General features: G+C 52.2%; 115 protein-coding genes (1 of these 115 running past the window's edge). 67 read left to right on the top strand and 48 right to left on the bottom strand.

Annotated elements, in window-relative coordinates; genetic code table 11:
* Nucleotides 1-492: the 3' portion of an asparaginase gene (locus tag Q4544_RS09335; protein ID WP_303505616.1), read on the top strand. It extends 453 nt beyond the left edge of the window; the window shows 492 of its 945 coding nt (coding positions 454-945); its start codon lies off the left edge, out of view; it ends in the stop codon at nt 490-492.
* 8 nt (nt 493-500) lie between these two features.
* On the opposite strand, the gene Q4544_RS09330 is transcribed toward Q4544_RS09335, so the two are convergent.
* The 4 genes from Q4544_RS09330 to Q4544_RS09315 all read right to left on the bottom strand — a co-directional run bounded on the left by Q4544_RS09330 (nt 501) and on the right by Q4544_RS09315 (nt 5038).
* Nucleotides 501-1340, bottom strand: a complete 840-nt coding sequence (locus Q4544_RS09330; RefSeq protein WP_303505614.1) for a 2OG-Fe(II) oxygenase — start codon at nt 1338-1340, stop codon at nt 501-503.
* A 168-nt stretch (nt 1341-1508) separates the two neighbouring features.
* Nucleotides 1509-2984, bottom strand: coding sequence for a heme biosynthesis protein HemY (locus Q4544_RS09325; RefSeq protein WP_303505612.1), 1476 nt, complete (start codon nt 2982-2984; stop codon nt 1509-1511).
* Nucleotides 2985-2994: 10 nt separating this feature from the next.
* Nucleotides 2995-4266, bottom strand: coding sequence for a COG4223 family protein (locus tag Q4544_RS09320; protein WP_303505609.1), 1272 nt, complete (start codon nt 4264-4266; stop codon nt 2995-2997).
* Between the two features lie 76 nt (nt 4267-4342).
* On the bottom strand, nt 4343-5038 hold the full coding sequence (locus tag Q4544_RS09315; protein WP_303505607.1) for a uroporphyrinogen-III synthase: 696 nt from the start codon (nt 5036-5038) through the stop codon (nt 4343-4345).
* Between the two features lie 70 nt (nt 5039-5108).
* Between Q4544_RS09315 and tsaD the strand changes: the two genes are divergently transcribed.
* The 5 genes from tsaD to Q4544_RS09290 are packed head-to-tail and all read left to right on the top strand — an operon-like array spanning nt 5109 to nt 8310.
* The gene (tsaD, locus tag Q4544_RS09310) at nt 5109-6206 is read left to right on the top strand and encodes a tRNA (adenosine(37)-N6)-threonylcarbamoyltransferase complex transferase subunit TsaD (RefSeq protein ID WP_303505605.1); all 1098 of its coding nucleotides are present in this window, start codon (nt 5109-5111) and stop codon (nt 6204-6206) included.
* Nucleotides 6203-7162, top strand: a complete 960-nt coding sequence (locus tag Q4544_RS09305) for an NAD(P)H-dependent glycerol-3-phosphate dehydrogenase (RefSeq protein ID WP_303505603.1) — start codon at nt 6203-6205, stop codon at nt 7160-7162. Before tsaD ends, Q4544_RS09305 begins: the two co-directional genes overlap by 4 nt.
* A 2-nt stretch (nt 7163-7164) precedes the next feature.
* Entirely contained in the window at nt 7165-7437 is a 273-nt protein-coding gene (locus Q4544_RS09300; RefSeq protein WP_303505601.1) for a YciI family protein, read from the top strand.
* A complete protein-coding gene (locus Q4544_RS09295; RefSeq protein ID WP_303505737.1) occupies nt 7437-7856 on the top strand; it encodes an EVE domain-containing protein in 420 nt (139 codons plus the stop codon). The genes Q4544_RS09300 and Q4544_RS09295 overlap by 1 nt, the downstream gene beginning before the upstream one ends.
* A 58-nt stretch (nt 7857-7914) precedes the next feature.
* The gene (locus tag Q4544_RS09290; protein WP_303505599.1) at nt 7915-8310 is read left to right on the top strand and encodes a DUF1761 domain-containing protein; all 396 of its coding nucleotides are present in this window, start codon (nt 7915-7917) and stop codon (nt 8308-8310) included.
* Nucleotides 8311-8608: 298 nt separating this feature from the next.
* On the opposite strand, the gene Q4544_RS09285 is transcribed toward Q4544_RS09290, so the two are convergent.
* From Q4544_RS09285 to Q4544_RS09270, 4 genes are all read right to left on the bottom strand, one after another.
* Nucleotides 8609-8950 (bottom strand): DUF2853 family protein, encoded by a 342-nt coding sequence (locus Q4544_RS09285; protein WP_303505598.1) that lies wholly within the window; start codon nt 8948-8950, stop codon nt 8609-8611.
* A 139-nt stretch (nt 8951-9089) separates the two neighbouring features.
* A complete protein-coding gene (locus Q4544_RS09280; RefSeq protein WP_303505596.1) occupies nt 9090-9602 on the bottom strand; it encodes an outer membrane protein in 513 nt (170 codons plus the stop codon).
* Between the two features lie 195 nt (nt 9603-9797).
* Nucleotides 9798-11192, bottom strand: coding sequence for an adenosylhomocysteinase (gene ahcY / locus Q4544_RS09275; RefSeq protein WP_303505594.1), 1395 nt, complete (start codon nt 11190-11192; stop codon nt 9798-9800).
* A gap of 94 nt (nt 11193-11286) precedes the next feature.
* Nucleotides 11287-11601, bottom strand: coding sequence for a hypothetical protein (locus Q4544_RS09270; RefSeq protein ID WP_303505593.1), 315 nt, complete (start codon nt 11599-11601; stop codon nt 11287-11289).
* Nucleotides 11602-12005: 404 nt separating this feature from the next.
* Between Q4544_RS09270 and Q4544_RS09265 the strand changes: the two genes are divergently transcribed.
* The gene (locus Q4544_RS09265; RefSeq protein ID WP_407063037.1) at nt 12006-12572 is read left to right on the top strand and encodes an HD domain-containing protein; all 567 of its coding nucleotides are present in this window, start codon (nt 12006-12008) and stop codon (nt 12570-12572) included.
* Complete coding sequence (locus Q4544_RS09260; protein ID WP_303505589.1) at nt 12569-13054, top strand: GNAT family N-acetyltransferase; 486 nt, start codon at nt 12569-12571, stop codon at nt 13052-13054. Before Q4544_RS09265 ends, Q4544_RS09260 begins: the two co-directional genes overlap by 4 nt.
* 60 nt (nt 13055-13114) lie before the next feature.
* On the opposite strand, the gene Q4544_RS09255 is transcribed toward Q4544_RS09260, so the two are convergent.
* Together Q4544_RS09255 and Q4544_RS09250 are read right to left on the bottom strand one after the other, a co-directional pair.
* A complete protein-coding gene (locus Q4544_RS09255) occupies nt 13115-13669 on the bottom strand; it encodes an ActR/PrrA/RegA family redox response regulator transcription factor (protein ID WP_303505588.1) in 555 nt (184 codons plus the stop codon).
* A gap of 76 nt (nt 13670-13745) precedes the next feature.
* Nucleotides 13746-14363: an SCO family protein gene (locus Q4544_RS09250; RefSeq protein WP_303505587.1), complete on the bottom strand. Its 618-nt coding sequence runs from the start codon at nt 14361-14363 to the stop codon at nt 13746-13748.
* 171 nt (nt 14364-14534) lie between these two features.
* Between Q4544_RS09250 and regB the strand changes: the two genes are divergently transcribed.
* From regB to Q4544_RS09205, 9 genes are all read left to right on the top strand, one after another.
* Nucleotides 14535-15929, top strand: coding sequence for a sensor histidine kinase RegB (gene regB / locus Q4544_RS09245; RefSeq protein ID WP_303505586.1), 1395 nt, complete (start codon nt 14535-14537; stop codon nt 15927-15929).
* A 116-nt stretch (nt 15930-16045) separates the two neighbouring features.
* Entirely contained in the window at nt 16046-16522 is a 477-nt protein-coding gene (tsaE, locus tag Q4544_RS09240; protein WP_303505577.1) for a tRNA (adenosine(37)-N6)-threonylcarbamoyltransferase complex ATPase subunit type 1 TsaE, read from the top strand.
* Entirely contained in the window at nt 16515-17537 is a 1023-nt protein-coding gene (locus Q4544_RS09235) for an aminoglycoside phosphotransferase family protein (protein WP_303505576.1), read from the top strand. Before tsaE ends, Q4544_RS09235 begins: the two co-directional genes overlap by 8 nt.
* Nucleotides 17513-18205, top strand: coding sequence for a nucleotidyltransferase family protein (locus tag Q4544_RS09230; RefSeq protein ID WP_303505575.1), 693 nt, complete (start codon nt 17513-17515; stop codon nt 18203-18205). The genes Q4544_RS09235 and Q4544_RS09230 overlap by 25 nt, the downstream gene beginning before the upstream one ends.
* Nucleotides 18198-21131, top strand: a complete 2934-nt coding sequence (gene addB, locus Q4544_RS09225; protein WP_303505574.1) for a double-strand break repair protein AddB — start codon at nt 18198-18200, stop codon at nt 21129-21131. The genes Q4544_RS09230 and addB overlap by 8 nt, the downstream gene beginning before the upstream one ends.
* The gene (gene addA, locus Q4544_RS09220; protein WP_303505573.1) at nt 21128-24487 is read left to right on the top strand and encodes a double-strand break repair helicase AddA; all 3360 of its coding nucleotides are present in this window, start codon (nt 21128-21130) and stop codon (nt 24485-24487) included. Before addB ends, addA begins: the two co-directional genes overlap by 4 nt.
* A 60-nt stretch (nt 24488-24547) precedes the next feature.
* A complete protein-coding gene (gene trxA / locus Q4544_RS09215) occupies nt 24548-24868 on the top strand; it encodes a thioredoxin (RefSeq protein ID WP_303505572.1) in 321 nt (106 codons plus the stop codon).
* A gap of 141 nt (nt 24869-25009) precedes the next feature.
* On the top strand, nt 25010-25360 hold the full coding sequence (locus Q4544_RS09210) for a Lin0512 family protein (protein ID WP_303505571.1): 351 nt from the start codon (nt 25010-25012) through the stop codon (nt 25358-25360).
* Entirely contained in the window at nt 25357-25725 is a 369-nt protein-coding gene (locus tag Q4544_RS09205; protein ID WP_303505570.1) for a Lin0512 family protein, read from the top strand. The genes Q4544_RS09210 and Q4544_RS09205 overlap by 4 nt, the downstream gene beginning before the upstream one ends.
* A gap of 92 nt (nt 25726-25817) precedes the next feature.
* Here the strand turns inward: Q4544_RS09205 and Q4544_RS09200 are convergent, their stop codons facing one another.
* Nucleotides 25818-26009: a DUF1127 domain-containing protein gene (locus Q4544_RS09200; RefSeq protein ID WP_303505569.1), complete on the bottom strand. Its 192-nt coding sequence runs from the start codon at nt 26007-26009 to the stop codon at nt 25818-25820.
* Between the two features lie 435 nt (nt 26010-26444).
* Here Q4544_RS09200 and hslV point away from each other — a divergent pair, with 435 nt between their 5' ends.
* Nucleotides 26445-27008: an ATP-dependent protease subunit HslV gene (gene hslV, locus Q4544_RS09195; protein WP_303505567.1), complete on the top strand. Its 564-nt coding sequence runs from the start codon at nt 26445-26447 to the stop codon at nt 27006-27008.
* 36 nt (nt 27009-27044) lie between these two features.
* On the opposite strand, the gene Q4544_RS09190 is transcribed toward hslV, so the two are convergent.
* Nucleotides 27045-27455, bottom strand: a complete 411-nt coding sequence (locus Q4544_RS09190; RefSeq protein WP_303505565.1) for a twin-arginine translocation signal domain-containing protein — start codon at nt 27453-27455, stop codon at nt 27045-27047.
* 165 nt (nt 27456-27620) lie between these two features.
* Here Q4544_RS09190 and hslU point away from each other — a divergent pair, with 165 nt between their 5' ends.
* Nucleotides 27621-28928 carry an ATP-dependent protease ATPase subunit HslU gene (hslU, locus tag Q4544_RS09185; protein WP_303505562.1) on the top strand — a complete coding sequence of 436 codons (1308 nt, stop codon included), beginning with the start codon at nt 27621-27623 and terminating at the stop codon, nt 28926-28928.
* Between the two features lie 71 nt (nt 28929-28999).
* Nucleotides 29000-30124: an alpha/beta hydrolase gene (locus Q4544_RS09180; protein WP_303505560.1), complete on the top strand. Its 1125-nt coding sequence runs from the start codon at nt 29000-29002 to the stop codon at nt 30122-30124.
* On the opposite strand, the gene Q4544_RS09175 is transcribed toward Q4544_RS09180, so the two are convergent.
* From Q4544_RS09175 to Q4544_RS09165, 3 genes are read right to left on the bottom strand one after another with little or no spacing between them, the layout of a single operon-like run.
* The gene (locus tag Q4544_RS09175) at nt 30121-30717 is read right to left on the bottom strand and encodes a Smr/MutS family protein (protein WP_303505558.1); all 597 of its coding nucleotides are present in this window, start codon (nt 30715-30717) and stop codon (nt 30121-30123) included. The two genes, Q4544_RS09180 and Q4544_RS09175, sit on opposite strands and share 4 nt — an antisense overlap.
* Nucleotides 30714-31751 (bottom strand): murein transglycosylase A, encoded by a 1038-nt coding sequence (locus tag Q4544_RS09170; RefSeq protein ID WP_303505556.1) that lies wholly within the window; start codon nt 31749-31751, stop codon nt 30714-30716. Before Q4544_RS09170 ends, Q4544_RS09175 begins: the two co-directional genes overlap by 4 nt.
* Nucleotides 31748-32401, bottom strand: a complete 654-nt coding sequence (locus tag Q4544_RS09165) for a Tim44/TimA family putative adaptor protein (protein WP_303505554.1) — start codon at nt 32399-32401, stop codon at nt 31748-31750. Before Q4544_RS09165 ends, Q4544_RS09170 begins: the two co-directional genes overlap by 4 nt.
* A 100-nt stretch (nt 32402-32501) precedes the next feature.
* Between Q4544_RS09165 and Q4544_RS09160 the strand changes: the two genes are divergently transcribed.
* Nucleotides 32502-32996, top strand: coding sequence for an FxsA family protein (locus tag Q4544_RS09160; protein ID WP_303505552.1), 495 nt, complete (start codon nt 32502-32504; stop codon nt 32994-32996).
* Nucleotides 32997-33055: 59 nt separating this feature from the next.
* Nucleotides 33056-33547 (top strand): protein-export chaperone SecB, encoded by a 492-nt coding sequence (gene secB / locus Q4544_RS09155; protein ID WP_303505550.1) that lies wholly within the window; start codon nt 33056-33058, stop codon nt 33545-33547.
* A 33-nt stretch (nt 33548-33580) separates the two neighbouring features.
* Here secB and dnaQ read toward each other — a convergent pair whose 3' ends face one another.
* From dnaQ to Q4544_RS09135, 4 genes are read right to left on the bottom strand one after another with little or no spacing between them, the layout of a single operon-like run.
* Nucleotides 33581-34312 carry a DNA polymerase III subunit epsilon gene (gene dnaQ / locus Q4544_RS09150; RefSeq protein ID WP_303505549.1) on the bottom strand — a complete coding sequence of 244 codons (732 nt, stop codon included), beginning with the start codon at nt 34310-34312 and terminating at the stop codon, nt 33581-33583.
* Nucleotides 34305-34898 carry a dephospho-CoA kinase gene (gene coaE, locus Q4544_RS09145; RefSeq protein WP_303505548.1) on the bottom strand — a complete coding sequence of 198 codons (594 nt, stop codon included), beginning with the start codon at nt 34896-34898 and terminating at the stop codon, nt 34305-34307. Before coaE ends, dnaQ begins: the two co-directional genes overlap by 8 nt.
* Entirely contained in the window at nt 34895-35728 is an 834-nt protein-coding gene (locus Q4544_RS09140) for a shikimate dehydrogenase (RefSeq protein ID WP_303505546.1), read from the bottom strand. The genes coaE and Q4544_RS09140 overlap by 4 nt, the downstream gene beginning before the upstream one ends.
* A complete protein-coding gene (locus tag Q4544_RS09135; protein WP_303505544.1) occupies nt 35725-36324 on the bottom strand; it encodes a nucleoside triphosphate pyrophosphatase in 600 nt (199 codons plus the stop codon). The genes Q4544_RS09140 and Q4544_RS09135 overlap by 4 nt, the downstream gene beginning before the upstream one ends.
* A gap of 420 nt (nt 36325-36744) precedes the next feature.
* Here Q4544_RS09135 and hemJ point away from each other — a divergent pair, with 420 nt between their 5' ends.
* From hemJ to Q4544_RS09100, 7 genes are all read left to right on the top strand, one after another.
* A complete protein-coding gene (hemJ, locus tag Q4544_RS09130; protein WP_303505542.1) occupies nt 36745-37194 on the top strand; it encodes a protoporphyrinogen oxidase HemJ in 450 nt (149 codons plus the stop codon).
* A gap of 121 nt (nt 37195-37315) precedes the next feature.
* Nucleotides 37316-38587: a transcription termination factor Rho gene (gene rho / locus Q4544_RS09125; protein ID WP_303505541.1), complete on the top strand. Its 1272-nt coding sequence runs from the start codon at nt 37316-37318 to the stop codon at nt 38585-38587.
* 6 nt (nt 38588-38593) lie between these two features.
* On the top strand, nt 38594-39892 hold the full coding sequence (mnmE, locus tag Q4544_RS09120) for a tRNA uridine-5-carboxymethylaminomethyl(34) synthesis GTPase MnmE (RefSeq protein ID WP_303505540.1): 1299 nt from the start codon (nt 38594-38596) through the stop codon (nt 39890-39892).
* An 11-nt stretch (nt 39893-39903) separates the two neighbouring features.
* Complete coding sequence (gene mnmG / locus Q4544_RS09115; RefSeq protein WP_303505539.1) at nt 39904-41769, top strand: tRNA uridine-5-carboxymethylaminomethyl(34) synthesis enzyme MnmG; 1866 nt, start codon at nt 39904-39906, stop codon at nt 41767-41769.
* Nucleotides 41766-42389 (top strand): 16S rRNA (guanine(527)-N(7))-methyltransferase RsmG, encoded by a 624-nt coding sequence (gene rsmG, locus Q4544_RS09110; protein WP_303505537.1) that lies wholly within the window; start codon nt 41766-41768, stop codon nt 42387-42389. The genes mnmG and rsmG overlap by 4 nt, the downstream gene beginning before the upstream one ends.
* Nucleotides 42382-43191, top strand: a complete 810-nt coding sequence (locus Q4544_RS09105; RefSeq protein WP_303505536.1) for a ParA family protein — start codon at nt 42382-42384, stop codon at nt 43189-43191. The genes rsmG and Q4544_RS09105 overlap by 8 nt, the downstream gene beginning before the upstream one ends.
* A gap of 24 nt (nt 43192-43215) precedes the next feature.
* Nucleotides 43216-44109, top strand: coding sequence for a ParB/RepB/Spo0J family partition protein (locus tag Q4544_RS09100; RefSeq protein WP_303505534.1), 894 nt, complete (start codon nt 43216-43218; stop codon nt 44107-44109).
* Nucleotides 44110-44156: 47 nt separating this feature from the next.
* Here Q4544_RS09100 and Q4544_RS09095 read toward each other — a convergent pair whose 3' ends face one another.
* From Q4544_RS09095 to rph, 4 genes are read right to left on the bottom strand one after another with little or no spacing between them, the layout of a single operon-like run.
* Nucleotides 44157-44510 carry a YbaN family protein gene (locus tag Q4544_RS09095; protein WP_303505533.1) on the bottom strand — a complete coding sequence of 118 codons (354 nt, stop codon included), beginning with the start codon at nt 44508-44510 and terminating at the stop codon, nt 44157-44159.
* 4 nt (nt 44511-44514) lie between these two features.
* The gene (gene hemW, locus Q4544_RS09090; RefSeq protein ID WP_303505531.1) at nt 44515-45672 is read right to left on the bottom strand and encodes a radical SAM family heme chaperone HemW; all 1158 of its coding nucleotides are present in this window, start codon (nt 45670-45672) and stop codon (nt 44515-44517) included.
* Nucleotides 45665-46276 carry an RdgB/HAM1 family non-canonical purine NTP pyrophosphatase gene (gene rdgB / locus Q4544_RS09085; protein ID WP_303505530.1) on the bottom strand — a complete coding sequence of 204 codons (612 nt, stop codon included), beginning with the start codon at nt 46274-46276 and terminating at the stop codon, nt 45665-45667. Before rdgB ends, hemW begins: the two co-directional genes overlap by 8 nt.
* Nucleotides 46273-46986: a ribonuclease PH gene (gene rph, locus Q4544_RS09080; RefSeq protein ID WP_303505529.1), complete on the bottom strand. Its 714-nt coding sequence runs from the start codon at nt 46984-46986 to the stop codon at nt 46273-46275. Before rph ends, rdgB begins: the two co-directional genes overlap by 4 nt.
* Nucleotides 46987-47113: 127 nt before the next feature.
* On the opposite strand from rph, the gene hrcA reads away from it, so the two are divergent.
* From hrcA to Q4544_RS09065, 3 genes are read left to right on the top strand one after another with little or no spacing between them, the layout of a single operon-like run.
* A complete protein-coding gene (hrcA, locus tag Q4544_RS09075; RefSeq protein ID WP_303505528.1) occupies nt 47114-48178 on the top strand; it encodes a heat-inducible transcriptional repressor HrcA in 1065 nt (354 codons plus the stop codon).
* Nucleotides 48179-48187: 9 nt separating this feature from the next.
* Nucleotides 48188-48745 carry a nucleotide exchange factor GrpE gene (locus tag Q4544_RS09070; protein ID WP_303505527.1) on the top strand — a complete coding sequence of 186 codons (558 nt, stop codon included), beginning with the start codon at nt 48188-48190 and terminating at the stop codon, nt 48743-48745.
* A 60-nt stretch (nt 48746-48805) separates the two neighbouring features.
* Complete coding sequence (locus Q4544_RS09065; protein WP_303505526.1) at nt 48806-49858, top strand: YgcG family protein; 1053 nt, start codon at nt 48806-48808, stop codon at nt 49856-49858.
* Here Q4544_RS09065 and mutS read toward each other — a convergent pair whose 3' ends face one another.
* The gene (gene mutS / locus Q4544_RS09060) at nt 49859-52483 is read right to left on the bottom strand and encodes a DNA mismatch repair protein MutS (RefSeq protein WP_303505735.1); all 2625 of its coding nucleotides are present in this window, start codon (nt 52481-52483) and stop codon (nt 49859-49861) included.
* Between the two features lie 181 nt (nt 52484-52664).
* On the opposite strand from mutS, the gene Q4544_RS09055 reads away from it, so the two are divergent.
* Complete coding sequence (locus Q4544_RS09055; RefSeq protein WP_303505524.1) at nt 52665-54932, top strand: NADP-dependent malic enzyme; 2268 nt, start codon at nt 52665-52667, stop codon at nt 54930-54932.
* 66 nt (nt 54933-54998) lie between these two features.
* Complete coding sequence (locus Q4544_RS09050) at nt 54999-55874, top strand: ribokinase (protein ID WP_303505522.1); 876 nt, start codon at nt 54999-55001, stop codon at nt 55872-55874.
* Nucleotides 55875-55947: 73 nt separating this feature from the next.
* Here the strand turns inward: Q4544_RS09050 and msrA are convergent, their stop codons facing one another.
* Together msrA and Q4544_RS09040 are read right to left on the bottom strand one after the other, a co-directional pair.
* Entirely contained in the window at nt 55948-56610 is a 663-nt protein-coding gene (gene msrA, locus Q4544_RS09045; protein ID WP_407063036.1) for a peptide-methionine (S)-S-oxide reductase MsrA, read from the bottom strand.
* 198 nt (nt 56611-56808) lie between these two features.
* Nucleotides 56809-58038 (bottom strand): argininosuccinate synthase, encoded by a 1230-nt coding sequence (locus Q4544_RS09040; protein WP_303505521.1) that lies wholly within the window; start codon nt 58036-58038, stop codon nt 56809-56811.
* 349 nt (nt 58039-58387) lie between these two features.
* On the opposite strand from Q4544_RS09040, the gene ilvA reads away from it, so the two are divergent.
* Nucleotides 58388-59626 (top strand): threonine ammonia-lyase IlvA, encoded by a 1239-nt coding sequence (gene ilvA / locus Q4544_RS09035; RefSeq protein WP_303505519.1) that lies wholly within the window; start codon nt 58388-58390, stop codon nt 59624-59626.
* On the opposite strand, the gene Q4544_RS09030 is transcribed toward ilvA, so the two are convergent.
* Nucleotides 59623-59946 carry an Hpt domain-containing protein gene (locus tag Q4544_RS09030; protein WP_303505517.1) on the bottom strand — a complete coding sequence of 108 codons (324 nt, stop codon included), beginning with the start codon at nt 59944-59946 and terminating at the stop codon, nt 59623-59625. The genes ilvA and Q4544_RS09030 overlap by 4 nt on opposite strands.
* Before the next feature lie 153 nt (nt 59947-60099).
* On the opposite strand from Q4544_RS09030, the gene Q4544_RS09025 reads away from it, so the two are divergent.
* A complete protein-coding gene (locus Q4544_RS09025) occupies nt 60100-61362 on the top strand; it encodes a PP2C family protein-serine/threonine phosphatase (protein WP_303505515.1) in 1263 nt (420 codons plus the stop codon).
* Here the strand turns inward: Q4544_RS09025 and Q4544_RS09020 are convergent.
* Nucleotides 61359-61808, bottom strand: a complete 450-nt coding sequence (locus tag Q4544_RS09020) for an NUDIX hydrolase (RefSeq protein WP_303505514.1) — start codon at nt 61806-61808, stop codon at nt 61359-61361. The genes Q4544_RS09025 and Q4544_RS09020 overlap by 4 nt on opposite strands.
* Before the next feature lie 79 nt (nt 61809-61887).
* On the opposite strand from Q4544_RS09020, the gene Q4544_RS09015 reads away from it, so the two are divergent.
* The 6 genes from Q4544_RS09015 to Q4544_RS08990 all read left to right on the top strand — a co-directional run bounded on the left by Q4544_RS09015 (nt 61888) and on the right by Q4544_RS08990 (nt 68616).
* Entirely contained in the window at nt 61888-62877 is a 990-nt protein-coding gene (locus Q4544_RS09015; RefSeq protein ID WP_303505512.1) for an Hsp33 family molecular chaperone HslO, read from the top strand.
* On the top strand, nt 62874-63470 hold the full coding sequence (locus tag Q4544_RS09010; RefSeq protein WP_303505510.1) for a CoA pyrophosphatase: 597 nt from the start codon (nt 62874-62876) through the stop codon (nt 63468-63470). Before Q4544_RS09015 ends, Q4544_RS09010 begins: the two co-directional genes overlap by 4 nt.
* Nucleotides 63467-64618 (top strand): CCA tRNA nucleotidyltransferase, encoded by a 1152-nt coding sequence (locus Q4544_RS09005; RefSeq protein WP_303505508.1) that lies wholly within the window; start codon nt 63467-63469, stop codon nt 64616-64618. The genes Q4544_RS09010 and Q4544_RS09005 overlap by 4 nt, the downstream gene beginning before the upstream one ends.
* A 291-nt stretch (nt 64619-64909) precedes the next feature.
* Nucleotides 64910-66775: an ABC transporter ATP-binding protein gene (locus Q4544_RS09000; protein WP_303505506.1), complete on the top strand. Its 1866-nt coding sequence runs from the start codon at nt 64910-64912 to the stop codon at nt 66773-66775.
* 47 nt (nt 66776-66822) lie between these two features.
* Entirely contained in the window at nt 66823-68037 is a 1215-nt protein-coding gene (locus Q4544_RS08995; protein WP_303505504.1) for a class I SAM-dependent RNA methyltransferase, read from the top strand.
* Nucleotides 68038-68124: 87 nt separating this feature from the next.
* Complete coding sequence (locus Q4544_RS08990) at nt 68125-68616, top strand: murein L,D-transpeptidase family protein (protein WP_303505502.1); 492 nt, start codon at nt 68125-68127, stop codon at nt 68614-68616.
* A gap of 3 nt (nt 68617-68619) precedes the next feature.
* Here Q4544_RS08990 and Q4544_RS08985 read toward each other — a convergent pair whose 3' ends face one another.
* Nucleotides 68620-69183 carry a CAP domain-containing protein gene (locus tag Q4544_RS08985; protein WP_407063038.1) on the bottom strand — a complete coding sequence of 188 codons (564 nt, stop codon included), beginning with the start codon at nt 69181-69183 and terminating at the stop codon, nt 68620-68622.
* 168 nt (nt 69184-69351) lie between these two features.
* Here Q4544_RS08985 and Q4544_RS08980 point away from each other — a divergent pair, with 168 nt between their 5' ends.
* On the top strand, nt 69352-69951 hold the full coding sequence (locus tag Q4544_RS08980; protein ID WP_303505498.1) for a L,D-transpeptidase: 600 nt from the start codon (nt 69352-69354) through the stop codon (nt 69949-69951).
* Nucleotides 69952-70095: 144 nt separating this feature from the next.
* Nucleotides 70096-70275 (top strand): hypothetical protein, encoded by a 180-nt coding sequence (locus Q4544_RS08975; protein ID WP_303505497.1) that lies wholly within the window; start codon nt 70096-70098, stop codon nt 70273-70275.
* Nucleotides 70276-70365: 90 nt separating this feature from the next.
* On the opposite strand, the gene hemH is transcribed toward Q4544_RS08975, so the two are convergent.
* Nucleotides 70366-71427 (bottom strand): ferrochelatase, encoded by a 1062-nt coding sequence (gene hemH / locus Q4544_RS08970; protein ID WP_303505495.1) that lies wholly within the window; start codon nt 71425-71427, stop codon nt 70366-70368.
* Nucleotides 71428-71585: 158 nt separating this feature from the next.
* Nucleotides 71586-72404 (bottom strand): SAM-dependent methyltransferase, encoded by an 819-nt coding sequence (locus Q4544_RS08965; RefSeq protein WP_303505493.1) that lies wholly within the window; start codon nt 72402-72404, stop codon nt 71586-71588.
* On the opposite strand from Q4544_RS08965, the gene Q4544_RS08960 reads away from it, so the two are divergent.
* Genes Q4544_RS08960 through Q4544_RS08940 form a run of 5 tightly spaced genes read left to right on the top strand, consistent with a single transcriptional unit; the run spans nt 72399 to nt 74876 of the window.
* Nucleotides 72399-73151, top strand: coding sequence for a ComF family protein (locus Q4544_RS08960; protein WP_303505492.1), 753 nt, complete (start codon nt 72399-72401; stop codon nt 73149-73151). The genes Q4544_RS08965 and Q4544_RS08960 overlap by 6 nt on opposite strands.
* Before the next feature lie 37 nt (nt 73152-73188).
* Nucleotides 73189-73446, top strand: a complete 258-nt coding sequence (gene grxC / locus Q4544_RS08955; protein ID WP_303505490.1) for a glutaredoxin 3 — start codon at nt 73189-73191, stop codon at nt 73444-73446.
* Nucleotides 73446-74285, top strand: coding sequence for a carbon-nitrogen hydrolase family protein (locus tag Q4544_RS08950; protein WP_303505488.1), 840 nt, complete (start codon nt 73446-73448; stop codon nt 74283-74285). The genes grxC and Q4544_RS08950 overlap by 1 nt, the downstream gene beginning before the upstream one ends.
* Nucleotides 74266-74718, top strand: a complete 453-nt coding sequence (locus tag Q4544_RS08945) for a MarR family winged helix-turn-helix transcriptional regulator (RefSeq protein WP_303505486.1) — start codon at nt 74266-74268, stop codon at nt 74716-74718. The genes Q4544_RS08950 and Q4544_RS08945 overlap by 20 nt, the downstream gene beginning before the upstream one ends.
* Entirely contained in the window at nt 74715-74876 is a 162-nt protein-coding gene (locus tag Q4544_RS08940; protein WP_303505484.1) for a hypothetical protein, read from the top strand. The genes Q4544_RS08945 and Q4544_RS08940 overlap by 4 nt, the downstream gene beginning before the upstream one ends.
* Here Q4544_RS08940 and ubiG read toward each other — a convergent pair.
* Nucleotides 74873-75619, bottom strand: a complete 747-nt coding sequence (gene ubiG, locus Q4544_RS08935; RefSeq protein ID WP_303505482.1) for a bifunctional 2-polyprenyl-6-hydroxyphenol methylase/3-demethylubiquinol 3-O-methyltransferase UbiG — start codon at nt 75617-75619, stop codon at nt 74873-74875. The genes Q4544_RS08940 and ubiG overlap by 4 nt on opposite strands.
* A 49-nt stretch (nt 75620-75668) precedes the next feature.
* Between ubiG and pip the strand changes: the two genes are divergently transcribed.
* The 3 genes from pip to Q4544_RS08920 all read left to right on the top strand — a co-directional run bounded on the left by pip (nt 75669) and on the right by Q4544_RS08920 (nt 78975).
* Nucleotides 75669-76640: a prolyl aminopeptidase gene (gene pip, locus Q4544_RS08930; protein WP_303505480.1), complete on the top strand. Its 972-nt coding sequence runs from the start codon at nt 75669-75671 to the stop codon at nt 76638-76640.
* A gap of 78 nt (nt 76641-76718) precedes the next feature.
* Complete coding sequence (locus Q4544_RS08925) at nt 76719-78257, top strand: ABC transporter substrate-binding protein (RefSeq protein ID WP_303505478.1); 1539 nt, start codon at nt 76719-76721, stop codon at nt 78255-78257.
* Nucleotides 78258-78354: 97 nt separating this feature from the next.
* Complete coding sequence (locus tag Q4544_RS08920) at nt 78355-78975, top strand: CDGSH iron-sulfur domain-containing protein (RefSeq protein WP_303505476.1); 621 nt, start codon at nt 78355-78357, stop codon at nt 78973-78975.
* Here the strand turns inward: Q4544_RS08920 and Q4544_RS08915 are convergent.
* Nucleotides 78930-79655, bottom strand: a complete 726-nt coding sequence (locus Q4544_RS08915) for a hypothetical protein (protein WP_303505474.1) — start codon at nt 79653-79655, stop codon at nt 78930-78932. The two genes, Q4544_RS08920 and Q4544_RS08915, sit on opposite strands and share 46 nt — an antisense overlap.
* 223 nt (nt 79656-79878) lie before the next feature.
* Here Q4544_RS08915 and rimP point away from each other — a divergent pair, with 223 nt between their 5' ends.
* Genes rimP through infB form a run of 4 tightly spaced genes read left to right on the top strand, consistent with a single transcriptional unit; the run spans nt 79879 to nt 85240 of the window.
* On the top strand, nt 79879-80454 hold the full coding sequence (gene rimP / locus Q4544_RS08910; protein ID WP_303505472.1) for a ribosome maturation factor RimP: 576 nt from the start codon (nt 79879-79881) through the stop codon (nt 80452-80454).
* The gene (gene nusA, locus Q4544_RS08905) at nt 80455-82077 is read left to right on the top strand and encodes a transcription termination factor NusA (RefSeq protein ID WP_303505470.1); all 1623 of its coding nucleotides are present in this window, start codon (nt 80455-80457) and stop codon (nt 82075-82077) included.
* A 26-nt stretch (nt 82078-82103) separates the two neighbouring features.
* A complete protein-coding gene (locus Q4544_RS08900; protein WP_303505468.1) occupies nt 82104-82736 on the top strand; it encodes an RNA-binding protein in 633 nt (210 codons plus the stop codon).
* Nucleotides 82733-85240: a translation initiation factor IF-2 gene (infB, locus tag Q4544_RS08895; RefSeq protein ID WP_303505466.1), complete on the top strand. Its 2508-nt coding sequence runs from the start codon at nt 82733-82735 to the stop codon at nt 85238-85240. Before Q4544_RS08900 ends, infB begins: the two co-directional genes overlap by 4 nt.
* A gap of 372 nt (nt 85241-85612) precedes the next feature.
* Here infB and mutT read toward each other — a convergent pair whose 3' ends face one another.
* From mutT to Q4544_RS08880, 3 genes are read right to left on the bottom strand one after another with little or no spacing between them, the layout of a single operon-like run.
* On the bottom strand, nt 85613-86011 hold the full coding sequence (gene mutT / locus Q4544_RS08890; RefSeq protein ID WP_303505464.1) for an 8-oxo-dGTP diphosphatase MutT: 399 nt from the start codon (nt 86009-86011) through the stop codon (nt 85613-85615).
* 20 nt (nt 86012-86031) lie between these two features.
* A complete protein-coding gene (argJ, locus tag Q4544_RS08885; RefSeq protein WP_303505462.1) occupies nt 86032-87261 on the bottom strand; it encodes a bifunctional glutamate N-acetyltransferase/amino-acid acetyltransferase ArgJ in 1230 nt (409 codons plus the stop codon).
* Between the two features lies 1 nt (nt 87262).
* Nucleotides 87263-88114, bottom strand: coding sequence for a peptidylprolyl isomerase (locus Q4544_RS08880; protein ID WP_303505461.1), 852 nt, complete (start codon nt 88112-88114; stop codon nt 87263-87265).
* A gap of 171 nt (nt 88115-88285) precedes the next feature.
* Here Q4544_RS08880 and secA point away from each other — a divergent pair, with 171 nt between their 5' ends.
* The 3 genes from secA (at nt 88286) to Q4544_RS08865 (ending at nt 93678) form a co-directional block, all read left to right on the top strand.
* Nucleotides 88286-90982, top strand: a complete 2697-nt coding sequence (gene secA, locus Q4544_RS08875) for a preprotein translocase subunit SecA (RefSeq protein ID WP_303505459.1) — start codon at nt 88286-88288, stop codon at nt 90980-90982.
* A gap of 104 nt (nt 90983-91086) precedes the next feature.
* Nucleotides 91087-92094: a hypothetical protein gene (locus tag Q4544_RS08870; protein WP_303505457.1), complete on the top strand. Its 1008-nt coding sequence runs from the start codon at nt 91087-91089 to the stop codon at nt 92092-92094.
* Nucleotides 92095-92118: 24 nt separating this feature from the next.
* Entirely contained in the window at nt 92119-93678 is a 1560-nt protein-coding gene (locus Q4544_RS08865) for a phosphate ABC transporter substrate-binding/OmpA family protein (RefSeq protein ID WP_303505455.1), read from the top strand.
* A gap of 24 nt (nt 93679-93702) precedes the next feature.
* Here the strand turns inward: Q4544_RS08865 and radC are convergent, their stop codons facing one another.
* The 3 genes from radC to dnaK form a co-directional block, all read right to left on the bottom strand.
* Complete coding sequence (gene radC, locus Q4544_RS08860) at nt 93703-94497, bottom strand: DNA repair protein RadC (protein WP_407063035.1); 795 nt, start codon at nt 94495-94497, stop codon at nt 93703-93705.
* 63 nt (nt 94498-94560) lie between these two features.
* Nucleotides 94561-95709: a molecular chaperone DnaJ gene (gene dnaJ, locus Q4544_RS08855; RefSeq protein ID WP_303505453.1), complete on the bottom strand. Its 1149-nt coding sequence runs from the start codon at nt 95707-95709 to the stop codon at nt 94561-94563.
* 80 nt (nt 95710-95789) lie between these two features.
* Complete coding sequence (gene dnaK / locus Q4544_RS08850; RefSeq protein ID WP_303505451.1) at nt 95790-97700, bottom strand: molecular chaperone DnaK; 1911 nt, start codon at nt 97698-97700, stop codon at nt 95790-95792.
* A 203-nt stretch (nt 97701-97903) separates the two neighbouring features.
* Between dnaK and Q4544_RS08845 the strand changes: the two genes are divergently transcribed.
* Entirely contained in the window at nt 97904-98518 is a 615-nt protein-coding gene (locus Q4544_RS08845; protein WP_303505450.1) for an alpha-ketoglutarate-dependent dioxygenase AlkB, read from the top strand.
* Here the strand turns inward: Q4544_RS08845 and Q4544_RS08840 are convergent.
* Nucleotides 98515-99336 carry an ABC transporter permease gene (locus Q4544_RS08840; RefSeq protein WP_303505449.1) on the bottom strand — a complete coding sequence of 274 codons (822 nt, stop codon included), beginning with the start codon at nt 99334-99336 and terminating at the stop codon, nt 98515-98517. The genes Q4544_RS08845 and Q4544_RS08840 overlap by 4 nt on opposite strands.
* A gap of 119 nt (nt 99337-99455) precedes the next feature.
* Here Q4544_RS08840 and cysQ point away from each other — a divergent pair, with 119 nt between their 5' ends.
* The 5 genes from cysQ (at nt 99456) to Q4544_RS08815 (ending at nt 105760) form a co-directional block, all read left to right on the top strand.
* Nucleotides 99456-100253 carry a 3'(2'),5'-bisphosphate nucleotidase CysQ gene (cysQ, locus tag Q4544_RS08835; RefSeq protein ID WP_303505448.1) on the top strand — a complete coding sequence of 266 codons (798 nt, stop codon included), beginning with the start codon at nt 99456-99458 and terminating at the stop codon, nt 100251-100253.
* Nucleotides 100254-100413: 160 nt separating this feature from the next.
* Nucleotides 100414-101460, top strand: coding sequence for a glycosyltransferase family 2 protein (locus Q4544_RS08830; RefSeq protein ID WP_303505447.1), 1047 nt, complete (start codon nt 100414-100416; stop codon nt 101458-101460).
* A 189-nt stretch (nt 101461-101649) separates the two neighbouring features.
* Nucleotides 101650-102636: a glycosyltransferase family 2 protein gene (locus tag Q4544_RS08825; protein ID WP_303505446.1), complete on the top strand. Its 987-nt coding sequence runs from the start codon at nt 101650-101652 to the stop codon at nt 102634-102636.
* On the top strand, nt 102633-104330 hold the full coding sequence (locus Q4544_RS08820) for a beta-1,6-N-acetylglucosaminyltransferase (protein ID WP_303505444.1): 1698 nt from the start codon (nt 102633-102635) through the stop codon (nt 104328-104330). The genes Q4544_RS08825 and Q4544_RS08820 overlap by 4 nt, the downstream gene beginning before the upstream one ends.
* 5 nt (nt 104331-104335) lie before the next feature.
* Nucleotides 104336-105760, top strand: coding sequence for a nodulation protein NodH (locus Q4544_RS08815; RefSeq protein WP_303505442.1), 1425 nt, complete (start codon nt 104336-104338; stop codon nt 105758-105760).
* 10 nt (nt 105761-105770) lie between these two features.
* Here Q4544_RS08815 and Q4544_RS08810 read toward each other — a convergent pair whose 3' ends face one another.
* From Q4544_RS08810 to Q4544_RS08785, 6 genes are all read right to left on the bottom strand, one after another.
* Nucleotides 105771-106235, bottom strand: coding sequence for a PTS sugar transporter subunit IIA (locus Q4544_RS08810; RefSeq protein WP_303505440.1), 465 nt, complete (start codon nt 106233-106235; stop codon nt 105771-105773).
* A 39-nt stretch (nt 106236-106274) separates the two neighbouring features.
* Nucleotides 106275-106841 carry a ribosome hibernation-promoting factor, HPF/YfiA family gene (gene hpf / locus Q4544_RS08805; protein WP_303505438.1) on the bottom strand — a complete coding sequence of 189 codons (567 nt, stop codon included), beginning with the start codon at nt 106839-106841 and terminating at the stop codon, nt 106275-106277.
* 249 nt (nt 106842-107090) lie between these two features.
* Complete coding sequence (gene lptB, locus Q4544_RS08800) at nt 107091-107849, bottom strand: LPS export ABC transporter ATP-binding protein (RefSeq protein ID WP_303505437.1); 759 nt, start codon at nt 107847-107849, stop codon at nt 107091-107093.
* Nucleotides 107849-108337 (bottom strand): lipopolysaccharide transport periplasmic protein LptA, encoded by a 489-nt coding sequence (gene lptA / locus Q4544_RS08795; protein ID WP_303505435.1) that lies wholly within the window; start codon nt 108335-108337, stop codon nt 107849-107851. Before lptA ends, lptB begins: the two co-directional genes overlap by 1 nt.
* Nucleotides 108338-108352: 15 nt before the next feature.
* Nucleotides 108353-108868, bottom strand: coding sequence for an LPS export ABC transporter periplasmic protein LptC (gene lptC / locus Q4544_RS08790; protein ID WP_303505433.1), 516 nt, complete (start codon nt 108866-108868; stop codon nt 108353-108355).
* A gap of 86 nt (nt 108869-108954) precedes the next feature.
* Nucleotides 108955-109566, bottom strand: a complete 612-nt coding sequence (locus Q4544_RS08785) for a ribonuclease D (protein ID WP_303505431.1) — start codon at nt 109564-109566, stop codon at nt 108955-108957.
* 180 nt (nt 109567-109746) lie between these two features.
* Here Q4544_RS08785 and Q4544_RS08780 point away from each other — a divergent pair, with 180 nt between their 5' ends.
* Nucleotides 109747-110307 (top strand): DUF4202 domain-containing protein, encoded by a 561-nt coding sequence (locus tag Q4544_RS08780; RefSeq protein ID WP_303505429.1) that lies wholly within the window; start codon nt 109747-109749, stop codon nt 110305-110307.
* 74 nt (nt 110308-110381) lie between these two features.
* Here Q4544_RS08780 and Q4544_RS08775 read toward each other — a convergent pair whose 3' ends face one another.
* Nucleotides 110382-110750: a helix-turn-helix domain-containing protein gene (locus Q4544_RS08775; protein WP_303505426.1), complete on the bottom strand. Its 369-nt coding sequence runs from the start codon at nt 110748-110750 to the stop codon at nt 110382-110384.
* Nucleotides 110751-110842: 92 nt separating this feature from the next.
* On the opposite strand from Q4544_RS08775, the gene Q4544_RS08770 reads away from it, so the two are divergent.
* Complete coding sequence (locus Q4544_RS08770) at nt 110843-111613, top strand: nuclear transport factor 2 family protein (protein WP_303505425.1); 771 nt, start codon at nt 110843-110845, stop codon at nt 111611-111613.
* Between the two features lie 63 nt (nt 111614-111676).
* On the opposite strand, the gene Q4544_RS08765 is transcribed toward Q4544_RS08770, so the two are convergent.
* The gene (locus tag Q4544_RS08765; RefSeq protein ID WP_303505423.1) at nt 111677-112741 is read right to left on the bottom strand and encodes an ABC transporter ATP-binding protein; all 1065 of its coding nucleotides are present in this window, start codon (nt 112739-112741) and stop codon (nt 111677-111679) included.
* Nucleotides 112742-112752 lie beyond the last annotated feature (11 nt).

The raw sequence follows: 112752 nt of genomic DNA, 5'->3' as shown, positions 1-112752 counted from the left end.
CATGGTGCTCGGACACGTAAATCGCATTCAACCGATTTCGATGCTTTTCGATCAGAACCAACGCATACACCGCCAATCCAGTCTGGACCGGTTCTTGTTAATCATATTTTCAAACCTGTCAAAGTCGCCATTCTGGCGATGGCGCCCGGTCTGGTGACCGACATATTCCAGTACGCTGCTGAACAGTGCGATGGGTTGATATTGCGCTGCTACGGATCAGGTACCGCGCCGGAAAGCACTAACCTTGATAGAGCTTTGAAAACGGCCAAAGCGCGGGGCATCCCTGTGCTTGCCGTAAGCCAATGCCCCGAGGGCGGTATGGCCTTTGGAACTTATGCGGCCGGATCTATCTTGCGCGACAATGCTGTCATTGATGGGCGCGATATGACGGTTGAGGCGGCCTACGCCAAAATGCTGCATGCCCTATCGGTTGATGGTGATCCACACAAACGTCTGGGACGGTCTCTATGTGGCGAGTTCACAGCCACATAGATTGGAGATTACAGCCCAATACGATGCAAATGGCCTGCAATTTTTCGGTAAACGATTGGCGGCAAAATATCCTGAATTTTTTCCCGCCGCGCAACCTGCCGATCCTCTTGGTCGCCGCTACCTGGGCGTGGCTTGAACAGGGTCGTATGCTCTTTGCGGGTGCCGTCCCATGTTGCAGTGTAGTAGTACAGCGCGATTGATTGGCGTGGTTCACCGTTAGGATGGTTCACAGGTTCTGGGTTGCCGTGGAAGGTATCAGAGCCAGTCGAGAAGCAGACCATTCGGTTGTAGGTCGGCACAAAGCTTGCCATTTTCTGGGTCATCTGCTTGTCCCAAATTTCAAAATTTCCGCCCCATTCAGCTTGCCAATCGTGGTTTAGGTAAATGAGCACATTCAAGCGTCGCTCTACCCGCATAACGGAATGCACATTGAAATCAGCGTGAATATCTAAGTGGCCGCCATTCTGAGTTTTGTGGATGCCTGCACCAAAGAAATACGGATCCGGAATAAGCCCCTGAATGCCAGTCATGCTTTCCAAGAATGCAATGAACGAACGCGAGTTAAACGCGTAAAACAGGTTCTTAGTGTATTCAGGAAGACGTTCTGGAATGTAGGATGACTTCAGATTCTCTTGAGGTCGGCTGAAATCAGACTCAGGTTCCGGAAGCTGCTTCAGATCCTCAATGACCCGATCAATTGCTTCGGTTGGCAGGAAGTTATCAATGCAAATGTGGTTATACGGTTCGCCCGATTGATATGTTTCTGCGTGAGTTGCCCCTAGAGACTTAGCAGCAGCCGTTTTGATTAATAGGCTGTTAGGATCAATTGGGTAGGCGGCATTCGTCATGATACAAACTCTCTCAAAGGATTGAGAAAACTCTACCACGAGTTCGCGGCCGTTACGAAACTTTCGTTGAATCGCGCATTAAGTTCTCACGCAACGAGAACAATCTGCAAAAACAGAATGAAATGTTTAACCATGGGCGAACAATCGACTGCCACCCATGGCTAATTCCTACTTTGCAGCGTCTGCCAGCTCTTCGGCTTCTTGTTCAGATTCAATTATCTCAACAACATCCACCTCATCGACGTCCGTCTCTTCAGATGCGTCTTCTAAAGCGCCAACAATAAGCGGCAGCATTTCCACACCCGAAGAATTCACGGCCTCAGATGCAGGCGGCGTTGTCCAAGAAAGCGTATCGAAGCTTTGACAGTTTTCGCAAACAGGTGTCCATTCCGCGTGAATGTTATGGCAGCTTTCACAGACCCATTGCGGGCCGCGGGACGCGGTGAGCGCGCGGGCGAGCCAGCCTTTGACGACGGCATCACTTGCACCTTCTCCCCGCTCGATCGCAGCCATGATGGTCAGCGAACGTGCTGTTGGATCAACCTCCCAGAGATCACCCAATGCGCGGCGTGCGGCAGGGAAATCTTCGGCGGCAATATTCAATTCTGCCATCAACATTTTGGTTTCGGCATGATCCGGTGTGGCCTTAACCAGATTTGCAAATCGCTTACTGCGTTCCGCTGCATTTTCATCCGGTGCAATTGCGGCAAACGCTGCGGCTAAATCTGGATGCGGCTGAGCGTCCCACGCTTTTTTCAAAACGCGCGTCGCATAACGAGGTTTGCCCTGTTCAACATATCCCTGAGCCGCCAAAACGGCTGCCGGAATAAGGTCAGGAGACAAACGGTTCGCTTCAATCGACGCTTCGCGCATTTCAATTGTGGAATCATCAGCTGCCAAGTCCTTGGCTTCGGACAGCGCAAGAACCGCGTCGCGACGTTTGTGCACGTCACGTGGCAGAGCGCCATGCTTTAGCTTTGCATTCAACGTCTCACGCGCACCGGTCCAGTCTTTTTTCCCGGCTTGCAATTTCAGCAACACATCCTGCGTTTCAACATGCTTTGGCTTCAACGCAAATGCAGTCTGCGCAAGCTTTAGTGCGGTGTCGGTTTTGCCGTCCACCAGCTTTTGCTTCATCAAGCCGCGCACACCAACGAACCGCGTGGTGTCGTCTTGCAGTAAGCGTTTATAAACTTCTTCTGCTTTTCGACGATCACCAGATACTTCGGCAGCCTGCGCAATAACCAGATTGGTTAGCTCAGGCTTACGCAATAACCGCTCGGCTTTGCGCGCTTTATCCATTGCTGTCCGCCCCTCGCCGGAGGCCAAAGCCATCATGCCTTCGGTCAGCGCTTGGTATCCGCGACGTTCACGGTTGCGGTCAAAATAGCGGCTGATCGCAGTCTCGTCGCCATTCAGGAACTTCAGAACGGCAACTGCCAGCGACACAAGCTTCAATGCGACCCACAGAATGACAACCAATGCCACCAGCGAGATAGCGGACACTAAAGGCGTCAAAGTGTATTCCACTCCAGAGACGGTGATCATCACGCCACCGTCGCTTTCCATCAAATAGCCTGCCCCAAGGGTCAGTGCTGCGATGGCAACAACGAAAATCAGAATTTTAGTTAAAGACCAGAGCATCAGCAGACCCTTAGTTCGAGTTCAATTGTTGAGACAGCACTTCACCTGCCGAAAACGCAGCCTGACGTTTTTCAGCCTGCGCAACCCAACCAGCAACACCTTCTTTTGAAGCGTCAGGTAAAGTCGCCAATTCGGCCAGAACATCAGTAACTCGACCACTGCGCAGCGCGTCTTCGGCGCGGCTTAGGATCGCATCTGCATCATTGCCATCCTGTGCCGTCACAGATCGCGCACCCAGTTGGGCTTTTAGGAAAGAGGACAGGCGGTTGCCCTCTTCGACTTCGGTCAGACGTGCGGTTGCCAAAGCGGTACGCGCGGCTACCGGGAAACTGTCTTGCAGATTGGCCAATGTCGGAATGCCGCTATCAGCAAATGCCTCGAGCGCTTCTGGTGCAGGCACACCTGTCGCCGACGAAAAATCAGTCAAAGCCGCTCTATAGCCAGCGCCACTGTCCAATGCGGATAATACGCGTGATAGCGCAGCACGTGCCAAGGCTTGCTGTGCCGTCAACTTTGCGTTTTCCTCCATCGACGCCGCTTCGTTGCGTTGCGCCGTGACAGTTGCCTTCAGTTCTTCCAACTCACGCTCATATGCTTCGATGGCCGAGGACGGCAGGCTTTGTGTAATTGGGTTCTTTTCTAATGCAGTGATGCGACCGTCGATTTTCACCACGGCCTGAGATGCATCATCAATACGCGCGTTCACCGCGGCAACCGCTTGGCTAAGGCCCTCAACAGACCCAATCAAAGTGGTATTAGATGTTTCTACAGCTGCGGCGCGTTCAGATACTTGTGATTGGGCACTTAGCAATTCGTCGATTTTAGCTGACTGCGCCTGCAAGGCGGCTTCAAGCTGGATGATCGCATCGTCTTTTTGGACCATCAATGGGCCAACGTATTGAGACACACCAAATCCCAATGCTGCAGCAACAACCCCGCCAAGCACAACAGGTACAAAACCCGTTTTTTTCACAGGGGCTGCGGATGGAACTGGATCGCTTGGCGTTTCTACGGCTGCGATTTCTTCTTCGACAACCTCTGCTTCAGCAGAATCGTCCTCAGACACGTCTTCAACCTCTACGACATCATCACTTGGCTCAGTGGCCTCTACCGGTTCTTCTAACGCGTCAGCGTCGCCGTCTACATCGGTGGTTTCAGGAATATCCACAGCGTTTTCTGTCGTATCTTCGATAATTTCCGCATCAACGATGTCTTCCGCCTGAGTCGGCGTCGCATCCGTGTCTTGATCGGTCGACGTGTCGGTTTTGTCTGCCTTCGCCACGGTCTACCACCCTTTCGAATCCAAATTAACAAGCGTGTCTGCTAAAATATGCAGCCACGCCACAAGTCACAATGCGTCACGCTGCATCTATTAAAATCTGAATGCCCTCTAACATGGCATCCGCTGTCGGCCTAGAAGCAATCAAAAGATGATCTAACGTCATATCCTTTAATTCATTCGCCACTACGTCACTCATTGCTATTACCAGAAGCGGCGCGGTTACATGTGCCACCTGAACAAAATGCCGTGCAGTCCGAGGTGAAAACAAGGGGAGGATCACTGGGTTTTCCCCAACTAATACCTGTTTTCCCTGATCTGACATCTTTTGCACATTTTGTTGGTATAGAACCGTTTCTTTGCAAGGAATGCCATATTCTGTAAGGCGTTGCGCTAGTTTGCCGCGGCTGTGTTCTCCGCGAATATGCATCAATGGGCCAGCTGGCTTATCAGCGCAAATTTTTTCAAACAACGCCTCTGCGTCCCCGCCCGCAGAGATGGCTTTCCAGCCCGCATCACGCGCGACCTGAGCCGTTCGATCTCCGACACACCACGCAGGTAGGTCTTGCACTGGCGTAAGCTCAACCGCCTGTCGAGAGGAGAAAACCACTCCAGTACAACCGTTAAGATCGACTGTGGCGCCTGTCTTGTGTATTTCCAACAGCGGAGAGATCACCACTTCTCCACCAAAGTCAGCGGCGTATAAGCTATGCGCAAATGCTCTTGCCTGCGCCAAAGGGCGGGTCAAGAGTACGGTTGGCAAAGGCTTTGGCATGGACTGCCCCATTGTTTACAGCGCCTTACGGTGTTACCTGCCCATAAAGGACGGCGCAATGGTATTGGGTATGAGCGAAACGCTTACAATCTTGGGTTTGGAAAGCAGCTGTGACGATACAGCGGCCGCCATCGTGCGTAAATCCACGGGTACAGCGCCTGAAATATTATCCTCCGTCGTGCATGGTCAGAATGATCTACATGCTGCATTCGGAGGCGTAGTGCCCGAGATCGCAGCACGCGCACATGCTGAAAAACTTGATATTTCCGTCGAAGAGGCATTGGCCGAAAGTGGCATCAAGCTTTCAGAAATTGATGCAATTGCGGTGACAGCGGGACCTGGCCTAATCGGCGGCGTGTTGTCAGGCGTGATGTGCGCCAAAGGATTGGCCGCTGGCCTTGGGATACCGCTTGTAGGTGTGAACCACTTGGCTGGCCACGCCTTGACACCGCGTCTTACGGACCAAGTAGCCTACCCCTACCTCATGCTTTTGGTCAGTGGCGGACACTGCCAGTTTTTGATTGCCAGAGGCCCAGACGAATTCACGCGGCTTGGCGGCACCATTGATGATGCACCCGGTGAAGCCTTTGACAAGACTGCCCGTCTGCTTGGATTACCCCAACCTGGCGGCCCTTCTGTTGAAACAGTCGCTCGATCAGGGGACCCCAAGCGATTTGCCTTTCCGCGCCCACTCATGGACAGACCCGGATGTGATCTATCGTTCTCTGGCCTTAAGACAGCTTTACTGCGCGCTCGTGATGCTATCATTGCCGAGAAAGGCGGGTTAACGGAACAAGATCGCGCTGATCTTTGCGCATCCTTTCAAGAAGCCGTTGTTGATGTTTTGCGAAAGAAAACAGAGCGCGCACTGAAAGAGTATTTGGCGTTGAGCCCCGATAATCCTGTCCTCGCAGTTGCTGGTGGTGTTGCCGCAAACTCAGCAATTCGAGCTGGGTTAGAGACTGTATGCGCTAAGTATCAGACGCAGTTTACAGCCCCGCCGCTGAAACTATGTACCGATAATGCGGCCATGATCGCCTATGCTGGGCTTGAGCGTTTCCAAGCTGGCCACCAAGATGACATGCACCTCGCAGCAAGACCTCGCTGGCCCTTGGATAAGCGCGCACCGGCAATGCTTGGCAGCGGCAAGAAGGGGGCAAAAGCATGACAATTGGTATTCTAGGCGCTGGTGCATTCGGCACCTCTTTGGCGATCTCTATGGCCCTAGGCAAAACGCCTGTAACGCTGTGGTCAAGAAATGCTGATGCCGCATTGGACATGCAGAAACATCGCGAAAATTCCGCGCGGCTGCCCGGTGTTCCATTTCCTAAGCTTTTAAATTGCACATCTGAATTGGACGACATTCACACAGACATTGTGCTGCTGGCAGTACCAACACAAACGCTACGCAGTGTTCTAAAGTCAGCTCCTAATCTCGCTGGAAAAATGCTGGTCGCATGCTGCAAGGGGATTGAGCTTTCAACAGGCCTCAGCCCCACTTCGGTTATCGCAGAAGTCCACCCAACTGCGATCCCTGCAATATTAACGGGGCCCAGTTTTGCTGCAGACATCGCAAGAGGGTTACCAACTGCGCTCACTCTAGCCTGCGCTGATCGCGCAACCGGCGAAGTGTTGCAGCAAACCTTAAAAGCGCCGAACCTTCGTATATACCGCACTGTCGATACGATCGGTGCCGAACTTGGCGGCGCGCTTAAAAACGTCATTGCTATCGCTTGCGGCGCAGCCATCGGCGCGGGACTTGGCGAAAGTGCACGTGCCTCAGTCATGACCCGCGGTTTCACCGAAATGAACCGAATGGCGCTCGCACTTGGTGCGCGTCCAGACACGCTTGCGGGGCTTTCTGGATTTGGTGACCTGACGCTTACCTGCACATCAGAACAATCCCGCAACTATCGCTTCGGGCAGTCCCTTGGCCGCGAAGATGATTTTGACCCGCTCGTTACGGTCGAAGGCGCGGCCACAGCACGCGCCACTTTGGATCGTACGAACGCCCTAAATATTGAAATGCCGATCACCCAAGCCGTTGTAGGATTGCTTGACGGCAAACTGAAGGTGCGCGAGGCTATGGGCCAACTATTAGCTCGCCCCCCCAAAGAGGAATAAACATGCGTTTTGCATTAATTGCCAAAGATAAACCCGGCTCCCTAGAGGTCCGTAAAGCTAATCGCGACGCCCATGTTGCGTATTTAAAATCCTCGGACGCCGTCGAAATGGCAGGCCCATTTTTAGACGATGCGGGTGAAATGTGCGGATCTATGATTGTTCTAAACCTGCCTGACATGGCTGCCGCAGAAGCGTGGGCCGCCGCGGATCCTTATAAAGCCGCAGACCTGTTTTCCAGCGTAGAGATCACAGCTTGGAACAAGGTTCTGGGCTGATGCGGTATTGGCTGTTCAAATCTGAGCCCGACACTTGGAGCTGGCAGAACCAGTTGGATAAGGCTGAATTCGGCGAAGAATGGGATGGCGTACGAAACTATCAAGCGCGGAACTTTATGCGCGAGATGAAAGTTGGCGATCAGGGCTTTTTCTATCACTCTCAAAAAGAAAAAGCCGTGGTCGGCATCGTCGAAGTCATTGCAGAGGCACATCCTGATTCATCTACAGATGATCCACGGTGGGAATGCGTTGACATCAAAGCAATCGCTACGGTTCCCAACCCGGTCACTTTAGATACGATCAAAGCGGACCCACAGCTTGCAGAAATGGTTCTAGTTCGAAACTCTAGGCTCTCTGTTCAGCCTGTTTCAGAAGATGAATGGAATCTCATAACCGCTATGGGTGGTATAAATTCCTAGCCAACACCCCTAGGTTTGGTCATATTCTAGATCACCTCAGTGTGGACAGGAGTGGGATATGGAATTCATTAACATTATCGCGGCAGCAATTGCTGCTTATGCCTTTGGCGCGGTTTGGTACATGACACTGGCAAAACCATGGATGGCCGCCGCAGGCGTCGAAGTTGGCGAAGACGGTCGACCAGCCAATTCAACAGACAAAATGCCCTACATCGTTTCGATCATCTGTTTGATCATTGTTGCTGGCATGATGCGCCATGTTTTCTCATTGGCGGATATTAACACCGTTGGAAAAGGCTTGGTTTCTGGCCTTGGTATCGGTCTATTCCTAGCAACACCGTGGATCGCAACGAACTACACCTTTGCAGGAAAGCCGCGGACATTGATCATCATAGATGGCGGATATGCGACGATCGGATGTACGGTGATTGGGATCGTTCTGACGTTGTTCTGAACTACGTAATATTCACGAATTGGGCTGGGCAAATTGCCCGGCCCTTTTGATTCCATGCACAATTCAACCTATTGCAAACGGGGATTCCAGTTAGGACATTTCAGCCAGAACCCCCGTTACCCCACGTGCTCCCTACTCACCACACGTGTATTCCAATAGGTCCCGGCCATCCTGGCCTGTTGCTCAACAAATACGTGAAATAGCGGCGCCTCGCAAATTGCAAGTGCCGACAATACGTTTCAGATTTTGTATGATTTTGATGGGTTGGCTCACCCGCCTTCGGATGAGCCGAATTCAATTAGCCGTAAATCGACTCTTTGTTGAAATGCTTGGTCAGCATGTAATAGACAACCGCACGGTATTTGTTGCGCTCTGAACGGCCATAGGTTTCGATTACTGAATTAATGGCTTCCATCAAAGCCGGGCTATCTGACAATCCCAATTTCTTAATAAGGAAATTATTTTTTACGGTTTCCAACTCATCTGGTTGGGTTGCCGCAACAGTAGACGCATCCGCATTATAGATCGCTGGGCCGCACCCAATCGTCACTTTGGTCAACAAATCCATATCTGGCGTCATGCCACATTTGTTGCGAAGATCGTCTGCATACACTGCGATTAAGTCGTCGCGTTTTCCCATTATCACTCTCCCAGTCACTATTTACGAGGGAACACCCCTCTATGTAGCGAAACTGTAGGGCGAAAATTCACGATCACAAAGGAAAAGATTCCCGAGTTTTTCCCCGGAAATCTATTTTGTTCGGCACGTTTATGCTTGTTTAGAACTTGTAACCCAAACGAACGGCAATGCTAGTGCTACCGACATCCGCGTTGGTCGCACCGACGTTTTGAAACTCGCTGTACTGAAGTTCGCCACCCAGAAATACCTGATCCGTCAGGCCGTACTCATAGCCAACCCCTACCAAGTAGCCGTTGTCCGTACCACCGGTGCTCGCTGATGCTCTCGCCAGACCAATAGTACCATAGAGCAGGCCACCACCAATCTCTTGGCCATAACGCGCCTTAAGCTGGATCGTGTCGTTCAATACTGTGCCGTTGGACGCGGTTAGGTCAGAATCTCGAAACACAAGTTCACCGCCAATTACACCAGCCCCTAGATTGGCGTCATAGCCAACGAAAGCGCCATATAGTTCGTCGTCACCAGTAGCATTCGATGACCCATCTTGAAGACCTAGTTCAAGACCGAACCGTAAACCATCAACGCTTTGCGCAGATGCAGCCATAGGTGTCGCAACAACCGCAGCTGCTGCAATCGCATAGATAATCTTCATTTGAATTTCCTTTCACGTATTCCCTTGGCCACAAAGCCCTGCGCTCAGATGGCTCCTTCTTCATCAAGTGGAAAACGTGCGACCGAATTCAAGAAACACCCCGTTTGCATCGGCGGCGTTTAGCCCACGAGGCAAAACCTCGCCGAAAAAAAGGCCCCAGCAATGCCGGAGCCCTAAAATGTGATTTGCAATCACTTAGTAGCGATAGTGTTCCGGCTTGAACGGACCATCAGTGTTCACACCAATGTAGTCGGCTTGTTCTTTATCCAGTTTGGACAATTTAACACCAATCCGCTCCAGATGCAGACGCGCCACTTTTTCGTCCAGATGCTTAGGAAGAATGTAAACTTCGTTGCCGTAGTTGTCGCCACGCGTCCAAAGTTCGATCTGCGCCAAAACCTGGTTGGTGAATGAAGCAGACATCACGAAAGATGGATGACCCGTCGCATTCCCAAGGTTCAACAAGCGACCTTCAGAAAGCAAAATGATCCGATTGCCTGACGGCATCTCAATCATATCAACTTGCTCTTTGATGTTGGTCCACTTGTGGTTCTTTAGGTTGGCAACCTGAATTTCATTGTCAAAGTGGCCAATGTTGCCAACGATCGCCATGTCTTTCATCGCGCGCATATGCTCGATGCGGATGACGTCTTTATTGCCAGTAGTCGTGATAAAGATGTCAGCGTGTGGCGCTTCTTCTTCGAGCAGTACAACCTCGAAACCGTCCATGGCCGCTTGCAATGCGCAAATTGGATCCACTTCGGTCACCTTCACGCGCGCACCTGCACCACGCAGGGAAGCAGCGGAACCTTTGCCTACGTCGCCATAACCACAAACGACAGCAACTTTACCGGCCATCATCGTGTCGGTAGCACGACGGATGCCATCCACGAGGGATTCTTTGCAGCCATATTTGTTGTCGAATTTCGATTTAGTCACGGAATCATTCACGTTGATCGCTGGGAACGGAAGCTGGCCTTCTTTGACAAGCTCGTACAGACGGTGCACGCCTGTGGTCGTTTCCTCGGAAACACCTTGTAGCATTTCACGTTGTTTCGTGAACCAGCCAGGGCTCGCCGCCAAACGCTTTTTGATCTGAGCAAAGAGCGCTGTTTCTTCTTCAGAGGTCGGCACTTCGATCAAACCTGTTTCACCAGCTTCGACACGTGCACCGATCAAAATGTACATGGTCGCGTCGCCACCATCGTCCAAGATCAGGTTTGCGCCACCTTCTTCGAACATAAAGATGCGATCCGCATAATCCCAATACTCTTCAAGGGTTTCGCCTTTGATTGCAAACACAGGCACGCCAGATTTAGCAATCGCCGCTGCTGCATGGTCCTGAGTCGAAAAGATGTTACACGACGCCCAACGCACTTCTGCGCCCAGCGCAGTTAGCGTTTCAATCAAAACAGCTGTTTGAATGGTCATATGCAGGGAACCGGCAATACGGGCGCCCTTAAGTGGTTTGCTTTCGCCGTATTCCTTACGCAGTGCCATCAGGCCCGGCATTTCTGTTTCAGCGATATTCAGTTCTTTCCGGCCAAAATCTGCCAGAGCGATGTCTTTAACAATGTAGTCTGTCGGCATCTCGCCGTGCTCCTTACCACAAGAATTCCCGGGTCAGATAGCACTGCTACCCGTTTCCGACAATGGTAGGCCCACATCGCAATGTTCGGCTGTGTTAGCTTTTTACGCCATCTGGCGCCAAAGGCAGGTCCCGTTTGAAGAAATCTGTACCTGTCGCAACAACACATGAAATGCCCTGAGGGTTCGTCAGGATAACGGTAAAGGTTCCGGTTTTCTCAGAAGCCCAAACCTCCACCATCGTTTGCACGTTTTTATTTCCCTGCAAACCGCCTGCCGTAAGAGCTTCGGAATACTTGGTTTGTAGTCGATCCACGACCTCTGCCCGTAAAGCGCAATTGGCGGCATGCGCGGGTGGCGCGGTAGCTGCCATGCCGAACAAGAGCCCGGCGCCCATCAATCGTTTGAACATTAGAATCTCCTTCTCAAAAAGTTCAAATCTGAGAGGGAGGCACGCGGGAGGAAGCTCGTGCCCCCCTCGCATTCAATATCGGGATCCGCTCGGACATTATCAAAGCACAAGGCTTCACAGATTAGTCGGCATTGGTGATCGCGATACCCAATCGTGCTTGGGAAATCCCTGCATTTCAAGGCCGATTGTTGTGTTTGTTACCAATTTGTGGCACAATATGTTGGAAATATCACGGATCCCCCTCTGTGATATGGGCAATTTGGCAAGGTCATGACCTCGTTTTTTTTCGAGCCGAAAACTTTGTGATTTTGGCACGATTTTCATTGTAACCGGTCACCTTCTGAACAACACTCACCGCATTTGAAACTTGAACTGGCTTCCCAATGGCGCGCGCGTGGCAAAGGATGTTGTCTGGACGTAGGCTTGACCTACTGGACCCAACTCCCGTTGATATTGAAATCGAAGATATTGCGCATGGGTTAGCCTTTGTGGCCCGCTGGAATGGGCAAACCCATGGGGACTACCCCTATTCGGTGGCCGAACATTCGCTCTTAGTCGAAGCCCTGTTTTCCCGGATGTACCCCAAAGCTCCAATTAAATGGCGTTTGGCAGCTTTGTTACACGACGCGCCTGAGTATGTGATCGGCGACATGATTTCACCCGTGAAAGCCGCTGTTGGCCCCGGCTACGAAGCTTTAGACGAACGATTAATGGCCGCCATCCACATTCGGTTTGGCTTACCAGCCGCAATTCCAAAGACCGTAAAAGCGCAAATCAAGCGTGCAGACAAAGTCAGCGCCTATATGGAAGCCGTTCAGATCGCAGGTTTTTCTGAATCAGAAGCCAGCAAGTTTTTTGGTAAACCCAAGCCAGAATTAATCGACGGACTAGAGATTTCGCTGCGCGCACCCGTCAAAGTGCGTGCCGATTTCACTAAACGTCACAACGCACTATTGGGCCATTTGTCATGATCCACGTACGCCGCACAGGTAACCTAGATGCCAGCGGGATGGCATCCCTGATAAACCAGATCATTGCGAAGGGTGGCACAACCGCCTACACAAATCCAATTAAGCCATCAGATCTACGCCTTCGAATGGCAGAACCCGACGCCATATGGCACCTCGCAGAAAATGACGCTGGCGAAATGCTTGGGTTTCAATGGATCGCTCCCCACAAAGACTTGACGAATGTCTCAGTCGACATTGCCAGCTTTGTTAAAATCGGTGCGACAGGTCTCGGGATCGGCTCTGCCTTATTTGAAGCTACAAAAAAAGCGGCCCAAAAAAATGGTTACCGCTTTATCCACGCGATTATCCGTGCTGATAACGACAGTGGGCTTGCCTACTATCAAAGCCGTGGCTTTGAAAACTTCCAAAGGATCGCAAACGCCGAACTGGATGATGGCACAATCGTAGATAAAATCTGGAAGCGTTACGACCTATGGGCCTAAACCACGCTTTTTCTTGACCCAAATACCTTCGCCGAAGGCATCGCCCAATCAGGGCAACCCTTAACGCGGGCTCCGCTTTGCTAAAATTCGCTGCAGTGTACGGCGGTGCATATTTAAACGACGCGCTGTTTCAGACACATTACGATCACACAGCTCATAAACACGTTGAATATGCTCCCAACGCACTCGATCCGCAGACATAGGGTTTTCCGGAGGCGGGGGAAGCTCGCCCTCTGACGTCAGCAAGGCATTCACAATATCCTGTGCATCAGCTGGCTTAGAAAGGTAGTCAGTCGCACCAATCTTCACTGCGGCGACAGCCGTCGCAATGGCTCCATAGCCTGTCAAAACAACCACACGGCAATCTTCGCGCTTTTCTTGCAAAACTTCGACAACATCCAACCCATTGCCATCCTCGAGGCGCAAATCAATCACTGCATAAGCAGGTGGGCGCGCTGTTGCGATGGCGCGGCCGGCGACAACAGAACCTGCTGTCTCAACCTCAAACCCGCGTTTTTCCATAGCTTTAGCGAGGCGCCGCAGAAATGGTTCGTCATCATCAACCAACAACAAAGACTTGTCAGGGCCGATGTGCTTCAGTGGGGTTTCCGCCATGTGCGTCCTTCCGAAACATGTAGGTTATATTAGGTTTATCCTGCAGCGGACCAAGCGTCAAACACGCTGACACACATTACGATTGCTTAACATAGCAGGAAACAGTTTCCGCCATCTGTTCAACTGTGGCCTCTCGCCGGAAATATTCAACAAAACCGTGCTCTGGCAAAACCAGATATGTAAATGTCGAATGGTCCACCAGATAGAACTCATCCTCGGCAGGTTGTTTTTTATAATAGGTTTTATAGGCACGCGAAGCTGCTTTCACCTGCTCTTCTGAACCAGTTAAGCCAATCATTCTAGGATGCAGGTAGTCCGTATACTCTGCCAAGACTTCAGGCGTGTCGCGCGACGGGTCAATCGTGATCATTGCTGGATTGGTCATTATGCCGCGCTCTTCCAACAACTCAACAACTTCCGCATTCCGCGCTGTGTCCATTGGGCACACGTCCGGACAGAATGTATATCCAAAGTATAGCAGTGTTGGTTCTGTGATGACTTCGGCGTCAGTCACTGTCACGCCATCTTCGCGCACCAATTCAAATGGTCCGCCAATTGCACCTGCTCCGCCCGCTACGGAACTCGCACGGCATTGGGCAAACACGTCACCTGAAGTATTCATCGTCGCGTACCAAATGCCAACCATAAGGGCTATCATCGCTGCTGTTGAAACCGCTGCAACTGTTCGGATCATCCCGAATTCCTTTACCAATAACCATTTCTCGTCGGAGAGTTACGCTGCCCCCATGAAGGGCGCAAGACAAGCAGGCATCACAATCATGCCGGCGCGCCAATCCATCGCAGGTATTTGTCAATTCCACTGAACAGGCATAACAATAGCGAAACTCATCCAAGACGGGGCAACATGTCTGATCTTTCAGCTGATCTTTTCGCAGGGCACCGGCGCAGCAATTGGATTCGCCTTCGCACGATTACAACCGTTCGTTGGATTGCCGTATTCGGACAAGTAACCGCACTTCTCGTCGCTCACCTATTCTTCGATCTTCAGCTAAATTATGGCCTTTGTTACTTAGCCGTTGGTATCTCGGTACTGGCCAACCTGATTGCTGCCTACATTTTTCCAGAGAACAAATTGCTATCCGAAGCTGAAAATGCCGGAATGTTGCTGTTTGATCTGTTACAGCTGTGTTTCTTGCTGTTCTTAACAGGGGGATTGAACAATCCGTTTTCAATCCTCGTCGTCGGGCCGGTCACCATCTCGGCCGCCACGCTAACTGTGCGCTCTACGATCACACTGGCGACAGTTGCTATCATTTTGGTCGGCCTAATGGTGCAGTTTCATTTACCTTTGCGCACAGTAGAAGGCTTTATTTTGCGCATTCCCGATATCTTTTTATACGGCAACCTAGCGGGTATCGTGATCGCAATTCTGTTTTCCTCTATTTACTCACGTCGCGTCGTTTCAGAGATGTCTTCGATGTCCGAGGCTCTTGCTGCGACCCAAATGGCACTCGCACGCGAGCAAAAGTTGACTGACCTAGGGGGCGTAGTCGCTGCGGCAGCACACGAGTTAGGAACACCACTTGCCACCATCAAACTAGCCAGCGCAGAATTAATGGAAGAACTGACCGAACAGCCAGATCTACACGAAGACGCAGCTTTGATCCGGGAACAGGCAGACAGATGCCGTGATATTCTAAGGTCGATGGGCCGCGCGGGCAAAAATGACTTACAGCTCAGACGCGCCCCACTTCTGACACTCATTGAAGAAGCAGCAGAACCACATCTAAACCGCGGAAAAAGCCTGCGTTTCAGCGAAGACATAACGCAGTCTTCCGAAGGCGGCGTTCCGATTGTTTTACGTCGGCCAGAAATTATTCACGGACTGCGAAACCTTGTTCAAAACGCGGTCGACTTCGCGCATGAAAATGTCTGGGTCGAAACCGACTGGACCCAAAATCACATCACTGTACGCATTATGGATGATGGCAAAGGGTATCCACCCCATTTGATCGGGCGCATCGGAAATCCATTCGTCCGAAATCGCAGATCAGATAAAGACCGGAAACAGCGCCCCGGTTATGAAGGTATGGGCCTAGGCCTATTTATTGCAAAGACACTGCTAGAACGCACCGGGGCACAGCTTAGTTTTGCGAATGGGTCCGACGCATTTGCCGGCAGCAACGAAAAATATGCAAAACGCGGTGCGATCGTCGAGGTGTCTTGGTTGCGCGAAAAATTGGAGGTTGGGGATGGTTTCGAACAGCCATCCGCCCAGAATCCAATCATATCGCATTGAAGACCTGAGATTCTGCCTTTTAGCGGCTAACAGATGGGCAAAATCGAGCTGTGAAAATTATCGCCGATCTAACGCTTCAGGCTTGCAGGCCGACCCATGGCTTGTATCCTCTGCACATGTCGCACGCACCTTTGAATATTACACTAAATTCGCCTGACCAAACCGCCGCTTTGGCCCAAACTCTGGCCCCAAAACTGGGTGCTGGCGATGTCATTTTATTGACCGGCGACATCGGCGCTGGAAAGACCCATTTTGCACGTTCTCTTATCCAGGCACGCCTTGGATACGCAGAAGATGTGCCATCGCCGACCTTCACACTTGTTCAGACTTACGAAACCGGCGACACCAACCTGTGGCATGCTGATCTTTACCGGCTAACAAGCCCCGATGAAGTTGTTGAACTTGGCCTGACAGAAGCCTTCGAAGACGCGATTTGCCTAGTGGAATGGCCAGATCGCCTTGCTGAACTCGCGCCGAAATCCGCGCTTTCGATGACTTTAAAAATGACAGAAACGCCGGGCGAACGGCAGTTATCTCTGTCTTGGACGGACGACAAATGGAGCGCAAGATTGAGAGACCTAAGTTTTGACTGAACGCGATAACCTGATCGAGACATTTCTAAACACAACTGAATGGCCGACCGCAAAGCGCGGCAATCTAGCGGGCGATGCTTCTAATCGGCGTTATGAGCGATTGACCATGCAGAACGGAAATACAGCCGTTCTGATGGACGCACCGCCGGACAAAGGCGAAGATATTACTCCGTTCGTCGCGATTGCAGAATTTCTGTCAGCCAAAGGTCTATCTGCACCAGCCATTATTGCGCAGGACCAAACACACGGTTTCCTTTTGCTCGAGGATTTGGGTGATGCTATTTTTGCGCGCGTGATGGAAACCCAGCCCAACCTTGAACATACCCTCTATGAGGCCGCAATTGACGTTCTGGTGGACCTTCACCGTTCAGCGCCCCCTGCTGATTTGCCACCATACGACCAAACAACAATGTCTCAGATGGCAGCCCATGCATGGCGTTGGTACCGTCGCGGGGCGGGTCTGCAATATGAACAACAAGCGATTGCCTTTGAACACGCATTTGCCGAGGTACTTAGCCAATATGCGGCCGAAACATCTGTCTTAATTCAACGCGATTACCATGCGGAAAATCTAATTTGGCTGCCTGAACGCAACGGTGTCGCACGTGTTGGCTTGCTTGACTTCCAAGATGCCATGGCAGGCCATCCTGCCTATGATCTTGTATCGCTTTTACAAGATGCGCGTCGGGACGTTCCAGAAAACATAGAACGCGACATGATCCAGCGGTACGTTACACAGACTTGCACACCACACGACGCGTTTGATGCTGCTTATCACGTGCTCGGCGCCCAAAGGAATCTGCGAATTATTGGTGTGTTTGCACGGTTATCGCTTCACTTTGGCAAACCTCACTACGTCGATTTCTTGCCGCGCGTTTGGGGTTACCTAGAGCGTGATTTGGCGCATCCCGCATTGTCCACGGTCGCCGACCGCATCTTATCAGACCTGCCAAAACCAACAGCCGACTTAATGCAAAGGCTCAAAGACCAATGCGCGACCATCCCAACGCTTTAATGTTATTCGCGGCCGGTTTCGGTACGCGCATGGGGGCGTTAACCGCGCACCAACCCAAACCTTTGATCAAGGTCGCGGGAAAAGCATTGATTGATCACACACTAGATTTGGCAAAGGCAGTTCAGCCAAACCCAATCGTTGCGAACCTGCATTACCACACCAACCAACTGCAAGATCACCTTGCACCGCTCGGCGTTCAAGCAATCGTTGAACAACCAGACATTCTAGAAACCGGCGGCGGATTGCGAAATGCTTTGCCGGCTTTGGGGGATGGCCCTGTTTACACGTCAAATACCGATGCGATTTGGAAGGGTCCGAACCCTTTCGAAATCTTGAAGGCTGCCTGGAAGCCAGAAATCATGGACGCCTTGTTGCTATGTGTACCCTGTGAAAATACGGTTGGGCACCCAGGTAAAGGCGACTTTATTCTTGGGCCAGATGGTTCACTTACACGTGGCCCTGGCGTCGTATATGGCGGCATACAAATTCTGAAAACAGACGGCCTTGCACATATCAAAGACACAGCATTTTCGCTTAACCTCCTTTGGAATGAAATCAACGCTGCGGGACGCCTATTCGGTGTCATCTACTCCGGCAAGTGGTGCGATGTAGGAACCCCCGAAGGCATCACATTGGCGGAAAATATGCTGGAGAGCAGCAGTGTTTGAACCCTCTGATCAACCACGTGTCTTTGGCGTTGATCCCGGCGCAGACTTTCCCAAAGCCCTGATGGATGGCCTTTTGGCACGCATGGTTGGTCAGCCACCCGAAGCCATGGCCAAGGTGCAAATCATCGTCAACACCCAACGTATGGCGCGGCGAATGCGTACTTTGTTCGATCAAGGTCCGCCCACTTTGTTGCCCAAGATCGACCTACTCACCCGTCTCGGCCAAGACATAGCCGTCAAAGACATCCCGCGGGCTGTGAACCCTTTGCGGCGTCGTTTCGAATTGATCCAGTTGATCGCTAGACTGTTAGAGCAACAACCTAGCTTAGCGCCTCGCGCCTCACTCTATGATCTTGCCGATAGCCTCGCTGGTCTCATGGATGAAATGAGCGGTGAAGGCGTGTCACCCGATGTGATTTCGGCCTTAGATGTATCTGATCAATCTGGCCACTGGGAGCGCGCGCAAGCGTTTTTCGGGATTGCGCGTCACTTTCTTGAAACGGTGCACCAAGCGCCAGATAGCGAAACGCGTCAGCGCCAGATCGTTGAACGTCTCGCAGAACATTGGGAGCTACACCCACCGCAGCACCCCATCATCTTAGCAGGCTCCACTGGTTCGCGCGGCACGACTATGCTGTTGATGCGCGCCATCGCCAAGCTACCGCAAGGCGCGCTGGTTCTGCCTGGTTTCGATTTTGATACGCCTGCGTCTGGCTGGGAAACACTCAGCGATGCGTTAACCGCCGAGGATCATCCGCAATTCAGGTTCCACAAGGTCGTCACTGCACTTGGCTTAACTGCCGCGGATGTCGACCGTTGGACGCAATCGCCGCCGCCCCGCCCGGCACGTAACAAACTGGTATCCTTGGCGTTGCGCCCTGCCCCGGTCACAGACCAATGGCTATCCGAAGGGCCATTGCTGACCGATATTGATGTCGCCACGCATGACGTAACTTTGGTCGAGGCATCTTCCATGCGGGAAGAAGCATTGGCCATTGCGCTACGGTTACGAGCAGCCGCAGAAGCTGGCCAGACAGCTGCCCTGATTACGCCCGACCGGATGCTGACACGCCAAGTCACAGCAGCCCTTGATCGCTGGGATATTTTGCCGGATGATTCAGCAGGTACGCCGCTTCAGCTATCGCCTCCGGGCCGGTTTCTGCGCCATGTCGGGGCGCTTTTCACGCAAAAGCTAACCTCCGAAGCGCTTTTAACGCTGCTCAAACATCCTCTCACCCATTCTGGGCAGGATCGTAACATCCACCTGCGCTTGACCCGTGATCTAGAACTACACTTGCGACGCAAAGGCATCACATTTCCCGACGCGGAACAATTGGCCGCATGGGCCATCGCACAAAAGGACGCAGACGAATGGATGCTGTGGCTGACCACCCATTTCTGCGATCAAGAAGCGCCGGGGCTTATAGCTTTATCAGATCGGTTAGCGTCTCACCTTCTGCTAGCACAGAATATAGCGCGAGGCTCATCGACAACGGACGGAACCGGCGGCTTGTGGGAGGAAAAAGCGGGCCGCGAAGCACAGAAGATCGTCAACAATCTAACCGAAAACGCAGACTACGCGGGCCCACTTTCGGCATCGGATTACACTGATGTATTTGGTGCCGTCCTAGGCCAAGGCGAAGTACGTGACCGCGACGCGCCACACCCGAACATCCTAATCTGGGGTACGCTAGAGGCGCGTGTTCAGGGTGCAGACCTAATGATCCTTGGCGGGTTGAACGAAGGCAGTTGGCCTGAAAGCCCAAGCCCAGATCCATGGCTAAACCGAAAAATGCGCCATGATGCTGGTTTACTGCTGCCCGAACGGCGCATCGGTTTGTCTGCCCATGACTTCCAACAAGCCGTTGGCGCGAAAGAGGTTTGGCTGACCCGGTCTATACGCTCGGACGAGGCTGAAACCGTGCCGTCTCGATGGATCAACCGCCTGATGAACTTGCTCGAAGGTTTGCCAGAGCAAGGCGGGAAAACCGCCCTAGCTGAAATGAAAGCGCGCGGCGTCCATTGGTTGGATATGGTTCAATCACTAGAAACCGTTGCTCCGGTTGAACCTGCAAAGCGCCCTTCCCCACGACCGCCGTTGGCGGCAAGACCTCTGCAGCTATCTGTGACCGAGATCAAGAAACTGATCCGCGATCCCTATGCCATTTACGCAAGGCATACTTTGCGCCTGCGCCCCATGGACCCGCTGATGAAGTCGCCCGACGCGCTGCTGCGTGGTATCGTTATCCACGAAGTCCTTGAGCAATTCGTCAAAGACGTCACCCAAGACCGCAACCTCTTGACCCATGAACACTTGTTGGAGATTTCTGAAACGGTATTGGCCGAAAACGTTCCATGGTCCGCTGCTAGAACACTATGGAAGGCAAGGATCAATCGCATTGCAGATCATTTTGTCAGCGGCGAAATCCGCCGCCAAAACACAGCGCGTCCCATCGGGTTTGAAAGCCGCGCAAAGGCCGACATTCCGTCACTTGGGTTTACCTTAAAAGGCACAGCGGATCGCATTGATCGAAATGCTCAGGGTGATCTGGTGATCTACGATTACAAAACCGGCACCCCTCCTTCGAAGGACGAGCAACTGTATTTCGACAAACAGCTGCTATTAGAAGCCGCGATGGCGGAGAAGAATGGATTTGAAAATATTGACGCGGCCGATGTCGCGGCAGCGATTTACATCGGCCTTGGCAATTCCCCAAAAGACGTCGAAGCGCCCTTGGTTGAAATTCCACCCGCGAAGGTTTGGGAAGAGTTCGAACAACTGATCACCCGTTATTTGGATGCGGAACAAGGTTTCACCTCACGACGGGCGCTGCGCAAGGATTCTGATCACAGTGATTACGATCAGCTTGCACGGTTTGGGGAATGGGACGTCACGGACGAACCGCTTTCAGAGGATTTAACATGAAGCGTGACGACGCCACCGAACGACAAGTCCAAGCCGCGCGACCAGACGCCTCGACCTGGCTGTCTGCCAACGCCGGGTCTGGTAAGACACGCGTTCTAACCGACCGTGTCGCGCGGTTGCTTTTGCAGGGCGTTCAGCCGCAGCACATCCTTTGCCTAACCTACACCAAGGCCGCGGCGTCAGAGATGCAGAACCGATTGTTCAAGCGGTTGGGCGCTTGGGCCATGAAAAACGACGATGGCCTACGCGGTGAGCTGATCGAGCTGGGTGTCGAAGGCATCATTGATGGCCAGCGCCTGCGAGAAGCACGCACCTTGTTCGCCCGCGCGATTGAAGCACCGGGCGGATTGAAAATCCAAACCATCCACTCTTTCTGCTCTTCTTTGTTACGGCGTTTCCCGCTCGAGGCGGGTGTTAGCCCGTTGTTCAAAGAGATGGAAGATCGCGCCGCGGCCTTGCTACGCGAAGACATCGTCGGCGACATGGCAGACGGTGATGATGCCACGCTGGTTTCTGATTTAGCACAGCACTTTACAGGCGAGAGCTTTGAAAGGCTGACGTCCGAAATCGTGCGTCATGCGCCCTCTTTCTCGCGCCCTGTTTCCCAAGAAGAGTTGTTTGCGCAGCTCAACCTTGATCCCGAGACTAGCGAAGACACGATAAAACGAGACGTCTTTTTAGGGGACGAAACGGACTTGATCGCTGCTTTGATCGAAGTCCTGAAAACAGGTGGTAAGACAGACGCAAAGGCCGCGGAAAAACTCGCGGCGCTTTCCGGGATCGGGTATGATGCCCTGCCCCAGCTCGAAAGCCTCTTCCTGACCGGTGCAACCGCCAAAGAACCCTTCACCGCCAAGATCGGTTCGTTCCCGACCAAGAAGCTGCGCACAGATCATCCTGATTTGATCGCCAAAATCGAAAAGCTAATGATGCGGGTAGAGGATGCGCGCGCCCAGCGCCTTGCCCTTGCAAATGCCCGCCGCAGTTTGGTTCTTTGGCGCTTTGCCCATTGTTTCCTTGGCCTTTACGAAAACCACAAACAACGGCTTGGGTGGTTGGACTTTGACGATCTTATTCATCGTGCCCGAAACCTTTTGTCGGATCAGGCCGTGGCGGAATGGGTGCTGTACCGTCTGGATGGCGGAATCGACCACATCCTTGTCGACGAGGCACAAGACACCAGTCCCGTGCAATGGCAGGTGATCGAACGATTGGCGCAGGAATTCACCGCCGGCTCTGGTGCACGTGACGAAACCCAACGCACGATCTTTGTAGTCGGTGATAAAAAGCAGTCGATCTATAGCTTTCAAGGTGCCGACCCCGCCGAGTTTGACCGGATGCGGCGTGAGTTCGGCGAACGCCTGCATGGCGCTGATCAGCCCCTTCAAGCGCTGGAGCTAGAGTATTCGTTCCGATCCTCTGACGCGGTTCTGCGTGTTGTCGATGCGTGTTTTAACGTGCGGCCTGATTCCGATTTTGAACAGCACATCGCGTTCAACTCGGACCTTCCCGGACGGGTCGATCTGTGGCCTGTTGTAGAGAAAAGCGAAAGCCCCGAAGAGGGTGATTGGTACGATCCTGTAGATCGTCTAAGCGAGACCCATCACACCGTTTATCTGGCCCAAAACATCGCGCGCGAGATTAAGCGGATGATCCGCGACAAGGTCACCATTCCTTCGAAAAAAGGGGATGATGGCTTGTACCGTCAGCGGCCTGTCCGGGCCGGGGACTTCTTGATATTGGTGCAACGCCGGTCGGATTTATTCCAAGAAATCATTCGCGCCTGTAAGGCTGCAAAACTGCCCATTGCCGGAGCGGACCGCCTGAAGGTCGGCGCCGAGATGGCCGTTAAAGACCTGAGCGCATTACTAAATTTCTTAGCAACGCCAGAAGACAGCCTTTCGCTTGCAACGATCCTGCGCTCCCCCTTGTTCAATTGGTCAGAACAGCAATTGTTTGACTTAGCACACCGCCGTTCAACGCCGTTATTATGGCAAGCTTTGCGGGACCGAGGCGGCGAATTCCCAGAAACCATGGCGGTTCTGTCTGACTTGATGAGCAAGACAGACTTCTTACGACCCTACGATCTGATTGAACGCGTGCTCACGCGGCATGATGGGCGGCGTAAGCTGCTGGCACGACTTGGGAACGAAGCCGAGGATGGGATCAATGCCCTGTTATCGCAAGCACTGTCCTACGAACGTAGCTCTGTTCCAAGTCTGACGGGCTTTTTGGTTTGGATGGAAACTGACGATCTGGAAATCAAACGCCAGATGGATAGCGCGAGTGACCAAATCCGGGTCATGACGGTCCACGGATCAAAGGGGCTAGAAGCACCGATCGTGATCATGCCTGATACTGGCAAGCGACTGATCCGGTCCACTGATCAAATCATCGAAAGCGGCGAACTGTCCTTGTGGAATACCGCCAGTGCAACCGCGCCAAAGACTATCGCAGACGCGCGTGAAGAATTGGTTAAGGCGCAGCGCGCTGAACGTTTGCGCCTACTGTATGTGGCCATGACACGGGCTGAAAAATGGCTGATCGTGGCGGCGGCGGGTGATCTCGATAAGGCTGGGGACAGTTGGTATCAGATTGTCGAGGCCGGTATGAAATCGGCGGGGGCTACGCCTTGTGATTTCCGGTTTGGCGAAGGGCTGCGATATTCCCACGGGGATTGGTCAGGACCGGTAGAGGAAGGTGAAGCGGCCGCGGATAAGGACATGCCAGACCTTGCGCCGTATTTCTGGAAACCTGCACCGGTGGTTGAACCCGCGCTGGAAACACTTAGCCCGTCAGACTTAGGCGGCGCAAAGGCTCTGGCAGGCGAGGCTGGATTGGACGAAGAGGCCGCAAAGAAGCGTGGGCGGCAAATCCATCTGTTGTTAGAACATCTTCCGAATTTGCCTACAGACCGCTGGCAGGAATACGCGCCGAAAATCTTAGAGAACGGTGGAGATCCGGATGACGACGGTTGGCCCAGTTTGCTGCAAGAAGCCGAAAAAGTACTGCAATCCGCTGATTTAAAATCTGTTTTCGCACCTGAAACACTGGCGGAAGTGTCATTAACGGCTGGATTGGGTGATCGTACCCTGCATGGCACCGTGGATCGGTTGATCGTGACAGACGACGAAATCATCGCAATTGATTTCAAAACAAACGCAGTCGCGCCGACACGTCCTGAACAGGTTCCAGAAGGGCTATTACGGCAAATGGGAGCCTATGCACATGCTTTGGCGCAGATTTATCCGGGACGTCGGATTAGTACTGCATTGCTTTGGACAAAGACCGCCGAGCTTATGCCACTGCCACACGAATTGGTGACGAAGGCCCTTGGAAACGTGTATCCATCTTGACGCCACTAGATAGTGTACCTAGGTTCAGAGCCGACCCAAATTCTTCCTAGGAGAGCCCAAATGGCCACCGTCGCTGTCACCGATGCCACCTTTGACGCTGAAGTCAAAAATTCTGATGTTCCTGTAGTCGTAGACTTTTGGGCAGAATGGTGTGGCCCTTGCAAACAAATCGGCCCGGCTCTTGAGGAGCTGTCTGACGAGTTTGGCGAAAAAGTAAAAGTCGTCAAAGTTGATGTAGATAGCAACCCGAACGCGGCGGCTGCGATGGGCGTGCGCGGTATTCCAGCGCTGTTCATTTTCAAAGACGGTCAGGTTGTTTCCAACCGTGCAGGCGCAGCGCCAAAGGCCGCTTTGCAAAGCTGGATCGAAGATTCTCTATAAGTTTGAATAACTTGTAGTAACGAAAGGCGTCCCTTTGGGGCGCCTTTTTTGTTGGCTGGTCTTAGTAGAAAACCGCTCTGGCCTCTTTTCATTTTTGCAGCTGTCCCGCAGTCTGTGCCCAAATGAACAAAGGAGCCAGACATGGCGAAAACACGTGTTCTTGTGGAATTTGGGATGGGCACATCTCTACGGCGTGAAGACTATACTCAAGCCGCAGGCCGGGCGTTGAAAGATGCGCTTTGGCACAATTCAATCAACATGGCAGAGCTGTTTGGCTTTCCAAAAGAAGCGATGATCATCGAGGCGAAGATCGGTGTCGCGAAGCCAGAAGCTGTTGATAAAGAAGAACTTTTAAAGATTTTCCCGTATGGCCAACCCTCTATCACGGTTGAAGAAGGCGGCTTGAACATCCAAGCGCCACATCGGGATGGGCAGACGGTGATCGCCAATGCGGCCATCGTGGTTTCCTTTGATATGGAGCGGGTGCAATGAGCAAGAAACGCATCATTCTAGAGATGGGGACCGGCAATGATTTGTACGGTCAGGATTACACCAAGGCCGCAAAGCGCGCGGTTCAGGATGCCTTGCACCATTCGTCTATTACTTTGTTTTCAAAGATAAATATGGACCATTCCGAGATGTCCGTTCAGGTCACAATCGGCGTGGCTGAGCCGGACAAAGTGGATTGCGACGCTGTTGCGGCGGACCTTCCGCGGGGCGTCGCAGAGGTGCGTGCGGTTAAGGGTGGCTTGAATGTACACGACGAAGAGGCGGGCACATTTCATGTTGTGGCGACGGCTGCGATTGAAGCTTATGTGCCGGATCAGACTGGTAAGTGGGTTCAGTCAAACGATTGATATAAAATAATAAAAGCCGCTCTGAAGGTATCAGCGCGGCTTTGAGTTGGTCCAACAAAGGGGGGAGAGTCGGACCCTATAATTCTTTGGGCTTACAGAACGTCTGCGCGGCAAAGACCGATGTCTTCGAGTTGCTCTTCAGACAAAGAAAGCAAAGTTTTGCGTGTCTGATGCTTACTGTACCACGTTGAAAACGCTGTTTTAATTTCTTTAACCAGGTTGAACTCTCGGAGAGTTTCGACTGCTCCGAAAGAAACTTGCGCGGCGATTGCTTGAGTAGCCATGTGTCATTTCCTTTGATTGTCAGCCGACCCTGTGTCGGTTGCAGGGCCTATCTAGGCTTGGGTCTAAGATTCCACAAATGTCCAAAAATCAGTCCCGACCTGCGTTTCTTGCATACCTCAAAACCTCCGGAAATCCTTACCATTCTTACCGTTAACCTTTTGAATTAGCGTGAGAATTAATTCCATCGGCCACCGAACCACCTACGATATATGGCGTGATTAATTCATCACATCCACAAAGTACGCCGGATTCATAAATAGCGAAGTGGAGTTTCGTACGTTTCGTAACGTGAAACGTACGATTCCCGGATCCTGCCGTTGAATTCGTTAATTTGGTGAACAATCCACGCAACGCCCAAGCTGATTCTCGGCAAACGCTTGCGCCTGCCCGATAGCCAGACCATATATTCATTTCTAGTTTAACGGAGGCATTCCATGGCAGACGACACTTTCCCCGGTTGGCACGGCACGACGATCATTGGCGTCAAAAAGGGCGGCGAGGTTGTGATCGCGGGTGACGGGCAAGTGAGCCTTGGTCAAACAGTGATCAAGGGATCGGCGCGTAAAGTGCGTCGCTTGAAACCAGGTGGGCACGAAGTTGTTGCCGGCTTTGCAGGATCGACCGCGGATGCATTCACATTGTTGGAGCGGCTTGAGGCCAAGCTAGAAGCCACACCGGGTCAATTGGCGCGTGCGTCTGTTGAGTTGGCAAAAGACTGGCGGACAGACAAATACCTGCAAAAGCTCGAAGCGATGCTGATTGTGTCAGATGGCTCTGATATTTTTGTCATCACAGGGGCAGGGGATGTATTGGAACCTGAACATGATGTGACGGCGATTGGCTCTGGCGGGAACTACGCCTTGGCAGCCGCGCGCGGCATGATGGACAGCGATCGTGATGCCGAAGAAGTGGCGCGTGCCGCCATGGCGATTGCCGCTGATATTTGTGTTTACACAAATGGTCGGTTGACTGTCGAAAAAATAAGGCCTGAGGCGTAAGCCTCAGACCTTTTTGGTAACATTACTTTGGTAAAGTTACTTTAGGTCGGCAACGCCCAGAGGCACGCCTGCAACTTCACACCAGATATATACTTGATCCCATTTCTTTGGATCCCAGATTTTTGGCAGAGCGTAAACTTGCTTGCCTTTCAGGCTGATCAACGCGCCAAGGTAACCGTCGCGGTCATATTCCCCGTCTTTACCGAAACCAACGCGTGGGTCTGGGCCGCCATCAAGTGAGAAATCGTCGGCCAGTTCGACAAAATACTGATCACCTTCTTTATACAAGGACACACCGCCGGTTGTGATGTGGTTGCTACGACCTTGGAATGTGCCAGATGAAGTGACGTCTTTGGTCATGGCCACCGCAGAAGTCGCGAGTGATCCTACTACCAACGCTGCCCCTGCTGTGGCTGTTGACTTAAAAAATGAACGACGATTGATCATAGTAAATCCTATTTTTTGATTGTTGTCTTCGTCGTAGTCATCTGGAGAGCCGGATCAGAAATAAAACCAGGCCTCACGATCTGCTCATCTGGTGTGAATGAATGTCATCACTTGCGTTTTCTTACAGTGTGCTTAGGTTCCGTTTACAATCATTTGGATAGAACTATGACTGACTTGACCCCACGCGAGATCGTTTCAGAACTTGATCGCTTTATCATCGGCCAAAATGACGCAAAACGTGCGGTGGCTGTGGCTTTGCGGAACCGTTGGCGGCGTAAGCAGCTTGGCGATGATCTGCGCGATGAAGTCTATCCAAAGAACATCTTGATGATTGGACCAACCGGCGTTGGTAAAACCGAAATCAGCCGTCGCTTGGCGAAACTGGCGAAGGCGCCGTTTCTAAAGGTTGAGGCAACGAAGTTTACCGAAGTTGGCTATGTGGGTCGCGATGTTGAACAGATCATTCGCGATCTGGTGGATGCTGCGATTTTGCAGACCCGCGAGCAGATGCGTGAAGACGTGAAGGTGAAGGCCCAGAAGGCGGCCGAGGAACGTGTGATCGAAGCGATTGCCGGCGAAGATGCGCGTGACGCAACGCGGGACATGTTCCGCAAAAAGCTGCATGCGGGTTTGCTGGACGATACCGTGATCGAGCTGGAAGTTGCAGATAGCAGCAACCCGATGTCGATGTTTGATATGCCGGGTCAACCGGGCAGTCAGATGGGTATGATGAATTTGGGTGACCTGTTTGGCAAAGCCATGGGTGGCCGTAAAACGAAGAAACGCCTGACCGTTGCTGAAAGCTATGACGTGCTGCTTGGTGAAGAGGCAGACAAGCTGTTGGATGACGAGGCGGTTAACAAGCTGGCACTGGAAAGCGTAGAGCAGAACGGCATCGTGTTCTTGGATGAGATCGACAAGGTTTGTGCGCGCTCTGATGCGCGTGGGGCAGATGTGTCGCGTGAAGGTGTGCAGCGGGACTTGCTGCCTTTGATCGAAGGCACAACCGTAAGCACGAAACATGGTCCGGTGAAGACGGATCATATCCTGTTCATCGCCTCGGGTGCGTTCCACATTGCAAAGCCAAGTGATCTGTTGCCGGAATTGCAGGGACGTTTGCCTATTCGGGTTGAACTGCGCGCGCTGACCGAAGAGGATTTTGTGCGAATTCTAACGGAAACCGACAATGCGTTGACGTTGCAATATACAGCATTGATGGCGACCGAAGAGGTGACTGTGACGTTCACACCGGAGGGCATTGCAGCGCTAGCGAAGATTGCGGCGGATGTGAACCAATCGGTTGAAAACATTGGCGCGCGGCGGTTGTACACGGTGCTAGAGCGCGTGTTCGAAGAGCTGTCATTCAACGCGCCGGATCAATCCGGTAGCGAGGTGACGGTGGATGCTGCGTTTGTGGATAAGAACCTTGGTGAATTGACCAAATCCACCGATGTGTCGCGGTATGTTCTGTAAGAATAACGACTGGTAAACAACGGCCCGCTGAGACATAGTTTCAGCGGGTTTTTTAGTGGGTGTTTCACGTAATGCGTTTTCGTTTATTGGCGATTGTTTTGCCCATTTTTATTGCATCCTGCGCGGATCGCGAAATCCTTGTTGTCAAACCTGATGCGGTGAACGTCGGAACGGCTCGGCAGATCTTTGTTGCGACCAATCGCGATATGCGGGCGGATGGGGCGTTTGATTTGCAGCGATCCAGCGAGGTTGCGTATCAGCGTGTGACTGTTTCTGTGCCGCCAAGTCACGAGCCGGGGTTGATAAAAACCCGGCACGAGAACCCGAACCCGGAACGCCATTTCACCATTTCAGATATAAAGGCGTTTGACGGGCAAGCGGATTACCAAGCCGCGCTACGTCGGGCCGTGCCCAAGGCGTCTTCGGACATCACGGATGTGACGTTTTTCGTGCATGGATTTAACACCAGCTATTCCGAGGCTGTGTATCGCCATGCGCAGATTTTGCATGATGCGGATGCGCCCGGAGCGCAGGTGACGTTTTCTTGGCCGAGTGCGGCAAAGGTTTTGGGATATGCCCATGACCAAGACAGCATTTTGTTTAGCCGCGATGGATTGCAAGAGGCGTTGATTGCGACGCGGAACGCCTCTGGAACACCGCCGTTTTTGGTGGCGCATTCAATGGGTGCGATGCTGGCGATGGAGACGTTGCGCCAGACTGAGTTGAAGCAACCGGGCTGGGCGCGCAGGAACCTTGCAGGTGTGGTGCTGATCGCGCCGGATATTGATCTGGATGTGTTTAAGAACCAGCTTGAGAGCATTCAGACGCTGCCGGAACCGTTCATTGTGTTTGTCTCTGAACGCGACCGCGCGCTTGAGATTTCGGGCCTGATCAACGGGCGGGAAAAACGGTTGGGGAATGACAGCGACATTAGTCAACTGGGGGATTATCCGATCCTGTTCTTTGACATAACGGACTTTGCAAATGGCGTTTATGGCGATCACTTTACCATTGCGACGTCACCCGAAATGCTTGGGTTGTTCAAAAGCGGTGGGCTGCAAAAGCTGATCCAAAACGGGGCAGGGCAATTGCGCGAGATTGCCGTTGGTGGGCGCCGGATTGGTGTGTCTGCCAAACGGGTGAACAACGCGATTAAGTGGGTGTTGTCGCCGGCATCTGAACCGGTTGGCGGTTAACGCACCCGTCGCAAATAGACGTAATACGCGCCGCTACCGCCGTGTTTTAGGTGGGCTTCTGTAACTTGCATCACGACTTGGCGCAGGGGGGCCATGGCGAGCCATGATGGCACCTGATGTTTCAACACGCCGCGACGGACGGGAATGGGGCCGTCATCCTGTTTGAGTTTGCCTTTGCCGGTGACAACAAGGACCAGTCGCTTACCCTCGCCATAGGAGCGCATAATGAAGCCCACCAGCGCTGGGTGCGCTTGGTCGAGTGTCATTCCGTGCAGATCAATTTTGCCCTGTGGGACAAGCTTGCCGCGCTTCATGCGGCCATAGGCTTTTTGATCCATCTGGACTGGCTGGGCGGCGACGCGTTCGGAAATGGACGGCATTAAGTTGTGACCGTAGCCTTTAGGTTTGGCTTTGGACCCTAGCTCGAATTCGCGCAGGCGGGCGTGATGGGTTTCAACCGGATCAGGGATTGGCAGCGTTTTGTTTTGTGGGCTGGGTTCAGGGCGCAGAGGGGCGGCGTGCATGCGCTCTGTCGTCTCTGACACTTTGCGCCAGAGATCCTGATCCTCTTTCGACAATTTGCGTTTTTTCACATCACCGCCTCAGGCAACAGCGCATAGGCCCGTTGGATTGGCAATAACACGATCATGCGGCCAGGGTCACGTAGACGGCCGGCTTTGCGACCGGCTTCGTCGCCGGTGCCCATGAAGATGTCAGCGCGCTGTGCGCCTTTGATGGCTGAGCCGGTGTCCTGGGCGACCATCAGGCGGTTCATGGGGTTATCGCCCTTTTTCTCGATCCAGACGGGGGCACCAAGAGGCGTGTAGGCCGGATCAACGGCAACGGAGCGGAGTTCTGTGATAGAGCGGTTCATCGCGCCAAGGGGGCCTTTGTGGGCGGGGACTTGGTTCACGGTGCGGAAAAACACGTAGGATGGATTGTGGCGCAGCAATTCGGCGCCATCAATTGGGTTTCGTTTAACCCAGCTTTGGATCACTTGCGCCGAAACTTGGTGAGGTGAGTAAGTGCCACGTCGCACGAGTTCGGTGCCAACAGATCGGTAAGGGTGACCGTTTTTGCCACCATAACCTACGCGGATCGCGCTGCCGTCGGGCAGGCGGATGCGACCGGAGCCTTGGATTTGCAAGAAGAACAATTCAACCGAGTCATCGACCCAAGCGATTTCCAGACCGCGGCCGACCATCGCGCCGGTGGTTTCGATCTCGCGACGAGATAGCCATTGGGTGCCACGGCGAACTTCGGGTGGTTTGGCGTATACTGGGAAGCGGTAGCGGGCGGTGGGGACGCGAGAGCCTTGAAGCTCTGGCTCAAAATAGCCGGTGAACATCATGTCTTTGCCGTCCTCAATCAGGACAGGGCGGAACAGGAGTTCGAAGAATTTCTTTGGGTTTCCGATGGTTGGCGCAGCGGCGCAGATGGCGCGCCAATCGGGGGCATCAAGATCGGGACAGGTGCTTTGGAACACACGCATCGCTGCGAGGTGGTCGTCACGTTCCCATCCCTCGAGGTCGGAAAACTCGAGGATCTTATAGGTGGGTTCGGATGCTTGCGCTGATCCAGTCATGACAAGCCCCGCCACCAATGCCGCCCGAAGCGCTGCAATCATTCTGCCGTTGCGACAAGCTGCCAGTTCGGATCGTCGGTGCCCATGCTACGCGCAAAGGTCCAAACGTCTTTCTGACGCTTCACTTTGGTATCGCTGCCTTCGACGATTTCACCGGCGTTGTCGCGAACGACATAGGTCAATTCACCGATAAACCGCACCGTGACCTCGGCTTCGCTGGTTGCATCGTTGAACGTTGCGTCTTGCAAGGTGGTTTCACGGACGCCGATGAATTCTGCTTCGATGGTGAGACCTTGCTGTTCGCGAGATTCCACAACGGAGGCAAAGGCATCGTACACATCGTCAGATAGGAACCCTTTGATCGGAGCAAGATCGCCCCTTTCAAAACCCATCAAGATCATCTCGTAGGCACCCTTGGCGCCGCCGAGGAATTCGCCGACACCAAAGCTTGGTTCAGCAGTTTTCATTTTGCTAAGTGCAGTAGCTGCATCGCTACCTTCGGGCACGTGATCAATAATATCGCGATCTGGGCCACCTTCGATCACTTCGAGAGACGGGCCATTGCGTGTCGGCGATGCAACCTCGCGAGGCTTTTCAAAGCCATCTCGTGTGCCGAGCACATTTTTCAGCCGCAGGATCAGGAAAACGGCGATGCCGGCCAGCACCAAAAGCTGAATAATTGGCGAATTCATTAGAACCTCATGTCAGGGCATGGAAACAATCATATACCGGACTTATGTATGTCACGTGCGCGGTCAAGTCCACACGCGCAGACGTGAAGGAGAAAACGATATGTGGTTGTTCTTGGCTTTTCTGGCGGTACCGCTGATTGAAATTGGCTTGTTTATTCAAGTTGGCGGTGCAATTGGCCTGTGGCCGACGTTGCTGATCGTGGTTTTAACCGCAATTTTAGGCACTTGGTTGGTGCGAAACCAAGGTGCGATGGCCATGGGTAACCTACGCCAGTCGTTTTCAGAGTTGAATGACCCCACCGAACCCTTGGCGCATGGTGCGATGATCTTGATCGCAGGCGCTTTGTTGCTGACGCCGGGTTTCTTTACGGACGCCGTTGGTTTTGCGTTTCTGATGCCGCCAGTTCGGGTTGCCGTGATCAAATATGCGCGTAGCCGGATCAAGGTGCAGAACTTTGCGATGGGTGGAAATCCGAATGATATGCGTTACCACGCCCAAACACGTGCGGATGAAGATGTGATCGACGGCGAATTTGCCGAGGTGGACATGGACAAAAAACCGACCCATGGACCCTCTGGTTGGACTAAGCATTGAGACCACTTGCCTGACCTGTTAAGGCTATCGGCAAAATTTGAATTCATTGGAGACGACCCATGGCTGAAAACGACGGCGCTGCGCCTCAGGCCCCACAGATCAAAATGAACGTCATGACACAGTACATTCGTGACATGTCATTCGAAAACATTCTGGCGCAAAAAGGCGCGCAGGGTGAAGTTCAGCCAGACGTGAAAATTCAGGTTAATCTAGACGCTAAAAAGCGTGGCGCTGAAAACCAGTATGAATCTGCGATCAAACTGAACATCACAAGCAAAGCCAAAGGTGGCGAAGATGTGCTGTTTGTTTTGGAAATCGACTATGTCGGCATTTTCCAGATCGAAGGCGTGCCAGAAGATCAGCTGCACCCATTCTTGTTGATTGAATGCCCACGCATGATCTTCCCGTTCCTGCGCCGTGTTGTTTCTGACATCACACGCGACGGTGGCTTCCCACCACTGAACCTAGAGACCATTGATTTTGTTGCACTGTATCGCAACGAGCTTGCGCGCCGTGCACAAGCGGGTGGCACCCAGAAATTGGACGCCTGATAAATTTTTAGCGCCCCCGGATCACTGGGGGTGCTAACCTAGCTTATTCCAAAGCGCCTCTTCTCCCATTTTTTCAACAAAAGCGTCATGTGCTTGTTTTTCCTCGGGTTTTATGCGCGAGGGCAGGGGATTAGGCCGTGCTGTAGGGCGCCAATCGTCTTGGGATACGCTACCAGAAGAGCCAGCGTTTGTGGCCAGTCCAAAGTCTGGTTGGCGGCCGCCGATCAGTTCTAGATAGACCTCAGCCAAAATTTCAGAGTCAAGCAACGCGCCGTGCAACGTACGATTTGTGTTGTCGATGTTGAAGCGGCGGCACAGGGCATCGAGGGTTGCCGGTGAACCTGGAAATTTCTTTCGCGCGATCGCTAGCGTGTCTAAGGATTGTTCCATCGGAAGGGTGCGAAGACCCATGCGCGCGAGTTCGAAGTTTAAGAACTTCATATCGAAAGCTGCGTTGTGGATCACCATTTTGGAATCCCTAACGAAGTCCAAAAACGACTGACCCACTTTGGCGAAAACAGGTTTGTCGCGCAGAATTACCTGACCCGGTTCAGGTTCTTTTGGTGGTTCCAGAATATCGGGGCCAATGCCGTGCACCTCAAACGCGCCTTGCGGCATGGATCGTTCGGGGTTGATGTAGACGTGATAGGTTTTGCCGGTTGGCATGTGGTTGAACAGTTCAACACAGCCGATTTCGACGATCCGGTCGCCGCCCTCTTTGGCATCAAAACCAGTTGTTTCCGTATCCAGGACGATTTCACGCATTTGCAATCTGCTCTCTGATGGTCGTTACGATGGCCTGAACCTGTGCTTTTGCATGATCAAGCGTGTCGGTCACAACAACATAATCGGCGCGTGCGACTTTGTCATCGATGGGCATTTGCTTCGCCCGGATCGCTTTGAATTGGTCGAGTGTCATCGTACCACGAGCCATAACGCGGGATTGCTGTGTTTCAGCTGGAATAGAGACACAAACGACAGCGTCCAATGTCTTTTCCGTACCGTTTTCGAACAGCAATGGGATGTCGAGAACGGTGATGTCTGCCGTGCTGGTTTTGATAAATTCATCTCGGTCTGCAGCGACGAGGGGGTGGACGATCTCTTCCAATATCGAAAGGACGGAGTTGTCTTTTGATATTAATACCTTGAGTTCATCACGCGACACCGCATTGTCAATGATTGCGCTCGGCAGCGCGGCCTTTATTGGCGCAACCGCAGCGCCGCCTTGGGCATACATGCGATGCACTGCGGCATCTGCATCCCAGACAGCGCAACCAAGATCAGCGAAAAGTTTGGCTGTTGTGGATTTTCCCATGCCAATGGAACCGGTCAATCCAAGCGTAAAGGTCATCCGAGGATCACTTGCCGTAGTTCATCGGTGACCTCGGGTCGAGGGCCGAACCAGCGTTCAAATCCGGGGGCCGCTTGGTGTAATAACATGCCAAGCCCATCAACAGTGACGCAGCCTTTTTCCGCTGCGGTTTCCAAGAACTGGGTGCGCAGAGGGTTATAAACAAGATCGGTCACCAAAGTGCCCGGCTGCAGCCCGTCGAGAGACATCTTAAGTTCTGGCTTGCCGGCCATTCCGAGAGATGTGGTGTTCACGACAGTGGTTGCCTGCTCCAAAACATTGGCGGCTTGGTTCCATTCAACGACCTTAAGGCGGGCGCCAAAATCATCGCGGAGCTGTTCTGCACGCACGCGGGTGCGGTTGGTAATCAGGATTTCTGGCACACCGACATCTAATAAAGACGCAACAACAGCACGGGCGGCACCGCCGGCACCCAGAATAACGGCAGGACCAGCTTCTGGTTCCCAATCAGGGGCGAATTGACGGAGGTTTTGGATAAACCCATAGCCATCAGTATTATCCGCAAGGATTTTTCCATCTTCGTGGAAAATCAATGTGTTAGCAGCGCCGATAAGGGTTGCCCGATCGGTCACTTGATCCGCGAATTCTAACGCACGTTCTTTGTGTGGGATCGTCACATTGGCGCCGACAAAGCCCATTTTATGCATGTTGCGCAAAACGGTTTCAAAGTTTTCGGGCGCGACATCAATTGGGACATAATGGCCCTCTATCCCGTAGGCCTTTAGCCAATACCCATGCAACATCGGTGATTTCGAATGTGCAATGGGGTGGCCAATTACGCCAGCCAAAGGAATTTTAGGCAATGTCATCTTTGTAAATCTCCACGCAGGGTCAAATAGGCTAGGATTTCGAGTAAAGGCATACCCAGAACTGTAAAGTAATCGCCGTCGACGCGGGTAAATAAACGAACACCTTCGCCTTCGAGCTGATAGCAGCCGACAGTATGACGGATGCTGTCCCAATTACGGTTAACATAGTCTTTAAGAAACGCATCAGAGAAGTCGCGCATTAACAAGCGCACCATTCCGACGTGCCGCCAAACAGGTTTGCCGTTTTCGTAAATCACCGCAGCAGATAGTAATGTGTGCCGATTATTCCGAAGGCGCATCAGTTGCGCAATTGCGTCGTCTTGGTCTTTGGGTTTTGAAAAAACCTCTCGCTCAAAGTCGAGAACCTGATCACATCCCAAAACGAGTGCGCCCGGTAGCTTCGCGCTAACGCGTTGTGCTTTGGCCTCTGCTAGGGAATCTGCGATGTCTCGGGGGCTGGTGCCCTCTGCTTCGAGGCTCTCGCGAATTAACTCCTCGTCAACCGGAGCTGTCATAACCTCGAAAGGTACGTTGGCATTGCGCAGCAGATCTGCGCGAATTTTGGAGCCAGAGGCAAGAATGATCGGTTCGCTCATGTGGATAACCTGGTGAAAACTTGTGTCTAAAGCTGCGGATAGGTTGTCGAGGAATTCGAGCCTCGGCGCAAGCGGTAGATAACTCTGCCCTTTCAACTGAGTCGCTCACGATTCCTCCCCTTGGGATGAGGATAACTGGTTTTCTGTGGCGGAATCGTTTTTCCGATTATTTGTCCGCAGATTTATACACAGAGAAATTATTTGATATCACTTGTTAAGATATTGTTAGAAAACATTTTTCCATAGAAATACAATTTGCACACCGGTTTTCCCTAAAGTTTCCCCACCGTAAAAATGAATGTGGAGAAGTCGGGAGAAACTGAGTAATCCACAGAAAATCGGCTTACTACCAAATCAACTTCCTTTCTTATAAATATATATTTATTTAGTAAGGCGAGCCGGCGAGAGAGGATCGCACCCGTGTCAGACATTCTTGCTAGCCTGTACCCTTGGATTTTAGCGTTTCACATCATGTCAGTGATCAGCTGGATGGCTGGTCTATTCTATTTGCCACGCCTCTTTGTGTATCACGCAGAAAAGGCAAAGAAGGGTGATCAGCTGGATCAAACGTTCCAATTAATGGAATACAAACTTTTGAAAGTGATCATGGGCCCAGCAAGCGTCGCCACGTGGGTTTTTGGCCTTTTGCTTGTCATGACCCCCGGCATTGTCGATTGGGGCGCTGTGTGGCCGTATACGAAGGCTGCGGGTGTGATTGGGATGACTGGGTTCCATCATTGGCTGATGATACGCCGAAAGGTGTTTGAGCGCGGCGAAAACACCACGACCGGTCGACAGTTTCGAATGATGAACGAAGTGCCTACTGTCTTGATGGTCTTGATAGTGATTTCTGTTGTTGTGAAATTCTAAGGCTGTTTGACTTAAATTAGGAATCCTCCTATTTAATTGTTTAACAGGCCCGTCCGGGTCATGTGTCTTCCGACCTAAAATTGATGATGAGCGGCCTTTGTGGGCCGACAAAGGTGTATCTATGTCCGAGAACAAACTCGCGCTATCCGATCTAAAGGCAAAGAGTCCTAAAGACTTGCTTTCGATGGCTGAAGAGCTGGAGATCGAAAACGCATCAACCATGCGTAAAGGCGAGATGATGTTCCAAATCCTGCGTGAACGCGCGGATGAGGGATGGGAAGTTTCGGGCGATGGTGTGCTTGAAGTTCTACAGGATGGTTTTGGTTTCTTGCGTTCGCCAGAAGCGAACTATCTGCCGGGCCCAGATGACATTTATGTTAGCCCTGAGATGATCCGTAAGCACAGCCTGCGGACCGGTGACACAATCAACGGTGTGATTAAGGCCCCTGAAGAGACAGAGCGTTATTTCGCGCTGACAACGGTATTTTCGATTAATTTTGAAGATCCAGAAAAAGCGAAACATAAAATTGCATTCGACAACCTGACGCCGCTGTACCCGGATGAGCGTTTGAAGATGGAAGTCGAAGATCCAACAATCAAAGATCGTTCTGCACGGATCATCGACCTGGTTTCACCAATTGGTAAAGGTCAGCGTTCTTTGATCGTTGCGCCGCCACGGACTGGTAAAACTGTTCTGCTTCAGAACATCGCGAACTCTATCGAGAAGAACCACCCAGAGTGCTATTTGATCGTTCTACTGATTGATGAACGCCCAGAAGAGGTGACGGATATGCAGCGTTCTGTGAAGGGTGAGGTGATTTCCTCTACCTTTGATGAACCGGCGACACGTCACGTTGCGGTTTCTGAGATGGTGATCGAAAAAGCCAAGCGTTTGGTAGAACATAAACGAGATGTTGTGATCCTTTTGGATTCGATCACAAGACTTGGTAGGGCGTTCAACACGGTTGTGCCGTCTTCTGGTAAGGTTTTGACCGGTGGTGTGGACGCAAATGCGCTGCAACGTCCTAAGCGTTTCTTTGGTGCCGCGCGGAATATCGAAGAAGGTGGATCACTGACCATTATCTCAACAGCATTGATTGATACTGGTTCGCGGATGGACGAAGTTATCTTTGAGGAATTCAAAGGTACTGGTAACTCTGAGATCGTTCTGGATCGTAAGGTTGCTGATAAACGCGTCTTCCCGGCGATTGATATTCTGAAGTCTGGTACACGAAAAGAAGATCTGCTGGTTGATCCAAAAGATCTGCAAAAGACCTTTGTCTTGCGTCGCATTCTGAACCCAATGGGTACCACGGATGCGGTTGAGTTCTTGATTTCGAAGCTCAAACAAACAAAGAGCAACGAAGAGTTCTTCGATTCCATGAACGCGTGATGCGTCATGGCTTTCGTTAACGATACTGTATTTGCGCTAGCAACGGCCCCCGGTAAGGCGGGGGTCGCTGTCGTTCGAGTGTCCGGTCCTGCTGTTACAGATGTGGCAGCGGCACTGTTTGGTGAATTGCCTGCGCCGCGTATGGCAAGCCTTAAGGTTTTGTGTGATGCTGGTGGCGTACGTCTAGATCAGGCACTGGTTTTGTATTTTGAGCAGGGCCGTTCGTTTACGGGCGAAGAAGTTCTGGAATTTCATCTGCATGGTTCAATCGCCGTTGTTAACCGCGTGTTGCGGGTGTTAGGTGACTTAAACGGATTGCGTCTGGCAGAGGCGGGGGAATTTACCCGCCGAGCGCTTGAAAATGGTTGTTTGGATTTGGCGCAGGTCGAGGGGCTTGCCGATTTGATCGACGCCGAAACCGAAGCACAACGTCGGCAAGCCTTGCGGGTGCTATCAGGTGACCTTGGAAAAGTTGCTGAGCGTTGGCGTGCTGATTTGATCAGAGCTGCTGCATTGATTGAAGCCACAATTGATTTTGCTGACGAAGATGTGCCGGTTGATGTAACGCCCGAAGTCGATGCATTGCTGAATGGCGTTTTGTCGGTCCTGGAAAAAGAGATCTCTGGCGTTGAAACAGCTGAGCGTATTCGGACAGGATTTGAAGTTGCTATTGTAGGCGCGCCAAATGTCGGAAAGTCTACTCTTTTGAATGCCTTAGCTGGTCGCGAGGCGGCTATCACCTCTGAATTTGCAGGTACGACCAGAGATGTGATCGAAGTCCGTATGGATTTGAGTGGGTTACCAGTGACTTTGCTGGATACGGCGGGCTTACGCGATACGGATGATCATGTTGAGGGGATAGGCATTGAGCGAGCGAAAGAGCGCGCTGTTGCGGCTGACCTTCGCGTGTTTCTGATTGAGGACGGTCAATCCCCGGATTTTGAACCTTTGGCTGGGGATATTGTTGTCGCTGCCAAGGCGGATACGCTGTCGGATGTTCGCAACGCGGTATCCGGAAAGACGGGGCAGGGCCTTTCAAAATTGGTTTCTAAGGTTTCTGACAAGTTATCCTCGCTTGCGGGGCGTTCTGGAGTAGCCACGCGTGAACGTCATCGTGTGGCGATGGTCCGCGCATCAGAAAGTCTATCAGCTGCGAAGGCAGTTCTAGCGCTAGGTGCGGATCACTATGATATAGCTGCAGAGGAACTGCGCACGGCGATTCGTGCTTTGGATTCCATTGTCGGTCGGATTGATGTTGAAAACCTCTTGGATGAGATTTTTTCTAGCTTTTGCATCGGAAAATAGGAGTGTTTCACGTGAAACATTTTGATGTCGTTGTTGTTGGGGGCGGTCATGCTGGCTGTGATGCCGCACATGCTGCTGTCAGGATGGGGGCGAAGACTGCCCTTGTTACACTTACCATTGGCGGTATCGGCGTCATGTCTTGTAATCCGGCTATTGGTGGTCTGGGTAAAGGGCACCTTGTGCGCGAGATTGATGCGCTTGATGGAGTGATGGGCCGGGTTGCTGATTTAGCAGGTATACAATTTCGGTTGTTGAACCGACGCAAGGGTCCGGCGGTTCAAGGTCCTCGTGCACAAGCAGATCGAAAGATTTATCGAGAATCAATGCTGCGTGAGATGCAGAACCAGCCGAACCTGACCATTTTAGAGGGGGAAGCGACTGATTTCATTATGGAAAACAACCGCGTATCAGGAATTACGCTTTCGGATGGTTCTGAAGTACGATCTCACGCCGTTGTTTTAACCACTGGCACGTTTCTACGTGGTGTAATTCATATCGGTGATATCTCGCGGCCTGGTGGCCGTATGGGAGATCGACCCTCCGTTAAGCTGGCAGAACGTATTGATAGTTTTGAATTGCCGTTAGGGCGGCTAAAGACAGGAACACCCCCGCGTTTGGATGCGAGGACAATCAAATGGGATTTGCTTGAAAAGCAGGAGGGCGACGAAGAACCTGTGATGTTCTCGTTTCTTTCAAAATCACCCAGCGCACGTCAGGTGGCCTGTGCAATAACCCATACGAATGAACGCACGCATGACATTATCCGCGAAAACCTTGATAGATCAGCGATGTATGGCGGACATATTGAAGGCGTAGGGCCGCGGTATTGTCCATCTATCGAAGATAAGATCGTTCGATTTGCAGACAAAACCTCGCATCAAGTTTTTCTTGAGCCAGAGGGTTTGGATGACAACACGGTCTATCCGAATGGGATTTCTACTTCACTACCTGAAGACGTTCAGGATGATTATGTCCGGTCCATCTATGCACTCGAGGATGCAAAGATCATTCAGCCAGGATACGCAATTGAGTACGATTATGTTGATCCGAGGGCTCTTGACGCCAGTTTAGCTGTTCGTACGGTACCTGGCTTGTACCTTGCAGGGCAGATTAACGGGACAACCGGCTATGAGGAGGCAGCGGCGCAAGGGCTTGTTGCAGGGCTTAATGCAGCGCTGAGTGCGCAGAGTAAAGATCCACATCATTTTGGGCGCTCTGACAGTTATATCGGGGTGATGGTTGATGACTTGATTACGCGAGGCGTGACTGAGCCATATCGGATGTTTACATCTCGTGCGGAGTTCCGTCTTTCACTGAGGGCTGACAATGCCGACCAACGTCTAACTCCGATCGGTAGGGCGTTGGGGTTGGTGAATGATAATCGGTATTCTCATTTTGACAAAAAACTTGACATGTTGAATTCCGGCCGTGAATTGCTCCAATCTGCGAGTTTTTCGCCGAAAGAAGCCGAAATTTCTGGGATCAAGATTAAGAACGATGGTGTCCGTCGTTCTGCATATCAGTTGCTTTCAACGCCTGATGTTAGTTTTGATCAGCTTTCTGTTCTTGTTCCTGAAGTGAATGAGCTTGATTCAGAGGTTAGAGAACAGCTCGCGCGTGATGCTCTGTACGCCAACTATATTGACCGGCAGCAGCGGGATGTTGATGCCATGCGTCGCGATGAGGCGCAGGTCATTCCGGCGGACTTTCAGTTTAAGGGGATCGAAGGTTTATCGAATGAGCTTCAATTGAAATTAGAAAATGCGCGTCCAAGTAATCTAGCTCAGGCTGCTCGTGTTGATGGTATGACCCCTGCCGCGCTAACGCTTCTTTTGGCAAAGCTTCGTCAAAGACAGAAAATGGAGAAGACTGCGTGAGTTTTTCGCAATTTAAGTTGGATAATTTCGATGTTTCACGTGAAACATTCGAGCGCCTCGAATTACTTGCTAGTCTTCTAAAAAAATGGAACCCTACGATTAACCTGGTTTCAAAATCTACTTTGGGCGATCTTTGGGATCGCCATATCCAAGATTCCGTTCAGGTTTTTACTCAGGATAAAGACGGAACTGGGAGCTGGGTGGATATTGGCAGTGGAGGAGGGTTTCCTGGACTTGTCGTTGCTATTCTAAATGCCGACAAAAAATATCCACGGACGGTGACACTGATTGAAAGTGATCTTAGAAAATGCACCTTTCTAAGGACGGTGTTAAGAGAAACTGGTGTTAAAGCAACAGTGTTGAATGACCGGATTGAAAAAGTGGAGCCTCAGAATGCGCGGATATTATCAGCGCGGGCTTTGGCTGATCTTTCCTCGTTGTTGGAGTTTTCAGAGCATCATTTGGACCCAGAGGGTACAGCTTTGTTCCCAAAAGGAATTAATTGGAAAAACGAGTTGCAAGAAGCACAGAAAACGTGGTCTTTCGAATGTGAGAGTATTAAAAGTGATACTCAAGAGGGCGCAGTAATTCTAAAAATCAGGGATATTCATCGTGTCTGACCCAATTCGTGGAAACGGTCCAAGAATTATTGCCGTTGCCAATCAAAAAGGTGGCGTTGGCAAGACGACTACAGCGATAAATCTAGCAGCAGCTTTGGTGGAAGAGGGCGTCCGCGTATTGGTCGTTGATCTGGACCCACAGGGTAATGCCTCTACCGGTTTGGGTATTGAAGCAGAAGATCGAGAGTTGACCACATACGATTTGTTGTTGGGGGACGTTGAATTAAAGGATGTCATTCAATCTGTAGATATTGAGGGGATGGCAATTATACCTGCGACGGTCGATCTTAGCTCTGCAGATATGGAGCTGATGACTAACGAAAAGCGGTCTTTCCTATTGCATGATGCTTTGCGTCAGCCTGCGATGGATGAATTTGGTTGGGATTATATTCTGATTGATTGCCCACCTTCTCTGAACTTATTGACAGTTAACGCAATGATTTCTGCGCATTCTGTTTTGATTCCGTTGCAAAGTGAGTTCTTTGCTTTGGAGGGATTGTCACAATTGATGCTGACTGTTCGTGAGGTCCGTCAAACTGCAAATCCCAACCTGCGCATTGAAGGTGTTGTTTTGACGATGTTTGATGCGCGAAATAACCTGTCGCAGCAGGTAGAGGATGATGCGCGGGATAACTTGGGTGAGTTGGTATTCAAAACCCGAATTCCGCGGAATGTGCGCGTTTCCGAAGCTCCCTCTTTCGCGCAGCCGGTTTTGCAGTATGATCCAACATCAAAGGGTGCTGAAGCCTATCGCAAATTGGCGAGGGAAGTTTTAGACAAACACCTGGGCGTCGCAGCCTAAATTAGAATAATAAGGAGGCCGGGCATGGCAGAGAATAAAGTAAAATCCCGGGGGCTGGGACGCGGTCTTTCTGCGTTGATGGCAGATGTGAATGAATCTCCGGTATCCCAGAATGATTCAGGCGTGCGTCGTGCTGATATGATGGTTCCGATCGAGAATATCTCTCCAAACCCAGATCAGCCACGGCGCCGCTTTGATCCAGAGCACCTGGAAGACTTAGCAAATTCCATTCGCGAGAAGGGTGTAATTCAGCCGTTGATCGTGCGTGAAGTGGCTGGAGAAAACGGTAAGTACGAAATCGTTGCAGGTGAACGCCGTTGGCGTGCATCGCAAAAGGCGCAGCTGCATGAGCTTCCGGTTGTAATACGCGATTTTAATGATACCGAAGTTTTAGAGATTGCGATTATTGAGAACATCCAGCGATCTGATCTTAACCCGGTTGAAGAAGCAGCTGGTTACCGTCAGTTGATGGACAAGTTTGGGCATACACAAGAAGTGCTGTCCAAAGCCTTGGGTAAAAGCCGAAGCCACATTGCAAACCTAATGCGCTTGCTTAATCTATCGCCTGATATTCAGGAAATGCTGGAAGAGGGTAAGCTTTCTGCCGGTCATGCGCGTGCATTGATCACCTCGGATCATGCAGAAGAAATTGCGAAGCGCATTGTGGCCGAGGGACTTTCTGTTCGGCAAACCGAGGGGCTTGTTAAAAAGTATGCCTCTGGTGAGACAGACAAACCGAAGAAACCGAAGGTCGAAAAGGACGCTGATACCAAAGCCTTGGAAGGGGATTTGGGTGCGAACTTGGGTATGAAAGTTGCGATTGATCACAAACCTGGTGGCGAAGCGGGGCAGATTACGATCAAATATACGAATATGGATCAGCTAGATGAGCTGTGTAGAATACTCAGCGCGACTTAAGTCTAGGTGACATTGAGACGAATAGCCGGGTCCGTGACCCGGCTTTTTTATTCGTGAGGGCGGGTCCAGATAAAGAGCATGACGCATCCCAATGTGATCGCCTGAATACCAAGCACAAGCGGACGTGCTCCTAAAGCTAGGGAAAGTCCAAATACTGCAATCACTGATAAAGTGGCGAGACGTTTGGCATTTAGGCCAATGGCGCCGTTTTCTTGCCAGTCTGCAATTGGTGGTCCAAGTTTTGGATGGGTGAGCATCCAGTTGTGCAGGAATTCGGAACTGCGCGCAAAGCAAAATGCAGCTAGTAAGAGAAATGGTACTGTTGGTAAGAGCGGTAGAATAATGCCGATAGCGCCGAGCGCCACTGATAGTAGTCCGCCAATTAGCCATATATACCGCATACAGTTATTCCACCAATATCTCGGCGAGCAGGGTGTTTAGAACCATACGGCCGTCTTGCGTTGCAATTAGCAGGTCGCCAGATTGGCGGATCATGCCTATGTCTTGCAGATGGGCAAGTGTTGTCGGATTTAAAGGGCGACCCGAAAGGTTTTCCCAACGTTTCAGATCAACGCCGTCGCGAAGGCGAAGGCCCATCATCATCATCTCGTCAGCTTGATCGGTCAGGAGTATCGGATTTTTGACATTCTCGCCGTTGCCTGTATCGACAGCCTGGAGCCAGCGGTCAGGGTTGCGCCAGCATTCGATGGCATGTCGTTGGCCATTTAAGGTTAGGCGTGCGTGGGCGCCCGGGCCAATGCCAGCGTAGTCGCCATAGCGCCAATAGATTTTATTGTGGATGCTTTCAGAACCGGGTTTTGCGTAGTTGGATACTTCGTACCCTTCTAAGCCAGCTTCGATGCAGATGTCGCCGGTCGCTTGGTACATGTCAGCGGCTAGGTCGTCTTCTGGCAGGCCACGCAGCTTGCCTTTGGCATAGCGGTCACCAAAGGCTGTGCCGGTTTCAATGGTGAGCTGGTAGAGCGAGAGGTGGTCGATGGCCATGGATAGGGCTTCTCGCAGCTCTGTTTGCCAATCATTTAGTGTTTGGTCTTGGCGAGCATAGATCAAATCAAAGCTGACGCGATCGAAAGATTTACGAGCAATATCGAAGGCTGCTTTGGCTTCATCAACGGAATGGATGCGGCCTAGGCGCTGCAAATCGCGGTCGTTTAAGGCTTGGATACCCATCGAGACGCGGCTGACTCCGCCTTGCCTGTAGGCGGCAAAACGGCCAGCTTCGACAGAACCGGGGTTGGCCTCTAGTGTGATTTCGAGGTCATTTGCAGTTGGCCAAGTAGCGCGGATCCGTTCGATGATCTGCGCAACAACGTCAGGATCCATCAGCGAAGGTGTTCCACCACCAAAGAAAACAGAGTTTAAAACTCGGCCTTTTGTCAGTGATCCGACACGATCCAATTCAGATAAATAGGCTCTAAGCCACCTTGATTGATCAATTTCTCGGGAAACGTGCGAGTTGAAATCGCAATAAGGGCATTTGGCCTGACAAAAGGGCCAATGGATATAAAGGCCAAAGCCCCCGTTTTGCCAATCTTCAGCCAAAACAGCCTGCCAAGAACTGCGCGACCGCGCGACCACGGTGGCTGATTTTGTTTTTTTCGGCTTTGTCCATTTGGGCGCAGGTGATGTCTAGGCCTTCGGGAATGAACATCGGATCGTAGCCAAAGCCGCCTTCGCCACGGATGGGCCAAGTGAGCGAGCCGGGCATAACGCCTTCGAATACTTCGTCATGTCCGTCGGGCCATGCGATCACCAATGTGCAGCGGAATTGCGCGGTGCGTGGGGCGTCTGGACCTTTGGCGTTGATCTCGTCGTTGGCGCGGATCATGGCCATCATGAAATCGCGGCCATTGCCGGTTTCTGCCCAATCGGCCGTATAAACACCTGGGGCGCCATCCAGTGCGTCAATCGTAATGCCGCTATCGTCGGACAGAGCAGGAAGGCCGGTGGCCTTTGCGGCGGCATGCGCTTTGATACGGGCGTTGCCGACAAATGTATTTTCGGTTTCTTCAGGCTCAGGCAAGTCCATATCTGCTGCGCCCACGACAGTTACGCCGTGGGGAGCCAAGATTTCTCTGATCTCGGTCAGCTTGCCTTTGTTATGTGTGGCGACAAGGAGTTTGTCGCCAGTAAACTTGCGGGTCATGCGACGGCTGCTAACTGCATTTCGGCCAATTCACCTACGCCTTTTTCGGCAAGGTCCATCAATTGATCCATCTGTGCACGAGAGAAGACAGAGCCTTCGGCGCTCATCTGAACTTCGATCAGGTTCTTGTTGCCGAGCATGATGAAGTTACCGTCAACGCCGGCTTCGGAATCCTCTGGGTAATCCAGGTCAAGTACGGGCTGACCCGCGTAGATACCGCAAGAAATCGCGGCAACTGGGGAAACGAGTGGATCGGTGATGATGTCGCCGGCTTTCATCAGTTTGTTCACGGCCAAACGTAGGGCAACCCAACCGCCAGTGATTGATGCACAGCGTGTGCCGCCGTCTGCTTGGATGACGTCGCAGTCGATTGTGATTTGGCGTTCACCTAATGCAACGCGGTCAACGCCAGCGCGCAAAGAGCGGCCAATCAAACGTTGAATTTCTACGGTGCGGCCACCTTGTTTGCCTGATGCGGCTTCGCGGCGCATGCGCGAAGAGGTAGAGCGCGGTAGCATGCCGTACTCTGCGGTAACCCAACCTAGGCCTGAGCCTTTGATAAACGGTGGTACGCGGGTCTCTAGCGATGCGGTGCATAGAACATGGGTGTCACCCATTTTAATCATGCAAGAGCCTTCGGCGTGTTTGGTGACGTCTGTTTCAATTGAGACAGAGCGCATTTCGTTCAACTGACGGCCGGATGGGCGCATGATGACTTCCTTCGTTTCAAGGTCATGTTAACTTGGCCAAGGGATACCTTTGTGCACGACCCTTACGCAACCCCGATTGACCTTTGCGGCTGAGGCTCTTTAATGGGCGACAGCATTGGAAGTTTGAATGACAGATCGCAAAGAAGTTCTGAATGAAATGAATGATCGCTCGCGCGAGGTGTTTCGCCGTGTGGTCGAGGGGTATCTGGATACCGGTGATCCCGTTGGATCGCGCACGCTAACGCGTGACTTTTCCGAAAAGGTCAGTGCCGCGACGATCCGCAACGTGATGCAGGATTTGGAGTATCTGGGCCTGTTGGATTCGCCTCATGTCAGCGCGGGGCGCATCCCAACGCAGCAGGGCTTGCGGATGTTTGTTGATGGATTGCTTGAGGTTCGCGAGATGGATCGCGGGGATCAAGAAAAGATAGATGCAACGCTGGGGCAAAATTCCGGTGATGTTGGCACAATGCTGGATCGCGTTGGGGCTGCTTTGTCGGGGGTGACGCAGGGTGCGTCGTTGGTTTTAGCACCCAAGCACGAGGCACCCATCCGACATATCGAATTTGTCAGCTTAGCCCATGACCGCGCGCTTGTTGTTTTGGTTATGGCTGACGGGCATGTGGAAAACCGCTTGTTCACACCGCCCCCCGGTCAAACGCCAAGCAGTATGCGAGAAGCGGCGAACTTTCTTAATTCACTGATCGAAGGGCGGACCCTGTCTGAATTGCAGACAGTGATTCGCAAAGAAATAACGGCGCGCCGCCAAGAAATTGATAAGCTATCGCGTGCTTTGATTGATAGCGGTTTGGCTGTTTGGGCAGACGATGATGACACGCAAGAACGCTTAATTGTGCGTGGTCGGTCTAATTTGATCGGTGAAGGCCAAGATGAAGCCGATTTTGAGCTTATTCGTAGCCTGTTTGATGACCTCGAGCGTAAGCGAGATATCGCGGATTTCTTGGAATTAGCCGACCAAGGTGACGGTGTTCGCATTTTTATTGGCTCTGAGAACAAACTTTTTTCACTTTCGGGTTCCTCTTTGGTGGTGTCTCCATATATGAACTCTGATCGAAAGATCGTGGGTGCTGTTGGGGTCATTGGACCCAAGCGCCTAAACTACGGACGAATTGTGCCGATTGTGGATTATACGGCGCAGCTGGTTGGAAAGATGATCTCTGACCGGACATAGAGGTGAATGATGGCAGAGCCGAAAGAAAACGAATTTCTGGATGATCTTGCAGATGCAGAAGCAGAAGTGTTTGCTGATCTGGACGAGCTAGAGAATGAAGCCGTTGAGCTAGATGAGCTCAAGGCGGAGCGTGACGAGTACAAAGAGCGCTGGATGCGTGCCTTGGCCGAGGCTGAGAATTCTCGTAAGCGTGGCGACAAAGCACGCCGTGATGCAGAAATGTATGGCGGGTCCCGTTTGGCCCGTGACATGCTGCCTGTGTACGACAACATGAAGCGTGCGATGGAAGCCATCACTGATGAGCAAAAGCAAGCAGCGCCTGCGGTTATCGAAGGTATTGAACTGACGATGCGCGAGCTGTTGAACGTGTTCAAGAAACACGGTCTAGAAGTGATCGTGCCAGAGGTCGGCGATAAGTTCGATCCGAACCAGCACGAAGCGATGTTCGAAGCGCCGGTTCCAGGAACTAAAGCCGGCGAGATCATTCAGGTTTCCACCGAAGGCTTTATGCTGCACGACCGTCTGCTGCGCCCTGCGCAAGTCGGCGTAAGCTCGATGGTTGGCTAAGTCTAAACAGATCGCGAAATGCATGTTACAAAGCCCTCGTACCATCGAGGGCTTTTTCATTTGTTCCGACATCTTTTGATTGCTTTGGCAATATGCACGGCAGGCATCGCGCCTGCGCAAACCTATCCGGAATACAACGAGATTTTTGTGAACGACTTTGCTGATCTGATGACAGATAGCGAAGAAGATCTGGTGCGCAATAAGTTGATTGAATTGCGCAACGAGCGTGGTGTCGAATTTACTGTTGCGACGATTAACAACCTCTCTGATTTCGGCCACTTGGGGGAGATAGAGCCATTTGCGACCGGCCTGTTCAATCAGTGGGGCCTAGGCGATCCAGTAAAGAACGATGGCGTGATGCTGCTTGTGTCGCGGTATGACCGGCGTCTGCGTATCGAAGTGGGTTCTGGATATGGCGATGCGCGAAACGATGCCATGGCAGCGATTATTGATGAGGTGATCGTTCCGCATTTCCGAGACGACAATTATGCGCTTGGGATTGATCGGGGTGTTGATGCCGTGATCCACGAGGTGACAGGGACTTGGCCTGGCGAATTCAATGCATCCTTGACGGAGCGTGCATGGAATAGGGTGCAGCGGTTCCTCGGTTGGATTGGCGATTGGATAGCCGTGTTTTATGCGGCACTTGCAGGGTTCGGTTATCGCTTGTTCCGAAAGTGGAAACGCAACAAGCCGCGGATTTGCCCCGTTGATGGGACAAAGATGCAAAAGCTTGGCGAGGCTAACGACGATGCCTATTTGAAGGAAGGCGAGCGGGTCGAAGAACGTCTGAAAAGCGTGGATTACGACGTTTGGGTTTGCCAGAGCTGCGATCACCGAACTGTTGAAGCCTATAAGTCTTGGTTTAGCAAATACGGTGCGTGTCGAACCTGCCAGTTCAAAACGCTGGAGGGGGATTCAACCATTGTGACCTCCGCGACGACGAGTTCAACTGGCCTGAAACGTGTCGACTATCACTGCAAGAATTGCGACGACCGATACCACACACATGTCACGATACCGCGGAAATCTGAAAGCTCGTCTTCGTCGTCAAGCAGCGGTGGATCTGGTGGTGGATCGTCGTCAGGTGGTGGTGCCAGCGGTAGTTGGTGATTATTGCTGTTTAGTCGATAATGCTTTGATTTCATACAATAATTCAAGAGCTTCGCGTGGGCTTAGATCATCTGGGATGATTGTATCCAGCTTTTCTTGAACAGGGGAAGGGCCAGTTGCAGCTTGCGGTTTTGGGGCTGGCGCAGCAGCGAACAGAGGCAGGTCGTCGATTAACGCTTTTTGCTTTCCGCCTTCGCGTTCACCTTTTTCCAGCATTTCCAAAACATCACGCGCGCGGTTCACAACCGATGGTGGGAGGCCGGCAAGTTGAGCGACCTGAACGCCATAGCTGCGATCAGCGGCACCGCGTTTAACTTCGTGTAGGAAAATGACCTCGCCGTCCCATTCCTTGACTGTCACTGTGGCGTTTTCAACGCCTTGTAGTTTGCCGGCAAGCGCGGTCATTTCGTGGTAATGGGTCGCGAAAAGGGCGCGGGATTTATTGACCTCGTGCAAATGCTCTAGCGTAGCCCATGCAATGGACAGGCCGTCATAGGTCGCGGTGCCGCGGCCAATTTCGTCTAGGATCACCAGCGCGCGGTCATCGGCTTGGTTCAGGATGGCAGCGGTTTCCACCATTTCAACCATAAAGGTTGATCGACCACGTGCCAGATCATCCGATGCGCCAACGCGTGAAAACAATTGGCTGACTATGCCGATTTTCGCAGTCGCTGCGGGTACATAGCTGCCGATTTGGGCCAATAGCGCGATCAAGGCGTTCTGGCGTAGGAATGTCGATTTACCTGCCATGTTCGGGCCGGTTAGCAACCAAATGCTGGCGTCATTTCCACCGGATAGATCGCAGTCGTTTGCAACGAATGGCGCGCCGCCTTGTTTGCGCAGCGCTGCTTCTACAACGGGGTGACGGCCACCCTGGATGTCGAAATCGTGGCTGTTGTTAACTTCGGGCTTGCACCAATTTTCGCTGGTGGCCAGCTCTGCCAGAGCGGTTTGAAGGTCAAACTCTGCGAGCGCACGGGCCGCGGAAGATACTTTTGCCGATGCGTCTAAAACAGCCTGCCTGAGGACAGAGTAGAGCCGCTTTTCGGTTTCCAACGCGTTGTTTCCGGCGTTTAGAATTTTTGTTTCGAGCTCTGAAAGCTCGACAGTCGTGAAACGCACCTGATTTGCTGTTGTTTGGCGGTGAATGAATGTCTCAGTAAGTGGGGCGGACATCATTGTTTCTGCGTGCTTGGCGGTCGCCTCGATAAAATACCCAAGCACGTTGTTGTGTTTGATCTTCAGCGCTTGAATGCCAGTCATTTCGGAATATTGCGCCTGCATGCTCGCTATAACGCCGCGACCCTCGTCGCGAAGCTGTCGGGATTCGTCCAGATCGCTATCGTATCCTGGCGCGATAAACCCTCCATCGCGGGCCAAAAGCGGCGGTTCCGCGATTAATGCCTGATCAAGAAGGTCTAGAAGGATGTCATGCCCCTGAAGCGCCTGTGCTGCTTCTCCTAGCAATGGAGCCAGTTCTGAGTTTTCGCATAGACCAGAAAGCGTGAGGGCTTGTTCCAATCCGTTACGGATCGCGGCCAAGTCGCGAGGGCCACCGCGGTCTAGGGATAGGCGCGACAAGGCGCGATCTAGGTCGGGCACTTTGCGTAGATGATCGCGAATATCGCGTGCGAGATGTGCGTTTTCCAGCATAAAGGTGACGGCAGATTGTCGGCCAACTACGGTATCAACGGACAGCGAAGGTGATGAAAGACGTCGCTCTAACAGACGCGCGCCACCGGATGTAACCGTTCTATCAATCGTGGCTAGAAGCGTGCCAGCACGTCCGCCGGAAAGTGCGTGAGTTAGCTCAAGGTTTCGTCGCGTCGCGGCATCAATTTGCATGGTGCCGCCAGTGATCTCACGTTGTGGCGGGCGGAGGAGGGGGAGCTTACCTTTTTGTGTGATTTCAAGGTAATCCACGATCGCACCCAAGGCACCGATTTCGGGTCGCGTAAAGGTGCCGAAAGCATCAAGACCCTGTGCTCCAAACAGCGACGCAACGCGCGTTTCGGCGGCAGCGCTGTCAAAAGCACCACGAGAAACGGCGGTAAGCGAAACTCCCATTTCAGAGACTATTTCACCTAAACTTGCCTCTGTACCCTCTGCAACCAGCAACTCGGAAGGCGCAAGGCGAGCCAATTCAGCACCCAGCCGGACCTGAGGTAGAACCATGACATGTAACGCACCGGTTGAAATATCCGCCCACGCCAAAGCAGCCTCATCCCGGACCTTTGCATAGGCAGCCAAAAAGTTATGGCGGCGGGCATCTAGTAGGGAATCCTCGGTCAATGTGCCCGGTGTCACAAGCCGTACAACCTCGCGGCGGACAACGGCCTTGTAGCCCCGTTTTTTCGCCTCTGCTGGGCTTTCCATTTGCTCACAAACAGCAACACGAAATCCCTTGCGGATCAGTGTTAGAAAATACCCTTCGGCAGCATGGTGAGGGACACCGCACATCGGAATTTCGTTCCCGTCGTGCTTACCCCGCTTGGTTAGTGCAATGTCCAAGGCTTCGGCCGCAGCTACGGCGTCGTCAAAGAACATCTCATAGAAATCGCCCATCCGATAAAAAAGGATCGCATCAGGATAGGCTTCTTTGATTTCCAGATACTGCGCCATCATTGGCGTAACAGCCGGTTTGGCTACGTTCACGATGTGATCCCCCACGGTGGTGTTCAATAAGGTTTAACAAAATCCTAAGGGCGCGCGAAAGGTGAAATCGCCTTTGGTTTTGGCGCTAACATGTTGAGGGCACATAGAGCCTAAGATAAGGAGGATCGGATGCGATGAAGGATCACCTGCTATGACCAAGACCAAAGTGACGCGCGAAGAGGCGCTTGCCTACCATCTGGACCCGGCGCCAGGCAAATTTGAGATTAAGGCAACTGTGCCCATGACGACGCAGCGCGACTTGTCGCTGGCGTATTCCCCAGGTGTGGCAGTTCCATGCGAAGCCATCGCAGCAGACCCTGCAGCGGCTTACGATTATACAAACAAGGGTAACCTTGTTGCGGTTATTTCTAACGGTACCGCTGTGCTTGGCTTGGGCAACTTGGGCGCGCTTGGCTCAAAGCCGGTGATGGAAGGCAAAGCTGTTTTGTTCAAACGCTTTGCTGACGTGAACTCGATCGACATTGAGCTGGATACCGAAGATCCAGAAGAATTCATCAACGCTGTGCGCCTGATGGGTCCAACGTTTGGCGGCATCAATCTAGAAGACATTAAGGCCCCTGAGTGTTTCATCATTGAACAGCGACTCAAAGAAGTGATGGATATTCCAGTCTTTCACGATGATCAGCATGGTACAGCCGTGATCTGCGCCGCAGGCCTGATCAATGCGTTGAAAATTTCTGGTAAGAAAATCGAAGACGTCAAAATTGTTCTGAACGGTGCAGGTGCAGCCGGCATCGCATGTATCGAACTCTTGAAGTCTATGGGCGCAAAGCACGATAATTGCGTGGTATGCGATACTAAAGGCGTGATTTATCAAGGCCGCACCGAAGGTATGAACCAGTGGAAATCTGCACATGCCATCAAAACTGAGTTGCGCACCTTGGATGAAGCCATGAAAGGCGCGGATGTCTTCCTGGGCGTTTCCGCCAAAGGTGCTGTAACGCAGGCGATGGTTGAAAGCATGGCCAAAGATCCGCTGATCTTTGCTATGGCAAACCCAGATCCAGAGATCACCCCAGAAGAAGCGCAAGCTGTTCGCCCGGATGCAATCGTTGGAACGGGTCGGTCTGACTATGCCAACCAAGTTAACAACGTGTTGGCCTTCCCATATCTGTTCCGCGGTGCGCTGGATATTCATGCCCGTGCCATCAACGACGAGATGAAAATCGCTTGCGCCGAAGCACTCGCTGAATTGGCGCGCGAAGACGTCCCTGACGAAGTTGCGATGGCTTATGGGCGCAAACTGTCATTTGGCCGTGATTATATCATTCCAACACCGTTCGATCCGCGTCTGATCACGCGTATTCCACCAGCTGTCGCAAAAGCTGGTATGGAAACCGGTGTGTCACGCCGTCCAATCATTGATATGGATGGTTATGAAGCGAACCTAAAATCGCGGATGGATCCGACTGCCAGCATCTTGCGCAGCTTGAACGCACGCGCGCGCAATGCTCAGGCACGTATGATTTTCGCAGAAGGTGATGACCCACGCGTCCTGCGCGCGGCGGTTGCCTATCAGCGCAATGGTCTAGGGAAGGCTCTGGTTGTTGGTCGTGAAGCTGACGTCGCAGAAAAACTCGAAGCTGCCGGCTTGGGTGATGCTATTTCTGAAATCGAAGTGGTTAACGCCGCGAATACGATGCACCTACGTACATACAAGGATTTCTTGTTTAAGCGTCTGCAGCGTAAGGGTTTTGACAGCACCGATATTCACCGTCTTGCATCGCGCGATCGTCACGTCTTTGCGGCGCTTATGTTGGCGCATGGTCATGGTGATGGCCTGGTAACCGGTGCGACACGTAAGTCGGCGCATGTTCTTGAATACATTAACAACGTTTTCGATGCGAATGCCGATGCAGGTGCTGTTGGGGTCACCGCAATCCTGCACAACGGACGTATCGTTTTGATTTCCGATACGCTTGTTCATGAATGGCCGGATCAGAACGATCTTGCCAATATCGCGGAATCCTGTGCGAGCGTGGCGCGTGACCTTGGCTTGGAGCCTCGCGTTGCCTTTGTAAGCTTTTCTACATTCGGTTATCCAGTTTCGGAACGTGCGGAAAAGATGCACCTCGCGCCTGAGGTTCTGGATAAACGTGGCGTTGATTTCGAATACGAAGGCGAAATGACAGTAGATGTTGCGCTCAATGCGACACAACAAGAAGCCTACCCATTCCAACGTTTAACCGGACCTGCAAACATCTTGGTCGTTCCCGCCCGTCATTCGGCGAGTATTTCGACCAAATTGATGCAAGAAATGGCTGGGGCGACAGTGATTGGTCCAATCTTAACGGGCGTTAGCAAATCCATTCAGATTTGCTCAACAACCTCGACTGCAAATGACATTCTGAACATGGCAATTTTGGCCGCTTGTAAGGTTGGAAAGCTAGACGTTTAAGGCTTGCACTCAAGTTGAGACCAAGACAGACTATTGGTCTCAACACCCTATTTTTGTGAGTATTTGATGGCGATTTATAATCTCGGCTCTATTAATGCCGACTATGTTTACCAAGTCCCGCATTTGCCCGGACCTGGAGAAACCTTAGCGGCCAACCAAATGCATCGAGGGCTTGGTGGAAAAGGCGCAAACATGTCAGTTGCTGCGTCTCGTGCGGCTGCACTTGTGTCTCATATCGGGGCAGTTGGGACGGACGGATCCTGGGCGCGCCAACGGTTGCTTGAATACGGTGTAGACACGCGGCACATCGCTGTTTTGGATAAAGTTCCAACCGGACATGCGGTGATTAACGTCGATCAATCGGGTGAAAACGCGATTGTTCTATTGCCGGGTGCGAACTACGAAATAACTGAAAATGCGATTGGCAAAGCCCTGAGCGAAAGCGCACGTGGCGATACGCTTCTTATTCAGAACGAGACGAATAACCAACGATATGCTGCGCAGATGGGCAAGGATTTAGCGATGTATGTCGCTTATGCCGCCGCTCCATTTGAGGCCCAGGCGGTTGCTGATGTCATGCCTCTTCTGGATTTCTTGATCTTAAATGAAGTCGAAGCTCAGCAACTCGAAGCAGCAACAGGGCAATCGCCGGAACAGCTTCCAGTGGCCGATATTATCATCACCTTAGGCGCAAAAGGATGTCGTTGGATCAATACGGTGAAGCGCACCGTACAGGATTTCCCTGCTTTCGACGTTGAGGTCGTGGATACAACAGGTGCTGGCGATACATTTACGGGTTACGTCTTAGCAGCAAGAGACCGTGGGCTCCCTATGGAGCAAGCGATCAAACTTGCCATGCGCGCGGGCGCGTTGATGGTCACGCGCGCCGGTGCTGCTGATGCTATTCCCGACCTGAAAGAGGTGCAGTCAGCGCGGCTTTAACACGCTGACGATCTTTATATTTTCAAAAATACTCTGGTAGGCCAAACAAAGTTTTGACCTAGGGACAGGCCTCTTAGTACTTATCCGCAAAGGGTGCATCGCTGCCCCAAAGCTGTTTAACCCGTGCATCTCGGCCACAGGCTTTGCGGTAGCGCTGGTAGGCATCGGATTTCTTCTTAGGACCAAATCGCGTTAGTACAACTTTGGTCCCTTTGTAGTAATCTTGATGAGAGGCATCAGCTTTGAAAAACTTACCGGCCGCAAGTACAGGCGTCACGATAGTTTTCCCCAGGTCTTTCTGTGCTTTGGTTTTTGCGGCTTCCGCAGCGGCTTTTTGAGCGTCGTTCATATAGAAAACTGCGGTTCGGTAGCTGTCACCCCGATCGCAGAATTGGCCTCCAGCATCTGTCGGATCAACGGACCGAAAGAAGAGGTGTAAAAGCTTATCCCGGGAAACTTTGCTGTTATCAAACGTAATCTCAACAGCTTCATAATGGCCGGAACCGCCTTTGGTCACTTGCTTGTACGTCGGGTTAGCGGCAGTGCCACCCGTGAAGCCAGAGACAGCTTTTTTCACGCCCGGTACACTTTCAAAATCGCTTTCAACGCACCAGAAACACCCGCCTGCAACGACAAGTTTTTCTGTGCCTGCGTTGGCAGTGCTGCAACTTATCGCAGCGCCAACTGCAATCAAGCCACCGAGTAAAAGCATTTTTAGATTAATGGTTTGTTCCATGTCCTGTCCTCCAAGAGTTGAAAGCAGGTTGCACAAGGAATGTGGGCGGCTCAAGTCACGGGCGCGTTAGGTCACGCGTTGGTGATGACTTGAGAGATCGGATGAGGGGCTTTGCCCCTCTTGGCTAGCGCCAATTCACCCCAAGGTATTTGGATCAAGCAAAATCAAAAAGGCCCGCGCTATGGCGGGCCGTTCCGATTATTTTTTAGCGACGCGTTTGTTCCGCATTGCGATCAGTTTAAGACGTAGCGCGTTCAACTGAATGAAGCCTGCCGCATCGGTTTGATCATATGCGCCCATATCTTCTTCGAATGTTACGTGCTCTTCGGAGTAGAGGGAGTGATCAGACCAACGGCCCACTGTACGAACGTGACCTTTGTACAGTTTGACACGAACAGTACCGGTCACGTGGTCTTGGCTTGCGTCGATAGCTGCTTGCAGCATTTCACGCTCTGGCGAATACCAGTAGCCATTGTAGATCAGCTCTGCGTATTTAGGCATCAGCTCGTCTTTGAGGTGCATTGCGCCACGGTCCATTGTGATGGATTCGATGCCGCGGTGCGCCTCGAGCATGATTGTGCCGCCTGGTGTCTCGTAGATACCGCGGGATTTCATGCCAACGTAACGACCTTCGACAAGATCCAAGCGACCAATACCGTGCTTGCGGCCATATTCGTTTAGCTCAGTCAGGACAGTCGCAGGCGACATATCCACGCCATTGATGCTGACCGGGTCGCCTTTTTCAAAGCCGATTTCGATGAACTCTGGTGTATCTGGTGCCTCTTCAGGGCTCACAGTACGCTGGTACACATATTCTGGCGCATCAGTCGCTGGGTCTTCGAGGCTTTTGCCTTCGGAAGAGGTGTGCAGCAAGTTTGCATCAACAGAGAATGGCGCTTCGCCACGTTTATCTTTGGCGATAGGGATTTGGTGCTTTTCAGCGAATTCGATCAACTTGGTTCGGCTACCCAGATCCCATTCGCGCCAAGGTGCGATCACCTTGATGTCTGGGTTCAGAGCATAGGCTGCTAGTTCGAAGCGAACCTGATCGTTGCCTTTGCCAGTCGCGCCATGAGAAACCGCATCCGCGCCGTTGGCTTCTGCAATCTCGATCAAACGCTTGGAGATCAACGGGCGTGCAATGGACGTACCCAAGAGGTACAGGCCTTCGTAAACGGCATTGGCACGGAACATCGGGAAAACGAAATCACGCACGAACTCTTCGCGCAAATCTTCGATGTGAATGTTTTCAGGCTTGATGCCGAGCATCTCAGCTTTTTTACGGGCTGGCTCCAGCTCTTCACCTTGGCCGAGGTCAGCGGTAAAAGTGATCACTTCGCAGCCATACTCGGTCTGCAACCATTTCAGGATGATCGAGGTATCAAGGCCACCGGAGTAAGCCAGAACAACTTTTTTAGGCGCGGACATGTCATCTTTCCTTCAAACGGGCAACGATGGGCCGATACCGCCTTTTTTTGCTTAGGGCAAGCCGTGTGACCTATTGGACTTGTCTTTGCGGCCAAAAAATGAATTGTGGTCATATTCTTTAGGTTGAATCGTGCAGATAATTTGCTGAGTTTGGGCATATTTGCTCAGCAAACGAAGATGCCCCTGAACAATTGGCGTGGTGTGGATCGGTCTTGGCGTTCGCGAACGCAGCACCCATGACCTGACGATTCGAAATGGACACCGCTATAGCAGTCTTTGTTTGGTATTCTTTCGTATGCTTTGTCGTGCACTATTGCCTTAAGAGAGGGCTTGCGGCACTGACAATGTCATGACCCAATTCCAAGACCTTGCCCGCCGAGCCCAAACCGCGATGCGTGATGTATTTGATGCCACGCCGTTGCAGCGTAACGCGCATTTGTCGCTGCGTTATGGGGCAGAAGTATATCTAAAGCGCGAAGACTTAACGCCAGTACGGTCCTACAAATTACGCGGTGCCTTTAATGCAATGCGCAAGGTGCTTGCGAGTGATCCGTCTAAGGACGTGTTCGTTTGCGCGAGTGCGGGCAATCACGCGCAGGGTGTCGCCTTTATGTGCAAGCATTTTGGTGTGCGTGGAGTGATTTTCATGCCGGTGACGACCCCGCAGCAAAAGATTTTTAAGACCAAAGTCTTTGGTGGCGATGCCATCGACGTGCGTTTGGTTGGTGACTATTTTGATGACACATTGTCTGCGTCGCAGGAATATTGCGACGAAGTGGATGGCACATTTCTGTCGCCGTTTGATGATGAGGACGTGATTGAAGGTCAGGCCTCGGTTGCGGCAGAAATTGAGCGTCAGTTGGGGCGTGCCCCAGACCATGTGATTTTGCCTGTTGGCGGTGGTGGATTGGCGGCCGGTGTTTGCGGATATTTTGGTACACAAACACATTTCACGTTGGTGGAACCAAAGGGCGGCGCCAGTTTGAAAGCGGCCTTATCCGCGGGTAAGCCCGTTCGACTGCCTTCATTGGACGGTTTCGTGGATGGCGCGGCCGTTGCTCAGATTGGTTCAAAAACGTTTGTACGGCTTGCAAGTATTGACCCTAACGATGTGATCAGCGTTCCTGAGGACCGCATTTGCACAACGATGCTAGAGATGTTGAACGTTGAGGGCATTGTTCTAGAGCCTGCTGGTGCTTTGGCGGTTGATGCTTTGGCCGATGTGGCAGACCAGATCAAAGGCAAGACTGTTGTCTGTGTGACCTCGGGCGGAAACTTTGATTTTGAACGTTTGCCCGAAGTTAAAGAGCGCGCGCAGCGGTATTCTGGTGTTAAGAAATATTTCATTCTGCGTTTGCCGCAACGTCCCGGTGCATTGAAAGAATTCTTAGGCATCCTTGGCCCCGAGGATGACATTGCGCGGTTTGAGTACCTAAAGAAATCTGCGCGGAATTTCGGGTCGGTTTTGATTGGTATTGAAACCAAAAAGACAGAGAATTTTGAGGTTTTGTTTGCGCGATTGGATGCTGCGGGCATGGGGTACAGCGACATTACCAATGACGAAACTTTGGCGCAGTTTTTGATCTAAGCAGCGGAACGTGTTGCCAATCCTGCAAGAAAAGCAGCCCGGGATTTTGCGTAGCAATCCAGTATTTCGGCAACATCAATGCTATCTTGCTTACCGCGTGAGGCTACCAGTTCGCCGATTTGGCAGGCTTTGGAAAAATTGGTGAAGCCAAGATTTAACGCGCTGCCTTTGAGGAAATGAAGATCCGCCTCTAGCTCTGTTGAGGCTTCAAGACGAGATATGGCGTCGTCGACTTCTTCTAGGAAAATTTCAACGACCTCACCGAATTCGGCCTTGCCGATTTCATCGGTTAATTCATCTACGCGCGTCCAATTTATCATGGGGTCCTCCTTCCCTCACCTTAGGGCGCAGACCTTAATAGTTTCCGAACGAATTCATTACGTTTTGCCGTACTTCAATTTTTACGGGGCATTAAGAAACCTTGGATTATCTAGATAGGCCACAAGTGGCGAACCTTAGGAAATGAGGATGACTTGAACGCGCAAAAACGAGTCGACGAACTTCAGCCCGAAACAGGGGCAATTAAGTTGGTTCTATTGGTTGACGATAGCCGTCTACAGCGCCGCATTTTGTGCGCCTCTTTAGAACGTGCTGGTTACGAAGTGGTCGAAGCATCGTCAGGGCAAGAGGCTTTAGAGTTTTGCAAAACCCGTTCACCGGATTTGGTGTTATCCGATTGGATGATGCCAGGCATGGACGGATTGGAATTCTGCCAAGCCTTTCGCGAACTCTCGGCCGACCGATATGGGTATTTTATCTTGCTCACGTCGAAGAGTGAAAAAGACGAAGTGGTGAAGGGGTTAGAGTTAGGCGCAGATGATTTTCTGATTAAACCAATCAACGCGCAGGAGCTGCAGGCGCGTATATCAGCCGGTGAACGCATTTTGCGGATGCAACGCGAGCTGACTGAAAAGAACCGCGTCATCACGGAAACTCTTTTGGAATTACAGCGCGTACACGAGTTGTTAGATCGCGATCTGCTAGAGGCAAAGCGGTTGCAAGATTCGTTGATACCGGACCGTTTCCTGACTTTTGATAGCTGTACCGTCGCTATGATGCTGCATTCCAGTGGCCACGTAGGTGGTGATTTGGTGGGGCATTATCCAATTGATGAACGGCGCTTTGGCTTGTACGCGATTGATGTGTCCGGGCATGGGGTCAGTTCTGCATTAATGACAGCGCGTTTGGCTGGGTATCTGTCCGCGTCGGTGCCCGATCAGAATGTGGCGCTTCGGGCGCAATCAGATGGCACTTATGAACCTGTTCCACCGGCTCAGGTTATCGCGCAGCTGAACCAACATTTTTTGGATGAGATCGAGACAGAACATTACTTCACAATGATGCTTGCAGAGGTCGATCTTATTGAGGGTAGAATTATTCTGGCGCAGGCCGGGCATCCGCATCCGCTGGTTCAGCGCGCGGATGGGCGCGTTGAGCAAAAGGGAACGGGCGGGCTGCCTGTTGGGCTGGTTCCTGGCGCGCAGTACGAGCAGTTTGAGATACACCTCAATCCAGGTGACCGGTTGCTAATTTTGTCTGATGGGGCAACAGAATGCCCCGATCCCGAAGGGGAGTTGTTAGACGAAGACGGGCTCGAGAAGCTTGCCGTATTGCTCGTGAACAGTAGCGGTACAGAATATTTAGAGGCGCTGGTTTGGCATCTACAGGAGTTCGCGGGGGCAAAACGTTTTCCTGACGACATTTCAGGCGTGTTGTTGGAATTCAACCGTTCCTAAAAGCGGGCGCGCTGGGCAAAGTGGCGGTCACCGACATTCGCCAAAAGGCGAGTCGCTTGGTCGCGTGGCATCCAGATTGCGGTGTGACCATCCTCTAACGGCGGGCCAAAGCGGCGAACCGGACGGGCCACATAGATTGTGCAAATCTTGTCAGCCCACAGATCGTATTCTGGCATAAAGACAAACCGCCGAAATGCGCCCAGTCGTCGGGGTGATGCCATCGTCCAGCCGGTTTCCTCCATCACTTCGCGATGCAGCGCTGGAATAGGTGATTCACCCGGATCAATACCGCCACCCGGCAACTGAAATTCTGGTGCAATTCCAACATCTGATCGGTCTTCGCGGGTGACCAACATGTCGTCGCCCTGCAACAACACGACATAGGCTCCGGGGCGGCGGATATAGCGGCGTTCCGCTTCGGGTGGGGTTCCAAACCGTCTAATCATACGTTACTGGCCCTTTTCACACGTCTTGCCGCACCTATATAGCTGCGGTATGCCAAGATAAGGCTTGTAAGGAAACCCCATGACCCTCGGACAAAAAATTGCCTGGGACGACACTGTACTGCCGTTTCAGCTGGATAAATCGGATATTCGTGGTCGCGTTGCGCGCCTAGATGGCGTGTTGCACGGCATTCTAAAACAGCACGATTACCCTCCGGCGGTTGAGGCTCTCGTTGCCGAGATGGCGCTTTTAACCGCGCTGATCGGTCAAACAATTGAATTGCGCTGGAAGCTTTCGTTGCAAGTTCAAACCGATGGCCCTGTGCGTATGATCGCTACGGACTACTACGGACCAACCGAAAAGGGTGAACCCGCGCGTATCCGTGCCTATGCATCCTTTGACAAAGATCGGATTACTGACGAAGCGCCGTTTGACCAGCTTGGCAAAGGCTATTTCGCCGTGATGATCGACCAAGGTGAAGGCATGAAGCCATACCAAGGGATTTCAGCCCTTGCCGGTGGTTCAATAAGTGCAAGCGCCGAAGGGTATTTTGCGCAGTCCGAGCAATTGCCAACACGTTTCGCGCTTCGTATCGGGAAATCTATTGAGCCGGGCATTGGGGAACATTGGCGCGCAGGCGGCGTGATGTTGCAGCATATGCCAAAAGCGTCTCCATTTGCCTCGGGCGAAGGTGGTTCGGGCGAAGATGGCCTTTTGACCGCAAGTGATCTGTTGCAAGACGATGATGAAGAAAACTGGAACCGCGCCAATATTCTGCTGAGCTCTGTTGAAGAGATCGAGCTGATTGGCCCAACGGTCACGCCGGATCAATTGTTGGTTCGCCTGTTCCACGAAGAAGGTCCGCGCGTTTATGATGCGCAATCTGTCACGTTTGGATGCACTTGTTCCGAAGATCGCGTACGCCAAAGTCTGTCGATCTATTCTGCCAAAGACATTGAGACGATGACCAATGAAGACGGTCGTGTGACCGCAGACTGTCAGTTCTGCAGCTCGCACTATGATCTGGACCCAAAGACCGTTGGGTTTCAGGCAGAGAAATCAGCTGAATGATTGATCCGTTGGCGCCATTGTTAACCGCGCTGGGCCGTGAAACATCGGCGTCATCGGATTTTGATTTGAACCCGGATGTGGTTCTTCCGGAGGGGCGCACATTGCGCCCCGCTGGCGTTTTGATCCCGGTGCAAGTGCTAGACGGCGTGGCGCAGGTAATCTTGACCAAGCGCAGCTCGCATTTGAAACACCATCCCGGGCAAATTGCGTTTCCGGGTGGAAAACAGGATGAAAGCGACGCTGATGTTATCGCGGCTGCGTTACGAGAGGCGCGCGAAGAGATTGGCCTGCCGTCTGAAAACGTTCGTGTTTTAGGGGCGCTGCCAGCCCATGAGACAGTGACCAGCTTTACAATGACACCCGTTATTGGGTTGGTTGAACGGCCGTTTGAAATCATTCCTGAATTAAACGAGGTCGACGAAGTGTTTCATGTGCCATTAGCGCATGTGACAGACTTATCCCGTTTTTCGATCCAAGGCCGTCGTTGGCGTGGAGCAAGCCGTCATTACTACACGGTGCCGTTTGGTCCCTATTATATTTGGGGCGCTACAGCGCGTATTTTGCGTGGTTTGGCCGAAAGGATGTCTGCATGATTGTCTCAGGCGACTGGCTGACGCGCCCGTCGACGCAGGCGGTTTGTAAGATGTTAGAAGGTGGTGGCCACCAAGCGCTTTTGGTTGGTGGGTGTGTGCGGAATGCTCTGCTGGGTGTGCCGGTATCCGATATCGATATATCCAGCGATGCGCGCCCAGAGCGGGTCATGGCATTGGCAAAAGACGCAGGTCTAAAAGCCATTCCAACCGGTATAGACCACGGGACAATTACAGTTGTTGCAGATGGAATTCCGCACGAAATAACCACCTTTCGCAAGGATGTTGAAACTGACGGGCGCCGCGCAGTTGTTGCGTTTTCTGACACAGTTGAAGATGACGCCCATAGACGTGATTTCACGATGAATGCGCTTTATGTGCGGTCTGACGGGACATTGGTTGATCCGCTGGGTGGATTGGTTGACTTAAAGGCGCGACGTTTCCGGTTTATCGACGATGCGGGCCAACGCATTCGCGAAGACTACCTTCGCATCCTGCGTTATTTCCGGTTTCACGCTTGGTATGGTGACCCCGATGCGGGCATCGACGCCGATGCACTCTCCGCGATTGCTGAGAATGCTGATGGTCTTACACGCCTTTCCAAAGAACGTGTTGGCAGCGAAATGCTAAAGCTCTTGGCCGCGCCCAATCCCGCCCCCTCCATTGCCGCAATGCGCCAATGTGGTGCGTTGTTTCCTGTTTTAAATGGGGCAGATGACCGCGCTTTGGCGCCTTTGGTGCACTTAGAAGAACAGCTTGGACAAGCACCAAACGCGTTACGTCGTTTGGCGGCGCTGGGCGGTGCTAACGTGAGTGAAGCCTTGCGGTTGTCTAAAAAACAGGCGGTCGATTTTCAGGTTCTGCGCGATGAAATTGGGGCAACAACGCCACCAGACGAATTGGGGTACCGACTAGGGGCCGAACGTGCGGTCTCTGTCGTGTTGTTGCGGGCAGCAATGCTTGAGATGCCCCTGAATGCAACGGACGCTACGGCGGCAATTGCAGGTGCTGCGGCCCAATTCCCGGTCACTGCAAAGGACCTGATTGATCAATTTCAGGGCCCGGCGCTTGGTACAAAATTGAAAGCGCTTGAGGCAGCATGGATCGCATCGCATTTCGAACTGACAAAAGAGCAGCTTTTGGCACTGTAATCGCTTAGTTAGAGACGTTTTAATTACAATCCCTTCCTGTGCAGGTGCGATTTCGAAGGACGAGCCACCCTATTTGGGCGAAGCGATAAGCGACCTAGGCTACGGGAATAGGCAGCGATCTAAGGTAAATAGCAGGGAAAACCGTAATTGCTTTCCCATATAGGCCGACTACTATCGCGCAGGCGGACTAGTATTCTGGTGGTAGATCAGCGCGTAATCTCGAATTAGGCGGCTCGTGCGTTTGGTTTTCGCAACGAAGATCTAGCGATTTTTTGGCACGGAGGCTGCCGAGTGACATTTGAAACGATTTTCCGCTGGATAGGCATCACACGATTTAACCAACGGGTTGATCCGTTTAAGCCAATAGAGAGCGCACCGCCGAATAAGCTTTGGCCATTTATCCTATGGTGTCTCAAGGGCAGCTATTCGATGTTGATCATCGGGGTTTTAGCATCGTGTCTTGCGGGCACATTGGATGTTGCGGCTGCCTTTATTCTTGGCCGGATTATTGATGTTTTGGCGACGGCAGATGCAGATACCGTGTTTGCGGATAATGCGTTTCTACTTGTCGGCGGCGTCTTGTTTTTTCTTGTCGCGCGACCTTTGCTGTTTTCGGTCGGTTCAACTGTTCAAAGCCTTATCTTAGGGCCAAATCTCTTTCCTCAGATTAACTCTCGATTACACCGCTGGACACTTGGTCAATCGGTTAGCTTTTTTGATAATGATTTTGCGGGTCGCATTGCGCAAAAGCAGATGCAGACGGCGAGCGCATTAACAGATGTTGTTCTAGATTTTATCAACACAGTTGTATTTGCCGTTATTTCCGCCGTAGCCGCGATGCTGATACTCGCAGCCGTCGATTGGCGGGTTAGCCTGATCTTGCTGTTTTGGATATGCCTGTACTTCCCGCTGTTTCGCTACTTTATGCCCAAAATTCGAAAGTACGCAAAAATGCGCGCGGGTGCGCGGGCAACGGTAACGGGACAAATCGTCGATACCGTCACAAATATGCGAACGGTTAAGTTATTTGCACATAGCGCCCATGAGGACCAAGCCGCGACAGAGGCTCTGCGGTCCTTGCGCTCTGCGGCGCTTGAATTTGGCTATGTTTCCGTAAGTTTTAGGGGGATCTTATTGATTGTTGCGGGGCTGTTGCCAGTGCTGCTGATTGGAACCACGGTATACTTTTGGTCCATTGGCTCTGCCACGATTGGTCAATTGACAAGTGTCGGTGCGATTGCGCTACGCCTGAGCCAGATGATCAACTGGGTGTCGTTCACCGTCATGGGAATCTATGCGAAAATTGGTGAGGTCGAGGATGGGATGAACACCTTAACCAAGTCTCATGTTCTTGTGGATGCACCGGATGCGCAGGTTCTGCCGCGCCCATTGGGTGATATTAAATTTGATGATGTCACGTTTTCTTATGGCCGCGTGGGTGGAGGAATTTCTAATCTAACGGTCTCGATTGCGGCTGGTGAGCGGGTTGGGGTGGTTGGTGCATCCGGGGCTGGTAAGTCTACATTAGTCTCAACGCTTTTGCGCCTGTATGAGCCAGAACAGGGTCGTATCTTGGTTGACGGCTATGACATCGGCAAAGTCACGCAGGAAAGCTTGCGCAGCATGATTTCTATGGTCACGCAAGACACAGCCATGTTTAACAGATCAGCTTTGGATAACATTCGATATGGCAGACCTGATGCGCCCGAGGCTGACGTTGTCCAAGCACTTAAGCAGGCAAGGGCTTATGACTTCGTGTTAGGGCTACGTGACTTACAGGGGCGGGAAGGGCTTGACGCGCATCTCGGGGAAAAGGGCGTGAAGCTCTCTGGCGGGCAACGGCAACGCATAGCCCTAGCGCGTGCCATTCTGAAAGACGCGCCAATTCTTGTTTTGGATGAGGCGACAAGTGCGCTGGACAGCGAAGTTGAGGCGGAAATTCAGGCTGCGCTCACACAGGTTATGCAAGGGAAAACCGTTATCGCAATTGCGCACCGCTTGTCGACCATCGCGCAAATGGATCGTATCTTGGTGATGGAGGCTGGCAATATCATTGAGCAAGGCACGCACCAAGAATTGCTTGAGCAAAACGGTCGCTATGCACGATTCTGGAACCATCAATCCGGTGGCTTTGATAGTGTCGAAGCTGCCGAATAAGGCCGTAGGGGTTTTCAGTTCCATCTAAGCGGGGTAAGGCCCGTTGCATGACAGAACATACAATCATCCGACTTGGACATCAGGGCGACGGCATCGCCGATGGCCCCGTTTTTGTACCGCTAGCCTTGCCGGGCGAAGTGGTCACCGGCACACTCGATGGCACTAAGCTGCAAGATATGCGGGTTGTGACCCCGTCCGAGAACCGGGTGAAAGCGCCATGTCGCCATTACAAAGCTTGTGGCGGTTGCAGTTTGCAGCATGCCAGCGATGCCTTTGTCGCGGACTGGAAAGTAGATATTGTACGCCATGCGCTGTCTGCTCAAGGGATCGAAGCTGATTTTCGACCTATTGAAACGTCGCCTGCGAATAGTCGCCGTCGTGCGGTGATTTCTGCACGCCGCACCAAAAAGGGGGCGATGGCAGGATTCCATATGCGTGCCAGCGATGTGCTGACAGAGATTCCTGACTGCCAATTACTTCACCCAGATCTAAAGCCCGCGCTGGGTATTGCCGAGGCGCTCGCGATCATGGGCGCGTCGCGCAAAGGTGAGATTTCGGTCACAGCCACGCTCGCCCCTGAAGGGCTAGATATTTCTGTTTCAGGCGGGAAACCCCTTGATGGCCCATTTGAAGCCGAGCTTGGGATTGAGGCGCAAAAACTTGGTGTTGCACGGCTAACTTGGGATGGCGAAGTCCTTGCGACTCGGATACCGCCTTGGCAACCTTTTGGCGCGGCAAAAGTCACGCCTCCACCCGGTGCGTTTCTACAGGCCACACGCGAGGGCGAAGATGCGCTTTTGCGGGCAGTTCAAGAAATTGTTGGCGATGCTTCTAAAGTCGCGGATTTGTTTGCGGGTTGCGGCACCTTTTCCCTACCTCTGGCTGAGAACGCCGAGGTTCACGCCGTCGAAGGTGAAGGCGCTATGTTGTCAGCGCTTGATCAAGGCTGGCGCATGGCTAAAGGGCTAAAGCGCGTCACAACAGAAACACGCGATTTGTTTCGTAATCCGTTTATCGCGGGTGATCTGAAATACGATGCAATCGTGATTGATCCACCGCGTGCCGGTGCAGAGGCGCAGTGCCGTGAAATCGCAAAGTCCAAAGTAACCACGGTTGCCTTCGTCTCTTGTAACCCAGTGACGTTTGCACGGGATGCGGCGATTTTGATCGAAGGTGGTTATAAACTAGATTGGGTGCAGGTCGTCGATCAGTTCCGCTGGTCTAGCCATATTGAAGTCGTTGGTCGATTCGTACGCGCCTAGCCTCACATTGCCGTGAAGGGCGAATGCCCTCTGGGCGCAACAGGCGGGCCGTGGTAAATTGGCACTGAGCAGTCAACGAGAATAGTAATGCGTATAATTGTACTTTTTTTGGTAGCCCTTGTGGGGTTGTCCGCCTGTAGCGACAGTAAATTCGAAACCTATCGCGGGCCAGAGGTCACGCGCGTTCTTGTCTATAAAGAACAGCGCAAGATGTATCTGATGCACGGCACTAAGGCGTTAAAGCAATATGATGTCGGTCTTGGCTTTGGCCCAGTTGGCCACAAAGTTCGCGAAGGCGATGGCCGCACGCCAGAGGGCGAATACACGATTGATCGCCGCAATCCGAATAGTCAGTTTCACTTATCAATCGGCATCTCCTATCCGAATGCCGCGGATCGGGCCTATGCCGCAAGCAAGGGTTTTAGCCCCGGTGGCGACATCTTCATTCACGGTCGCCCTTCCAAATACAATAACGGCGGCCGAGATTGGACCGCCGGTTGTATTGCTGTGACAAACAAAGAAGTGCAGGAAATCTATGCGATGGTGAAAAACGGCACGCCCATCACCATCTACAAATAAGATTTACTGAGCAAAGGCGACCAGTTCTGGGGCGCCGACAACACCTGCGGGTGCGCCCATAACCAGCGTCCACCAGATTTTACCGTTGCTTTCCTGATGCCAAGCAAAGCCCATGTGGCGCGCAGTGTTATCTAGGATAACCTGACGTGATCCGGTTTCTTCCATCCAAGCACCAAGCGTTTGAAGCTCGGTTTCGTAGGTTTCAGAAATCGCCTCGCCGACCAATGTGCCTGTATAACCTGCACGTGCTACACGCTGAATAGGCGACGACCCGTCAGAGCCAAAATGCCAAGGGCGGTTCTGGATAGACATGTCACGCGCATGTGTAGCGGCTGCCGCAACCAGCTTGGCGTCAAGTTCAACGGCTGGAATGCCGGATGCCGAACGTAGCGCATTAACAGAATCAAGCATGCGAAATTGGATTTTAGATGTGTCGTTCGCCCTGATTCGATAGAGGCGCGGCAGTGGTTTGCCATCTGCACCCAAAGTGGTGGGGCCCGTTCCGGATGTGGTACACGCTGACAAAGTCAACAAAACCGCTAGAAAAGCTGCTATTAGACGCATTATTCGTTCTTCCGCCTGAGGATTATTCGCTATTTAAGGGTCTAGCGGCTGAGGCGTTGCGTTGAAAGCCCACATTCCTGTGACATAGGCCAAATGACGCTTGTTTGATTTGCGACTGCGTCTTTCAGGCCATAAAATCACCCAAATTGCGCAAATCGCAGAGGCAAAAATATGAGTGAATTCCGTAAAACCGGCTTGGGCCGCCGCGCCTTTATGGCGAGCGGCGCTGCTTTCTTAAGTACGCCGGCGCTGGCGCAGGATGTAAATGATGCTGCCACAACAGAAGTCGAGCGCGACATTAACGAAGTTGTGCGCCGCAATACATCAAGCTTTCGTTCAATGCGTTGGGAGCCTTATTTCGACAATTTGAAAAAGGGTGCGATCCTCGTCGATATCACCAGCCGTGCACTTCATTACTGGAGTGAAGAGGGCGACTATAAGCTTTACCCGTCCTCAGTGCCGCTGACCGAAGACCTAACGCGCCGTGGTCGTACTAAGATCGTGCGCAAAGTTGTTGGCCCGAGCTGGCGCCCAACACCTTCGATGTTAAAGCGTAACCCAGAGTGGCCTGCGTTTGTTGGCCCGGGCCCTGACAACCCCTTGGGAACCCACGCGCTTTATCTAAGTTGGACGTATTACCGAATCCATGGCACGCATGATACGCGTAAAATCGGCCGTCGCTCATCCAACGGTTGCATCGGCTTGTACAACGAACATATCGCTGAGCTATTTGAAGTAGCGGAAGTTGGCACACAAGTGTTGCTAATTTGACGACATTTTGGCACTGACGCCAAATTGATCGCGTGTTTGGGTTTGCAAATCTAAGTGATTGCTGTTTACACCTGTTACACGAGGTAAGTCTTGGGTGCTTGCGTTGCCAATTCTTGTGGCGCAGGCTAATTCTTGGAGAATACTATGAAAAAAATCGTTCTTGCAGCTGCTTTGACTGCTGCCGCATCTACTGCTTTTGCTGGTTCCATGGCGGATCCAATCATTGAAGCACCAGTTGTTATGGAAGAAGCAGCGTCTTCTTCTTCTAACTTCATCGTTCCTCTGCTGCTGATCGCAGTAGTTGCAGCGGCTGTTGCTGACTAAGCTTCTCCCGTAGCGGAACTTTCGCTACAGGAAACAAAAGGGTGTCGCTTTCGCGGCACCCTTTTTCGTTTCCAAGTTGTGCCTTTCGGCTTAGTCTAGCCAGCCCTGTAGGTTTTCTGCTGCGACTTGTGCCAAGGCTTTGATGTGATCCTCCTGATCGTTCAGGCAGGGAATATAAAGAAACTCTTCACCACCGGCGTGCTCAAAGCTTTCTTTAATCTCTTCGTTGATCTCTTCTAGTGTCTCAATGCAATCTGCTGAAAAGGCTGGGGCTATAACAGCAATGCTCTTTTTGCCACCTTCTGCCAAACGCGCAACTTCTTCGACGGTATAAGGCTGTAACCAGTCCTCTGGGCCGAATTTGGATTGGAAGGTTGTAACAATATCTGTGTCTTGCCAGCCTAACCGCTCTTTCAACAAGCGCGTCGTTTTCTGGCATTGGCAGTGATAGGGATCGCCTTGCATCAAATAGCGTAGTGGCATGCCGTGATAGCTGACGACCAGGATGTCAGGTTTAGTGGCGGCCTCTGCATAGGCTTTTTCAACGGATGTAGCCAAAGCTTCGACATAGGCTGGATGATCAAAGTAGGGTTCGATTGTGCGCGCCGCAGGCTGCCAGGTTTCTTTCATCAATGCGCGAAAGAACTCGTCATTTGCGGTGGCTGATGTCGCGCCCGCATATTGTGGGTAAAGCGGGAAAAACAGGATGCGTTCACAGCCCGCAGCAACCATTTCACGAACTTTGGATTTCGTTGATGGATTGCCATAGCGCATACAGAAATCCACCATGACTTGATCACCAAACCGTTCCACCATCACATCGCGAAACTTGGCGGCTTGATCCTTTGTAATCGTCATTAACGGGCTTTCGCCTTTGTCGTGGTTCCAAATAGATTCGTATGCCTTGCCTGAGCTAAATGGCCGTTTGGTTAAAATGATCGCCTGAAGAAGCGGCTGCCATTTCCAAGATGGATAGTCGATGACGCGTTTGTCCGACAAAAATTCATTCAGGTACCGACGCATTGGCCAATAGGAATAGTCATCTGGCGTGCCGAGGTTGGCCAACAGGATTCCAGTTTTACCGCGGGCAACAGCCGGGTGATCTGAGGCTGCGTTTTCTGGGCGGGCGGTTTGATTTGGGGCGTCCAGCATCGGTTATCCTGTGTTTGGTTTCTTCTGAGATAGCGCGTAGGGACGAGCGGTCAATTGGCAATGGCGTGAAAGTGGAAAATTGTGTCAGTCAGTAGGGGCTTTGCCCCTCTTGGCTTTCAGCCAATTCACCCCAGAGTATTTGGAGAAAGGTGAAGAGGCTATGGTTTGAGCTTTGTCTCATCTGTACCGAGAACATCAGCCAAACGATGCGCTGCTGAGCCGGGGCGCAGTGGTTTTGGCTGGCTTTCATCAGGTGCCCAGCCTGTCATAAAGATCATTTCAAACGTAGCGCCGATACGATCTTCTTGGGCAAATGTTTCTGCATAAATTTCGCAAGCTTTCATGAGGACGCTTCGGTTCATGAATTTACGCTGCCGGGCGTGTAGGGCATTTCCCTCGCCCATGATCCTAAGATCGCGCATCAGATGCAGTGCGCTTTTGTAGGTGACATTTAACGGAACACTATCAGCGACAGGCAAGGCAAAGCCCGCGCGTTGCAGCAGCGCGCCAAGGTCACGAATTTCAGCCATCGGAAGGATGCGGGGGGAAAGCCCACCTGTGAGTTCGCTTTCGGCTTGAGCGAGTGACGCGCGCAATTCGTGTAGGGTTTGCCCGCCGAAGCTTGCGGTGATCAGGAGACCATCATTTTGCAGCGCATGACGGCATTGGATCAACTGCCCGACCGGATCATTGGCCCAGTGTAGGGATAGGGCGTGGATCACAAGATCATGCGCGCCGGGCGTCAAGTTCAGGACGTCGTCATCGGACACGATTGTGGCATTCGGAATGCGATCTTTCCAAACTTCGGGGAAGGCTGTCACAATGGCTGGCTTTGTGAACTCTCTATTAACGATGCTTAGGCGATCTTGGATGTCATCTGCCGCGGCATCTTGCAGGAAAAGTCCTTTGGTCCGATCCGCACGTTTGCGGTTGGACAAAAGAGTTTTGCGATCAGTTAAAAGGGGCGCGTTTTGCATGAGGCGGACCATAAGACCAAGCTGAGCGGAGTTCAAACCGCCTTGCGCTTGATTTACCCGCCGCGCTGCGTCGGGTGTGGTGATTTTGTCGAAAGCGACTTTGGTCTGTGTGGGCCATGTTGGCGCGACACGCCATTCATTGGGGGAACGGTGTGCGATGCTTGTGGAGCACCACTGATTGGCGAAAATGATGTTGGTGCGGCGCATTGTGATGACTGTATGGTCAGCACCCGACCTTGGGCCCAAGGGCGCGCTGCGTTGTTATATCAGGGGAATGCACGCCGCATGGTGCTGCAGTTGAAGCATGCGGATCGGCATGATGTTCTGCGGCCAGCGCACATTTGGATGGCCAAAGCAGCTCAGCCCTTGGTGCGCCCGAATATGCTGGTCGCGCCTATCCCGTTGCATTGGACGCGGTTTGTGCGGCGTCGTTACAATCAGTCTGCCTTGTTGGCGCAAGGTTTGGCCAAACTGCTGGGTCTTTCGTACTGCCCAGATCTATTGCTGCGCACCAAGCCGACAAAGCCCTTGGATGGTTGTGGACGCGAAGAGCGGTTTGATCGGCTCAGAAATGTCATTGCACCACATCCACGGCAGATGTCCAAAGCGGCAGGACGACCCGTGCTATTGGTGGATGATGTTATGACATCTGGGGCGACATTTTCAGCAGCGACACATGCCTGCATTCGGTCAAAGGCCAGTGACGTTTATGTCATCGCTCTAGCGCGCGTTGCAAATCGTCCCTAAATCGCGCAAGACTCATTGCGATTTATAGGAACGCCGAATGAAAAACGTAGAGATTTATACCCGCCCTCTTTGTGGTTTTTGCGCCGCTGCGAAAAACCTGCTGACGCAAAAAGGTGTCGAGTTTACCGAAGTAGATGTCTGGGAAAATCCAGACCGCAAGCCAGAGATGATTCAGCGCAGCAATGGTGGTCGGACTTTCCCCCAGATTTTCATTGAGGGTCAGCATATTGGTGGCTGTGATGATATGATGGCGCTGGAGCGTTCTGGTAAACTGGACGGGTTGCTTGCTGCCTAATGAAAACAGCCCTTTTGCAAATTACATCGTCGGATGATCCGGCGGAAAATCTAGCCACTGTACAAACGATGATGGCAGAGGCTGCTGCAAATGGGGCTGGGTATGTTTTGACGCCCGAAGTGACAAATTGTCTTTCGGGCAGTCGAACTCATCAGAATGCTGTCCTTCGACATCAAGATGATGATCCAATGCTTGCAGCGCTGCGTGAAACGGCGGCACAGCATGGGCAATGGTTAACGATTGGGTCACTCGGTTTGAAAACTCATGATGCCGATGGTCGACTTGCCAATCGGCAGTTTTTGATTGATCCGACCGGGGCAATCAAAGCCAGTTACGATAAAATTCACATGTTTGATGTGCAGGTCTCTGCAGAAGAGACTTATCGCGAATCAGATGGGTATCGTCCGGGGGCCAAGGCTGTCGTTGCCGAAACACCCTTTGCTAATATTGGCATGACCATCTGTTATGACGTTCGCTTTCCAAAACTCTATCGCGCTTTGGCCCAGGCTGGGGCTGATGTGCTAACCGTTCCGGCGGCCTTTTCCCATATAACCGGGGCCGCCCATTGGCATGCATTGCTGCAGGCGCGTGCCATTGAAACGGGGTGTTGGATCTTGGCGCCCGCCCAAACGGGTCAGCATCCTGTAACGCGCGGGCCAAGTCGTAAAACATATGGTCATTCTTTGGTCGTATCGCCTTGGGGCGAGGTTGTAAAAGATGCTGGAACTGAATCCGGCATCGTTTACATTGATCTCGACCGAGAAAAAGTGGCACAAGCGCGTATGCGCATTCCGTCGCTGATACACGACAAAGAATTTGATGGCCCAGAACGCAAATGAATCCAATGCCTTGGCGGTGTCGCTGTTTAGCGAAATCCTAATGGCTGACCAACTTGCCCGCAGTCGCCTGACCAAGGCGCTGCCTAAAGGGATGGAGTTGTCACATTTTTCAGTTTTGAATCATCTGTCACATTCGTCTAGCGAACGCAGCCCTGCGCAATTGGCCAAGACATTTCACGTGACCCGTGGGGCTATGACCAACACCTTGGGCAAGCTGGAAACCGCAGGCTATATACATATTCGCCCCGATTGGGACGATGCGCGGCGCAAGATGGTAGCGATTAGCCCAGCAGGCCGTCAGGCCAAAGATGCAGCCTTGGCGGGCATCGCGCCGATTATCTCTGAAGTCGTCGATGAAATTGGCGAGCATCGTGTGCGCTCTGCTTTGCCGATCCTGCGCGAGATGCGCGTCAAGCTAGAGGATGACGGATGAAAGGCAAAAAAGGCATGAACCTCGCGGCGGTTGTTGTCGCGATTATCTTTATGCTGGTTTATGCCGTTCCTTCGATCCGTGGTGCCGCCGAAGTTGAAAAATGCGCAGAGCAAGGTGGTCGATACGACCACCAAACCGGCATCTGCGCGGTAGGTTAAGCAGGCTTTGTGCTGGCTGTGACGTAGTTCACGCTTAGGTCTCGGTCAGAAATCGACCAGCTCCAGCCCAATGGGTTAAACACAAACCCTTTGCGATCGACTGGATTTAGCCCGCCTTTGGTCAGCATATCAAACAGCTCATCAGGGGTGATGAACTTGTGCCATTCATGCGTGCCTTTTGGTAGCCAGCGCATGATCCATTCGGCTCCGATAATGGCCGCACCAAAGCTTTTCACTGTACGGTTCAGCGTCGAACACAGCATCAAACCACCCGGTTTCACCAAGCGTTGACACACCGTTAGAAATTCTTGCGGATCGGCCACGTGCTCAACAACTTCCATGTTGATCACAACGTCAAACTGCTCACCTGCTTCGGCAATCGCCTCGGCGGTGGTGTGACGGTAATCAATGGTAAGACCACTTTGTTCTGCATGGACCTGCGCCACTGGTATGTTTCCCGCAGCCGCATCTGCCCCAACGACCGAGGCGCCAAGCCGTGCCATCGGCTCACTTAGCAATCCACCACCGCAGCCGATATCCAGAATGGTTAGCCCCTTGAACGGCAGATCAGCTGACAGATCACGATCGTATTCTGCGGCGATTTGACGTGTGATATAGTCAAGACGACAGGGGTTAAGCATATGCAATGGCTTGAATTTCCCATTCGGGTCCCACCACTCTGCTGCCATGGCCTGAAACTTTGCCACTTCGGCTGGGTCGACAGTGTTCAGTGTGGGTTGCATTCTAATCTCCATATGCTCAATTGGGCGCGCAATACTATATAGATTGATTATGGACAAACACTCGGGTCAAAAACGCGCAATCCAGTATTTATTTCCGCCGGTCGAACCATTTGACCAGCGCATGATGGATATGGGCGACGGCCACAAGATTTATGTTGAACAATCAGGCAATCCAAACGGAATGCCCGTCGTTGTCTTTCACGGCGGACCGGGTGGCGGATGCAGCCCTGCGATGCGGCGGTATTTTGACCCGACGGTCTATCGTATCATTTTGTTTGATCAGCGCGGTTGTGGGCGCTCTAAGCCGCACGCCTCTGTTGAAAATAACACCACTTGGCATTTGATTGCAGATATTGAACGCATTCGCGATGCGCTGCACATTGATCAATGGATCGTGTTTGGCGGCAGCTGGGGCGCGACTTTGGCCTTGCTCTACGCACAAACGCACCCAGAACGGCCTGTTGCGCTGGTTTTGCGCGGCGTCTTTTTGATGACGCAGCATGAACTTGATTGGTTCTACGGCGGTGGCGCTGGGCAATTCTGGCCAGAAACATGGGCACGATTCGAATCCCTTGTCCCTGAAGATGAACGCGGCGACATGATCGGTGCCTATCACAAACGTCTCTTTTCTGGGGATCGCGAGACAGAGGTCAAATACGCTCGTGCATGGGCCGCATGGGAAAATGCATTGGCATCCATGCAATCAAACGGCGCATCGGGTCATCCTCCTGCGGAATATGCTCGGGCCTTTTCTCGGCTAGAAAATCACTATTTCACCAACGCAGGTTTCTTGGACTTTGACGGCCAAATTCTGGCGCATATGGACCGTATCGCCCATATTCCGGGTTATATCGTACAGGGTCGCTATGACATGATCTGCCCCCCGCGCGCCGCCTACGAAATTGCGAAACGTTGGCCTAACGCGCGCCTGCGCATGATCCACGACGCGGGCCATGCCCTTAGCGAACCGGGCATCAGTTCAGAGCTTGTGCATGTCATGAAAGACCTCGCGCGGATGTAAATATTGCGTGGGTGCGCTTGTAAAACCGACCAATCCAAGCTTTGTTACTTTGGTGCAGATTAACGCAAAGGCCATCGCATGAGGCGACTAGACAGACGTAGCTTACTAAAAACCGGCGCTGCCGCTGGTATTTTGGCTGCGACTGGCCTGCCGATGCATGCCGCCCCGAAACGTGGTGGTGTATTGCGATTAGGTGTTGCCGGGGCACATTCCAGCGATTCATGGGACAGCCGCCGCCATATAGATGCATTTATGGTTATGGTCGGTCACGGTGCGGTCTTTGACACGCTGACACAAATCGCGGCCAGTGGTGAGCTGATCGGCGAATTGGCTGAAAGCTGGGAGGCATCTGCTGATGCCAAAAGCTGGACGTTTAAGCTGCGCAAGGGTGTCGAGTTTCATAACGGCAAACCGTTCGAGGCAGAGGATGTCATAGCCTCCCTGCGCTTGCATTTGGATGCAAATGCCGCCTCTCCCGTCCGCGCTATAGTCTCTTCTATCACTGAGATGCAGCGCAACGGCGCCCACGAAGTGCGGTTTACCCTTGCTGCGCCTAACGCGGACTTCCCGTTCTTGCTGGCCGATTACCACCTGTGCATTTACCCAGCTGGTCATATCGCCGAGGCAATGCAGCATGGTATAGGCACAGGTCTTTACCAGGTTATTCGGTTTGAGCCGGGCAAGCGTGCGATGCTGGCGCGGGTCAAAGACCACTACAAAGATGGCAAAGAAGGCTGGTTTGACGCGGTAGAGCTTATCGCAATGAATGATCCGGCCCAGCGAATGAATGCCTTGATGCGTGGGCAAGTGGATGCGGTGAACCAAGTTGACCTGCAACAAGAATCCAAACTGCTAAGCAATCCAAAACTGAAACTGGCCGAAGTTACTGGCAATCAACATTTCAGCTTTCCGATGCGTGCCGATCAGGCCCCGTTTCACGACATCAACCTACGCCGCGCCTTAAAGCATGCGATAAACCGCCCTCAGTTGGTTCAATCCGTTCTGAATGGACACGGACAAGTGGCGCATGATCATCCTATTGGCCCTGCAAACCAGTATTACGCCGCAGATCTAACTGGTCATGACTATGACCCAGACAAGGCGCGCCATTACCTGCGCCGTGCAGGTGTTTCTGAACTCGACCTGCAAATTTCAGACGTCGCCTTTCCGGGCGCTGCCCAAGCTGCTGATCTATTCCGCGCCTCCGCCGCGGATGCTGGCGTTACTGTGCATATTCAACCGTCCAACGCCGATGGCTATTGGCAAGAAACTTGGGCCAATGCCGCATGGCGCACCTCTGGTTGGTCAGGTCGCGCGACAGAGGATTGGATGTTCAGCGCCTCGTCTCAGACCGGGGCTGCGTGGAACGAAACGCAATGGGACAACGCGCATTTCCAGCAGTTATTGCTCGCAGCGCGTGCTGAGCTGTCCACCAGCAAACGCCGTGCCATGTATCACGAGATGCAAGCGTTGATGTCAGATGAAGGTGGTGCATTGATTCCAATGTTCGCCAATTTCGTGGACGCACATCACAGCCGCCTGACCTATGGGGCAAAGCTGGGCAATCTGCACCAAATGGACAGCGGCCGCATGATCGAACGTTGGTGGTTCACCTAACGCAAGCGCTTTCTGCAACGCTGCACAGTCTTTCCTTTTTGGAATTCTACCATTCGCGGCTAAGCTTGGACAAAGGTCTTAGCTAAGGAAACAAGCCATGTCCGACACTCCCATTATCGAAGAACGCGAAAACGGCCCACTAGTCGTTAAAGGCATCACGCATATGCGCGACACGCAAGGCAACGAAGTGGAATGCAAACCGGTCATGGCTTTATGTCGTTGCGGGCAATCCAAATCTAAACCCTATTGTGACGGCAGCCACAAAGACGCTGGTTTCGAAAGCCGCGGTGGTACACCCGCCGGACGGGACCGGTTGATTACCTATGTCGGCAAAGAAATTTCTGTGAATTTCAATCCGCTGCTTTGTTCCCATGCTGCGCAATGCGGGAAGCTGGTAAAACACGTGTTTAACGCGGCTGAAAAGCCATGGGTGCAGCCCGACAACGGGACGGTCGAAGATGTCCAAGCAGTCGTAGCGGCTTGCCCATCCGGTGCACTATCAATTGCAGATACGTCCGAGCCGCACCTGTTGCCCGAACGTGCGCAAATCCAGATCGAAAAGAATGGGCCGTATTGGGTGTTAGATGTTCAATCCCCCGTGCCACCTCAGGCAGAAAATATGTCGGATCGAAAATTCGTTCTGTGTCGCTGCGGGCTATCGGGGAACAAACCCTATTGCGATGGCACCCACCGTGACGCCAAGTGGCGCGACGATTGATCATTTAGAATAACTGCATTTCTGCGTTCTGCTTGTCCCTTGACCAACCAAGACAGGCAGAATGCCCAAATTCCAAACGCTTCTAGCCAAAAGATCATATTCCATGCCTCAACCAATTCGCGCGCTTCGAACCAATCAAAGGCCCGCACAAACGAGGCGTAAGTCGCCACTACACCTGCCGCAATAATGGCCCACCCGCATGTCCGGTAAATCCGGCGATGCCCGGCTGTAGCATCCCGTGCAAATCGGCTTAGGCAGAAAATTGTTAGGGATGTCAGAAACACAAAAGATGACATGAAGTGCAAGACAACAGAAATGCGGTCATCCATGATCGCATGGAAAAACGTTTCTATCCCCATCGAGTGTGGTTTGTTCGGAAATAACGCCAACCCAATTGCGGCGGCTCCCGCCCATATCCCAATCACATCTTCGCGCCAGTTTTGTTCTGGCCGCCCGTGCCCTTTGTATCCCATTAGGAAAATCCCAATGGCCACAAGGGCCCCTACAACGAAATCCCGCATAGATGAGAAATAGTAATCACTGATAGAGGGCAGTATCTTTCCCTCTGTCACATAACCGCCAAGTAAAAGAACAAGCGGAAAAACCGCGGCAATCAACCCTAGTGCGGATCGAAGATTAAAATACGTCTTGATGTAAAGATGCTGACTCGATGGCTCCATGGGGAAATGCTGGCCTAAATCTATTAAAAATGAATTGCGTTCAAATCCAGATCATTGAGGCGCATAAACCCTTAACAACCCGTTAACGCAGAAGAGCACTTGCAGACTCGGCAACAAGTTCGTATATCCCCTCTCAACAGCGGCGCGCTCGGCTCTGGCCAAGTGTTCCACCGGGAAAGATCGACGGGCCGCGTGCCCGTTTTTTTGTGTTTGGACAAAACTCATGAGTAACATGATTGCGAAAGCCGCGATTGATCGCCGTCTCGCCGAGATTGTCACCCCTGTCATCGAAGACTTGGGGTTCGAACTTGTGCGTTTGCGGTTGCTGGGTGGTAAAACGAACACCCTGCAAATCATGGCAGAACGCCCCGAAGGTGGCATCGAAGTTGATGAATGCGCGCAGATCAGCAATGCGATCAGCGCCGTTCTGGATGTCGAAGATCCTTTGGTTGAAACCTATGTCCTTGAAGTGGGCAGCCCGGGCATTGATCGCCCGCTGACCCGCTTGAAAGATTTTGAGAACTTTGAAGGCTACGACGCCAAAATTGAAACCTCCGAGATGATTGATGGCCAGAAACGCTTCCGCGGTATTCTGGCTGGTGTCGAGGGCGACGAAGTTTTGGTGAATATCGACGAAGGGACCGTAGGTCTGCAATTTGATTGGTTGGCAGATGCCAAACTGATCCTGACAGACGAGCTTATCGCCGAGATGCTGAAACAGCGCAAAGCTGCCGGCAACTTAAACGAAGATAATTTTGACGACATCGAAACCGAGTCCGGTTCTGAGGAGACTGATTAAATGGCAATTACCTCTGCAAACCAGTTAGAGCTTTTGCAAACAGCTGAGGCTGTGGCCCGCGAAAAGATGATCGACCCTGGTCTGGTTGTCGAAGCGATGGAAGAATCGCTCGCACGTGCTGCAAAATCTCGCTACGGCGCTGAAATGGACATTCGCGTAAACATCGACCGCAAAACCGGTCGTGCGACATTCTCTCGTGTCCGTACCGTCGTAGCTGACGAAGAGCTGGAAAACTACCAGGCTGAGTTTACTGTTGATCAAGCTAAACAGTACATGGAAAACCCAGAAGTCGGTGACACCTATGTGGAAGAAATCCCACCGGTAGAACTCGGCCGTATCGCGGCACAATCCGCGAAACAGGTTATTCTGCAAAAGGTCCGCGAAGCAGAGCGTGATCGCCAGTTCGAAGAATTCCAAGACAAGGCCGGCACGATCATCAACGGTCTGGTTAAGCGCGAAGAATATGGCAACGTTATTGTTGACGTGGGTCGTGGCGAAGCCATCCTGCGCCGTAACGAAAAAATCGGCCGCGAATCCTATCGCCCGAATGACCGTATCCGCGTGTTCATCAAAGATGTGCGTCGCGAAACACGTGGCCCACAAATCTTCCTTTCCCGTACAGCACCAGAATTCATGGCAGAGCTGTTCAAGATGGAAGTGCCAGAAATCTATGACGGCATCATCGAGATCAAAGCCGTGGCCCGTGACCCGGGTTCCCGTGCAAAGATCGCGGTAATCTCGCATGACGGATCTATTGATCCAGTTGGTGCCTGTGTTGGTATGCGTGGTTCTCGTGTTCAAGCCGTTGTTAACGAACTTCAGGGCGAGAAAATCGACATCATTCCTTGGAATGAAGATCAGCCAACATTCTTGGTCAACGCATTGCAGCCAGCCGAGGTTTCCAAGGTTGTTCTGGATGAAGAAGCCGGCAAAATCGAAGTTGTTGTTCCAGAAGAGCAGCTGTCACTTGCAATTGGCCGCCGCGGTCAAAACGTGCGTCTGGCCTCTCAGCTGACGAACCTAGACATCGACATCATGACCGAAGCAGAGGAATCTGCACGTCGTCAAAAAGAATTCGAAATCCGCACTAAGTTGTTTGTGGATGCGTTGGATGTTGACGAGTTCTTCGCTCAGTTGTTGGTTGCCGAAGGCTTCACCAACCTCGAAGAAGTTGCTTATGTCGAAGTCGACGAGCTGCTGGTTATCGAAGGTATCGACGAAGCAACCGCAGGCGAACTTCAGGCACGAGCTCGGGATCACCTCGAAGCAGAAGCCAAAGCCGCTTTGGACGCAGCGCGCGCGCTGGGTGCCGAAGACAGCTTGATCGCTTTCGAAGGTCTGACACCACAAATGATCGAAGCACTTGCGAAAGACGATGTGAAAACACTCGAAGACTTCGCAACCTGCGCCGATTGGGAACTGGCCGGTGGCTGGACTACCAACGAAGGCCAACGTGTCAAAGACGACGGTATCCTAGAACCATTCGGTATGACTCTGGAAACTGCGCAAGACATGGTCATGACAGCACGTGTTGTATTGGGCTGGGTTGACCCAGAAGAGCTTCTTGGCTCCCAAGACGAAGACGCCGTTGAAGGCGAAGAAACACAAGAGTCAGAGGCCTAATTTAGGTCCTAAAGGAACAGCACAGCATGGCACGCGGTGGACAAACTAAAATTCGGGAAGATGGCCCGGAACGCAAATGTATCGCCACTGGCGAGACACAGCCCAAGTTTGGGCTGGTGCGTTTCGTCGTCGGTCCTGATGATACGGTTTATCCGGATGTGATGGGTAAATTGCCTGGCCGTGGCATGTGGGTTTCTGCTGATCGGGCGGCCATTGAAAAGGCCGCCACCAAAGGTCTCTTTTCCCGCGCTGCAAAACAGCCGGTCAAGGCGACGGCAACTTTGGTTGACGATGTCGAACGGCAACTTGTGCGCCGCGTGGTTGATTTGATCAGCATGGCGCGCAAATCCGGTGACGCAGTCACTGGTTATGAAAAAGTGAAGGACTGGCTCTCAAAAGAGGTGGCCGAGGTTCTTATACAAGCTGTGGACGGTTCAGGCCGCGGCAAGACTAAACTCAGTACGCCTCACTATGGCAGCTACATCGGTTGGCTTACAGCCGAAGAGCTTGGAATAGCATTTGGGCGACAAAACGTGATCCATGGGGCGCTTGCGTCTGGCGGACTCACGAAAAGAGTTGTAGAGGAAGCCCAAAGACTAAAGGGCGTACGCGAAATTACGGCGGCAGGGGTCGTCGGAAAGGGTAAGACAGCTTCATGAGCGATAACGACGGTAAAAAGACATTGGGCCTAGGTGGCGCAGGTGCTCGTCCGGGCAATGTAAAGCAAAGCTTCAGCCATGGCCGGACCAAAAACGTCGTGGTTGAGACCAAACGCAAGCGCGTTGTGGTTCCGAAACCCGGCGCAGCAGCTAAGGGGGCCGTCAGCGGCCGTCCAGGCGGTGACCCGTCCAAACGTCCAGCGGGCATCACTGATGTTGAAATGGCACGCCGTCTGAAGGCACTTCAGGCAGCGAAAGCACGCGAAGCAGAAGACAACGAGCGTCGCGCTGCAGAAGAAAAAGCACGCGATGAACAGCGCGCGCGCCGCCGTGCCGAGATGGAAGCCAAAGAACGCGAACAGCGCGAAGCTGAAGAACGCGCTCGTGAAAAGGCTGAAGCTGAAGCACAGAAAAAACGTGAGCAGGAAGAAGCTGCCAAGCGCGCCGCTGCCGAAAAAGCAGCTCCCGCTGCAGAGGCTCCGGCCGCGCGTGCTGCGCCTGGTCCAAAGCGTGACTTGTCTAACAAGCCATTGCCGGCTGCGACACCACGCAAGGCAGATCGCGAACGTGATCGTAACGCTCGTAACCGTGGCCAAGACGATGCGCGCCGTTCCGGCAAGCTGACCCTCAGCCAAGCAACCGGTGGTGCAGGCGGACGTCAAAAATCTATGGCCGCCATGAAGCGGAAGCAGGAACGTGCACGCCAAAAGGCGATGGGCGGTACTGTTGAGCGCGAAAAGGTAATTCGTGACGTTCAATTGCCAGAATCCATCGTGGTTTCTGAATTGGCGAACCGTATGGCCGAGCGTGTGGCTGACGTTGTTAAGTCACTCATGAATATGGGCATGATGGTAACGCAGAACCAAGCGCTAGACGCGGATACTGCGGAACTGATCATCGAAGAATTCGGCCACAAAGTGGTTCGCGTTTCAGACGCTGATGTCGAAGACGTAATCACTGATGTTGAAGAAAAAGAAGAAGACCTGACATCGCGCCCACCGGTTATCACCATCATGGGCCACGTTGACCACGGTAAAACATCCCTCTTGGATGCGATCCGCGACGCGAAAGTTGTTGCTGGTGAAGCGGGTGGTATTACGCAGCACATTGGTGCGTATCAGGTCACAACCGATAGCGGCACAACACTGTCGTTCCTCGATACTCCGGGCCACGCGGCGTTTACGTCTATGCGGTCCCGTGGTGCTCAGGTAACAGACATCGTTGTTCTGGTTGTTGCAGCAGATGACTCGGTTATGCCGCAGACCATCGAAGCGATTAACCACGCGAAAGCGGCCGAAGTGCCAATGATCGTGGCGATCAACAAAATTGATAAACCAGCCGCTGACCCGAACAAAGTGCGTGCAGAACTTCTGCAACACGAAGTTATCGTCGAAGCAATGTCTGGCGAAGTTCAAGACGTCGAAGTTTCTGCCGTTACCGGTCAGGGCCTAGACGAATTGCTCGAAGCGATTGCGCTGCAGTCTGAGATTCTCGAACTGAAAGCCAACCCAGATCGCGCCGCCCAAGGTGCCGTGATCGAGGCGCAGCTTGATGTTGGCCGTGGTCCTGTTGCAACCGTTCTGGTTCAAAAAGGGACACTTCGCCAAGGCGATATTTTTGTTGTGGGTGAGCAGTACGGTAAAGTCCGTGCACTGATCAACGACAAGGGCGATCGTGTTCAAGAAGCAGGCCCATCCGTACCGGTAGAGGTTCTGGGTCTTAACGGCACTCCAGAAGCTGGTGACGTTCTGAACGTTACTGACACCGAAGCACAGGCACGTGAGATTGCGGAATACCGTGAGCAAGCGGCGAAAGATAAGCGCGCAGCAGCTGGCGCAGCGACAACGCTGGAACAGCTGATGCAGAAAGCTAAGGACGACGTTGACGTCTCTGAGCTGCCGATCTTGGTCAAAGCTGACGTTCAAGGTTCTGCCGAAGCGATCGTTCAGGCGATGGAAAAAATCGGCAACGACGAAGTTCGCGTTCGTGTCCTACACTCCGGTGTTGGTGCGATCACTGAATCTGACATCGGCCTTGCTGAAGCATCCGGTGCGCCGGTCATGGGCTTTAACGTTCGTGCCAATGCCTCCGCTCGCAACACTGCGAACCAAAAAGGCGTAGAAATTCGTTACTACTCGGTCATTTATGACCTTGTGGATGACGTAAAAGCAGCGGCATCTGGCTTGCTCTCTAACGAGATCAAAGAAAACTTCATCGGGTACGCGAATATCAAAGACGTGTTCAAAGTATCCAACGTCGGCAAAGTTGCTGGTTGCTTGGTTACCGAAGGTGTTGCGCGCCGTTCCGCAGGCGTTCGCTTGCTGCGCGACAACGTGGTTATCCACGAGGGCACACTGAAGACACTGAAGCGCTTCAAAGACGAAGTGCCAGAAGTTCAGTCTGGTCAAGAATGTGGTATGGCCTTCGAAAACTACGAAGACATCCGCGCAGGCGATGTGATCGAAATCTTCGAACGCGAAGAAGTCACACGTACTCTCGACTAATCCAGTCTTGATCTTGAAATAGAAAACGCCGCCTCAGAGATGAGGCGGCGTTTTTCGTTTACAAACTATGATTTGCGGAACGGCTTAGAGCGCAGGTTTAGACAGGCTTACCTTGATAGAAAGTTTGCCCAACACGCACCTGAATCAACCCATTCGGCAGGGCTTTAACAAACAAACCCTGCACAGAAATGCAGCTTCCTAGCGTAATAGTTCTCAGCATGTCCAATCCCCCCAGACTGATTGACAAGTTGAATGTGTATAAGAGTTTTGCCCCAGACTGGCATCTTGTTCTTTATTTAGTATTCGCAAATCGGAAGAATGCCTACCAAAATTGAGTAAATTGGACGTTAAAGAGCCAATTAAAGGCAAGTTTTACAGCCAGTCCCGCAAAATTGGGATCAATGGAATATCCGCCGGCGGCATGGGATAGTCACGAAAATCCTTTGGATAAACCCACTTAAGCGTCTGCCCTTCGTTCGCGACCGGAGTGCCGGACCACTTGCGGCAAGCGAACACAGGCATCAACAGATGAAACGTCTCATACGTGTGTGACGCGAAGGTCAGCGGGGCCAAACAACTCTCCCACGTATCAATGCCCAGTTCTTCTTGAAGTTCGCGAATCAAAGCGACTTCAGGTGTTTCGCCATCCTCAATTTTTCCGCCGGGAAATTCCCAAAGACCAGCCATCGACTTGCCTTCAGGACGCTGTGCCAACAGCACCCGCCCATCGCGATCAATCAGCGCAACCGCTGACACAAGCACCGTTTTCATGGCCTAAGCCTCCGACAAAATTAAGAGCGATAATCCGCGTTGATAGAGATATAGCCGTGGGTCAAATCACAGGTCCAAACAGTGGCTTCACCGCTTCCCAAGCCCAGATCAACACTGATCGTTAGCTCTTGTGCCTTCATATAGTTGGCGCCAGCTTCTTCGCTATAATTAGCAGAGACCCAGCCCTTTTCAGCAACGAGAATGTCGCCAAATTTGATCGACAGTAAATCGCGATCAGCCGCTGCACCCGATTTGCCAATTGCCATAACAACGCGACCCCAGTTCGGATCTTCACCCGCAATGGCTGTTTTGACCAACGGTGAGTTCGCAATTGCCAACGCATGTGTCCGCGCATCTGCGTCATTTGCTGCACCAGTTACAGAAACTTCAACGAATTTGGTCGCGCCTTCACCATCTTTCACAACAAGGTGGGACAGTTCTTGCATCACGCCATGCAGCGCGCCCCTAAAGGCCGCATCGCCCGCGGATACATCAACACCAGAAGCGCCTGTTGCCCCCATTAACAGCGTGTCCGATGTCGAAGTGTCACTATCTACCGTGATGCAGTTAAAGGTCTTATCCGTTAGCTCTGACAGCATCGCTTGCAGTACAGGCCGCGACACCTTTGCATCCGTAAATATATAAACCAGCATCGTCGCCATATCTGGCGCGATCATGCCTGAGCCTTTCGCAATCCCTGCGATTTTGACCAACTTGCCGCCAATCTCAACCTCAGCTGAGGCGCCCTTGGCGAAGGTGTCAGTCGTCATAATTGCCTGCGCAGCGTCTTCGATGCCATCCACAGATAGGCCAGCCGACAGCTCCGCGACCTTTGACGTGATGCGGTCATGTGGCAACCGTTCGCCAATCACTCCTGTCGAAGAAGTAAACACCCGATCCGCTGACAACCCGGTTTCCGCAGCAACAGCCTCACAGATCGCGGCGACCGAGTTTTCACCCGCTCGCCCCGTAAAGGCATTCGAATTGCCCGAGTTGATGATAAAGGCCGCGCCCTTATCGCAATCGATCCCAACTTTCGCTTGGCAATCCAACACATTCGCAGATCGCGTGGATGACTTAGTAAACGTCCCCGCTACGGTGCTTCCTGGCGCCAATCGGATCAGGGTCACATCTTTGCGTCCCTCATACTTTATCCCCGCAGCCACGGCCGCGAATTCGACGCCCTGAATCTCAGGCAGGTCTGGAAAGCTGGTAGGTGCCAGCGGCGAAACAGAATCGATAGTTGCCAACTTAGTTCTCCAGCAGATCGCTTTGTTTCAAGATGCTTGGGTCCATTCCCTCGGCAACAGTCTTGGAAATTTCGCCATTTTCAGTCAGGCGCGCCAGTTCCGCATCAATCACGGTCCGCTGTACTTCACCTTCAATCTGCTGACGAACTTCATCCAATGCTGGCGCTTGTTGCAAACGTGTGTCGTTCAGTTTGATCACATGCCAACCGAATTGAGTTTCCACAGGGTCAGAAACCTGACCGGTTTCAAGCTTGGCAACTGCTTCTTCAAACGGTGGAACCATTTGACCTGCGCCAAACCAACCCAATTCGCCACCACCTGGGCCGGATGGGCCAGTGGATTTCTCTTTTGCGGTCGTAGCAAAGTCAGCGCCATCGCGAATTTCCGTTGCAATCGTGGCCGCTTCTTCTTCAGATGCAACCAAGATATGCGATGCGTTGAATTCACGGCTGCCTTCATAATCAGCATACTGCGCATCATAGGCTGCCTGAACCGCTGCATCGTCTACTTTTGCCGCGATCAACTCTTGCAGAACTTCGGCGGACATCAGCGCAAGGCGCTGGTTCTGTAAGGCCAATTCAACGCGCTTTGGTGTGTCGCCACCAAAGCTCTGTGCCAACAATGATTGCTGAATCAACTGATCTAAAATGCCGTTAAACAAAACGTCATCTGGAAGTGATTGATACTGCTCGTTCAAAGTTTCCTTGACGGCAAGCATTTGGCCCAACGTGATGTCAGCGCCGTTTACAGTTGCAACAACTGTGTTTGCATTGACCGAATCGTCAGAAAACGCTGGTGTTGCAAGCAAAAGAGCAACCGCAGTACCGCGCAGAAAATTGAGTGTTTTTGACATTGTTTAGTCCTTGGCTGTTGCCGCAGTCGTTGGCGACGTTGACACTGTTATATAGGCCCCTTACATCGCTTTGAGGCCGGAGCAATAGTTCTTTGTCCTGTTTGTATGAGCAGGGGACAAGACGGGCAAGCATAAGCGGCGCAAGAAATTGTCAACAAAGGACATCAGCACATGTTGGGTTTTGGAAAATTGAGCGCAAAGGTCTTCGGCACACCGAACGACCGCAAGATTAAAAACACCCGACCGATCGTTGCCAAGATCAACGCGTTGGAAGAAGAATTCGTTAAGCTGACAGATGAACAGCTGATCGAAAAAACCGCTGAATACAAAATGCGGGTTGCCGAAGGCGAAGCGCTCGACAGCATCTTGCCAGAGGCATTTGCCAACTGCCGCGAGGCTGCAAAGCGCGCGCTCGGTCTACGGGCCTTTGACACCCAGCTGATGGGCGGCATCTTTTTGCATCAGGGCAATATTTCGGAAATGAAAACCGGCGAGGGTAAAACCCTTGTTGCGACATTCCCGGCATATCTGAATGCGCTGACCGGCAAAGGCGTGCACATCGTCACCGTCAACGACTACCTCGCAAAACGCGACGCCGAATGGATGAGCAAAGTCTACGGCGCCTTGGGCATGACCACTGGCGTGATTTACCCGCAGCAGCCCGAAGGCGAAAAGCTAGAAGCCTACGGATGTGACGTGACCTACGCCACAAACAACGAGCTGGGCTTTGACTACCTGCGCGACAACATGAAATCCGAGCTGAACCAGATTTCGCAAAAGCACCACCATTTCGCGATTGTCGATGAAGTTGACTCGATCCTCATCGACGAAGCGAGGACTCCGCTGATCATCTCTGGTCCGGCTGAAGATCGCACAGAAATGTATCAAACCATTGATGCGGTCATTCCTGGCATTGATGACGAGCACTACACACTCGATGAAAAGACCCGCAACGTCTCCTTCACCGATGAAGGCAACGATTGGCTCGAAGAGCAGTTGAAAGCCAAAGGGATCTTGCCTGACGGTCAATCACTCTACGACCCAGAAAGCACGACCATTGTTCACCACGTGAACCAAGGTCTGCGCGCGCATAAGCTCTTTACCCGAGACAAAGATTATATCGTACGCGATGGCCAGATCGTTCTGATCGATGAATTCACCGGCCGTATGATGGCTGGTCGCCGTTTGTCCGACGGTCTCCACCAAGCCATCGAAGCCAAAGAAAACGTCGGCATCCAGCCAGAAAATGTGACTTTGGCGCAGGTGACCTTCCAGAACTACTTCCGTCTGTATGACAAGCTGGGCGGGATGACCGGTACCGCGTTGACCGAAGCAGAAGAATTCGCAGAAATCTACGGTCTGGGTGTTGTCGAAGTCCCGACAAACCGTCCTATCGCCCGTGTTGACGATGACGATGCGGTCTATCGGACAGCACAAGAAAAATTCAACGCCATCGTAGAAACCGTCAAAGAGGCCAGCGCCAAAGGCCAGCCAACGTTGGTCGGCACCACCTCTATCGAGAAATCCGAACTGCTGTCGCAGATGCTGGAAAAAGAAGGCATCAAGCACAACGTTCTGAACGCTCGACAGCACGAGCAAGAAGCGCAGATCGTTGCAGACGCGGGTAAGCTTGGCGCCGTAACCATCGCGACCAACATGGCCGGCCGTGGGACCGACATCAAATTGGGTGGCAACGTTGAATTCAAGATCATGGAAGCGATTGCTGCAGATCCCGATGGCAACCCAGACGAAATTCGCGCACGTATCGAAGACGGTCATAAAGCCGATGAAGACGCTGTAAAAGCCGCTGGTGGCCTGTTCGTTCTGGCGACAGAACGTCACGAAAGCCGCCGCATTGATAACCAGCTGCGTGGCCGTTCCGGCCGTCAGGGTGACCCGGGCCGCTCTTCTTTCTACTTGTCCCTCGAAGATGACCTTATGCGTATCTTTGGCTCTGACCGTCTCGACAAAGTTCTGTCGACGCTAGGAATGAAAGAAGGCGAGGCGATTGTTCATCCATGGGTGAACAAATCCCTCGAACGCGCGCAGGCAAAAGTCGAAGGTCGTAACTTCGACATCCGTAAACAGCTATTGAAATTCGATGACGTGATGAACGATCAGCGTAAGGTGATCTTCTCGCAGCGCCGCGAAATCATGGAATCAGAGGACTTGTCGGAAATCGTCAAGGATATGCGCCACGACGTGATCGCGGACCTCGTTGATCAATACATGCCGCCAAAATCCTACGCCGACCAGTGGGACACCGAAGGTCTTTACTCTGCCTGCAAAGAGCAGCTGTCTATCGACGTGCCCGTCGTTGAATGGGCTGGCGAAGAGGGTGTGGATGACGAAGACATCCAAGAGCGCCTTGAAAATGCATCTGACGAACTGATGGCGCAAAAAGCCGTTCAATTCGGTCCAGAGCAGCTGCGCAACATCGAAAAGCAAATTTTGCTGCAGATCATTGATAACAAATGGCGCGAGCACCTGTTGACGCTTGAACACCTGCGTTCAGTTGTAGGTTTCCGTGGCTACGCACAGCGTGATCCGTTGAACGAATATAAGAATGAAGCGTTCCAACTGTTTGAAACCATGCTCGACACCCTGCGCGTGGACGTGACCCGTAACTTGGGTCAAATCCGTCCGCTGACTGAGGAAGAGCAGCGTAACATGATCGCTGAAATGCAGGCCCGTCAGGCTGCTGTGGCTCAAGCGGCTGCTCCTAAACCGGCGGCAACTGACAACGAACCATTAATCGCGGGCTTCGATGAAGATGATCCAAGCACATGGGGAAATCCGGGCCGAAATGACGCCTGCCCATGCGGTTCTGGCGAAAAGTTCAAGCATTGCCATGGCAAGCTCGCCTAAGCGATTTGCCTTAATAAAAACGAATTTCTTCACAAGGGCGCCACAGCGGCGCCCTTTTTTGTGGGCACGGTTTGCGTTGTTTTTAAGCGTAGGGAGCGTACCCCATGAAGCCTGTGAAATTGTCTGAAAGAACCAGCAAACTGGCCCTTGCCGCCGTAACGGCAACGGCTGCCATCGTGCTCGGCGTCTATGTCCAAAGTGGCCAGCCAACGCAGGCTTCGGGGGTGCAGCCTGAGCAATCCAAACAGTTTGCACCAGCACTGGATGCAAACCCACCGTTGCTCTTGGCCTCGGCTTCATCCTTCGCCCTGCCAAACCTACCCCAAGCCAGCCAGCTAGAGGCGCAATTGCCAGCACGCACCGTTGCACTTGAGGTCTCGTTAGATACACCAACCACCGCTATGCCCCAAGAAGAGCCAGCACCGCTGCTGGGGTGTGACATCTCCATGAATGCCATCCCTGCTATCGCCGCAATGGTGAACCTAGAAATTACAGCGACGTGCCTACCAAACGCGCGCGTCACGATTTCTCATGCCGGTCTTAGCTTTACCGAAGTCCTTGATGAAAACGGGGCTCTCGGCATCACCGTTCCGGCGATGGAGCAAGACGCGCGTTTTGCGGTTCGCTTCCCGAATGGCAGCGAAACCAACAGCATCGCCTCAGTACCGTCGCTTGAATTCTATGATCGGGTTGCTGTCCAATGGATGGGCGAAGCGGGTCTGCAAATTCATGCGCTTGAATACGAAGCCGATTATAATTCCGCAGGGCACGTATGGTATGGCAACACCCGCGATTTAACCTCGGTCATCGGCGGGCAGGGCGGTTTCCTGCTGCGTCTTGGTGACGGCCAAAGCGAGATTTCGCAAATGGCAGACGTCTATACCTTCCCAACAGGCAATGCTGCCACAACGGGCAAGGTGCAACTTTCCGTCGAAGCAGAAGTCACTGGCAGCAACTGCGGCCGCGATATTCGGGCCTCTACTTTGCAGATTCACCAAGGTGGACCGGCCACAACCCGCCAATTGGAAATTGCAATGCCAGAATGTGCTGCTTCGGGTGACTTTCTGGTGTTGAAAAACCTGCTCCAAGACCTGACAATCGCGCAGAAATAATTTCGCGCAAGTCAGGGTCAATCCATGAACATTTTGCGTGCGGCGACTTTCGCCGCACTTTCCTTTTTTCTCGGTGGCCAATCCCTTTCCGCACAGGATGTGACTTTGACCTCGCCCGATGGCGCGGTCGAAATTACAGGCACGTTGCTAGGCTTTGATGGCGAATTCTACCGCGTCCAAACACTGTATGGCGAGCTGACCGTTGATGGCTCTGGCGTCACCTGTGACGGGCCCGCTTGCCCGAACCTCATGGATTTCGTGGCCGAGGTTCGGATTTCTGGCGCCGCTGGCATGGCAGATGTGCTGATGCCTGCCTTGCTCGATGGCTTTGCGCTGCGCAACGGGTACCGCGTGTCTCGCAAACTAACCGACAAAACTCACTTTTCGTACGAGCTTGCGGATTCGACGACCGGTGCCACTGTCGCGCGCTTTTTCTTCAGGGCAACCACAACTGACGAAGGCTTTGCCGATCTCCTTGCTAATGAAGCAGACATCGCAATGTCCCTGCGCGAAATTCGTGAACCCGAATCCAAACGCGGCTACGAAGCGGGGCTGGGCAACATGAGCGGTAAGAACCGCAGTCGCATCTTGGCCTTGAACGCATTGGTCCCTGTTGTCGCGCCGGGCAATCCCGTTAAGCGGATCACGGCTAGCGATCTGTCCAAGGTGTTTTCCGGTAAAATCGACAATTGGAAAATGCTAGGCGGCCCGGATGCCCCAATCGCGCGCCATGTGCCTGAACAGGAATCCGGATTGCTACAAGCTATCGAGGATCGGCTGTTAAAACCCTCGGGGCAACGGCTCGATGACGATGCCGTTTTTCATAGTCAGATGACATCGCTTGTAAGCGCCGTACAGCGCGATCCCTTTGCAATTGGGATTACAACGTATTCCAGTTCCAGCGCTGCTGCGCGCCTACCGCTAGCGGGCGGTTGCGGCTTTGCGGTGCATGCCACCCGTCGTGGGATTAAAACTGAAGATTACCCGCTGACAGCGCCAATGTTCCTGTATCTTCCTGCGCGTCGCTTGCCCAAAGTCGCGCGCGATTTTCTGGCCTATACCCGCGGTCCAGCAGCACAGATTGTGATCCGTCGCGCAGGATTCGTGGATCACTCTCCAGAAGAAGTGCCAGTTGCTTTGCAGGGCGAGCGTTTCGCCAATGCGATTGCCCGCGCGGATAAAGATGTACCGTTAAAAGACCTTCAGGCCGTCGTTAAGCGCCTCGGTAATCATGCGCGGCTGACAACCACCTTTCGGTTTAAACCTGGCCTTAGTGCTTTGGATGCCCAATCGCGGTCTAACGCCCAACAGCTCGCCCGCGCGCTAGAGCTTGGTACCTATGATGGCCGCGAATTGGTCTTTGTCGGGTTCAGCGATGGCGAAGGCTCGGCCGAAGCGAACGGCACCATTGCTCTACGTCGCGCAACCGCTGTGAAAGAGGCGGTTCTTGCCGCCGCAGAAACAGTTGATCCGTCGAGTTTGAATATCGCGGTCGAGGGCTTCGGCGAGGCCCTGCCAATGGCTTGCGATGAAAGCGCCTGGGGGCGCCAAGTGAACCGTCGGGTCGAGATTTGGGTGCGCTAAATTGAAACGTACGAATTGTACAATTCAATCTCTCATATATCCCTCGCTGCGAAAGCTTAGGTGGCGCGAGGCGCCGATGATCAGGTGATCATGTAATGTGATCGACAACACATCACAGGCTGCGCGTATCTGTTCGGTCATTTCAATATCTGCCTGTGATGGCGTTGGGTCGCCAGATGGGTGATTGTGTACTAAAATCAGGGCACTAGAATTCAGTTCCAACGCGCGTTTCACAACCTCGCGCGGGTAGACCGGCACGTGATTAACTGTTCCTTTTGTCTGTGCTTCGTCTGCAATTAGCGTGTTTTTGGTATCTAAGAACAGGATTCGAAATTGCTCTATCTCCTGATGCCCCATCGACGCTTTGCAATAATCCAACAGCGAATCCCAAGAGCTAGGCACCTGTCTTTGCATAACTTTTGATCTGGCAAGTCGATGCGCCGCGGCTTCTATTATCTTAAGCTCGCAAACAACAGCATCCCCAACACCCTTGATTTCTTTCAGCCTATGGATTGGTGCAGAAACGACAGAGTTAAAATTACCAAACTTTTCCAGTAGCTTACGGGCAAGCGGTTTTACATCCTGCCGAGGGATGGCGCGAAACAGCACCAACTCCAACAATTCATAATCCGGAACCGCCGCAGCTCCACCCAGCATAAACCGCTCTCGCAATCGCTTGCGATGATCTTGCAGGTACGATGGGATCTTTCCGGAACCCTTTGAAATTAAATGAGATTCCGATTCAAAAAGTGGGAGCGGGACTTCGGAGAAAGCATTAGGATCAGACATACTTAAGCTTGTGCGGGCAATGGTTAGCATTGGCTTAAGCAAACAAAAAAGGCGCCTCAAATGAAGCGCCTCTTTAATATTATTTACCCGGGATTAGCTTTTCATCGAATCCCAGAAGCCTTTGACAGACTTAAAGAAACTGCTGCTCTCCGGGTTGTTCTCTTCGGAAAGCTGATCGAATTCCTTAAGAATTTCCTTTTGGCGACTGGTCAAATTCACGGGCGTTTCAACTGCCAGTTCAATGAACATATCCCCAGCGCCACCGCCGCGAAGTGCAGGCATCCCCTTGGACCGCAAACGCATTTGCCGCCCCGATTGGCTACCTGATGGAATCTTCACCCGGCTCCGGCCACCGTCAATTGTCGGTACTTCAATATCGCCACCTAAAGCTGCAGAGGCCATAGAAACAGGCACACGACAGAATAGGTTGGTCCCCTCACGCTCAAAGATCGCGTGTTTGGATACTTCGATAAAGATGTACAAATCACCGGTTGGCCCACCTCGCAAACCTGCCTCGCCTTCGCCCGCTAGGCGAATACGCGTGCCGGTTTCGACGCCCGCAGGAATGTTGACCGAAAGCGAACGATCTTTTTCCGTGCGCCCAACACCACCACAAGATTTACAAGGGTTTTTGATGATTTGGCCAAGGCCAGAACAGGTCGGGCAGGTACGTTCGACAGTAAAGAAACCTTGCTGCGCACGAACTTTACCCATCCCAGAACAGGTTGGACAAGTTGTTGGCTCAGCACCACCTTCGGCACCGGATCCATTACAGGATCCACAGCCAACGGATGTTGGAACTTGGATTGTCTTTTGAAGTCCAGAAAAGGCTTCTTCGAGTGTAACGCGAAGATTGTAGCGCAGGTCAGAGCCACGTGCCGCACGTTGCCGTCCGCCACCGCCACCACGCTGGCCGCCCATAAAGTCGCCAAACAGGTCATCAAAGACGTCTGAGAATGCGCTTGCAAAGTCACCGTTACCAGGGTGTCCACCCCGTTGACCGCCGCCCATGCCGCCTTCAAAGGCTGCATGACCATATTGGTCATAGGCTGCTTTCTTATCGCCGTCCTTTAGAACTTCGTAAGCAGCATTGGCTTCTTTAAACTTGGCTTCTGCATCAGGGTTGTCCGCATTGCGGTCAGGGTGAAATTCTTTGGCCTTCTTGCGATAGGCTTTCTTAATTTCATCCGCAGAGGCCCCTTTGCCGACACCTAAAACTTCGTAGAAGTCGCGTTTTGCCATGGGTTACTCCTCTGAGCCGGAAAAATGAAAGGGCCGATCCGGCGAGCGGACCGGCCCGTAATCATGATCCGACCACGCGCTTAGCGCTTGTCGCCGTCAAGATCTTCGAAGTCAGCATCGACGATGTCGTCGTCCGCTGGACCAGCATCTGCTGCTGCTGGCTCTTCACCAGCTTCTTCTGCAGACGCTTTGTAGATCGCTTCGCCCAGTTTCATCGCCGCTTCGGTCACGTTCTGAACGCCAGACTTGATCTTGTCAGCGTTTGCTTTTTCGTCTTCCAGATCGTCTTTCAACGCAGCAATTGCCAATTCGATCGCTTCGATGGTTGTCGGGTCGACCTTGTCGGAATGCTCTTCCATGGACTTTTCAGTCGAATGGATCAGGCTCTCTGCTTGGTTGCGTGCTTCGACCAGCTCTTTGCGATCTTTATCCGCTTCAGCGTTTGCTTCCGCGTCTTGAACCATTGCTTCGATGTCCTCGTCAGACAGGCCGCCAGACGCTTGGATTGTGATCGACTGCTCTTTGCCGGTGCCTTTGTCTTTGGCGCCAACAGACACGATGCCGTTGGCATCGATGTCAAAAGTCACTTCGATCTGCGGCATGCCACGTGGTGCCGGTGGGATGTCTTCTAGGTTGAACTGACCAAGGATCTTGTTGTCCGCAGCCATTTCACGCTCACCCTGGAACACACGCAGTGTCACAGCGTTTTGGTTGTCTTCCGCAGTAGAAAAAGTCTGGGACTTTTTCGTAGGGATAGTGGTGTTGCGGTCGATCAAGCGGGTGAAGACACCACCCAAAGTTTCGATACCCAAGGACAATGGAGTAACGTCCAGCAGAACAACGTCTTTAACGTCGCCTTGCAGAACACCAGCCTGAATGGCCGCGCCCATCGCAACAACCTCATCCGGGTTCACACCCTTATGTGGCTCTTTGCCGAAGAATTTTGTGACTTCTTCAACAACTTTAGGCATGCGGGTCATACCGCCAACCAGAACAACTTCGTCAATGTCAGACGCGGACAAGCCAGCATCTTTCAACGCTGCTGCGCATGGCTTCATGGACGCTTTGATCAGGTCGTTAACCAGAGATTCCAACTTTGCGCGGGTCAGTTTCATGACCATGTGCAAAGGAGAACCATCTTTGCCCATCGAGATGAACGGCTGGTTGATTTCTGTTTGCGACGCAGAAGACAGCTCAATCTTGGCTTTTTCTGCTGCTTCTTTCAGACGCTGCAGGGCCATCTTGTCTTTGGACAGATCAACGCCGTGTTCTTTTTTGAATGTGTCCGCGAGGTAGTTCACGATACGCATGTCAAAGTCTTCACCGCCAAGGAACGTGTCGCCGTTGGTGGATTTAACTTCGAACAGGCCGTCGTCGATCTCTAGGATGGTTACGTCGAAGGTACCGCCACCAAGGTCATAGACCGCGATGGTTTGGGTTTCTTCTTTGTCCAGACCGTAAGCCAACGCAGCAGCTGTTGGTTCGTTGATGATACGCAGAACTTCGAGGCCAGCAATCTTACCGGCGTCTTTTGTCGCCTGACGCTGAGCATCGTTAAAGTACGCAGGAACAGTGATAACCGCCTGTGTTACTTCTTCGCCAAGATAGGACTCAGCGGTTTCTTTCATTTTGCCCAATGTGAACGCAGAGATTTGCGACGGGGAGTATTTCTCGCCACGTGCTTCAACCCATGCATCGCCATTGCCGCCATTCACAATCGCGAACGGCACCATTTTTTTGTCTTTTTCAACAGCTGCATCATCAACCCGGCGACCGATCAGACGCTTCACGCCGAATACGGTGTTTTCTGGGTTTGTGACGGCCTGGCGTTTTGCCGGCTGGCCTACAAGGCGCTCGTCGTCTGTGAATGCAACGATCGAAGGTGTTGTACGTGCACCCTCAGCGTTTTCAATTACGCGTGCTTGAGAACCATCCATGATGGCCACACAAGAGTTTGTTGTACCGAGGTCGATACCAATGACTTTACCCATAATTTGATCCCTTCTTACTTAAGGCGATGTTCCAAGGCCTGGACCCGTTTCGGCATCCTGCCATGATCCTGAATGCAATGGCCCTTTGGCCACTACGCTTCGGAGGGTATATAGGGAGGCGGAAAAGCTGCTGCAAGCGTCAGATCGTGTTGTATACGGCAAATTTGCTGCGAATCTTCTGTCTGTGTTGCTAGGAGGTCAAAATGAAGGTTTCTAACCCCCTCAATATTCGCGGATTTCGAATCTATAAGGATTTTCTAGATCGCAAAGAACAGAGCGATTTGGTGAAAAACATACGCAACGTCGCCTCGGACGCACCGTTTGTTTCCCCGATCACTCCCAGTGGAAAGCCGATGTCGGTTCGAATGACGTCCGCTGGGTCCGTGGGTTGGGTGACAGATAGAGACGGGTATCGGTACCAAGCTCACCACCCAAGCGGTTCTCCCTGGCCCGCAATCCCCCAGGATGTTCTCGACATTTGGAATGCGGTGAGCGGCGTTTCGCGCCAGCCGGATTGTTGCTTGGTGAACTTTTACGGGCAAGACGCACGTATGGGCATGCATCAAGACAAAGACGAAGGTGCGTTTGAATGGCCTGTCGTTTCAATTTCGCTTGGCGATGATGCTTTGTTTCGGATGGGCACACCTACTCGGGGCGGATCTACAGAATCGCTATGGCTGACGTCCGGCGACGTTGTTGTGATGGGCGGCGAAGCGCGCATGGTTTATCACGGTGTTGACCGCATCCGATTTGGCAGTTCTTCATTGCTACCTAAAAACGGGCGGATCAATCTTACGCTGCGGGCTGTAGATCTTTAGCGTTTTGAGCCCCAGCTGAGGGACGCTTGCCTGCGCGTGTAGAATTCACCCATCAAGCCAACCATCAACAGAACCAGACCGACATATAACGGGTATTCCGAGCTGCTGTTGCGTGGTGCGTAGTTTAGAAAAACATAGCCGCGCGATTGGTCAATTGTGTGAAACAACGGATTCCAGTCAAACATAGCAAGCATAAAGCTGGGCAATGTGTTCGCGACAAACATCTTACCAGAGGCAATCATATTCACGCGGGCATAAATCGTGTTTGCGATAGAAACAAAGGTTGGGAACCAAGGCTTGATTGCCAAGAGTACCAGGCCAATCCCCAATCCCGTGAACCATGCCAGCAACAGCATTCCAAGGGCGCCGATGGGTTGATCAATCACGATAGGGTTAAAGCCAACGTGGTAGACAAAGAGAATGGTCAGCAACGAAAGCGTTTGAATATACAGCGTCCCAAACGCCGCCGCGAGGATCGAAATCGCAGTGTTCATAGGCGCATGTTTCATCATTGGCGATGACGGGCCTTCAGCCCCAACAACGGCACCCATCGTTTTGGTGTGCGTCATAAACATGAAGATGCCGGACATGATATACAGCAAGAAGTCGCCCCGGATCGCTGACCCCTTTAGGCCAAGGATCGAGAACATCACAAAGAAGGCCAAAACAAAAATGACGACCTGCATCATATTCAACAGGATCGACATAACTGCGTTGCCATGGGTCTTTCGAACCATGCGCACAATGGAATGATACACGAGCTCAAAGATCGTGATTGCCGACTGCATCGTCGTTTTGGGGCCGGATTGCTGAAACATAGACCTGCTCTGCCTTTTCTGCCTCAGAGGGGCGGACGGAATTCTTGCCGTTCCGTGTTGCGCAAAGCATAAGGGGGCAAAGATAAATATTCAACAAATGCCTTGGCAGGAGACACGACGTGAACAACGAAAAGCTGATTGAGGTGATGCGCCGCCTTTCGATTGAGGCCGGCCGCAAGATTATGGAAATCTACAATTCAGATGATTTTGACGTAAAGCTGAAATCTGATGACAGCCCTGTCACTATTGCAGACGAAGCAGCGGATGCGATTATTTCTGCCGGTCTGCGCGCTGCCTTTCCGGATGTCATGCTTGTGACTGAAGAGCAGGCCGATAGCCATAAGATCAAAGGCGACACCTTTTTAATCGTCGATCCACTGGACGGCACAAAAGAGTTCATCAACCGTCGTGGCGATTTCACAGTCAACATCGCGTATGTTGAAGCGGGCGTTCCACAGCGCGGGGTCGTTTATGCTCCGGCTCGTGATCGGATGTTCTTTACGCAAGCTGGTGGTCAATCGGTTGAGGAAACAGGCGCTTTTGATTTGGATACCGTTGGCGAAACAACGCCAATCAATGTGTCAGAAGCTGATAACGAAGCCCTGATGATCGTCGCATCCAAGTCTCATCGCGACCAAGCCACCGAAGACTACATCAACAAATACAACGTCAAAGACAGCAAAAGCGCTGGTTCTTCGCTTAAGTTCTGCCTTGTCGCGACTGGTGAAGCTGACATTTACCCACGTGTTGGTCGCACGATGGAGTGGGATACCGCTGCAGGTCATGCAGTTTTGTTGGGTGCGGGCGGCCAAGTAGTGCGCTTTGATGACCATACGCCGCTTACCTATGGCAAAGGTGACTACGCAAACCCGTTTTTCATCGCCTATGCGCCAACCGTAACGCTGCAAAAAGCGTAAAAATTAAGCCTCAACAGCCTTGGGTTCAGCTCCTTGGCTATTGAGGGATATGTGCTTTGGGATTTGTCATCCTAACCACACGTTTGAAACAGATTTCGTTTGATACGAGCAACCTATGTCGTGCAAAGGTGGGTAACTCTGCTTTGATAGTTCGAACCAAATGACGCTAGAATATCAAGAAAACTGGCTAAACGCCTATCGAATGCGCCTTAAGCGGCGTCGATTGCTGTGGCGTTCCCTCCGATCTTGCAAGCAGTTAGCTGTTGTTGCGGATCGCACGTCTAACATCGCGCACACCAGTGTTTTGGCCGTCACTACCCTGCGCAATGAGATGACGCGATTGCCGTTCTTTTTAGAGTTCTACCGAAATTTAGGGGTGGATCACTTTCTAATCGTCGACAATGGCAGTGACGACGGCAGCGATACCTATCTTGCAGCGCAAGAGGATGTATCGCTTTGGCAAACTGAACAAAGCTATCACGGTTCGCGCTTCGGCGTGGATTGGATGACCTATTTGCAAATGCGGTACGCACATAATCACTGGTGCTTGACGGTCGATGCTGACGAGCTGCTGGTTTATTCAGGCGATGATCATTGCGATTTGAAGGGCTTGACCGCTACGTTGGACCAGCAAGGTCTTATCGCATTTGGCGCACTGATGTTGGACCTTTATCCAAAGGGTCCCTTAGGGCAACAGGATTATAAGTCAGGAGATGACCCGCGTGATATTCTTGATTGGTTCGACGCGGGACCGTTTCGTAGCCAGCGCCAGTACCCGCTTGGCAATTTGTGGGTCCAAGGCGGTGTACGTGAACGCATGTTTTTCGCTGATGCGCCACAGCGCTCGCCGACTTTGAATAAATTGCCGCTGGTAAAATGGAACCGCCGATTTGCCTACGTAAACTCAAGCCATTCAATCCTGCCTCCTAAAATTAATTTTGCATACAATGGACCGGGTGGAATTACCCCATCGGGGGCTTTGCTGCATACGAAATTCCTGCCTGAGATTGTTTCTAAATCGGAAACGGAGAAGCAGCGAAAAGAGCATTTCAATGTGCCAGAAGATTTTGATGGTTATTACGATGGGATCATTAAATCTCCTCAGCTTTGGAGCGTTTCATCTGTTCAATACGAGGACCCGAGCCAGCTGGTTCAGTTGGGTCTAATTTCGTCCGAGGATTGGGGATTGCGGGCTGACGCTCGCTGAATGTTTAAATTCAGTTTTAAAGATTTCGATCAATGCGCCTAACCTTTCCTAAATTCATTGCTTCCTAGAAGAAATCTGTGACATATTGTTAGATAACAGGCAAAAAATGGGTCGAATGATCCGGGCGAACGCAGTGTTCAGACAAATGCAAAGTGGTGATTGACGGTGGGGCTATGGGACTCTTATCGCATGCGGTTGCGCCGCAAGCGTCGGATTATCCGCTCAATGCGGAAATCCAGGCAACTCCGATGCAAGCAGGATAATACCGGCCAGATTAAATCGGGCGACGTGCTGTTGGTGACAACTGCGCGCAACGAAGCAATTCGTATGCCGTATTTTTTGCAGTATTACCGTTCGCTTGGCGTGAATCATTTCCTTGTTGTGGACAATGACAGCACTGATGGGCTGATGGATTACCTCAGTGGCATGAGCGATGTTTCTGTCTGGTTCACGAAATCCAGCTATAAGAATGCAAACTTCGGTGTTGATTGGATGAACGCGCTGATGCGCAAATATGCTCATGAGCATTGGACACTTGTCGTCGACCCGGATGAATTCTTTATCTACCCATTCTGCGATAGTCGCCCCATTCAGGCGCTAACCGATTGGATGGACAATTCTTCGATCCGCAGTTTTTCGGCAATGTTGTTGGATATGTATCCAAAGGGCCGCCTGGATGAGTTCCCATACCAAGCCGGACAAAACCCGCTTGAAATCACATCTTGGTTTGATGCTGGAAATTATTCGATCAAGAAAAACGCAGAGTATGGAAACCTTTGGATTCAGGGCGGGCCGAGGGCGCGTGTCTTTTTCCCGGACAATCCGAAAAAAGCTCCAGCTTTGAATAAAATTCCATTGGTTAAATGGGATCGAAACTATGCCTACGCCAGCTCGACACATTCGCTTTTACCGCGTGGCTTGAACCTTGTGTACGAAGAGTGGGGTGGCGAAAAGGCCAGCGGCATTCTCTTGCACACCAAGTTCTTGGATACATTTTCACATAAAGCGGCAGAGGAGCTGGAGCGTAAACAGCACTATTCAAGCAGCGTTGAATATGTGGCCTATGCAGAATCCCTGCAGCAAAACCCGGATCTTTGGTGCAAGTGGTCAGAGAAATACATCAACTGGCGCCAGCTCGAAATCTTAGGCCTTATGTCAAAGGGGAACTGGGCATGAGCGTTGGGGTCATCATGCTTGTGCACGCGGCGCTGAACCGTGCCGAACAAGTTGCGCGGCATTGGATCGCTGCTGGTTGTCCGGTCGTGATCCATGTCGATGCGTCGGTAGACCGCAAAACATTCAACGCCTTTAAGCAAAGTTTGGACGCTGAACCGCTGGTTAAGTTTAGCAAGCGCCACAAATGTGAGTGGGGCATGTGGGGGCTTGTGGCAGCTTCACAATCCGCAAGCGAGCTGATGTTGGATACGTTCCCCGAAGTGCGGCATGTTTATTTGGCATCTGGCTCTTGCCTGCCGCTACGCCCGGTCAATGAACTGATTGCTTATTTGGACGAACGCTCGCGCACTGATTTCATTGAATCCGCAACCACGGCCGATGTTCCATGGACTGTGGGTGGCCTAGATTCAGAACGCTTTAGTTTGCGTTTCCCTTTCTCCTGGAAAAAGCACAGATTCCTTTTTGACCGCTATGTGCATTTTCAACGGCGCATCAAATTCAAGCGCCGTATTCCCAATGGCCTTGTGCCGCATATGGGATCGCAGTGGTGGTGCCTGACGCGGCAGACGCTTTCTGCCATTTTGCAAGATCCCGATCGGCTGATTTATGATCGGTATTTCCAAAAGGTTTGGATCCCGGATGAAAGCTACTTTCAGTCCTTGGCGCGTTTGTATTCGACCAATATTGAAAGCCGGTCGCTGACACTGTCAAAGTTCGATTATCAAGGCAAACCGCATATCTTTTACGATGATCACCTCCAGCTCTTGCGTCGATCAGATTGCTTTGTCGCTCGGAAAATTTGGCCAAAAGCAGATCGTCTATACAACGCTTTTCTCGTTCGCCCAACTGCAGAGACCCGCAAGGCAGAACCGAATCCAGCCAAGATTGATCGCATCTTCGCCAAAGCGGTAGAGCGTCGAACGATTGGCCGTCCGGGCCTATATATGCAATCGCGGTTTTTGGATCAGCATTGGGAAAACGGCGTAACATCTGCGCCATATTCGGTGTTTCAGGGATTTACCGAACTGTTCGAAGATTTTGAAAGCTGGTTGGGCAAAGCATCTGGTTGCAAGGTGCATGGGCATCTGTTTGGCGCCAAGCGCGCAGAGTTTAATGGTGGCCAAAAGGTGATTAACGGTGCGCTGTCAGATAATGCCAAGCTACGAGATAATAACGCGCAGGCCTTTCTGACAAACCTCATCTGGAACACACGTGGTGAACGCCAGTGTTTCCAGTATGGCCCACAAGACTCCCAAGCCAATAACTGGCTAATGGCCAAAGATCCAAATGCCCAAATTTCTGTGATTTCCGGGGCTTGGGCCGTACCGCTGTTTAAGTCGAACCGCAATTTTGCCGATATTCGTAAAGAAGCTGCGAAGCTCCAAAAAATTGAATCTAAATTTCTGGAAGTTATGCGTTCCCCTTGGGCCAAAGCGCGGGTTCGCATTTGGACCATGGCGGAGTTTATCGAAGCTCCAATGGAACCCTTACAGACCGTAATTGACGAAATTGGAAAGCACGCGCCACGCCGTCTGGCGGAGGCACCACGCATGACTGATCTAACGGGGTTTGGTCAGTTTTTGCAGAATCTGAAAAACCAAGGCATGCACCCATATTTGATGGGTGATTTCTCGGTCGGTTCGGACAATCCGAACGACAATAAACCCTCTTCTCGACCTTATTTGGTGCAGTAAGCCTAATGACCAATCGCTTTGACTATTTTGTCGTGTTTGCCGAGATGCGCACGGGTTCCAATTTTCTCGAGGCCAATATCAATAGCTTCGAGGGGATGACCTGCTATGGAGAGGCGTTTAATCCGCATTTCATCGGCTATCCGAACAAGGATAACATTCTAGGCGTTTCACTCACGACGCGGGACGAGAACCCGTTTAGTGTGATTGATGCGATCAAAGATGAACCAAACTCTCTTGGGGGATTTAGGTTCTTTCATGATCATGACTTGCGCATTTTAGATGATGTTCTCGCTGATCCGCGCTGTGCTAAAATCATCCTGACCCGCAACCCAATGGACAGCTATGTCAGCTGGAAAATCGCGCAGGCGACGGGCCAATGGAAGCTTACAGATGTTCGCAAGCGCAAGGATAGCAAAGTAGAATTTGACGGTGCTGAGTTCACGCAGCATGTGGCCAAATTGCAGGCCTTCCAAATTCACCTGCTGAACACGCTTCAACGCAGCGGGCAGACGGCCTTTTATGTCGCTTACGAAGATCTTCAGGATCTCGGGGTTATGAATGGTCTGGCCAAATACCTAGGCGTTGACGAAACACTTGATGCGCTGGATGCAAAGCTAAAGCGCCAGAACCCCAGCCATATTTCCGAAAAAGTCGAAAACTTTGATGCGGTTCCAGCGGCGATTTCCGCGTTGGATCAGTTCAACTTGAACCGCACGCCAAACTTCGAGCCACGCCGGGGACCCGCAGTGCCGACCTACGTCGCAGGTGCCGATACAGGGCTGATCTATTTGCCAATACAAGGCGGGCCAAGTCAGACAGTCACACAGTGGATGGCTGACATAGATAACGTGTCAGTCCGTGATCTTGCGACCGGGCTGAACCAGAAAGAGTTTCGTCAATGGCGGCGGGCACATATGCCACATCGCAGTTTTAGCGTCGTCCGGCATCCCGTCGCGCGCGCGCATTATGCCTTTTGCAAGATGATCCTGTCGTCGGACAAAGGGGCGTATCATAAAATTCGACGCACTTTACGGAACCGATTTAGTTTACCGATCCCCGAAGCGATGCCTGATCAGGCTTACGATGCAGCGGCTCATCGCGTCGCATTCAAAGAATACCTGCGATTCATCAAGGCAAACTTAGCAGGCCAAACAGCGATTCGTCAGGATGCTTATTGGTCTAGTCAGGCAAGCATCATTGGTGGCTTTGGTGTTCTGGCCTTCCCTGATGCGATCCTGCGTGAGGATGAACTAGCGACTGATCTAGTCGCTCTTGCGGCAAAGGTTGGCGTTGATGCGCCTGCGCTTCAGCCGGTCGATGAGGGGCTGCCGTATACATTAGCGGCTATCTATGATGATGAGATAGAATCCCTGACACGTGACGCCTATCAGCGAGATTATGTGACCTTCGGGTTCAAAAACTGGGAATAGTCAGGCGGGCTTAAGCCGCCTGAACTGCATCTGCTTCAGTCAAAATGGCAAACAACGTGGATGGGTCCGCGTTGGCACGCAATTTGGCGCAGATATTTGCATTTCGCAATGTACGAGAAACATAAGCCAAGGCTTTCAAGTGTTCGACACCCGCGTCATGCGGGGCGAATAGCGCAAAAGCTAGATCAACCGGTTGGCGATCTACAGCGTTGAAATCAATAGGCTTTTCCAAGAGGATAAAAGCGCCATGAACGGCATCCAATCCTTCTAGTCGCGCATGTGGTAGTGCCACACCTTTACCCACCCCAGTGGGCCCCAAGCTCTCGCGTTCAAGCAAGGCTTCGACGACGCCACCAGCGTCTAAGTTATAGCAAGACGCTGCAAGATCGCCAAAATCTTGCAGCAACCGACGTTTGCTAGAGGCAGCCGAAACGACTTTAATCGCCTCTGGGCGAAGAATCGTAGATAGGTCCATTTAGCCTGTATCTCCGGGTCGGGTCTGTCCCAACGCCTTTTATTGCGGGTCGATCCATCCAATATTACCGTCTTCACGGCGGTAGACCACGTTTAGCCCGTCTTTCCCCTCATTGCGGAACACCAACACTGGCGAACCTGCAAGTTCCATCTGCATCACTGCCTCGCCCACTGAAAGGGACGGGATCTGGGTCTGCATTTCAGCCACGATGATTGGCTGCAACGATTCCGGTTCCACCTCGTCCGAGGTGTTTTCGGTGGCAAGGATATAAGATGCCGCGCCTGAAAGTTCAACCGGCTCGCTTCGATCCTTATGATGGTCCTTTAGGCGACGCTTATATCGGCGCAGCTGTTTTTCCATTTTTTCACTGCAATTGTCGAATGCAGCATAGATTTCCGTTGCGCGACCTTTTGCCTGTGCGGTTAGTCCAGTGGACAAATGTACCGTGGTTTCACAAACAAACTCATGCGCGCTTTTGGAAAAAACAATTTGAGCATCGGTGGGGCGTTCGGCGTATTTACTTACGACGCCGCCTAGTTCGCCCTGAACATGGCGTTGCAGAGATTCACCAATATCGATTTGTTTTCCTGAAACTTGATAGCGCATTCGTTCTCCTTCATTAAAAACATACCCAATCCGTTATCCACACGCCCGAAGGGCATCGTTGATTTAGATCAGAATGTTGGAATTTGACCCGTGGTTGGCCTGCTCAGCTTCAGCCCTTTCAAAAAGGGGCGAGCAGATTAGCAAGGCGAAAGTCTCACGCGTCATACCCTCATTGGGGCAGGGGAAACGGAGATTGTCAATCTTGACGAAGAAGGAATTCGGAAAAATCGGCTACATTCCGAGCATGGCTTAGGAAATTTTGAAGCTGTCGCCCAGATAAACGCGTCGCACATTTTCGTTCTCAATAACTTCACTTGGGCTGCCTGACATCAACACTTTGCCGTCGTGTAGAATGTAAGCGCGGTCCACAATTTCGAGTGTTTCGCGCACGTTGTGATCGGTGATTAGAACGCCAATACCGCGTTTTTTAAGGTCAGAAACCAAATGACGGATGTCGCCGACAGAGATCGGATCAACCCCAGCAAACGGCTCATCTAATAGCAAGTATTTCGGATCCGCAGCCAAGCATCGCGCGATTTCCACACGGCGTCTTTCGCCACCAGATAGGGCCAATGCGGGGGCGCGGCGTAGGTGCTCGATCGAAAATTCGGAAAGCAGGTCTTCTAGACGCTCACGTCGCTTGTGGCGGTCTTTTTGCGCAATATCGAGAATCGCCATGATGTTGTCTTCGACGCTGAGCCCGCGAAAAATCGACATTTCTTGCGGTAGGTACCCGATACCCATCTTAGCCCGGCGGTACATTGGCAATGCAGTAATATCTTCGCCATCAATGGAAACGCGCCCACCTTCGGGCACGACGAGACCGGCGATTGAATAGAAACTTGTGGTTTTACCACTGCCGTTCGGGCCCAATAGCGCAACGACTTCGCCACGCTTTAGCTCAAGGTTCACATCGCGAATGACAACGCGTTTACGATAGCTTTTACGAAGGTTTTCAATGCGCAGGCCGGATTGGCCTTCGGCGATTTTCAATTCTGGTTTCGCCATCAATTTGCCTTTGGGCGCAATACGGTGCGAACGCGTCCGTGAAGCTCTGCCGTTGAGTTCTTGGTATTTACCGTCATCCGTTCGGATGAAATGGAGTTGGCGCCCTGTACTAAGACAACGTTGCCGTTCATATGGATTAAGCCAGAAGTCACGTCATATTCAGCGGTTTGCGCCTTGGCCGTGTCTTTGCCGCTAAAGATCGAAACTCCACCAGAGCCAACTAGGCGGGAAATTCCGCTTTGGTCTTCGGTATAGAACACGTTGACCAGATCGGCCTCCATACGCATTTCGCCTTGGGTGATGATCACATTACCATCAAATTTCGCGCCACCGGTTTCTTGGTCAATGGACAGCGCGTCAGCGGACACTTCGACAGGTGCATCTGGATCACCGCTTGCGATGCCAAAATCAACTTTGAATTCCTGCGCAATTGCGGCCTGCGACAGCCCGAGGGCTAGGGTAAAAGCGATGACCAATGAACGAAACACTGCAGACCTCATGCGTTATTGCGGTTTGTATATCAGCTTCACGCCGTTTGTGAAAAGGAAACGGCTTTTTTCGCCGTCTTCTGGGTAGGTTAGTTCCATAGCGCCTGCGGTAAAGGTCCCGGCGGGGCCGGTGCCGGTTACTTTGGTGTCAGAGCGTGCAGAGCCTTGGTTCAGGTTCAGCGCTAAGGCTTCGGTGGTGAACGCGTACCCGTTTGTAGAGTTTAGTTGTACGTCGCCCCTCAAAAGTACTTCGAAGCTAAGGCTGTTTATCTGTGCAGACTTAGCATCCAAGTCGATGACGTTGTCATCTGCTAGGGTGATATTTGCCTTTAGCTCATCGGCGTGGGTTAGGCGTGGATTGTCTTGATCCGGCTTGGCGGTTTCCGCTGTGACTGAAATCGGAAAACCCGATGTGGTCTGGCCGGAAAAGAATGGCGCGGTGATGCGTTGATCGCGGGCACGTTCTTGGAGTTCTACTTTGGCGAACGGAATGGCGCTGGTTGGGGAAATTGACTGTGAAAACAAAAACATAGTCGATAGCAATGCCAGCGCAACTACGGGAAGTAGCACTTTCAGCCAGGAAATAATCTGGGAATATGAGAGCCCGCGCCGTGACATCAGTGCGAGAACATGTCTGTGTCAGGCCAACCTGCCAAATCAAGCTTGGCGCGGGTTGGGAGGAAGTCAAAGCAGGATTGCGCCAGTTCGGTACGGCCTTCGCGGGCGAGGCGTTCGTTTAGCACGTCGCGCAGTTGGTGCAGATACAGCACGTCAGACGCTGCATAGTCCAATTGTGCATTGGTTAAGTCTGGGGCGCCCCAGTCGCTCATTTGTTGATGCTTGGATATGTCGACGCTTAGCAGCTCTTGCAGCAGGTTCTTAAGGCCGTGGCGATCTGTATAGGTGCGGACCAGTTTAGATGCGATTTTGGTGCAGTAGACCGGCGCTGTCAGAGCGCCAAACGCATTGTACATTGCGGCAATGTCAAAGCGTCCATAGTGAAACAATTTCAATATGTTAGGATCTGTCAGCACCTTGCACAAATTCGGTGCCTTGGTTTGGCCTTTGCTGATTTGCACAAGGTGTGCATTGCCGTCACCACCGGACAGTTGCACGACGCAAAGGCGGTCGCGATGCGGGACAAGTCCCATGGTTTCGCAATCAATTGCAACGATTGGACCTAGATCCAACCCGTCAGGCAGGTCGCCTTTGTGAAGATGGTTCGCCATGGTTGCCTCGATAATCAAGTTACATTGGACTTACGGGTTCGAAGGCGTCGTTTCAATCTTAACAAGGGGGGAAAGCGGCAAAATAACTCTCAAAATCAGGGTTTTCGCAATCTGTGCGGTCTGGGATGTGGTATTTTCGCATGATACGGTTTCCGTATAGCCCGACCCAAGGAGAGAGCCATGACTGACCAGCTGACACAGGTTTTGAACGCAATTGATGCTGCGAATTCCAAGGATCCTCGGGTGGATGAGGGGCAGCCAGAGGCTTTGTTGTATGGTCAACGGATGAGCGAAGAATGCGCGCGGTTGTTTCCTAATGCATTGGAAACATTGCAGATTGCGGCGCGGGGGCAGCATGTGGAACGTTGGGTTCTGTTGCGCAAGGATTATCCCGAAGGTCGCGCGGGCTATCTGACGTGGCGCAAAGATTTGGCGGCGCATCACGCAAAAACCGTTTCCGGTTTTATGGCGGATGCTGGGTATGATGCTGAATCTATTGAAGAAACCGAGAAGATGCTACGCAAAGAGGGCATCAAACGGAATGAATTGGTGCAGTCGCTAGAAGACGTGATCTGCTTTGTTTTCCTGAAATGGTATTTTGCGCCGTTTGCCGCAAAACACGCAGAAGATAAGGTGCAGCGCATCGTCGAGAAGACGGCGCGCAAGATGTCTGAAGCGGGTAGGGTGCGGGTTTTGCAGGAGTTCGAATTGCCCGAAACCCTTGCAGCGGCCTTTCGCTAAACACTTTTTAAATGTGAAATTCGTGCGTTTCGCGGTCTGAAACGTACGATTCCTTTTGCGAAATCGGAATGAGATTATTGCGCGTCGTAACTCGCGCGGTTTTCCACGACGGCTGCGTGGCTTTTAGCGGCCCAGCCTGCCAAATTTTTAAGATGCCCTAATAGCTCCTCGCCGAGGTCGGTCAATGCGTAGGTCACGGAAACGGGTGGTCCCGGATCGACGGTGCGGGTGAGATATCCATCACGTTCGAGTTTGCGTAAGTTTTCGGTGAGCACCCTTTGTGTGACATCGCCGATGGTCCGACGCAGGGCGCCGAAGCGTTGGCCGCCGTCTTCTAGACTGAGGATAATCAGCACCTGCCATTTACCGGTGACCTGCGACAGAACTTGCCGGACGGGGCACAGTTCAGCGTGTTCTTTTGAGAGGGCGGTTACCTGAAGCATACTTGGTTCCTAAATAGTGCGTAATTGATACTAGGTGCAGAATGCATACCTTGTCGACATCAAGACATCAACCTGATTCGAAAGGACACAACATGACCCCTAAAGAGCTTGTACTGAACGCCTTCACTGCGCTCTTCACCAGTTTCGACCCAGACGCTGCAAATGATTTGCTGGCAGAGGGCTACATCCAACACAACCCGGCCGTTCCGACAGGGTCGGCCGCGATCATCGGTTTTATCCCCGGATTGAAAGAAAGCGGTATCGAGGTGACGACGCATCGCGTGATTGCCGAGGGTGATCTTGTTGTGATGCACAACACTTATGACAACGCGCAGGCGTTTGGTGCAGATAGTCTGGTGGCTTTTGACATCTTCCGCGTTGAAGATGGCAAAGTTGCTGAACATTGGGATAACCTGCAAGTTCCCGGCGCTTTGAACCCATCGGGCCGTAGCCTTGTTGATGGTGCAACAGAGATTACAGATCTGGAAAAGACATCAGAAAACAAAGCGCTGGTTACTGCGTTTGTGGCTGATGTTTTGCACGGTAAAGCGCCTGAGAAGATTACGGAGTATATTTCTACCGAGACATATATTCAGCATAACGCGCATGTGGGCGATGGGCTTGAAGGTTTGGGGGCGGCTTTGGCTGCGATGGCTGAGGCTGGATTGACGTTGGCCTATACAGACACACCTATTGTTGTGGCTGAAGGTAATTTTGTATTCACCGCTTCTGAAGGAACTTTGGGTGATACGCCGACTGCGTTCTTTGATCTGTTCCGTGTAGAAAACGGCAAGATCGTTGAGCATTGGGATACGGTTGACGAAATCCCCGCTGAAATGGCGCATGACAACGGCAAGCTGTAATCGCTAGATAACAAAAACGCCCGCGAAATCTCGCGGGCGTTTTCAGACTGAATGCTGCAGGGCTTAGCGGATGCGAAGCTCTGTTTTTGCGTCGAAGAACATGACTTTTTCTGGTGCGTAGGCCACTTTTACAGTGGAGCCTTTTGGCAGAACTTCTTCTTCTTTGGATTCGACAACCACACGTTCGCCGGTTGCTGCGCGCAGGTATTCGTAGGAGACGCCGCCGAGCTGCTCTGCCAGATCAACTTTGACAGTTGATGTGTCAGACGCAGAGACCGCGAGGTGTTGTGGACGCATGCCAACAATCACTTCGGTGCCTTCTGCTGGCAGATTCACAGATGCGTCGACCACTTCGTTGTCGAGTGCTGGAACACGAACTTTGCCGCCTTCGACGACGCCGTTCAGGAAGTTCATGGATGGGGAGCCGATGAAACCAGCAACGAATTTGTTGTCTGGGTCACGGAATAGATCCATTGGCGCGCCAACTTGTTCGATGTGGCCGGCACGTAGAACAACGATTTTGTCCGCTAGTGTCATCGCTTCGACCTGATCGTGTGTCACGTAGATCATGGTCGCGCCGATTTCGCTGTGTAGACGCGCGATTTCAACGCGCATGTCGACACGCAATTCGGCATCAAGGTTGGAAAGTGGTTCGTCGAACAAGAAGACTTCTGGGCCACGAACAATCGCACGGCCGATGGCCACACGCTGACGCTGACCACCTGAAAGCGCTTTTGGTTTACGCTTTAGGTATTGGTCGAGTTGTAGAATTTGGCTGGCTTCGCTAACTTTCTTGTCGATTTCGTCTTTTGGAACGCCGTTCATTCTAAGACCGAAGCCCATGTTTTCTTCGACGGTCATATGCGGGTACAGCGCATATGTTTGGAACACCATCGCAACACCGCGTTCTGAAGGATCTGCGTGTGTTACGTCGTTTGGACCAATTTCGATTTTACCACTTGTGGTTTCTTCGAGGCCCGCAACCATGCGCAGCAGAGTGGATTTACCACAGCCTGATGGACCGACGAAGACGCAGAATTCGCCTTCTTTGATTTTCAGATCCACACCGTGGATAACCTGTGTTTCGCCATATTTTTTGATGACGTTTGTTAATTCTACACCTGACATGTAAATTCGAC

The sequence above is a fragment of the Cognatishimia sp. 1_MG-2023 genome, from assembly GCF_030548175.1.
GTDB lineage: Bacteria > Pseudomonadota > Alphaproteobacteria > Rhodobacterales > Rhodobacteraceae > Cognatishimia.
This window is presented reverse-complemented; position numbering and strand designations above follow the sequence as displayed.

Excerpts from the sequence above, each read along its gene's own strand:
- Q4544_RS08965 (WP_303505493.1), bottom strand. The coding sequence starts at position 72,404 with ATGCAAAACGCGCCCCTTTTAACTGATCGCAAAACTCTTTTGTCCAAC.
- rdgB (WP_303505530.1), bottom strand. The coding sequence starts at position 46,276 with ATGACCCGCAAGTTTACTGGCGACAAACTCCTTGTCGCCACACATAAC.
- Q4544_RS08880 (WP_303505461.1), bottom strand. The coding sequence starts at position 88,114 with ATGTCAAAAACACTCAATTTTCTGCGCGGTACTGCGGTTGCTCTTTTG.
- hemH (WP_303505495.1), bottom strand. The coding sequence starts at position 71,427 with ATGCTGGACGCCCCAAATCAAACCGCCCGCCCAGAAAACGCAGCCTCA.
- Q4544_RS09050 (WP_303505522.1), top strand. The coding sequence starts at position 54,999 with ATGGCGATTTATAATCTCGGCTCTATTAATGCCGACTATGTTTACCAA.
- tsaD (WP_303505605.1), top strand. The coding sequence starts at position 5,109 with ATGAGCGAAACGCTTACAATCTTGGGTTTGGAAAGCAGCTGTGACGAT.
- Q4544_RS09325 (WP_303505612.1), bottom strand. The coding sequence starts at position 2,984 with ATGCTCTGGTCTTTAACTAAAATTCTGATTTTCGTTGTTGCCATCGCA.
- Q4544_RS09200 (WP_303505569.1), bottom strand. The coding sequence starts at position 26,009 with ATGGCTACTCAAGCAATCGCCGCGCAAGTTTCTTTCGGAGCAGTCGAA.
- Q4544_RS09230 (WP_303505575.1), top strand. The coding sequence starts at position 17,513 with ATGCGCGACCATCCCAACGCTTTAATGTTATTCGCGGCCGGTTTCGGT.
- Q4544_RS09330 (WP_303505614.1), bottom strand. The coding sequence starts at position 1,340 with ATGACGAATGCCGCCTACCCAATTGATCCTAACAGCCTATTAATCAAA.
- Q4544_RS09135 (WP_303505544.1), bottom strand. The coding sequence starts at position 36,324 with ATGAGCGAACCGATCATTCTTGCCTCTGGCTCCAAAATTCGCGCAGAT.
- Q4544_RS09190 (WP_303505565.1), bottom strand. The coding sequence starts at position 27,455 with ATGATCAATCGTCGTTCATTTTTTAAGTCAACAGCCACAGCAGGGGCA.
- Q4544_RS09265 (WP_407063037.1), top strand. The coding sequence starts at position 12,006 with ATGTTGTCTGGACGTAGGCTTGACCTACTGGACCCAACTCCCGTTGAT.
- secB (WP_303505550.1), top strand. The coding sequence starts at position 33,056 with ATGGCTGAAAACGACGGCGCTGCGCCTCAGGCCCCACAGATCAAAATG.
- Q4544_RS09250 (WP_303505587.1), bottom strand. The coding sequence starts at position 14,363 with ATGATCCGAACAGTTGCAGCGGTTTCAACAGCAGCGATGATAGCCCTT.
- Q4544_RS08820 (WP_303505444.1), top strand. The coding sequence starts at position 102,633 with ATGAGCGTTGGGGTCATCATGCTTGTGCACGCGGCGCTGAACCGTGCC.
- regB (WP_303505586.1), top strand. The coding sequence starts at position 14,535 with ATGTCTGATCTTTCAGCTGATCTTTTCGCAGGGCACCGGCGCAGCAAT.
- Q4544_RS09305 (WP_303505603.1), top strand. The coding sequence starts at position 6,203 with ATGACAATTGGTATTCTAGGCGCTGGTGCATTCGGCACCTCTTTGGCG.
- mutT (WP_303505464.1), bottom strand. The coding sequence starts at position 86,011 with ATGAAAACGGTGCTTGTGTCAGCGGTTGCGCTGATTGATCGCGATGGG.
- infB (WP_303505466.1), top strand. The coding sequence starts at position 82,733 with ATGAGCGATAACGACGGTAAAAAGACATTGGGCCTAGGTGGCGCAGGT.
- ubiG (WP_303505482.1), bottom strand. The coding sequence starts at position 75,619 with ATGCAACCCACACTGAACACTGTCGACCCAGCCGAAGTGGCAAAGTTT.
- dnaJ (WP_303505453.1), bottom strand. The coding sequence starts at position 95,709 with ATGGCAAAACGCGACTTCTACGAAGTTTTAGGTGTCGGCAAAGGGGCC.
- rph (WP_303505529.1), bottom strand. The coding sequence starts at position 46,986 with ATGCGCCCATCCGGCCGTCAGTTGAACGAAATGCGCTCTGTCTCAATT.
- Q4544_RS08980 (WP_303505498.1), top strand. The coding sequence starts at position 69,352 with ATGAGTGAATTCCGTAAAACCGGCTTGGGCCGCCGCGCCTTTATGGCG.
- Q4544_RS08810 (WP_303505440.1), bottom strand. The coding sequence starts at position 106,235 with ATGGACCTATCTACGATTCTTCGCCCAGAGGCGATTAAAGTCGTTTCG.
- lptB (WP_303505437.1), bottom strand. The coding sequence starts at position 107,849 with ATGGCGAAACCAGAATTGAAAATCGCCGAAGGCCAATCCGGCCTGCGC.
- nusA (WP_303505470.1), top strand. The coding sequence starts at position 80,455 with ATGGCAATTACCTCTGCAAACCAGTTAGAGCTTTTGCAAACAGCTGAG.
- Q4544_RS09280 (WP_303505596.1), bottom strand. The coding sequence starts at position 9,602 with ATGAAGATTATCTATGCGATTGCAGCAGCTGCGGTTGTTGCGACACCT.
- msrA (WP_407063036.1), bottom strand. The coding sequence starts at position 56,610 with ATGGAACAAACCATTAATCTAAAAATGCTTTTACTCGGTGGCTTGATT.
- hpf (WP_303505438.1), bottom strand. The coding sequence starts at position 106,841 with ATGCGCTATCAAGTTTCAGGAAAACAAATCGATATTGGTGAATCTCTG.
- Q4544_RS08825 (WP_303505446.1), top strand. The coding sequence starts at position 101,650 with ATGCGGTTGCGCCGCAAGCGTCGGATTATCCGCTCAATGCGGAAATCC.
- Q4544_RS09055 (WP_303505524.1), top strand. The coding sequence starts at position 52,665 with ATGACCAAGACCAAAGTGACGCGCGAAGAGGCGCTTGCCTACCATCTG.
- hslV (WP_303505567.1), top strand. The coding sequence starts at position 26,445 with ATGGCAGACGACACTTTCCCCGGTTGGCACGGCACGACGATCATTGGC.
- radC (WP_407063035.1), bottom strand. The coding sequence starts at position 94,497 with ATGCTAACCATTGCCCGCACAAGCTTAAGTATGTCTGATCCTAATGCT.
- Q4544_RS08840 (WP_303505449.1), bottom strand. The coding sequence starts at position 99,336 with ATGTTTCAGCAATCCGGCCCCAAAACGACGATGCAGTCGGCAATCACG.
- Q4544_RS08830 (WP_303505447.1), top strand. The coding sequence starts at position 100,414 with ATGACGCTAGAATATCAAGAAAACTGGCTAAACGCCTATCGAATGCGC.
- ilvA (WP_303505519.1), top strand. The coding sequence starts at position 58,388 with ATGACCCAATTCCAAGACCTTGCCCGCCGAGCCCAAACCGCGATGCGT.
- Q4544_RS08770 (WP_303505425.1), top strand. The coding sequence starts at position 110,843 with ATGACCCCTAAAGAGCTTGTACTGAACGCCTTCACTGCGCTCTTCACC.
- Q4544_RS08815 (WP_303505442.1), top strand. The coding sequence starts at position 104,336 with ATGACCAATCGCTTTGACTATTTTGTCGTGTTTGCCGAGATGCGCACG.
- Q4544_RS09205 (WP_303505570.1), top strand. The coding sequence starts at position 25,357 with ATGAGCAAGAAACGCATCATTCTAGAGATGGGGACCGGCAATGATTTG.
- Q4544_RS09160 (WP_303505552.1), top strand. The coding sequence starts at position 32,502 with ATGTGGTTGTTCTTGGCTTTTCTGGCGGTACCGCTGATTGAAATTGGC.
- Q4544_RS09020 (WP_303505514.1), bottom strand. The coding sequence starts at position 61,808 with ATGATTAGACGGTTTGGAACCCCACCCGAAGCGGAACGCCGCTATATC.
- Q4544_RS09015 (WP_303505512.1), top strand. The coding sequence starts at position 61,888 with ATGACCCTCGGACAAAAAATTGCCTGGGACGACACTGTACTGCCGTTT.
- Q4544_RS08950 (WP_303505488.1), top strand. The coding sequence starts at position 73,446 with ATGAAAACAGCCCTTTTGCAAATTACATCGTCGGATGATCCGGCGGAA.
- Q4544_RS08940 (WP_303505484.1), top strand. The coding sequence starts at position 74,715 with ATGAAAGGCAAAAAAGGCATGAACCTCGCGGCGGTTGTTGTCGCGATT.
- Q4544_RS08995 (WP_303505504.1), top strand. The coding sequence starts at position 66,823 with ATGACAGAACATACAATCATCCGACTTGGACATCAGGGCGACGGCATC.
- Q4544_RS09140 (WP_303505546.1), bottom strand. The coding sequence starts at position 35,728 with ATGACATTGCCTAAAATTCCTTTGGCTGGCGTAATTGGCCACCCCATT.
- Q4544_RS08785 (WP_303505431.1), bottom strand. The coding sequence starts at position 109,566 with ATGGCGAACCATCTTCACAAAGGCGACCTGCCTGACGGGTTGGATCTA.
- Q4544_RS09010 (WP_303505510.1), top strand. The coding sequence starts at position 62,874 with ATGATTGATCCGTTGGCGCCATTGTTAACCGCGCTGGGCCGTGAAACA.
- Q4544_RS09095 (WP_303505533.1), bottom strand. The coding sequence starts at position 44,510 with ATGCGGTATATATGGCTAATTGGCGGACTACTATCAGTGGCGCTCGGC.
- Q4544_RS08975 (WP_303505497.1), top strand. The coding sequence starts at position 70,096 with ATGAAAAAAATCGTTCTTGCAGCTGCTTTGACTGCTGCCGCATCTACT.
- Q4544_RS09290 (WP_303505599.1), top strand. The coding sequence starts at position 7,915 with ATGGAATTCATTAACATTATCGCGGCAGCAATTGCTGCTTATGCCTTT.
- pip (WP_303505480.1), top strand. The coding sequence starts at position 75,669 with ATGGACAAACACTCGGGTCAAAAACGCGCAATCCAGTATTTATTTCCG.
- Q4544_RS08900 (WP_303505468.1), top strand. The coding sequence starts at position 82,104 with ATGGCACGCGGTGGACAAACTAAAATTCGGGAAGATGGCCCGGAACGC.
- hrcA (WP_303505528.1), top strand. The coding sequence starts at position 47,114 with ATGACAGATCGCAAAGAAGTTCTGAATGAAATGAATGATCGCTCGCGC.
- Q4544_RS08920 (WP_303505476.1), top strand. The coding sequence starts at position 78,355 with ATGTCCGACACTCCCATTATCGAAGAACGCGAAAACGGCCCACTAGTC.
- Q4544_RS09165 (WP_303505554.1), bottom strand. The coding sequence starts at position 32,401 with ATGAATTCGCCAATTATTCAGCTTTTGGTGCTGGCCGGCATCGCCGTT.
- rho (WP_303505541.1), top strand. The coding sequence starts at position 37,316 with ATGTCCGAGAACAAACTCGCGCTATCCGATCTAAAGGCAAAGAGTCCT.
- Q4544_RS09260 (WP_303505589.1), top strand. The coding sequence starts at position 12,569 with ATGATCCACGTACGCCGCACAGGTAACCTAGATGCCAGCGGGATGGCA.
- Q4544_RS08780 (WP_303505429.1), top strand. The coding sequence starts at position 109,747 with ATGACTGACCAGCTGACACAGGTTTTGAACGCAATTGATGCTGCGAAT.
- rimP (WP_303505472.1), top strand. The coding sequence starts at position 79,879 with ATGAGTAACATGATTGCGAAAGCCGCGATTGATCGCCGTCTCGCCGAG.
- hslU (WP_303505562.1), top strand. The coding sequence starts at position 27,621 with ATGACTGACTTGACCCCACGCGAGATCGTTTCAGAACTTGATCGCTTT.
- coaE (WP_303505548.1), bottom strand. The coding sequence starts at position 34,898 with ATGACCTTTACGCTTGGATTGACCGGTTCCATTGGCATGGGAAAATCC.
- mutS (WP_303505735.1), bottom strand. The coding sequence starts at position 52,483 with ATGATGGCGCAGTATCTGGAAATCAAAGAAGCCTATCCTGATGCGATC.
- mnmE (WP_303505540.1), top strand. The coding sequence starts at position 38,594 with ATGGCTTTCGTTAACGATACTGTATTTGCGCTAGCAACGGCCCCCGGT.
- Q4544_RS09255 (WP_303505588.1), bottom strand. The coding sequence starts at position 13,669 with ATGGCGGAAACCCCACTGAAGCACATCGGCCCTGACAAGTCTTTGTTG.
- tsaE (WP_303505577.1), top strand. The coding sequence starts at position 16,046 with ATGTCGCACGCACCTTTGAATATTACACTAAATTCGCCTGACCAAACC.
- Q4544_RS08925 (WP_303505478.1), top strand. The coding sequence starts at position 76,719 with ATGAGGCGACTAGACAGACGTAGCTTACTAAAAACCGGCGCTGCCGCT.
- Q4544_RS09030 (WP_303505517.1), bottom strand. The coding sequence starts at position 59,946 with ATGATAAATTGGACGCGCGTAGATGAATTAACCGATGAAATCGGCAAG.
- Q4544_RS08915 (WP_303505474.1), bottom strand. The coding sequence starts at position 79,655 with ATGGAGCCATCGAGTCAGCATCTTTACATCAAGACGTATTTTAATCTT.
- Q4544_RS09300 (WP_303505601.1), top strand. The coding sequence starts at position 7,165 with ATGCGTTTTGCATTAATTGCCAAAGATAAACCCGGCTCCCTAGAGGTC.
- Q4544_RS09180 (WP_303505560.1), top strand. The coding sequence starts at position 29,000 with ATGCGTTTTCGTTTATTGGCGATTGTTTTGCCCATTTTTATTGCATCC.
- Q4544_RS09100 (WP_303505534.1), top strand. The coding sequence starts at position 43,216 with ATGGCAGAGAATAAAGTAAAATCCCGGGGGCTGGGACGCGGTCTTTCT.
- addA (WP_303505573.1), top strand. The coding sequence starts at position 21,128 with ATGAAGCGTGACGACGCCACCGAACGACAAGTCCAAGCCGCGCGACCA.
- Q4544_RS09210 (WP_303505571.1), top strand. The coding sequence starts at position 25,010 with ATGGCGAAAACACGTGTTCTTGTGGAATTTGGGATGGGCACATCTCTA.
- Q4544_RS09295 (WP_303505737.1), top strand. The coding sequence starts at position 7,437 with ATGCGGTATTGGCTGTTCAAATCTGAGCCCGACACTTGGAGCTGGCAG.
- Q4544_RS09285 (WP_303505598.1), bottom strand. The coding sequence starts at position 8,950 with ATGGGAAAACGCGACGACTTAATCGCAGTGTATGCAGACGATCTTCGC.
- Q4544_RS08990 (WP_303505502.1), top strand. The coding sequence starts at position 68,125 with ATGCGTATAATTGTACTTTTTTTGGTAGCCCTTGTGGGGTTGTCCGCC.
- Q4544_RS08775 (WP_303505426.1), bottom strand. The coding sequence starts at position 110,750 with ATGCTTCAGGTAACCGCCCTCTCAAAAGAACACGCTGAACTGTGCCCC.
- Q4544_RS08865 (WP_303505455.1), top strand. The coding sequence starts at position 92,119 with ATGAACATTTTGCGTGCGGCGACTTTCGCCGCACTTTCCTTTTTTCTC.
- trxA (WP_303505572.1), top strand. The coding sequence starts at position 24,548 with ATGGCCACCGTCGCTGTCACCGATGCCACCTTTGACGCTGAAGTCAAA.
- Q4544_RS09005 (WP_303505508.1), top strand. The coding sequence starts at position 63,467 with ATGATTGTCTCAGGCGACTGGCTGACGCGCCCGTCGACGCAGGCGGTT.
- Q4544_RS09170 (WP_303505556.1), bottom strand. The coding sequence starts at position 31,751 with ATGATTGCAGCGCTTCGGGCGGCATTGGTGGCGGGGCTTGTCATGACT.
- dnaQ (WP_303505549.1), bottom strand. The coding sequence starts at position 34,312 with ATGCGTGAAATCGTCCTGGATACGGAAACAACTGGTTTTGATGCCAAA.
- secA (WP_303505459.1), top strand. The coding sequence starts at position 88,286 with ATGTTGGGTTTTGGAAAATTGAGCGCAAAGGTCTTCGGCACACCGAAC.
- Q4544_RS08765 (WP_303505423.1), bottom strand. The coding sequence starts at position 112,741 with ATGTCAGGTGTAGAATTAACAAACGTCATCAAAAAATATGGCGAAACA.
- Q4544_RS08945 (WP_303505486.1), top strand. The coding sequence starts at position 74,266 with ATGGCCCAGAACGCAAATGAATCCAATGCCTTGGCGGTGTCGCTGTTT.
- Q4544_RS08870 (WP_303505457.1), top strand. The coding sequence starts at position 91,087 with ATGAAGCCTGTGAAATTGTCTGAAAGAACCAGCAAACTGGCCCTTGCC.
- Q4544_RS09070 (WP_303505527.1), top strand. The coding sequence starts at position 48,188 with ATGGCAGAGCCGAAAGAAAACGAATTTCTGGATGATCTTGCAGATGCA.
- ahcY (WP_303505594.1), bottom strand. The coding sequence starts at position 11,192 with ATGCCGACAGACTACATTGTTAAAGACATCGCTCTGGCAGATTTTGGC.
- Q4544_RS09040 (WP_303505521.1), bottom strand. The coding sequence starts at position 58,038 with ATGTCCGCGCCTAAAAAAGTTGTTCTGGCTTACTCCGGTGGCCTTGAT.
- Q4544_RS09315 (WP_303505607.1), bottom strand. The coding sequence starts at position 5,038 with ATGCCAAAGCCTTTGCCAACCGTACTCTTGACCCGCCCTTTGGCGCAG.
- dnaK (WP_303505451.1), bottom strand. The coding sequence starts at position 97,700 with ATGGGTAAAGTCATTGGTATCGACCTCGGTACAACAAACTCTTGTGTG.
- grxC (WP_303505490.1), top strand. The coding sequence starts at position 73,189 with ATGAAAAACGTAGAGATTTATACCCGCCCTCTTTGTGGTTTTTGCGCC.
- lptC (WP_303505433.1), bottom strand. The coding sequence starts at position 108,868 with ATGTTTTTGTTTTCACAGTCAATTTCCCCAACCAGCGCCATTCCGTTC.
- Q4544_RS08845 (WP_303505450.1), top strand. The coding sequence starts at position 97,904 with ATGAAGGTTTCTAACCCCCTCAATATTCGCGGATTTCGAATCTATAAG.
- Q4544_RS09270 (WP_303505593.1), bottom strand. The coding sequence starts at position 11,601 with ATGTTCAAACGATTGATGGGCGCCGGGCTCTTGTTCGGCATGGCAGCT.